At 47.8% G+C, this 106,850-nt stretch carries 114 protein-coding genes (1 of these 114 running past the window's edge); 60 read left to right on the plus strand and 54 right to left on the minus strand.

The features are described 5' to 3' along the window. The 5 genes from FO440_RS14755 to FO440_RS14775 all read left to right on the plus strand — a co-directional run. Nucleotides 1-1,403: the 3' portion of a GumC family protein gene (locus tag FO440_RS14755; RefSeq protein ID WP_186292685.1), read on the plus strand. It extends 955 nt beyond the left edge of the window; 1,403 of the gene's 2,358 nt are visible here — the last part of the coding sequence; its start codon lies off the left edge, out of view; the stop codon is at nt 1,401-1,403. Between the two features lie 27 nt (nt 1,404-1,430). Further along, nucleotides 1,431-2,483 carry an NAD-dependent epimerase gene (locus FO440_RS14760; protein ID WP_144249030.1) on the plus strand — a complete coding sequence of 351 codons (1,053 nt, stop codon included), beginning with the start codon at nt 1,431-1,433 and terminating at the stop codon, nt 2,481-2,483. A 36-nt stretch (nt 2,484-2,519) separates the two neighbouring features. Then, nucleotides 2,520-3,947, plus strand: a complete 1,428-nt coding sequence (locus FO440_RS14765; protein WP_144249031.1) for an MBOAT family O-acyltransferase — start codon at nt 2,520-2,522, stop codon at nt 3,945-3,947. Nucleotides 3,948-3,952: 5 nt separating this feature from the next. Beyond that, complete coding sequence (locus FO440_RS14770) at nt 3,953-4,882, plus strand: hypothetical protein (RefSeq protein WP_144249032.1); 930 nt, start codon at nt 3,953-3,955, stop codon at nt 4,880-4,882. Between the two features lie 220 nt (nt 4,883-5,102). Continuing rightward, nucleotides 5,103-6,272 carry a hypothetical protein gene (locus tag FO440_RS14775; RefSeq protein ID WP_144249033.1) on the plus strand — a complete coding sequence of 390 codons (1,170 nt, stop codon included), beginning with the start codon at nt 5,103-5,105 and terminating at the stop codon, nt 6,270-6,272. Here FO440_RS14775 and FO440_RS14780 read toward each other — a convergent pair whose 3' ends face one another. Beyond that, nucleotides 6,273-6,632, minus strand: a complete 360-nt coding sequence (locus FO440_RS14780) for a MoaF-related domain-containing protein (RefSeq protein WP_394348372.1) — start codon at nt 6,630-6,632, stop codon at nt 6,273-6,275. A gap of 81 nt (nt 6,633-6,713) precedes the next feature. On the opposite strand from FO440_RS14780, the gene FO440_RS14785 reads away from it, so the two are divergent. Then, nucleotides 6,714-7,547 (plus strand): PAS domain-containing protein, encoded by an 834-nt coding sequence (locus FO440_RS14785; RefSeq protein ID WP_144249035.1) that lies wholly within the window; start codon nt 6,714-6,716, stop codon nt 7,545-7,547. Nucleotides 7,548-7,822: 275 nt separating this feature from the next. Continuing rightward, nucleotides 7,823-9,364: a PAS domain-containing sensor histidine kinase gene (locus FO440_RS14790; RefSeq protein WP_262711493.1), complete on the plus strand. Its 1,542-nt coding sequence runs from the start codon at nt 7,823-7,825 to the stop codon at nt 9,362-9,364. On the opposite strand, the gene FO440_RS14795 is transcribed toward FO440_RS14790, so the two are convergent. Then, nucleotides 9,353-9,727 carry a response regulator gene (locus FO440_RS14795; protein ID WP_144249037.1) on the minus strand — a complete coding sequence of 125 codons (375 nt, stop codon included), beginning with the start codon at nt 9,725-9,727 and terminating at the stop codon, nt 9,353-9,355. The two genes, FO440_RS14790 and FO440_RS14795, sit on opposite strands and share 12 nt — an antisense overlap. Before the next feature lie 149 nt (nt 9,728-9,876). On the opposite strand from FO440_RS14795, the gene FO440_RS14800 reads away from it, so the two are divergent. Together FO440_RS14800 and FO440_RS14805 are read left to right on the plus strand one after the other, a co-directional pair. Then, nucleotides 9,877-11,817 (plus strand): ATP-binding protein, encoded by a 1,941-nt coding sequence (locus FO440_RS14800; RefSeq protein WP_144249038.1) that lies wholly within the window; start codon nt 9,877-9,879, stop codon nt 11,815-11,817. Between the two features lie 37 nt (nt 11,818-11,854). Beyond that, nucleotides 11,855-12,217 carry a response regulator gene (locus tag FO440_RS14805; protein WP_144249039.1) on the plus strand — a complete coding sequence of 121 codons (363 nt, stop codon included), beginning with the start codon at nt 11,855-11,857 and terminating at the stop codon, nt 12,215-12,217. Here the strand turns inward: FO440_RS14805 and FO440_RS14810 are convergent. The 5 genes from FO440_RS14810 to FO440_RS14830 all read right to left on the minus strand — a co-directional run bounded on the left by FO440_RS14810 (nt 12,200) and on the right by FO440_RS14830 (nt 14,521). Next, nucleotides 12,200-12,745, minus strand: a complete 546-nt coding sequence (locus FO440_RS14810) for an arylesterase (protein WP_144249040.1) — start codon at nt 12,743-12,745, stop codon at nt 12,200-12,202. The genes FO440_RS14805 and FO440_RS14810 overlap by 18 nt on opposite strands. A 37-nt stretch (nt 12,746-12,782) precedes the next feature. Next, nucleotides 12,783-13,553 (minus strand): non-homologous end joining protein Ku, encoded by a 771-nt coding sequence (gene ku, locus FO440_RS14815; RefSeq protein ID WP_144249041.1) that lies wholly within the window; start codon nt 13,551-13,553, stop codon nt 12,783-12,785. Then, entirely contained in the window at nt 13,550-13,810 is a 261-nt protein-coding gene (locus tag FO440_RS14820) for a hypothetical protein (protein ID WP_144249042.1), read from the minus strand. The genes ku and FO440_RS14820 overlap by 4 nt, the downstream gene beginning before the upstream one ends. A 1-nt stretch (nt 13,811) precedes the next feature. Further along, nucleotides 13,812-14,213, minus strand: coding sequence for a GlcG/HbpS family heme-binding protein (locus FO440_RS14825; RefSeq protein WP_144249043.1), 402 nt, complete (start codon nt 14,211-14,213; stop codon nt 13,812-13,814). 89 nt (nt 14,214-14,302) lie between these two features. After that, nucleotides 14,303-14,521 (minus strand): hypothetical protein, encoded by a 219-nt coding sequence (locus FO440_RS14830; protein WP_144249044.1) that lies wholly within the window; start codon nt 14,519-14,521, stop codon nt 14,303-14,305. A gap of 286 nt (nt 14,522-14,807) precedes the next feature. Here FO440_RS14830 and FO440_RS14835 point away from each other — a divergent pair, with 286 nt between their 5' ends. Then, nucleotides 14,808-15,473, plus strand: a complete 666-nt coding sequence (locus tag FO440_RS14835; protein ID WP_144249045.1) for a flavodoxin family protein — start codon at nt 14,808-14,810, stop codon at nt 15,471-15,473. Between the two features lie 167 nt (nt 15,474-15,640). Here FO440_RS14835 and FO440_RS24990 read toward each other — a convergent pair whose 3' ends face one another. Together FO440_RS24990 and FO440_RS14845 are read right to left on the minus strand one after the other, a co-directional pair. Beyond that, nucleotides 15,641-15,763 carry a hypothetical protein gene (locus FO440_RS24990; RefSeq protein ID WP_262711491.1) on the minus strand — a complete coding sequence of 41 codons (123 nt, stop codon included), beginning with the start codon at nt 15,761-15,763 and terminating at the stop codon, nt 15,641-15,643. Between the two features lie 185 nt (nt 15,764-15,948). Continuing rightward, nucleotides 15,949-16,350, minus strand: a complete 402-nt coding sequence (locus FO440_RS14845; RefSeq protein WP_144249046.1) for a DUF5655 domain-containing protein — start codon at nt 16,348-16,350, stop codon at nt 15,949-15,951. A gap of 174 nt (nt 16,351-16,524) precedes the next feature. Between FO440_RS14845 and FO440_RS14850 the strand changes: the two genes are divergently transcribed. Next, nucleotides 16,525-17,130, plus strand: a complete 606-nt coding sequence (locus tag FO440_RS14850; RefSeq protein WP_144249047.1) for a dihydrofolate reductase family protein — start codon at nt 16,525-16,527, stop codon at nt 17,128-17,130. A gap of 206 nt (nt 17,131-17,336) precedes the next feature. Here the strand turns inward: FO440_RS14850 and FO440_RS24490 are convergent, their stop codons facing one another. Continuing rightward, a complete protein-coding gene (locus tag FO440_RS24490) occupies nt 17,337-17,486 on the minus strand; it encodes a hypothetical protein (protein ID WP_186292688.1) in 150 nt (49 codons plus the stop codon). 73 nt (nt 17,487-17,559) lie between these two features. Between FO440_RS24490 and FO440_RS14855 the strand changes: the two genes are divergently transcribed. After that, nucleotides 17,560-21,966, plus strand: coding sequence for a DUF3320 domain-containing protein (locus FO440_RS14855; RefSeq protein WP_144249048.1), 4,407 nt, complete (start codon nt 17,560-17,562; stop codon nt 21,964-21,966). Here FO440_RS14855 and FO440_RS14860 read toward each other — a convergent pair. Beyond that, complete coding sequence (locus tag FO440_RS14860) at nt 21,963-22,316, minus strand: response regulator (protein WP_144249049.1); 354 nt, start codon at nt 22,314-22,316, stop codon at nt 21,963-21,965. The two genes, FO440_RS14855 and FO440_RS14860, sit on opposite strands and share 4 nt — an antisense overlap. A gap of 121 nt (nt 22,317-22,437) precedes the next feature. Here FO440_RS14860 and FO440_RS14865 point away from each other — a divergent pair, with 121 nt between their 5' ends. The 3 genes from FO440_RS14865 (at nt 22,438) to FO440_RS14875 (ending at nt 33,857) form a co-directional block, all read left to right on the plus strand. Beyond that, nucleotides 22,438-24,063 (plus strand): PAS domain-containing protein, encoded by a 1,626-nt coding sequence (locus FO440_RS14865; RefSeq protein ID WP_144249050.1) that lies wholly within the window; start codon nt 22,438-22,440, stop codon nt 24,061-24,063. Between the two features lie 107 nt (nt 24,064-24,170). Beyond that, nucleotides 24,171-29,522: a hypothetical protein gene (locus FO440_RS14870; protein WP_144249051.1), complete on the plus strand. Its 5,352-nt coding sequence runs from the start codon at nt 24,171-24,173 to the stop codon at nt 29,520-29,522. 21 nt (nt 29,523-29,543) lie between these two features. Continuing rightward, nucleotides 29,544-33,857: a hypothetical protein gene (locus FO440_RS14875; protein WP_144249052.1), complete on the plus strand. Its 4,314-nt coding sequence runs from the start codon at nt 29,544-29,546 to the stop codon at nt 33,855-33,857. Between the two features lie 51 nt (nt 33,858-33,908). On the opposite strand, the gene FO440_RS14880 is transcribed toward FO440_RS14875, so the two are convergent. From FO440_RS14880 to FO440_RS14910, 7 genes are all read right to left on the minus strand, one after another. Beyond that, a complete protein-coding gene (locus FO440_RS14880; protein ID WP_144249053.1) occupies nt 33,909-37,103 on the minus strand; it encodes an error-prone DNA polymerase in 3,195 nt (1,064 codons plus the stop codon). Next, entirely contained in the window at nt 37,100-38,581 is a 1,482-nt protein-coding gene (locus FO440_RS14885; RefSeq protein ID WP_246104227.1) for a Y-family DNA polymerase, read from the minus strand. Before FO440_RS14885 ends, FO440_RS14880 begins: the two co-directional genes overlap by 4 nt. Before the next feature lie 18 nt (nt 38,582-38,599). Further along, nucleotides 38,600-39,316 (minus strand): ImuA family protein, encoded by a 717-nt coding sequence (locus tag FO440_RS14890; RefSeq protein ID WP_144249055.1) that lies wholly within the window; start codon nt 39,314-39,316, stop codon nt 38,600-38,602. A gap of 7 nt (nt 39,317-39,323) precedes the next feature. Then, entirely contained in the window at nt 39,324-39,710 is a 387-nt protein-coding gene (locus FO440_RS14895; RefSeq protein WP_144249056.1) for a hypothetical protein, read from the minus strand. A gap of 92 nt (nt 39,711-39,802) precedes the next feature. Beyond that, a complete protein-coding gene (gene dinB / locus FO440_RS14900; RefSeq protein ID WP_144249057.1) occupies nt 39,803-40,879 on the minus strand; it encodes a DNA polymerase IV in 1,077 nt (358 codons plus the stop codon). A gap of 15 nt (nt 40,880-40,894) precedes the next feature. Beyond that, nucleotides 40,895-41,794 (minus strand): helix-turn-helix domain-containing protein, encoded by a 900-nt coding sequence (locus FO440_RS14905; RefSeq protein ID WP_144249058.1) that lies wholly within the window; start codon nt 41,792-41,794, stop codon nt 40,895-40,897. After that, a complete protein-coding gene (locus FO440_RS14910; RefSeq protein WP_144249059.1) occupies nt 41,766-42,764 on the minus strand; it encodes an NAD(P)H-binding protein in 999 nt (332 codons plus the stop codon). Before FO440_RS14910 ends, FO440_RS14905 begins: the two co-directional genes overlap by 29 nt. Before the next feature lie 231 nt (nt 42,765-42,995). Here FO440_RS14910 and FO440_RS14915 point away from each other — a divergent pair, with 231 nt between their 5' ends. The 6 genes from FO440_RS14915 (at nt 42,996) to FO440_RS14940 (ending at nt 51,180) form a co-directional block, all read left to right on the plus strand. Beyond that, a complete protein-coding gene (locus tag FO440_RS14915; RefSeq protein ID WP_144249060.1) occupies nt 42,996-43,673 on the plus strand; it encodes a response regulator transcription factor in 678 nt (225 codons plus the stop codon). Next, on the plus strand, nt 43,670-44,962 hold the full coding sequence (locus FO440_RS14920) for a sensor histidine kinase (protein ID WP_144249061.1): 1,293 nt from the start codon (nt 43,670-43,672) through the stop codon (nt 44,960-44,962). The genes FO440_RS14915 and FO440_RS14920 overlap by 4 nt, the downstream gene beginning before the upstream one ends. Before the next feature lie 166 nt (nt 44,963-45,128). Continuing rightward, nucleotides 45,129-47,846, plus strand: coding sequence for a TonB-dependent receptor (locus tag FO440_RS14925; protein WP_144249062.1), 2,718 nt, complete (start codon nt 45,129-45,131; stop codon nt 47,844-47,846). Between the two features lie 24 nt (nt 47,847-47,870). Then, the gene (locus FO440_RS14930; protein WP_144249063.1) at nt 47,871-49,082 is read left to right on the plus strand and encodes a right-handed parallel beta-helix repeat-containing protein; all 1,212 of its coding nucleotides are present in this window, start codon (nt 47,871-47,873) and stop codon (nt 49,080-49,082) included. 72 nt (nt 49,083-49,154) lie between these two features. Continuing rightward, nucleotides 49,155-50,159 carry a YncE family protein gene (locus FO440_RS14935; RefSeq protein WP_144249064.1) on the plus strand — a complete coding sequence of 335 codons (1,005 nt, stop codon included), beginning with the start codon at nt 49,155-49,157 and terminating at the stop codon, nt 50,157-50,159. 4 nt (nt 50,160-50,163) lie between these two features. Further along, nucleotides 50,164-51,180: a metallophosphoesterase gene (locus FO440_RS14940; protein WP_144249065.1), complete on the plus strand. Its 1,017-nt coding sequence runs from the start codon at nt 50,164-50,166 to the stop codon at nt 51,178-51,180. Between the two features lie 227 nt (nt 51,181-51,407). On the opposite strand, the gene FO440_RS14945 is transcribed toward FO440_RS14940, so the two are convergent. The 3 genes from FO440_RS14945 to FO440_RS14955 are packed head-to-tail and all read right to left on the minus strand — an operon-like array spanning nt 51,408 to nt 54,681. Next, on the minus strand, nt 51,408-52,499 hold the full coding sequence (locus FO440_RS14945; RefSeq protein ID WP_144249066.1) for a mechanosensitive ion channel family protein: 1,092 nt from the start codon (nt 52,497-52,499) through the stop codon (nt 51,408-51,410). A 6-nt stretch (nt 52,500-52,505) separates the two neighbouring features. Then, nucleotides 52,506-54,293 carry a glycoside hydrolase family 15 protein gene (locus FO440_RS14950; RefSeq protein WP_144249067.1) on the minus strand — a complete coding sequence of 596 codons (1,788 nt, stop codon included), beginning with the start codon at nt 54,291-54,293 and terminating at the stop codon, nt 52,506-52,508. A 10-nt stretch (nt 54,294-54,303) separates the two neighbouring features. Continuing rightward, entirely contained in the window at nt 54,304-54,681 is a 378-nt protein-coding gene (locus tag FO440_RS14955; protein WP_144249068.1) for a response regulator, read from the minus strand. 103 nt (nt 54,682-54,784) lie between these two features. On the opposite strand from FO440_RS14955, the gene glgX reads away from it, so the two are divergent. Genes glgX through treY form a run of 3 tightly spaced genes read left to right on the plus strand, consistent with a single transcriptional unit; the run spans nt 54,785 to nt 62,646 of the window. Then, the gene (gene glgX, locus FO440_RS14960; protein WP_144249069.1) at nt 54,785-56,905 is read left to right on the plus strand and encodes a glycogen debranching protein GlgX; all 2,121 of its coding nucleotides are present in this window, start codon (nt 54,785-54,787) and stop codon (nt 56,903-56,905) included. Nucleotide 56,906: 1 nt separating this feature from the next. After that, a complete protein-coding gene (treZ, locus tag FO440_RS14965) occupies nt 56,907-58,706 on the plus strand; it encodes a malto-oligosyltrehalose trehalohydrolase (protein ID WP_144249070.1) in 1,800 nt (599 codons plus the stop codon). Next, a complete protein-coding gene (gene treY, locus FO440_RS14970; RefSeq protein WP_144249071.1) occupies nt 58,696-62,646 on the plus strand; it encodes a malto-oligosyltrehalose synthase in 3,951 nt (1,316 codons plus the stop codon). Before treZ ends, treY begins: the two co-directional genes overlap by 11 nt. 1 nt (nt 62,647) lies before the next feature. Here the strand turns inward: treY and FO440_RS14975 are convergent, their stop codons facing one another. The 3 genes from FO440_RS14975 to gmd form a co-directional block, all read right to left on the minus strand. Continuing rightward, entirely contained in the window at nt 62,648-62,908 is a 261-nt protein-coding gene (locus FO440_RS14975) for a hypothetical protein (protein WP_144249072.1), read from the minus strand. A gap of 72 nt (nt 62,909-62,980) precedes the next feature. Next, the gene (locus tag FO440_RS14980) at nt 62,981-63,223 is read right to left on the minus strand and encodes a hypothetical protein (protein ID WP_144249073.1); all 243 of its coding nucleotides are present in this window, start codon (nt 63,221-63,223) and stop codon (nt 62,981-62,983) included. A gap of 74 nt (nt 63,224-63,297) precedes the next feature. Next, nucleotides 63,298-64,416 (minus strand): GDP-mannose 4,6-dehydratase, encoded by a 1,119-nt coding sequence (gmd, locus tag FO440_RS14985; RefSeq protein ID WP_144249074.1) that lies wholly within the window; start codon nt 64,414-64,416, stop codon nt 63,298-63,300. Between the two features lie 207 nt (nt 64,417-64,623). On the opposite strand from gmd, the gene FO440_RS14990 reads away from it, so the two are divergent. Continuing rightward, nucleotides 64,624-64,836, plus strand: coding sequence for a hypothetical protein (locus tag FO440_RS14990; RefSeq protein WP_144249075.1), 213 nt, complete (start codon nt 64,624-64,626; stop codon nt 64,834-64,836). Here FO440_RS14990 and FO440_RS14995 read toward each other — a convergent pair. The 4 genes from FO440_RS14995 to FO440_RS15010 all read right to left on the minus strand — a co-directional run bounded on the left by FO440_RS14995 (nt 64,833) and on the right by FO440_RS15010 (nt 67,133). Next, entirely contained in the window at nt 64,833-65,696 is an 864-nt protein-coding gene (locus FO440_RS14995; protein WP_144249076.1) for a DMT family transporter, read from the minus strand. The two genes, FO440_RS14990 and FO440_RS14995, sit on opposite strands and share 4 nt — an antisense overlap. Nucleotides 65,697-65,788: 92 nt before the next feature. Continuing rightward, a complete protein-coding gene (locus FO440_RS15000) occupies nt 65,789-66,472 on the minus strand; it encodes a hypothetical protein (RefSeq protein ID WP_144249077.1) in 684 nt (227 codons plus the stop codon). 13 nt (nt 66,473-66,485) lie between these two features. Further along, nucleotides 66,486-66,686, minus strand: a complete 201-nt coding sequence (locus FO440_RS15005) for a hypothetical protein (protein ID WP_144249078.1) — start codon at nt 66,684-66,686, stop codon at nt 66,486-66,488. Between the two features lie 105 nt (nt 66,687-66,791). Further along, nucleotides 66,792-67,133, minus strand: coding sequence for a nuclear transport factor 2 family protein (locus FO440_RS15010; RefSeq protein WP_144249079.1), 342 nt, complete (start codon nt 67,131-67,133; stop codon nt 66,792-66,794). Between the two features lie 93 nt (nt 67,134-67,226). Between FO440_RS15010 and FO440_RS15015 the strand changes: the two genes are divergently transcribed. From FO440_RS15015 to FO440_RS15025, 3 genes are read left to right on the plus strand one after another with little or no spacing between them, the layout of a single operon-like run. Further along, nucleotides 67,227-67,448: a DUF3072 domain-containing protein gene (locus FO440_RS15015; protein WP_144249080.1), complete on the plus strand. Its 222-nt coding sequence runs from the start codon at nt 67,227-67,229 to the stop codon at nt 67,446-67,448. A 43-nt stretch (nt 67,449-67,491) separates the two neighbouring features. Then, the gene (locus FO440_RS15020) at nt 67,492-68,796 is read left to right on the plus strand and encodes an amidohydrolase family protein (RefSeq protein ID WP_144249081.1); all 1,305 of its coding nucleotides are present in this window, start codon (nt 67,492-67,494) and stop codon (nt 68,794-68,796) included. An 11-nt stretch (nt 68,797-68,807) separates the two neighbouring features. Then, nucleotides 68,808-69,059: a hypothetical protein gene (locus FO440_RS15025; protein ID WP_144249082.1), complete on the plus strand. Its 252-nt coding sequence runs from the start codon at nt 68,808-68,810 to the stop codon at nt 69,057-69,059. Here the strand turns inward: FO440_RS15025 and FO440_RS15030 are convergent. After that, nucleotides 69,056-69,289, minus strand: a complete 234-nt coding sequence (locus FO440_RS15030) for a DUF4287 domain-containing protein (RefSeq protein WP_144249083.1) — start codon at nt 69,287-69,289, stop codon at nt 69,056-69,058. The two genes, FO440_RS15025 and FO440_RS15030, sit on opposite strands and share 4 nt — an antisense overlap. Before the next feature lie 83 nt (nt 69,290-69,372). On the opposite strand from FO440_RS15030, the gene FO440_RS15035 reads away from it, so the two are divergent. Beyond that, nucleotides 69,373-69,951 carry a Crp/Fnr family transcriptional regulator gene (locus tag FO440_RS15035; protein WP_144249084.1) on the plus strand — a complete coding sequence of 193 codons (579 nt, stop codon included), beginning with the start codon at nt 69,373-69,375 and terminating at the stop codon, nt 69,949-69,951. 39 nt (nt 69,952-69,990) lie between these two features. Here the strand turns inward: FO440_RS15035 and FO440_RS15040 are convergent, their stop codons facing one another. From FO440_RS15040 to FO440_RS15050, 3 genes are all read right to left on the minus strand, one after another. Next, nucleotides 69,991-70,737, minus strand: a complete 747-nt coding sequence (locus FO440_RS15040; protein WP_144249085.1) for an SDR family NAD(P)-dependent oxidoreductase — start codon at nt 70,735-70,737, stop codon at nt 69,991-69,993. A 102-nt stretch (nt 70,738-70,839) separates the two neighbouring features. Next, nucleotides 70,840-71,355, minus strand: a complete 516-nt coding sequence (locus FO440_RS15045) for a peptide-methionine (S)-S-oxide reductase (protein ID WP_246104228.1) — start codon at nt 71,353-71,355, stop codon at nt 70,840-70,842. A gap of 55 nt (nt 71,356-71,410) precedes the next feature. Continuing rightward, nucleotides 71,411-71,938: a YciE/YciF ferroxidase family protein gene (locus FO440_RS15050; RefSeq protein ID WP_144249086.1), complete on the minus strand. Its 528-nt coding sequence runs from the start codon at nt 71,936-71,938 to the stop codon at nt 71,411-71,413. Between the two features lie 194 nt (nt 71,939-72,132). Between FO440_RS15050 and FO440_RS15055 the strand changes: the two genes are divergently transcribed. Both FO440_RS15055 and FO440_RS24885 read left to right on the plus strand, forming a co-directional pair. Further along, on the plus strand, nt 72,133-73,083 hold the full coding sequence (locus FO440_RS15055) for an amidohydrolase family protein (protein ID WP_144249087.1): 951 nt from the start codon (nt 72,133-72,135) through the stop codon (nt 73,081-73,083). An 11-nt stretch (nt 73,084-73,094) separates the two neighbouring features. After that, nucleotides 73,095-73,922 (plus strand): STAS/SEC14 domain-containing protein, encoded by an 828-nt coding sequence (locus tag FO440_RS24885; RefSeq protein WP_246104229.1) that lies wholly within the window; start codon nt 73,095-73,097, stop codon nt 73,920-73,922. A 28-nt stretch (nt 73,923-73,950) separates the two neighbouring features. On the opposite strand, the gene FO440_RS15070 is transcribed toward FO440_RS24885, so the two are convergent. From FO440_RS15070 to FO440_RS15080, 3 genes are read right to left on the minus strand one after another with little or no spacing between them, the layout of a single operon-like run. After that, complete coding sequence (locus FO440_RS15070; protein ID WP_144249088.1) at nt 73,951-74,088, minus strand: DUF2256 domain-containing protein; 138 nt, start codon at nt 74,086-74,088, stop codon at nt 73,951-73,953. Then, entirely contained in the window at nt 74,075-74,593 is a 519-nt protein-coding gene (locus FO440_RS15075) for a DUF4385 domain-containing protein (protein WP_246104230.1), read from the minus strand. Before FO440_RS15075 ends, FO440_RS15070 begins: the two co-directional genes overlap by 14 nt. Beyond that, nucleotides 74,586-75,359 (minus strand): DNA-formamidopyrimidine glycosylase family protein, encoded by a 774-nt coding sequence (locus tag FO440_RS15080; protein ID WP_144249089.1) that lies wholly within the window; start codon nt 75,357-75,359, stop codon nt 74,586-74,588. The genes FO440_RS15075 and FO440_RS15080 overlap by 8 nt, the downstream gene beginning before the upstream one ends. Nucleotides 75,360-75,711: 352 nt before the next feature. Here FO440_RS15080 and FO440_RS15085 point away from each other — a divergent pair, with 352 nt between their 5' ends. From FO440_RS15085 to FO440_RS15100, 4 genes are all read left to right on the plus strand, one after another. Then, a complete protein-coding gene (locus FO440_RS15085) occupies nt 75,712-76,071 on the plus strand; it encodes a response regulator transcription factor (RefSeq protein WP_246104231.1) in 360 nt (119 codons plus the stop codon). 85 nt (nt 76,072-76,156) lie between these two features. Then, a complete protein-coding gene (locus tag FO440_RS15090) occupies nt 76,157-76,531 on the plus strand; it encodes a response regulator (protein WP_144249090.1) in 375 nt (124 codons plus the stop codon). Between the two features lie 4 nt (nt 76,532-76,535). Beyond that, nucleotides 76,536-76,820, plus strand: coding sequence for a hypothetical protein (locus FO440_RS15095; RefSeq protein ID WP_144249091.1), 285 nt, complete (start codon nt 76,536-76,538; stop codon nt 76,818-76,820). Beyond that, complete coding sequence (locus tag FO440_RS15100) at nt 76,820-77,140, plus strand: DUF4174 domain-containing protein (protein ID WP_144249092.1); 321 nt, start codon at nt 76,820-76,822, stop codon at nt 77,138-77,140. Before FO440_RS15095 ends, FO440_RS15100 begins: the two co-directional genes overlap by 1 nt. A 330-nt stretch (nt 77,141-77,470) precedes the next feature. Here the strand turns inward: FO440_RS15100 and FO440_RS15105 are convergent, their stop codons facing one another. Next, on the minus strand, nt 77,471-78,034 hold the full coding sequence (locus FO440_RS15105; protein WP_144249093.1) for a hypothetical protein: 564 nt from the start codon (nt 78,032-78,034) through the stop codon (nt 77,471-77,473). Nucleotides 78,035-78,164: 130 nt separating this feature from the next. On the opposite strand from FO440_RS15105, the gene FO440_RS15110 reads away from it, so the two are divergent. The 5 genes from FO440_RS15110 (at nt 78,165) to FO440_RS15135 (ending at nt 82,758) form a co-directional block, all read left to right on the plus strand. Continuing rightward, on the plus strand, nt 78,165-79,400 hold the full coding sequence (locus FO440_RS15110; protein ID WP_144249094.1) for an FG-GAP repeat domain-containing protein: 1,236 nt from the start codon (nt 78,165-78,167) through the stop codon (nt 79,398-79,400). Between the two features lie 625 nt (nt 79,401-80,025). After that, entirely contained in the window at nt 80,026-80,202 is a 177-nt protein-coding gene (locus FO440_RS15120; protein WP_144249095.1) for a histone H1, read from the plus strand. 49 nt (nt 80,203-80,251) lie between these two features. Further along, the gene (locus tag FO440_RS15125) at nt 80,252-81,562 is read left to right on the plus strand and encodes a PQQ-dependent sugar dehydrogenase (protein WP_144249096.1); all 1,311 of its coding nucleotides are present in this window, start codon (nt 80,252-80,254) and stop codon (nt 81,560-81,562) included. A gap of 108 nt (nt 81,563-81,670) precedes the next feature. Next, nucleotides 81,671-82,030 (plus strand): response regulator, encoded by a 360-nt coding sequence (locus FO440_RS15130; RefSeq protein WP_144249097.1) that lies wholly within the window; start codon nt 81,671-81,673, stop codon nt 82,028-82,030. Between the two features lie 422 nt (nt 82,031-82,452). Beyond that, complete coding sequence (locus tag FO440_RS15135) at nt 82,453-82,758, plus strand: hypothetical protein (RefSeq protein ID WP_144249098.1); 306 nt, start codon at nt 82,453-82,455, stop codon at nt 82,756-82,758. Here FO440_RS15135 and FO440_RS15140 read toward each other — a convergent pair. Then, nucleotides 82,755-82,946: a hypothetical protein gene (locus FO440_RS15140; protein WP_144249099.1), complete on the minus strand. Its 192-nt coding sequence runs from the start codon at nt 82,944-82,946 to the stop codon at nt 82,755-82,757. The genes FO440_RS15135 and FO440_RS15140 overlap by 4 nt on opposite strands. 56 nt (nt 82,947-83,002) lie before the next feature. On the opposite strand from FO440_RS15140, the gene FO440_RS15145 reads away from it, so the two are divergent. Beyond that, the gene (locus FO440_RS15145; protein ID WP_144249100.1) at nt 83,003-83,788 is read left to right on the plus strand and encodes an SDR family NAD(P)-dependent oxidoreductase; all 786 of its coding nucleotides are present in this window, start codon (nt 83,003-83,005) and stop codon (nt 83,786-83,788) included. Between the two features lie 8 nt (nt 83,789-83,796). Continuing rightward, a complete protein-coding gene (locus FO440_RS15150; RefSeq protein WP_144249101.1) occupies nt 83,797-84,504 on the plus strand; it encodes an SDR family NAD(P)-dependent oxidoreductase in 708 nt (235 codons plus the stop codon). Here FO440_RS15150 and FO440_RS15155 read toward each other — a convergent pair. Then, nucleotides 84,501-85,463, minus strand: coding sequence for a GlxA family transcriptional regulator (locus FO440_RS15155; protein WP_144249102.1), 963 nt, complete (start codon nt 85,461-85,463; stop codon nt 84,501-84,503). The genes FO440_RS15150 and FO440_RS15155 overlap by 4 nt on opposite strands. 94 nt (nt 85,464-85,557) lie before the next feature. Here FO440_RS15155 and FO440_RS15160 point away from each other — a divergent pair, with 94 nt between their 5' ends. The 6 genes from FO440_RS15160 to FO440_RS15180 all read left to right on the plus strand — a co-directional run bounded on the left by FO440_RS15160 (nt 85,558) and on the right by FO440_RS15180 (nt 87,935). Continuing rightward, nucleotides 85,558-86,301, plus strand: a complete 744-nt coding sequence (locus FO440_RS15160) for an isocitrate lyase/PEP mutase family protein (RefSeq protein WP_144249103.1) — start codon at nt 85,558-85,560, stop codon at nt 86,299-86,301. 4 nt (nt 86,302-86,305) lie between these two features. Beyond that, the gene (locus tag FO440_RS15165) at nt 86,306-86,515 is read left to right on the plus strand and encodes a hypothetical protein (protein WP_144249104.1); all 210 of its coding nucleotides are present in this window, start codon (nt 86,306-86,308) and stop codon (nt 86,513-86,515) included. Then, nucleotides 86,499-86,918, plus strand: a complete 420-nt coding sequence (locus tag FO440_RS15170; protein WP_186292689.1) for a DinB family protein — start codon at nt 86,499-86,501, stop codon at nt 86,916-86,918. Before FO440_RS15165 ends, FO440_RS15170 begins: the two co-directional genes overlap by 17 nt. A gap of 2 nt (nt 86,919-86,920) precedes the next feature. Then, nucleotides 86,921-87,352: an SRPBCC family protein gene (locus FO440_RS15175; protein WP_144249106.1), complete on the plus strand. Its 432-nt coding sequence runs from the start codon at nt 86,921-86,923 to the stop codon at nt 87,350-87,352. A 119-nt stretch (nt 87,353-87,471) separates the two neighbouring features. Continuing rightward, nucleotides 87,472-87,633, plus strand: a complete 162-nt coding sequence (locus FO440_RS24495; protein ID WP_186292690.1) for a hypothetical protein — start codon at nt 87,472-87,474, stop codon at nt 87,631-87,633. A gap of 11 nt (nt 87,634-87,644) precedes the next feature. Beyond that, complete coding sequence (locus FO440_RS15180) at nt 87,645-87,935, plus strand: hypothetical protein (protein WP_144249107.1); 291 nt, start codon at nt 87,645-87,647, stop codon at nt 87,933-87,935. Between the two features lie 5 nt (nt 87,936-87,940). On the opposite strand, the gene FO440_RS24500 is transcribed toward FO440_RS15180, so the two are convergent. The 4 genes from FO440_RS24500 to FO440_RS15195 form a co-directional block, all read right to left on the minus strand. Next, complete coding sequence (locus FO440_RS24500) at nt 87,941-88,078, minus strand: hypothetical protein (protein ID WP_186292691.1); 138 nt, start codon at nt 88,076-88,078, stop codon at nt 87,941-87,943. Between the two features lie 190 nt (nt 88,079-88,268). Continuing rightward, nucleotides 88,269-89,468: a sensor histidine kinase gene (locus FO440_RS15185; RefSeq protein ID WP_144249108.1), complete on the minus strand. Its 1,200-nt coding sequence runs from the start codon at nt 89,466-89,468 to the stop codon at nt 88,269-88,271. A 185-nt stretch (nt 89,469-89,653) separates the two neighbouring features. After that, complete coding sequence (locus FO440_RS15190; protein ID WP_144249109.1) at nt 89,654-89,836, minus strand: hypothetical protein; 183 nt, start codon at nt 89,834-89,836, stop codon at nt 89,654-89,656. A 68-nt stretch (nt 89,837-89,904) separates the two neighbouring features. Then, nucleotides 89,905-90,060 carry a lmo0937 family membrane protein gene (locus tag FO440_RS15195; protein ID WP_144249110.1) on the minus strand — a complete coding sequence of 52 codons (156 nt, stop codon included), beginning with the start codon at nt 90,058-90,060 and terminating at the stop codon, nt 89,905-89,907. Between the two features lie 234 nt (nt 90,061-90,294). Between FO440_RS15195 and FO440_RS15200 the strand changes: the two genes are divergently transcribed. After that, a complete protein-coding gene (locus FO440_RS15200) occupies nt 90,295-91,116 on the plus strand; it encodes a sugar nucleotide-binding protein (protein WP_222103985.1) in 822 nt (273 codons plus the stop codon). A gap of 236 nt (nt 91,117-91,352) precedes the next feature. On the opposite strand, the gene FO440_RS24505 is transcribed toward FO440_RS15200, so the two are convergent. The 8 genes from FO440_RS24505 to FO440_RS15225 form a co-directional block, all read right to left on the minus strand. Next, nucleotides 91,353-91,499: a hypothetical protein gene (locus FO440_RS24505; protein ID WP_186292692.1), complete on the minus strand. Its 147-nt coding sequence runs from the start codon at nt 91,497-91,499 to the stop codon at nt 91,353-91,355. A gap of 59 nt (nt 91,500-91,558) precedes the next feature. Then, nucleotides 91,559-92,014, minus strand: a complete 456-nt coding sequence (locus tag FO440_RS15205; protein ID WP_144249111.1) for a ferritin-like domain-containing protein — start codon at nt 92,012-92,014, stop codon at nt 91,559-91,561. Nucleotides 92,015-92,140: 126 nt separating this feature from the next. After that, nucleotides 92,141-92,557, minus strand: coding sequence for a hypothetical protein (locus FO440_RS15210; protein ID WP_144249112.1), 417 nt, complete (start codon nt 92,555-92,557; stop codon nt 92,141-92,143). Nucleotides 92,558-92,594: 37 nt separating this feature from the next. Continuing rightward, nucleotides 92,595-92,813, minus strand: a complete 219-nt coding sequence (locus tag FO440_RS15215; protein WP_144249113.1) for a hypothetical protein — start codon at nt 92,811-92,813, stop codon at nt 92,595-92,597. A gap of 373 nt (nt 92,814-93,186) precedes the next feature. Continuing rightward, entirely contained in the window at nt 93,187-93,591 is a 405-nt protein-coding gene (locus FO440_RS15220) for an ankyrin repeat domain-containing protein (protein WP_144249114.1), read from the minus strand. Beyond that, the gene (locus FO440_RS24995; RefSeq protein WP_262711492.1) at nt 93,588-93,716 is read right to left on the minus strand and encodes a hypothetical protein; all 129 of its coding nucleotides are present in this window, start codon (nt 93,714-93,716) and stop codon (nt 93,588-93,590) included. Before FO440_RS24995 ends, FO440_RS15220 begins: the two co-directional genes overlap by 4 nt. A gap of 166 nt (nt 93,717-93,882) precedes the next feature. After that, nucleotides 93,883-94,047: a hypothetical protein gene (locus FO440_RS24510; RefSeq protein ID WP_186292693.1), complete on the minus strand. Its 165-nt coding sequence runs from the start codon at nt 94,045-94,047 to the stop codon at nt 93,883-93,885. Then, entirely contained in the window at nt 94,047-94,286 is a 240-nt protein-coding gene (locus FO440_RS15225) for a hypothetical protein (protein WP_144249115.1), read from the minus strand. The genes FO440_RS24510 and FO440_RS15225 overlap by 1 nt, the downstream gene beginning before the upstream one ends. Nucleotides 94,287-94,385: 99 nt before the next feature. Between FO440_RS15225 and FO440_RS15230 the strand changes: the two genes are divergently transcribed. The 4 genes from FO440_RS15230 to FO440_RS15245 all read left to right on the plus strand — a co-directional run bounded on the left by FO440_RS15230 (nt 94,386) and on the right by FO440_RS15245 (nt 102,039). Further along, nucleotides 94,386-96,404 (plus strand): M13 family metallopeptidase, encoded by a 2,019-nt coding sequence (locus FO440_RS15230; RefSeq protein WP_144249116.1) that lies wholly within the window; start codon nt 94,386-94,388, stop codon nt 96,402-96,404. Between the two features lie 457 nt (nt 96,405-96,861). Next, a complete protein-coding gene (locus FO440_RS15235; protein WP_144249117.1) occupies nt 96,862-99,273 on the plus strand; it encodes an ABC transporter permease in 2,412 nt (803 codons plus the stop codon). A gap of 186 nt (nt 99,274-99,459) precedes the next feature. After that, on the plus strand, nt 99,460-100,872 hold the full coding sequence (locus tag FO440_RS15240; protein WP_144249118.1) for an alpha/beta hydrolase family protein: 1,413 nt from the start codon (nt 99,460-99,462) through the stop codon (nt 100,870-100,872). A 573-nt stretch (nt 100,873-101,445) separates the two neighbouring features. Further along, nucleotides 101,446-102,039 (plus strand): DUF4142 domain-containing protein, encoded by a 594-nt coding sequence (locus tag FO440_RS15245; protein ID WP_144249119.1) that lies wholly within the window; start codon nt 101,446-101,448, stop codon nt 102,037-102,039. Nucleotides 102,040-102,181: 142 nt separating this feature from the next. Here FO440_RS15245 and FO440_RS15250 read toward each other — a convergent pair whose 3' ends face one another. After that, nucleotides 102,182-103,309 (minus strand): sensor histidine kinase, encoded by a 1,128-nt coding sequence (locus tag FO440_RS15250; protein WP_222103986.1) that lies wholly within the window; start codon nt 103,307-103,309, stop codon nt 102,182-102,184. A 242-nt stretch (nt 103,310-103,551) separates the two neighbouring features. Between FO440_RS15250 and FO440_RS15255 the strand changes: the two genes are divergently transcribed. The 4 genes from FO440_RS15255 to FO440_RS24515 all read left to right on the plus strand — a co-directional run bounded on the left by FO440_RS15255 (nt 103,552) and on the right by FO440_RS24515 (nt 105,143). Continuing rightward, nucleotides 103,552-103,854, plus strand: coding sequence for an RNA recognition motif domain-containing protein (locus FO440_RS15255; RefSeq protein ID WP_144249121.1), 303 nt, complete (start codon nt 103,552-103,554; stop codon nt 103,852-103,854). Nucleotides 103,855-103,981: 127 nt separating this feature from the next. Then, complete coding sequence (locus tag FO440_RS15260; protein WP_144249122.1) at nt 103,982-104,479, plus strand: hypothetical protein; 498 nt, start codon at nt 103,982-103,984, stop codon at nt 104,477-104,479. 188 nt (nt 104,480-104,667) lie between these two features. Further along, nucleotides 104,668-104,976: a hypothetical protein gene (locus FO440_RS15265; protein WP_144249123.1), complete on the plus strand. Its 309-nt coding sequence runs from the start codon at nt 104,668-104,670 to the stop codon at nt 104,974-104,976. A gap of 8 nt (nt 104,977-104,984) precedes the next feature. Then, a complete protein-coding gene (locus FO440_RS24515; RefSeq protein ID WP_186292695.1) occupies nt 104,985-105,143 on the plus strand; it encodes a hypothetical protein in 159 nt (52 codons plus the stop codon). 1 nt (nt 105,144) lies between these two features. On the opposite strand, the gene FO440_RS15270 is transcribed toward FO440_RS24515, so the two are convergent. Both FO440_RS15270 and FO440_RS15275 read right to left on the minus strand, forming a co-directional pair. Then, nucleotides 105,145-105,324, minus strand: coding sequence for a hypothetical protein (locus FO440_RS15270; protein WP_144249124.1), 180 nt, complete (start codon nt 105,322-105,324; stop codon nt 105,145-105,147). 73 nt (nt 105,325-105,397) lie between these two features. Next, nucleotides 105,398-105,553, minus strand: a complete 156-nt coding sequence (locus FO440_RS15275) for a lmo0937 family membrane protein (protein WP_144249125.1) — start codon at nt 105,551-105,553, stop codon at nt 105,398-105,400. A gap of 188 nt (nt 105,554-105,741) precedes the next feature. On the opposite strand from FO440_RS15275, the gene FO440_RS15280 reads away from it, so the two are divergent. Both FO440_RS15280 and FO440_RS15285 read left to right on the plus strand, forming a co-directional pair. Beyond that, nucleotides 105,742-105,933 (plus strand): helix-turn-helix domain-containing protein, encoded by a 192-nt coding sequence (locus FO440_RS15280; protein WP_186292696.1) that lies wholly within the window; start codon nt 105,742-105,744, stop codon nt 105,931-105,933. Between the two features lies 1 nt (nt 105,934). After that, nucleotides 105,935-106,288 carry a putative quinol monooxygenase gene (locus FO440_RS15285; RefSeq protein ID WP_246104232.1) on the plus strand — a complete coding sequence of 118 codons (354 nt, stop codon included), beginning with the start codon at nt 105,935-105,937 and terminating at the stop codon, nt 106,286-106,288. Between the two features lie 130 nt (nt 106,289-106,418). Here FO440_RS15285 and FO440_RS15290 read toward each other — a convergent pair whose 3' ends face one another. After that, nucleotides 106,419-106,646, minus strand: coding sequence for a DUF2188 domain-containing protein (locus FO440_RS15290; protein WP_246104233.1), 228 nt, complete (start codon nt 106,644-106,646; stop codon nt 106,419-106,421). A gap of 20 nt (nt 106,647-106,666) precedes the next feature. Here FO440_RS15290 and FO440_RS15295 point away from each other — a divergent pair. Beyond that, nucleotides 106,667-106,850 (plus strand): DUF3140 domain-containing protein (locus tag FO440_RS15295; RefSeq protein ID WP_144249127.1); only part of this gene is annotated, 184 nt, incomplete at its 3' end.

Here is a 106,850-nt window from a genome sequence, read left to right on the forward strand (position 1 = left end):
TCAATGACCTGAATAAGTCGCGGGGCGACATCGCTGCCGCCAAAATGCAGCTGGATTATTATTCCAATTTAAAACGTTACGTGAACAGCGCGACAGCCATGAAAGGCATGGTTGCGCCTTCCGTGGTCGGGATCACAGATGCCTCGCTCAATTCGCTCGTCGCCAAGCTGACCGAACTGTTCCACCGCAGGGAAGTACTGTCGTATACGGCAACCGACCAGAGCCCGGAGATCATTTCCCTGAACCAGGAGATCAGCTATACGCAAAAAACCATTTCGGAAAACCTCAATAACCTGATCAGCAATGCGCAGCTGCAGCTGCAAAGCCTGAACAGCCAGGAGTCAAGGATCATTTCTGCAAAAACGGTCCTGCCGAAAACGGAGCAAAACCTGAATAAGATCAAACGGAAATTTGATTTCAATAACGACCTGTATTCTTATTTACTGCAAAAAAGGTCGGAGGCGCAAATTGCGGAGGCCTCCAGGGACCCCGACGCCCAGGTCATCGACCAGGCCAGTTTCGGCACGGCAACGCTGAAAGGTTTCGGTACGGCAGTAAAGCTCCTGATCGGAATGGTGCTGGGGCTGCTTTTACCATTGATCTACCTTACCGGCCGGTTATTATTTAAAAACGAGCTCAAGTATGTCACAGATATCAAAGAACAGCTGCAGCCCGCGATCATCGGCAATATTTTGCATAATAAATTTGATAATGAACTGCCGGTGATCACCTACCCGCATTCCGAGATCACCGAATCTTTCCGGAGCCTGCGGATCAGTATCCAGTATTTGCTCAAAGACTTACCACACAAGGTCATTTCGGTGCATTCTTCCATCGCGGGTGAAGGAAAGACCTTTGTTTCCTCCAACCTTGCCGCAATTTTAGCGATCAACAATACCCGGGTTTTACTGATCGACGCGGACCTGAGACAGCCCCGGACCCAGCAGATCTTCAAACTCCAGAATGCGCCCGGTCTTTCTGACTACCTGAAAGGAACCGCGGTATTTAACGAGATCATCAAGCCCTCACATATCAAAGGTTTGCATGTGGTCACCTCGGGTGAAAAACCGGATTACCCGTCAGAATTGCTGGCCAACCATCGCCTGGAAGGTTTTATTACCGAAGCCAAGAAGCACTTTGAGTACATCATTTTTAACAACTCGCCGATGGGCATTGTTAAAGACGGGATGATGGTCGTTCCACACAGTGACATGAACCTGTTCCTTTTAAGAATGAACAAGAGCTCGGTCGACCAGCTGTACTATATCAATGAACTTTTAAATGAAGGCGTCATCAAAAATGTGGTGGTCGCTCTGAACAATGTGACCGATGAAAGCCAGGGGATGGTCGGGCAAAAAGGCCATGGTTACTATAATGACGACAGGTTGCTGAAATTGAACTAAAACTAGTTACGAAACTTTATCCAATACATGAAAATATTAGTCACAGGTACGGCAGGTTTTATCGGGTTCCATCTTGCCAAGAGATTGCTGGAACAGGGCATGGAAGTTGTCGGTCTTGACAATATCAATGATTATTACGACCCGCAGCTGAAAGCGGCCAGGTTAAAAGCTACCGGGGTGGTCGCTGAAGCAGGCAATTATAACCGGTTCATCCAAAGTTCCCTGTACGAAAATTACCGGTTCATCAACCTGGATCTGAAAGACGCGGAGCAGATCAACCAGCTTTTCGATACAGAGAAATTCGACGTGGTCTGTAACCTGGCAGCGCAGGCCGGTGTTCGCTATTCCATCGAAAACCCCCGGTCTTACATCAGGAGCAATGTGGACGGATTCCTGAATTTATTGGAAGGGTGCCGGAACAATCCTGTGCGGCATTTTGTCTATGCCAGCAGCTCCAGCGTGTACGGCCTGAACGGGTCCATGCCATTGTCCACCCATATCGCGACCGACCACCCGATCAGCCTGTATGCGGCGACAAAGAAAACGAATGAACTGATGGCGCATTGTTACAGCTTTTTGTTCAATATCCCGCTTACCGGCATCCGTTTTTTCACCGTTTACGGACCCTGGGGCCGTCCGGATATGGCGATGTTCAAATTCACCAAGGCGATCCTCGAGGATCAGCCGCTGGATGTGTACAATAATGGTAACATGATGCGGGATTTTACCTATGTGGACGATATCGTCGAAGGGGTGCTGCGGGTGATCGACACGCCGCCGTCCAAGAATTTGAAATGGTCGAACATTGTCAATGATTCGTCAACATCGGTTGCGCCCTATCATATTTACAACCTGGGGAATTCTTCGCCCACCAAATTAATGGATTATGTCAGGGCGATCGAAAAGGCGACCGGGAAAACAGCCCATATTAATTTTTTGCCCCGGCAGCCGGGAGATATGCTGGATACTTACGCGGATATGCTGCCCATGCAGTATGACCTGGATTACCAGCCGAAGACCGAGCTGCAGTTCGGTGTCGATAAATTTGTGGAGTGGTACCGTTCTTATTACCAGTGTTAACCCTTATTGATGTGCTAAAAACAAGCTTGTAAAGGTATGTTGTTCAATTCATTCAGCTTTTTGGTGTTTTTTCCGCTGGTGACGCTGCTTTATTACCTGTTGCCGTATAAATCCAGGTGGGCGCTTTTGCTGCTGGCCAGCTGTGTATTTTATTGTTTTTTCATACCTGTCTATATCCTGATCTTACTGGTAACGATCGTGATCGATTATTATGCCGGGATCTATATTGAAAGATCGGATGGCCCGGTAAGGAAAAGGTATTTACTGGTGAGTATTTTGTCCACCTGCCTGGTCCTGTTCATTTTCAAATATTTTAACTTTTTCAACAGTAACATCAATGTGGTCGCCGCGTATTTCCACCTGAAATATGCCTTGCCGTTGTTACATGTGATCCTGCCCATCGGCTTATCGTTCCACACGTTCCAAAGTCTGAGCTATGTGATCGAAGTGTACCTGGGCAAACAAAAGGCGGAAAAGAACTTCGGTATTTACAGCCTGTATGTGATGTTTTACCCGCAGCTGGTGGCCGGTCCGATCGAACGCCCGCAGAACTTGCTGCACCAGTTTTACGAAAAGCATCCTTTCAATTATGAGGATGTGACCACCGGCTTAAAAAAAATGGCCTGGGGCTTTTTCAAGAAAGTGGTCATCGCCGACCGGCTTTCCATTTATGTCAGTGCGGTCTACGGCAACCACGATAAACATAACGGCACCTCCTTACTGGTCGCGACATTTTTTTTCGGGTTCCAGATCTACTGTGATTTTTCCGGTTATTCCGATATCGCGATCGGCGCGGCAAGGACGATGGGGTTCAAATTGATGACAAATTTTAACCGCCCATTTTACAGTAAGAACATTACTGAATTCTGGCGCAGGTGGCATATCTCGCTGTCTACCTGGTTCAATGATTATATGTTCACGCCTATCACGTTCGCCTGGCGGGAAAAGGGCCGGTATGCGACCGTATGGGCCTTGCTGATCGTATTTGCGGTAAGCGGCTTATGGCATGGCGCCAACTGGACCTATATCTTATGGGGATTGTTGAATGGGATGGCTATTGCCTTTGAATTATTAACCAAAAAGATCCGGAATAAACTGGCCCGTACGGTTCCCGGCTGGCTGTATAAACCTTTGAGTATCTTACTGACCTTTTTTTACGCTTGTTTTACCTGGGTGTTTTTCCGTTCCCCGGACCTGGGCACGGCGATGCAAATTTTACATAAGATCGTATTTGTACACGGCCCTTGTTTTGTGGGCGACAGGAAGAATATGATCTACTCGGTGTTTTTTATCCTTGTGCTGCTCGTGATCGATACCATCAAAGAATACCGCCTGTTCAACAACTTTTCCCTTTTCGACCATTCCAGCCTCTTGGTCAGGCGGCTTTCTTATGTCGTGATCGTGATCATGATCCTCCTGTTCGGGGTATTCGATAACAACCAATTCATTTATTTTCAATTCTGATGGTTATGACCGCTACTGCTCCGGCCCAGGTAAAGAAATTTATGAAAGTCTTTTTGATCGTGCTCGCCGGCATCGTTGTTGCTGACCAATTGACCGGCCGCTGGCTGGAGCACCTTTACCACCGGCAAAGATCCGGCTTGCTGTACCGGACAAGCTATGCGATCGACAGCACCCGGGCGAACTATATCGTGCTCGGTTCTTCCAGGGCGAACCATGATTATGACCCGCATGTCTTCGAAAAAATACTCAAAACTTCTTTTTATAATTGCGGCCGGGACAAACAGGGGGCGCTGTACAGCTGTGCCGTTCTTTCGGCCATATTGGAGCGGTATAAGCCCCGGTGCATATTGATCGATGTTACACCCGGCGAATTTACGCAGTCGGATGAAGGGACATTATCCACGCTCTTGCCCTATTACCACAACCCGGCCGTACAGCCTTTCGCTCGATTGAACAGCCATTTCGAAAATGTAAAAATGCTGTCCCGGATCTACCCCTATAATTCTTTGTTGAGCAACCTGCTGGCAGGGCTGAACAAATCTCATAAAGAGGACTATAAAGGCTATGTCAAGCTCACTGAAACCGCCGCCAACGACGCGATCGTACCCTATATGGAAAACCAAACGGTAGACACGCTCAAGCTGGCCGAATTTACCCGGATGCTCGCCAAAGTCAACGCGCTGCGCATTCCGACGTTCCTGATCATATCGCCGATCCGTTACCGGTATACGAGTTTTGCCACGGTAAAGGCATGCCGGTCTTTCACCCGGCAATTCGACCAGGTGTCCTTCCTCGATTTTACCAACCGGGCGGACTGGGAAAACGCGGCGGAGTACAGTGATAATAACCACCTTAACCAGTTCGGCGCTGCCCGTTATTCGGGGGTCATCGCCGCTTATTTATTAAACCACCAAAGTTTAGCGCGGGTTCCCTGAACGGCGCCGGTCGGCAGCCTGATCGTTTGTTTATTGATCCCGGATCTTTTGCCGTGAAATATTCCCGAAATCTCTTGGAATATGGCCCCGCATCCTTTTGCGCATGAATGCAATTGTTTATATTTATGACCTGTAGCGCGTGACAATCCTGTAACGGCATCGATCAAAAGAACGCTGTGACCTTACCGGCCGGCGATCCGTTTACCCCTGATAAATATTGATGGAACCAGATATCCCAACGCAAGTTGCCGCCGGAAAGGCGAACGCCCGTTTCGAGCGGAAAATGAAAAAATACTTACGCAAATGGGTCCGGAACCATGAAGAAAGAACGCTGCTCAAATTTGACCAGCCCCCAAAGGATTATTTAGCAAATGACGCCTTACGCGATTTCTTTTTAAGTACCGGGCAACCGCTTTTGAAGCTGTTAAAACACCGTTTCGCCGCGCGGCATTTATCCCGTCCGGCAAGCGAAGTGTATTTTGACGAGGTGACAGGTGACCCCTTATTCGCGCCAAGCGAACAGCGCATTTACAACCTTGCCCGCAGGATGGACAGTGAACGCATGCACATCCCTTTCCGCTCTGTACACCCTGTCAAACAGACCGCGGCGGGCGATACGGCGCCGATCGATACTTACCCGCCCGAATCCCAGGAGATCCGTTATAACAGCGGCAATCATTTCAGCAGCCGCCCCGCCAATAGTAATGTCTTTGATGAAAACAGCAGGCGGTGTTCGGCAAAGGCAGGCGGAAACCTGCACATCCTGTTCAAACGCGGATTTATGGAGGACCGCCTGCAGGAGATCAAATCACTGACGACTGGCATGCAGCAGACAGGGGAGACCCTTCCGCAATTTTTTGTGATCTGCAGCAGGCATTCCCTTAAAGAAGGGCATTACGGCGTATCACTCGTGATCATGGACCCCGCAAACCCTGATTTTCCAAAACGCGTGATCGTCTGTGACACCCTGTTAAAGGAGCTTCCGCATCATCCACGCTGGTGGAACCATTTTGTCGGGGAATACAGTCTTGTTTTTGGCAACGCGGTTGTTGAAATACTGGAAGACCTCTCACATCCCTTGCAAAAGGTAAATATCAAAGGTGACCACCCATACCGCCATGACTGGGATTGCCCTTACTATGCATCCGGCATGGCCAATGCTTTGGCTGACCTGGTGAACGAGGATAGCGCGCTTGTCCTGGCAGGAAGTGCGCAGGCTATCCACGACGCGATGAAGGACAGGATGCCTGATTATTACCGGTCATCTCTTGAAATTAAGGACCGGCAGGGGATACAGTTAGCCAACCGTTTAAAGCGCTGGAACAGCGGGCGGGACCTGGTACAAAATTTAACGGAAGAGATCAGCCGTAAATCAGCTTACGAGCGCTGATTATTTCTTTTTGATGCTGACCGGGGTGATCGTCCCTTTCGCATGGCTGAACCTGCCATCCGGGTGTGTCCAGTTCATATAGACCGTTCCTTCTTTATGGTCCTGGACCTGGGTCACCGTATTCCCGTTTTTCTCCTTCCAGGTCAGCATAAACAGCCTTGGCCGCAGTTGCGTAATCTCAATAGCCACGGTTTCCGTATCATCCGCTTTCTGTCCATCGATCTCCGTGATATGGAACTCCAGTTGTGTTGGACTTTTAATATACAGGGTGGCTTTGGCGCCGAAATCCACTGCGAATTTTTTTCCGATAATTTTCATGTCATTAGAACAGCAAATCCGGTACCAGCTTTCGCCGGCCATATCGCCCGCCGGGCCCCGGCATGAAGGCGACGGTTTTTAGGCACGGGAATTGACTTAACAGAGACCAATAGCTTATAACGCATGTCTACCCCCGAATCGTCTATTTTTGAGCGCATTTTTAAACAATCACTGGCGCCGTCCTTTATCCTGTCGGCTGCAGGGCCGGAATACCTGGTGATCGCGCAGAATAAAGCCCATGAGCTATCCATGAACCATAATGAAAATATGCAGGGTAAAAGCGCCTACGATCTGCTGGTGCCGCAACCCGAAGATGCGGAGTTACAGGCATCCTACGAAGTGTTTATCGTAAATATCGAACAGGCAATCGCAGAAAAAACAATCGTCAAACTCCCGGCGATCAAGTCATTGGTAAAGGACCCGGATGGCCAGATGACCCACGGTATCTGGCGGCAACTGGAAGTGGTGCCGGTGATCGCCGAATCAGGGGAGGTCCAGTATTTGATCTGTACGGCCAATGATGTTTCCCGGCAGATCTGGCTGGAAGCTGCCCGTAAAACCGGGTTCGAAAAAGAGGCGGGACTGACCGAAGAACTGGCTGCTTCCAATGAGGAACTCAGCGCCACGAACGAAGAATTGAGCGCCTCCAACGAGGAACTCCGCCAAAGCCGGGAAAACCTCGCGGAAACGAACCTAAAACTGGAGAACCGGGTCGAGCAGCGGACCCATGCGCTGGCGGAAAGCGAATCCAGGTTTCGCGCCATGGTGGAACAATCACCTGTTCCCATGCTGGTGACCATTGGCGAAGAAATGATTTTTGAGATCATCAACCCGCCTATGCTTGAACTGATCGGAAAGGACGCGTCCGTGATCGGGAAACCCTGGCATGAAGCGATGCCGGAACTGGAGGGCCAGGATATAATCCGGCAGCTCCTGGAACCTATGATGCCGGCCTGAGCTGGAAAGGGGACGAAGTGCCGATCGTGATCTACAAGAATGGTAAGGCCGAACTGGGCTTTTATAATATCGCTTATAACCCGCTGACGGAGAACGGGGTAAAGACCGGGATGCTCCAGTCGGCGATCGATGTGACGGAACTGGTAATGGCAAGAATAAAAGTCGAGGATCTGAGCCGCGAACAGCAAACGGCGAACGAAGAGTTAGCAGCGATCAATGAGGAACTGCATACTTCCAATGATGAGTTAACGGTTATTCAGGGTAAATTGCAGGACATGATCGTCGAACTCGCGGAAAACGAGCAGCAACTGGAGCAGATCATCAATATACTTCCTGCTGCCGTGGTCATTATCCGGGGCAATGACTTAGTGGCGGAATCAATTAATAACACCAACCTGGCCTACTGGGACAAGACCCGCGAAGAAGTGATCGGAAAACCCTTGCTGGAGATCTTACCGGAACTGGCCAGCCAGCCCTTCCCGGGGCAATTGCGGCAGGTGATGCGAACCGGCGAGGTCATTGATGTCCGCGACAGCCCGGTGCTATTCACGAATGCCGACGGCAGTAAAAGAGAAACTTTCGTAGATTATACCTACCAGCCGCTGACTGACCGCAACGGCCTGCGCACCGGGGTACTGGTCATGTCCTATGAAAATACGCAAAGGGTGCTTTCCCGAAAACTCCTAGAGGAATATTCGGAACAAATGCAAGCGATGAATGAAGAACTGACCGCCTCAAATGAAGAACTGATAGCCGCCCAGCATACGATCGAAGAAAGCCGGACAGCGTTGCGTTTAGCGATAGATGCCGCCGAACTGGGGACTTGGTATGTGCACAGCATCAGCCGGCAATTGATTTCCAACGCCCGCCTGAAAGAATTGTTCGGCTATTATCCGGAAGAGGATTTTACCCTGGAGCAAGCTTTGGCCCAGATCACGGATGAGTACCGGGAAAGCGTAAACGCGGCCATTGAAGCGGCGATCCACCACGGCGGGGATTATGATATTACCTACCCGGTCACCGGCTTTCATGATCAGCGACAGCGCTGGGTGCGGGCGATCGGGAACCTGCAGCCTGATCCTTCGGGAACTTTCGCGGCCTTTACCGGCCTGGTAATGGATATTACAGAACAAAAGACGGACGAGCTCCGGAAAAACTCTTTTATCGGAATGGTCAGCCATGAACTGAAAACCCCGCTGACCTCCCTGAACGGCTACCTGCAGGTATTACAGATCAAGGCGAGGAACTCGGGGGATACCTTTGTTTCCGGTGCCCTGGATCAATGCGTCAAACAGGTAAAGCGGATGACCAATATGATCAACGGCTTTTTGAATGTTTCGCGTTTAGAGTCCGGCAAGATCCATATCGATAAACAGCAATTTGATATGGCGGACCTGATCAGGGACATGACCGAAGAGACAAAAACTTTGTATGCCACGCACCAGCTTATTTTTCACCCGGTTGAACCGACGATGGTCAACGCGGACCGGGAAAAGATCGGGCAGGTGATCGATAACCTGGTCAGCAACGCGGTCAAATACTCTAAATCCGGCAGCAGGGTACAGGTGGCCTGCGTGCAAATGGAGGGATCCGCCCGGGTGAGTGTGCGTGACGAGGGGATGGGGATCGACAAGAATGATATCCCGCGCCTGTTTGAACGGTATTACCGGGTAAACAATGACAATAAGATCTCCGGTTTCGGGATCGGCTTGTACCTGAGCGCGGAGATCATTGAACGCCACAACGGTAAGATCTGGACGGAAAGTGAGCCGGGCGAAGGATCAACCTTCTATTTTACTTTGCCTTTAGCAAACTAAGGGACGGTGATCGACGAGCCGCAGTACTTTAGCGATCATGTCCTCCACATCGAACGGCTTGCGGATAAAATCGTTGGCATTACATTCCGTGGCGATCATTTCAATATCGTTCGCGGTCGACAGGATGATTACCGGTACGGATGCTAAAGCGGTGACCTGTTTGATCTTGCGGCAAAGCCGGTGACCGGGTTTGTTATTGATGAATTCATCAAGCAAGATAATATCGGGGGAGAAGGGAATAATTTCCGCCAGGTCTTCAGGTTCCGGCAGGCTGAGCGTCTCAAAGCCTTGTTCATTCAGTATAATTTCCACGATCATCCGGATATCCCGGTCATTCTCGATAATCAGCACCCTTTTCTTCATCGGTGTAAAATTAAGGCTTTTAATATCAAAAAGTTAAATGTATTTTAGAGGTATCCAATGAGCAAGGAGATTTAAGCCGATCCTTTACTTAGCCACACATTTTTGTTTGTCCTGTTTTCTCCTGTATCTTTACCAAGGAATAGAGAAGAATGGCTGATCAATACCCCAATTTAAAAAATGAGAACGAGCGCCTTGATGCGTTACGGTCTTATCACATACTGGACACCGCGGAAGAAAAGGACTTTGATGAGCTGACTAAGCTGGCTGCAGCGATCTGCGGCACGCCGATCGCGCTGGTTAGTTTAGTGGATAAGGACCGGCAATGGTTCAAATCCCATCACGGCCTGGCCGCGCGGGAAACGCCCAGAGCATACTCATTCTGTGCGCATGCTATTGCTAAACCGGACGAGATCATGATTATCCCGGACGCAAAAAAAGACCGTCGTTTTGCGGATAACCCTTTGGTGACAGGAGAGCTTGATATTACTTTTTACGCGGGCGTACCGCTGGTCAACCATGAGGGTTTCGCATTAGGGTCACTTTGCATCATTGACCAGCAATTACGCGAACTCAGCCCGGAGCAAACCGATGCCCTGCTGATCCTGGCCAAGCAAGTGGTGGACAAACTGGAGTTGAAGCGGAAAGTTGCTGAACTGGAAACGCTCCATGGTTCGCTCAAAAGCAGCGAGCTGAATCAGCGGAACTTAATTCAGCATGCACCGGTTGCCATTGCCCTATTGAGCGGACCTGATTTCAATATTGAGTCCGCCAACGAACAAATGCTGACCATTTGGAATGAACCGGATACCATCACGGGCAGGCCATTGCTGGAGGCCATGCCGCGCCTGGCGGGAAAGGAACAGCTGCAATATTTACAAATGGCCCTGGAAACAGGTAAAGTCCAGTACAGCTATGAAATTAAAATAGACGACCGGTTTTTTAATTATGTCTATCAGCCTGTCGCGGCAGAAACAGGGCATCCTCAAGCTGTCATGGTACTGGCTACGGATGTCACGGAGCAGGTCAATGCCCGAAGCGCCGTAAACGACAGTAACGAAAGACTGGCCATGGCGCTGGATGCGGGTAGGCTTGGTTCTTATGACCTGGAATTGTGTACGGGGCTGATGGACTGTTCTAATCAGTGTAAGGCTAATTTTGGGCTTAATCCCGGGGATACTTTAAATTTTCCTGATCTCTTTACAGCGATCCTGCCCGAGTACCGGGAGTATGTTGAAGAACATGTAAATACCGCCATTGCCAACAATACCATCTACCAGACCGAATACCAGATCCAGTGGCCGGATGGGTCAAGGCATTGGATCAGCGCTTACGGGAAACCCCGGTACGATGCCGCCGGTAAGCCTGTTCGCATGGTCGGGATCACCCAGAATATTACCCAGCGAAAGGTCAATGAACAACGCAAGGATGATTTCCTGGGCGTGGTGAGCCATGAACTGAAAACACCGATTACCAGCCTGAGCGCCAACCTTCAGTTAATGAACCGGCTGAAAGAGAACCCGGCAAGCCCGGTCCTGCCCAAACTGATCGATGCCTCGGCAAGGAGCCTTTCCAAGATCAGCAACCTGGTTGACGACCTGCTGAACATGCGGCGTTTCGGCGAAGGCCTGCTCCGGCTGGAGAAAACCAATTTTACCATAGGGGAGCTGCTGGCTGTCAGCTGCAACCATATCCGGATAGCCGGTACGCATGAACTGCTGATCGAAGGGGATACGCATCTGCAGATCTTCGCGGATGAGAACCGGATCGACCAGGTACTGGTCAATTTTGTCAATAATGCGGTCAAATATGCGCCTGACAGCGACCGGATCCTTTTTGGAATTGAAGAACTTGACGGTTTTGCGAAAATATCGGTCAGGGATTTTGGCCAGGGTATCCCGAAGGAACAAATTCCGAACTTGTTTGATCGTTACTGGCGGGCAAATCATTCCGGCGCAACCTATTCCGGCCTTGGACTCGGTCTGTATATTTGCGCGGAAATCATCAAGCGGCATGGGGGTACGATCGGAGCTGACAGCGAAATCGGCAAAGGCAGTACATTCTGGTTTACCATTCCGTTAACACAAGTTTAATACCGTTCCTGTTGCAGAAATCTTTTATTTTTACGCTATGGTATTAAAAAAGATCCTGGTGATCGATGATGATGAGGATGTACGGCTTATCCTCAGCGACATTTTAAGACAAGCCGGTTACCAGGTCAAAACCGGGAAAGACGTCACTGCCGTTTATGAGATCGAAAAAGATCCGCCGGCATTACTCCTCATAGACAACTGGCTGGAAGGAAAAACAGGCCATGACATTTGCTGGCAACTGAAGCAGGATCCGCGCACGCAAAACATTCCTGTAATCCTGATATCGGCAACGACCAAGCTGGATGAAACCGCCCGCCGTTGCGGTGCAGATGATTATATCTGCAAGCCTTTCGACCTGGTTGATTTAGTGAATAAAGTAAGATTAACGATCAGGCAGTAACTTTTCCAGTACCGGCCAAACATTCCCGGCGATCACCCGGTAGCCCGCGGCGGAAGGATGAAGGCCGTCCCGCAAATTCAAATCGGCGCGTCCGGCCACCCCTGCCAAAAAGAACGGTACGAATGCCGGCTCAAATTCAACCGCCAGTTTTTGATAGATACCGCTGAATTGAACAGCCGTAACAGAATTAAACATGGAAGGTAATTGCATACCCATCAGGACGATCCGGGCTTCAGGATATTTTTGCTTTACTTTAACGACGATCGCACGCAAGTTTGCCAGCGTTGCCGCCGGAGGTATCCGGCGAATGACATCATTGATCCCGAGCTCTAAAACGAAGATGTCTATCGGTTTGGAAAGCCAGTGATCCAACCTTTGTAGCCCTCCCGCAGAAGTGTCCCCGTTCTTGCCGGCATTGGTTATTTCGTAAAATAAGCCTGCTTCCGCTATGCGCTTTTCAATTAATGCCGGAAAGGATTGTGTAGCCGGGTTTGCCAGCCCATAACCCGCAGTTAAACTGTCACCCAAAAAAGGATATGTCCCGTCTTATTCATCGCATTTCAGATCAGGCCCCTTTTTTAGCGGTAAGACTGCTCATTAGCTGGTCGTACAGGTCATCGCTCTTCGATTTGGCAGGTTTCAGCTTCTTGATAGTCGGACGTTTCCCTTTCGCTTTCTGCTCAATGATCTTTAACAATTCATTGTGGTATTCGTCTCTATATTTTGACAGGTCGAGCGGCTCAGCGTACTGGTTGATCAGTGCCAGACCCATGTCCAGTTCCTTCTTGCTTACCGCAGGCGCATCATCCAGGTCCAGGTCATCCTGTTCACGGATCTGCTGGGCGAAACGGATGCGGGTTACGACGATCGCTTTATCCACCGGGTGAACGATACATAAGCTTTCCGTGCTGCGCAGGACAAACCTGGCCAAACCTGCCTTGCCCGACTTTTTTAACGCTTCCAGTAACAAGGCATAAGCCTTATTCTTTTTAGTGGCCGGCGCGGTGTAATACGAGGTTTCATAATACATCGGGTTCACTGCCGCGACATCCACGAAACTTTCAATTTCGATGACCTTCGTTTTTTCCGGTGCCGCGGCCTCAAAATCTGCTTCTTCTATGATGACATATTCATCATCATACTTGTAACCTTTGACGATCTTATCGTACGGGACTTCTTTTTTGGTATGTTCGTTGACCCGCTGGAATTTGATGTTGGCATGGTCGCGGCTGTCGAGCATATCCAGGTCGAGCCGGCTTTCCTGAACGGCCGAATAAAGCTTAACCGGGATACTTACCAATCCAAAGCCGATGGATCCTGTCCAGATACTTCTCATTGTTTTAGTTTATTGATACCCCGCGGATGATGGGTCTCGATCTCGTCAGCCAGTAAATGGAGAATCTCTTCATCAATTTCGCCGGGGTTTTGGCAGATGTGTAAAAAGTCATGATTGTCCGGCTCAAAGCTGGCGACATACACCCCGTTTTCAAATACACGAAACTTGCACTTATCATCATCCTGGTGCGCATATTCGCCGACCTCGAAATGATGCACCTCCTGGTCCTTGCTGATGGTTATCGGATAGTTTTCCATACTATTTCTTAAAAACTGAGGCGCCTGCTTCCGCTACCGCGTGGTCCTGGTCGACCGACCCGCCGGAAACGCCGATCGCGCCGATGATCGTATCGCCGTCTTTGATCAACACGCCGCCGGGAAAAGAGATTAAGCCGCCGTTGGAGTGCTCAATGTTATAAAGCGGCCCGCCGGGCTGGGACAGTTTGCCGATCTCGCCGGAGGGCATATCGAAGAAACGTGCTGTCCGCGCTTTTTTTATGGAAATGTCGATGGAGCCAAGCCAGGCATTGTCCATACGGTGGAACGACTTCAGGTTGGCACCTTCGTCAACGATAGCGATATTCATCGGTACGCCGATTTCCTTTGCCTTGGCTTTTGCTGCTTCTGCTATTTTTTCTGCCAGCTGAATGGTAATGCTCATGTTGCTGCTATGTTTAGTTTATGATTAACAATCTTTTGATGGTTCGATCCGGCTTCTTTAACAAGTGCTGCGCCGATCAGGGATGAATTTTATTCGTCCCAAAACCCTTCATAATGAATACGCAGGGCGGGGAAATTTTTGGTCAGTAATTTCCAGCTGAAATGAAAGATCCAGATCAGCAGGCCTATGATCGCAGCGATGATCAGCGCAAAAATAAAACCGGCCTTAAAGGCATCCTCCATCAGGCCGCAGCCCGACAAGGACAGGCACAGCGGTAAAGCAAGTAAGGGTAAAATGAACTTTCTCATCAGGCTGCTTTAATTTCGCGGGCGTTTTTATATGCTTCCAGGTCAGCGGCCAGGATGGCCAGCAATTCCATATCCAGTGCTTTAAGCATTACGGTGGTTTGCGTTGAGTTTTCCATGTGCTGTTGTTTTTGATCTGTATATTTATGTTAAATATAATGCCATTTTATCCTGAACGTAAAAACCTGTTGCTACTGTCCGCTTTTATAAGCAAACGATCACCAGGGTGTCTGTTTTTAGAAATATTTCCTTTTTAAAACAATAAATTTTACCGCAAGTTAATCCAGGTATGAAAGCATTATTTATCAACTGCACCTTGAAACGTACGCCGAAGTTTTCAAATACCGGGGCGTTGGCTGAAAAAGCTGCCGGGCAGCTAAAAGCACTGGGTTTTGAGACCGAGATCATCCGGCTGAACGATTACAACGTGTTAACCGGCAATACTTCCGATGAAGGAGACGGAGATGAATGGCCCCTGATCCTTGAGAAGATCAGGGCCTGCAATATTTTCGTTATTGCCACGCCGATCTGGATGGGGCACCTGGCATCGACCTCGCAAAAGGTGATCGAAAGGCTGGACGCGATTTTCCGTGACGAAGATCTGGCGGATAAGGAAACCGGCCAGTATATGCCCTATGGTAAAGTCGGCGGATGCCTGGTAACGGGTAACGAGGACGGTGCCCACAGTTGCGCCGCGCAGGTATTATGGTCCCTGCAGGAGGTCGGCTTTACTATTCCTGCCAACGTGAACGCGTATTGGGTCGGCAAGGCCGGAGGGGAAAAAGATTACGTGGAAGCGGGCGGTGAAAGATATCTTTATACGAATAAAACCCTCCGTTATATGACGGCTAACCTGGCGTACATGGCAACGTTACTGGCGAAATATCCCTACACCACCAATTTACTGGAAGAAGCTAAAAAAGCCGAAGCCGAAAGCGATAAGGAAGAAGAATAGTCAGGAAGACGCAGTGGCTTCCCTGCGGGCGAGTTTTCCGGTTCCCGGTCCATTTCAGGGGAACGAAAGATCCGGCAGGAAAGATAGGCACTAAACTGAGTTGACGTTTTGGTTTCATTTCAAATCATAAAAACGAGCCGCCCGGAAGAGGCGGCTCACATCATTAATTAAGCTTTTGCAGCGTCACGTAAGGCTTTGATGCGGTCATGCGCTGCGCTGATGTCCTGCGCTTTAATATCCGCGATGGCTTTCTCAAAACCGGCTACGCGGTCATTATTGATTTCGATCAAGTGGTTTAAAACCCCTTTTTCATTTAAGTAGTTGACATCGTATTTTTCTTTTGATAGACCTGGTACAGTCCTGATATCATGCCAAAGCATTTACGAATGCCTGCAGTCTTCCTGAAAGGTGTAACTAACTATCCGGCGGCCCTGCTGGCAAATTAACGGCGCGTTAACAATCCGGTGTTTTGGTTTCAAATTAATTCATAAGATTCCCGTAAATATATAAAGACGCCGGGCTTGAGTTCATCCAGCGTCGTCAAGCGAATATGGTTCTCGAATTTATTACCCGATTCCACGCTTTTCAGCACGGGTTTATCCTTATGGACCCTGCCGGAATAAAATTTCAGGTCCAGCCATTTTTTCATCGGACGGATAATTAAAAAAGCGGTCCGCCGGTAAAAGACGATGCAATTCGGCGTGGTGCTGATCACCACTTTGTCCCAGTCGGCCACTTCCGCCAGGATCTTATCAAATACCAGTACCAATTCCTCGGAACGTCCCTCAAACAACGTATCCAAACTGACCCGCCGGCAATAATGCCTGTAATCAGGCCAGGGTAACTCCCGCTCGCATTTCGGACAGGTCCAGCTCATTTGCTACGTATCATTTTTATTAGTCTGTGCTTGCTAAATAATTATAGTGGTATAGTATGTACTGTGATTTGCAAATACCATGCCCGGTAATGGCATGTTATTTCCAGTAATCATTATTTTAATACCGTATCGCGTCAGCTAAAAACTAAAAAGCAACCGTACTGTTGTTTTTTTATGGCAAAAGCAGAAAAATGTAGGATTATCGCGATCGAACACCTGACGTTGGATGGCGTATTCCAGGGGCCGGCAACTGCCGATGAAGATACCCGCAACGATTTTCAATATGGCGGCTGGTCCGCGGCAGGCGACGATCCTAAAATGCGCGAAGCGATCGGCAAGTATATGGGCAAGGGCTGGTCCTTGCTGGCCGGAACAAGAACCTATGAGGACCTTTATCATGCCTGGCCACAGCGCAGACCCCATGACCCGATGACCCGGGCGCTGACCAAACCCGAAAAATTTGTTGTTTCCCGGAAGGTAAATTACCCGCTGCCCTGGGAACATTCCACTTTGCTGACCGGGGAAGCTGCCCAAACTGTCGCGTCGCTGAAAGAAGAACACGATCGGAACCTGCTCATTTTTGGCAGCGGGGAAATCGTACGTTCCCTGATGCAGGCAAACTTGTTAGATGAATTACTATTGATCATCCATCCGGTGATCCTCGGAGCAGGGATGCGCCTGTTCGACAAAGGTTCGCCTTTAGCCCGGCTCAAACTGAATTCGCTGAGCAAGACGGAAAATGGGGTGATGATCGCTGCTTACCAGGCTAAAAAGGACTGAACGGCATTTTTTTACCAGTAGGCAGGCTTTCCTAATGATTTGTACGGCTGATTGGAGACCCTTTATTTGATCACCACTGTAAAAAGTGCCTGGCATATTCGAGCCCGATCGCAAAAATAATGTTGGAAGGGATTTCCAGCTGTTCATTAAAACGCAGAACAGGCTAGCCATAAGATCTTCAGGGAGCGCATCAAAAGCGGAGCTGTTTAATGGTGCTTGAAATACTGGATCTCTTTTTCGTGCTTTTTAGCTGCTTCTATCGAATCGAACGTCCCCAGATTCTTTCTTTTCTTAGTTTCCGGGTCAACCTTCCTGGAATAGATGCGGTATTGGCCCGATTTTAATTTCCTGATCATACGTAATAAATTCTTCAACCAATAAAAGACGTTCAGGACGGTTTTTGTTTGTTAATTGCTTATTTTTGAATGGATGAATGATTTGGTTAAGGGCCGCCTGGAGGCCTCGCGCAAGGAACTGCTGGACCTGGGGATGCGCAACCCGCTGTTAAATTACCGTACGCCAAAGGCGCGCGGTTTGCATATCGTTAACGAAAGATCGGTTCAAACTTACGATATTTTGGTGCGGCAGCAAAAAGCCATGACGTTTTTGCCCGCCGGCAATACGGAAACTTTGCCGGATACCAAACTGCAGACGGAAGAGGAGGAAGCAAAACTGCAAACCCGTTTGCTCAATACCTATTACTTTGCGCGAACAAGTATCGAAGAGCAGGGCGTCAATATCTTATACCTCGCTTTGGGCATGCTGCACTGGAACGATGGGGAGGAGGAGCGGCTCGCCCCCGTATTATTGATCCCGGTAGCTTTAGAACGCTCGAGCGCCCAGGAGCGTTTCCGGCTGAAATATACCGGCGCGGAGATCGGCGCGAATCTTTCCCTGCAAGCCAAATTGAAAACAGATTTTAATGTCGCATTACCCGACGTGCCGGAAGCGGATGAGTTTGACGTTCCCACGTACTTTAAAAAGGTGAAGGAGCAAAGCCTCCAGAACTGGACGCTGGATGAAGATGCCATTGAGCTGGGGTTTTTCTCCTTTGGAAAATTTTTGATCTACAATGACCTGGGCGCCATCGCTGCCAACGAAAATATCGTTTCGCTTTTTGAGACCGGTTTTCACGAAGATATTACCGAAGAGGAACAAGAGGACCGTGACCTGGATGAAGAAACCAACGCCAATGAATTGTTTCGCGTGGTAGACGCGGACAGTTCCCAGCTGCTGGCTATGCTGGCCGTCAATGAGGGCGGTAATATCGTGATCCAGGGCCCGCCCGGAACGGGTAAATCCCAGACGATCACCAATATCATCGCCAATGCCGTCGGCCAGGGAAAAAAGGTCCTGTTCGTAGCTGAGAAAATGGCCGCGCTCGATGTTGTGAAAAGAAGGCTGGATGCCCTGCAACTGGGGGAAACCTGCCTGGAACTCCACAGTCACAAAGCCAATAAACGGGAACTGCACCAGGACCTGAAACGGACACTGGAACTGGGCCGTCCGGCCAGCGTACAACTGGAACAGGAAAATGAATTATTATCGGCCTACCGCAATGAACTGAACGGCTATTGTGATGCGGCGAATGAACCGCTAGCAGGAAGCGGGTTGAGCGTGGAGCAAGTGATCGGCTACCTGCTCGGGTTGGGAAATGTGGCTAAAAAACTGGTGATCGATCAACTGGACAGCTGGGACGCTGCCCGGTTCCGCCTCGCGGAGGAATTCGCGGACAGGGTCGAAGCACGTCTCGGTACCACGGGCATGCCTGCGGACCTGCCGTTCTGGGGCAGTGAGCTGGCCCTGTTACAACCGCATGATAAAGGGCCGCTGCTGGAACAAATCAAGGCCGCCGCCAAAGCGTCAGCTGAAGCGGATCAGTTATGGGAGGAGATCAGGACAAAAACCGGTCTGCAATCCAAAGCGCAGCTGGAATCAGCGGCTGAGGCACCTGACCTATCCGGTTTAGCTGTTGCGGACGGGAACTGGCAACTGAAAGCGGCAGATATCAGGGAACTGATCCAAAATGGACAGCAGCTGGACACTTTGAAAAAACAATACGGCACGACGTTCATTGCGGAAGCCTGGTCGCAGGATATTCTGGAGATCAGGAAAAATATCGTGGCCGGCGGGAACAGCCTGTTCAATTTTTTATCCGGGGGGTACCGCCAGGCAAAAAAAGACCTGGCAGCGCTGCTGCGCGTCCCCATGCCGAAATCCGCCGAAGAACAGCTCCGACTGGTGGATGTGATCTCTGAGGTCCGGGGACTGGAAACACAAATGGCTAAAAACCTGTCGTTCATGGGCCCCTTGTTTGGCCAGGTGCGTGACTGGGATAAATTATCGGCTGCATCGGCTTATTTATCGACGCTTACGGATCAAAACGTCAGGGACTACCTGGAACAAAGGACTGGCGCTTCAGCGGCGGCATTCATTAAACAGTTGGCTGCAAAAGAAACCAGCTATGAAACGCTCAAAACAGCGGCGCTCCATGCTTTAAAAATAGCTACGGAGCCCGAATGGCAGCTTTGGACGGAACAATTTGATACCCTGCAAAAAGTGATCGACTGGAACCAGCTCAAAATACAGGCGCACGAAGCGGGCATGGATTTCCTGGTACGCACCGCGGAAGACTGGCCCGAAGCCCCGCGGCAGTTAAAAGCCGCCCTGCAAAAAACCTGGTACGAGCATTTAAGCAACCTGGCCTTCCGCCTGCGCCCGGAACTGAGCCGATTTGAACGTGCCAGCCACGAAGAAATTATCGGGAAGTTCAGGCGGCTTGACCAGCTCAATTTATATTACAACCGCGCACGGGTGGCGCTGAAACATTGGGAAGACATACCCAAAGGCAACGCGGGCGGGCAACTCAATATCCTCCGCACCGAATTCAATAAAAAAGCCAGGCATATGCCCATTCGTAAACTCGTAGGGGAGGCTGGTAAAGCCATGCAGGCCATTAAACCGGTATGGATGATGAGCCCCCTCTCCATCGCCAGCTTCCTCCCGCCGGGCGTCCTAGAATTTGACCTGGTGATCTTTGATGAGGCCAGCCAGGTCCGGCCGGTCGATGCCCTGGGCGCGATCGCCCGCGGCAAACAACTGGTGGTCGTTGGCGATACGAAACAATTACCGCCGACCAGCTTCTTTGATAAGCTGAACGCGGATGTCGAAGACGAAGAAAATGTTACCGCCGACCTGCAGAGCATCCTGGGCATGTGTGACGGGCAGGGCGCGCCAAGCCGGATGCTGAAATGGCATTACCGCAGCCGGCATGAATCACTGATCAGTTTATCCAACCACGAATTTTATGAAGACAAACTGGTGATCTTCCCAAGCCCGGGCTCGAAAGAAAGCATGGGCCTGAAATTTCATTACCTGCCCGATGCCATTTATGATCGTGGGAAGACCCGCAGCAACCCGCTCGAGGCGAAAGCGGTGGCCCGGGCAGTGTTCGAACATGCCAAAAGATCCCCGGAGCTTACTTTGGGCGTGGTGGCCTTCAGCAGCACCCAGGCGCAGGCGATCCAGCTGGCCCTGGAGGCGGAACGGAAACAGCACCCGGAGACCGAGGGGTTCTTCGCCGCGCACCCGAACGAGCCCTTCTTTGTCAAGAACCTGGAAAACGTACAGGGTGACGAACGGGATGTGATCATGATCAGTATCGGGTACGGCCGGACCGAAGACGGCAAAGTACCAATGAATTTCGGGCCGCTCAACAACGACGGCGGGGAGCGGCGGCTCAATGTACTGATCACCCGTGCCAAAATGCGTTGTGAAGTGTTTACCAATATTACCGCGGACGATCTGAAAACGACGGAGGCTACCAGGTTCGGGATCCGTGCCCTGAAAAACTTTTTATATTTTGCCCAGTTCGCCAAACTGAACGATCCGGAAAATTTAGCGGCAGAGAACCGCCCTTTTGAGGCGGAAGTGGCAGCACAATTGACCAAAGCCGGGTATATTGTCCGGGATAAGGTGGGCACGCCGGGCTTTTATCTTGACCTGGCGATAGTTGACCCGGATAACCCGGGACGTTACCTGCTCGGCATTGTTTGTGACGGCAGGGCTTATGCCAGCGCGCGGTCCGCTACGGACCGCGACCGCCTGCGCGGCCAGGTGCTGGAATTGTTCGGCTGGAATATTTACCGGGTCTGGAGCACGGACTGGTACCGGAACCCCGAGCAGGAACTGCAGCGCCTCACTGCCGCGATCGAACAGGCCCCTGTTCCCGAGCCGGAACCTGAGCCTTATGAATTTGCCAGGGTGGAGCATCCTGACGGGCAAACGGATACGGCTTACCAGGCAGCCATTTTAACTATTGATGAGCCCAAAGATTTGCAATTATACACGTTTGAGCAGCTGGCCGGCTGGATCAGCGAAGTCGTTCAGACAGAGAGCCCGGTGCACCTGGATGAAGTTATCCGGCGCATCACCGAAGCCAGCGACATCAGTCGTGCGGGCGCCCGGGTTAAATATACCATGACCCAGGCTGCACGTTACGCGGAACAAAACAACCTGGTTAAGTTAAAGCAAGAATTTCTTTGGCTGCCGGGTATGGAAACGCCGCCGGTCCGCGACCGCAGCAAACTGCCCGCAGCCTCCCGGAAGATAGCGCTGGTCGCCCCGGAAGAGATCTATGAGGCCATCCGGCAAGTAGTGGAAGGATCGGTGGCGATCACCGAAGAAGATACGATCCCGCTGGCAGCAAAGCGGCTTGGCTTTGCCCGCCTGACCGAGGAGCTCAAACAGGTATTGTCGGATGCCGTCGGACAGTGTATCCGCCGGGACATCCTGACGCACGAAGGCCTTTTGTTAAAATCGGCAGCTGATGCTTAAATATGTTTTTTAACGGTTTGGAGCAGCTGATCGATGGCAAACGGTTTCGCGATAAAATCATCGTAGCCGTAATGCCCGAGCGAATCCAGTACCCGGGAATGCGCGGAAAGGAAGATGACCGGCGTATGGCTGGTCAGCGGATCCTTTTTGAGCTGGGCGCAGAACTCACCGCCGTTGATCCCGGGCAGTAAAAAGTCCAGCAGAACCAGGTCGGGGGATAAGTCCCGGACAGTTTTCAAAATATCATCAACTGCTGAAAGGGTAGTTACCCGGTAACCTTCCGGTTCCAGGATGTCCCTGATCAGTTCCAGGATGTCCTCGTGATCGTCAACGATCAATATATGCTTCATAAGGGATTTAAACCTTGCAGCGGGCCTTTTGTTTGGTGCTTAATTATGAGGCTACCCGGAAAACAATTAAGGTTTTCATCGCTTGTCTATTGGTAGTTAGCGGGCTTGCGCCTTTTCAATCATGAAAGATTCCGATCAACGCCATCATTTAAAGGCTTTAAAGGCGCTTACTTTGTCGCTTGCCGGAATCAGCAGGCTGCAGAGTTCCTGTTGCCGCCTGCTCGCCTATATGATCCTGGATAAAACCGGGATCGGGATCAGTGAAAATACGATCAGGCGCATATTTGGCTTTGCGGTAAGTCAACCGCCGCCTTCGTCGTATGCACTGGACACGCTTTCCCTTTATTGCGGCTACTTAAGCTGGGATGATTTTTGCCGGCTCCAGTCTTACGGCTTTGCGCCGCAGCCGGATTTTTTTCCCTTGCTGGAAGTTTTGACGGACACAAATATCCCCACGGTGATCGTCGACGCGGAACCGGATGAATTTAGTGTATTGACCGCAAATAAAGCTTACCGGCAGCTTCTTCCTGAACAGCAAACAGAGCTTCGCGGATTACCCTTTTGGAATGCTTTCTTCCTGGAGAAAGAAGAGGGAAATGACAGCCTGTTGTTATTTGACGCGCTTTTGGAAAGCATCCGCAGCGGCCAGGTCGTGCAGGCACCGCTTTTACAATATGAGACCATCTCCCCGATAACCCATCTGAGCGAGACCAGCTGGTGGGAAATTCAAATTACCCCGGTAAGCGATGCGGGCACGGTAAAATTACTGGTACTGCATGTTCGTAATGTTACTGAACGGGTATCTTCCCGTTACGATATTGAAGAGGCGATCATGAAGGAACTGACCATGGCCGAAGACCTCGCGGTCAGCAATGTGAGGCTGAACAAGGCATTGGAAAGACTGGGTGCCAGCAATTACGAATTGTCACAAACAAAGCGGGAACTGCAGGCGCTCAACCATCACCTGGAAGAGCGGGTGCTGGAAAGAACGGACAAGCTTTTTGAAAGTGAGTCGCGGCAGCGATTGCTCATTAACAATGCCCCGGTGGCCATCGCTGTTTTAAAAGGGCCGGATCATATCATTGAAACGGCGAACCGGAAGATCATCACCTACTGGGGAAAAGATGATACAGTCCTGGGAAAACCTTTGGCGGAAGCCTTGCCGGAACTCGAAGGGCAGCCGTTCATCGAAATCCTGAATGAAGTCCGGCGTTCCGGGGTCCCCTACATCAACCCGGAATTAAGTGCCTGGCTGGAATATGACGGAACCATGCAAACGCGTCATTTTGATATGATCTATCAGCCGGTACAACACCACGAGGGTATTACGGACAGCATCTACATTATCGCGACGGATATTACGGATCATGTCAGGGCCAAACTTAGGTTGCAGGAATCAGAAGCCATGCTGCGGCTCGCCTTATCCGCGGTACGGGTCGGTTCATGGACCTATTGCCCGGAAACAGAAAACCTGGATTACAACTCCGTTTATGCGGAAATCCTGGGATGGGAACACGAGGCCCATTTAAATAAGGAGCTGGTTTTGGAACAGGTGGAGGAAGCGTATAAGGAAGAGCTGATCAATGCCACGCTGATCGCTATCGCAGATGGCACTGAATATGATGTAGTATACCCGATCAAAAGGTTCAATGACGGGGAGGTCATCCGGGTCAGGGAAAGCGGCAAAGCCAGCGGCCCCGGTTCCGGGAAAGAAGGGGTGATCTCCGGTATCATCCGGGAACTTTAAACATTAGGGCATAAGTAAATCAAATATTTCTTGGTAAGGAAAAAGGTTATCTATACATTTAGTTATTCTTAACTGTTTATAATTTAACCAATTAAACCTTGCCAGTTATGATCTCAACCGATTTAACCGATCTTCTCAATACCTTAACAGGCCAGTTACAGGTAAGTACACCACAGGAACAGCAATCCTTACAAGATGTACAGCAAACCCTGGCACAATCACTTTTGCAGCAGAACCTGGCCGGCCATTCTGCCGCTCAATTTAGTTTTGAAGGCGCAAACCTGTTAACCGCTAATAAGGCTGACTTTGCCGCGCTGACCCATATTGCAGAAACGGCGGTACAGGCCCACCAGGCAAGCGTAACCAATAACTTAAAGGTATTTAAGCGGGATGTTCCGTTGCGTACCGCCCAGCTAAGTAATAGTGTGCCTGCATGGGCGGCCGGCGCCAAGCTGGCACAAACTGCAGGCCCGTTTAAAGACATAAACGGCAAACAAAGCTGGTTTGATTTTTACACGGTTGAAAAACTGATCCCTTTATATATTAACGGACAGGCTAACCCGGTATTGCTTTTTAAGGCTGCATTACATGAAACGCTGATTCAAAAACTGTTGCACAGTGATATCAATATTACCAAACAGTTTACACTGGTTAAGGGCAGCATCTGGATAGCGGCGCATGTATTTGATAGTACAGCGCCGGTTGACCGGTATATCGGTTTACATGCTGCAAGCGGCAGTATAACCTTATCTGAAAATCCTTTCGAGCAGGGGACTAAATTAACGATCAATCCCGGCGTGACCATTCATGTTACGCTGCAATTAGATCAGCCTGCCGCTGCTGTTGCCAACACGTCGCCGTACGGTATTGATGCACGGGAAGCAACATACCTGCTACCATCTGTATTTGAATTTACGGTGAGTAACGGCAATTGCGTGATCAATAACATAGGTGCCCTATCCTGCAAAATGTACGGTCAAGCGCTTAATTTGGCATATAACCAACAAAAGCCCGCTTATAACCCGGCTTTGCAAAGTGTGTTTTTTCCATGCAATGCAGACGTTAGCACATTTGAAGCAGCGCAATGCCATAGTTCGTTTTTTACGTTGGATGGCAAGGCGGGCATAACTTTAACCGCCTGGGCGGTTGCGGCTGCTACCATTGATCTTATTAACCCCGTAGAAGCTGATGGCGGTGGTTATGTGGTAATTATCTGCAACGATGGCTTAACCGCATCATGGCAAAATTTAGACGGACAGGATATCGCCCTGAAAGTGCCTGCTATTATGGGCAACCCTGCACAGATCAGTATCATTGATATAGCCAGTAAAGGAACGGGGGTAACGCAATCTTTTGACCTTTGGGCCGATGCTCAAAATACTCATGGCACTACGCTTGATATCACCTATTTAAAACAGGCACTTTTCTTTTATGATACCATCAGCACCGGCAACGAAGCGCTGTTTACCTTCTGCAACGCTAATGTAAATATAGACCGCCCTGTCAAAGTAAACGGCGAAGCATTTGAGGTTCGTACTAAAAATTCACTGCTGCTACTGTCTGCTGACCAAACTAAAAAAGGCATCCTGTTATATGACAATGATATTTTAGCAGATAACCAGGTTGTTATTACGCAACAGCCAGTAATTAAACCTGTTGCATTGGCGTTAGATAACGCGCTACTGACCGTATCGCAGGTTAACGGGTGTTTTTTATCAGGCCAATGTGATGATTCATGGAGTACGGTTACCACCGGCAGTGTTGTGCTGGCTTTTGGTTTATTGTCCTACCTGCCTACGCTTCCTGATCCGTATGTCGCCAACCTTAATTTACTGGAGCGGCAATTTGAGGCTGCGCAAGCTAACGGGTTGCAGGGAGGGCGTCAAATATTGATGTGGTTGTACGGCGTAGTAACATTTAAACCGCAGGATGAAACGACCGATGAGGTAACGGTGGATTTCTATTTTAATACCACCCAACCTGCGCAAAAAGCGAAGATCGATCCTGACCATGTAAATACCGGAACAACTACTGTTGCAGACTATCAATTGGCAGGCATTTATAATGTTGTTAAAGAACAAACAACAACTAATGATTCCGCTCCCGCAGCTGCTTATATGAGAACGGAGATGGTGTCAAATAGGTTCAATTTTGGGGATATCTGGGATAAGCAGTTTGGTACCTTTAATGACGCTTTTGCATTGCTTGATGTGAGCAGTAACGCCAATCAGCTGGGGGTAAGCTTTGGTGCTTTTGGCAACCAGCGAATGGCTATGGTCAAAACAGCGGAAGTTATACCATTGGCAAATAACCAGGGAAGCCAGTTAAGTAATGTTTTCCCGTTTATTGTAGAGGGCCTGCAAATGAAAGCACCGTCGCGATTGGTCAGGTCATTTATGTTACCACAATTTGCCTGGGAGCCCGTATTTAATTTAACCGAGCCCCAACATGCAGACCCGTATGATGATACTTCGGCCACATTACCTATGGATCCGGAGCAGGGCTTTGAGTTTTTTGGTGACGATGGAGGTGCCACCAGGATCTTCAATACCAGCCTGAAACCTGTGGCATTGGCACCTTTGCCGCTTGTTGATTTTTTAGTTAATGATGCCCCAAAAAGCAAAACGGATAGTACCATTTCTTCCTTTACGCTTCCGTTTGGCCTAAAAGCGATCGGCGTGGTTGCTGCAAACCTGAAAGAAACCATTAAACCATACCTGGCAAACGCACAGCCACTATTTAAAAATGTAAAAGGTGGGGTGCAGATCAGTATGGTGGCCGGTAACCATGGTAAACCTGAACTAAACGGCATCCCTGCTGATAGTAATATGTTCCCTGGTTATACGGTACAATTAAATAATTTAGTTGATGACAGCGGCCCGACAGGCGCCAGTAACCTGGGCGATGTAGTTACCCGGATATTTAATACCGAATTTTTTATAGAACCGCTTCAGAACTCGGATAAGCTGGACGATTCGCGGGGTGTGCCGGTAAGCCGCATTGATTTTAGCGGGTATGGCGCCAGTTTGTTTAGTAATTGGCTAAGCCCGCAGGCTGCTATCGCGGCAACCAGCCAGGCTAAATTTGAAGCCATCGCAGGCCGTACCGCGCACGAGGTGATCCAGGTAAAGAGTATTCTTTATCCCTGGGGTATCCGTGTGGTACGTACCATCACTGTTTTCAGGGTAAGCACCGGTTATGTTTACCGGGTTGACAGCGGCTGGAAAGCAGAAAGCGACGGTAAGTTTGATTTCTCTTATAGTTATGTTGATATTAACGGCAATCCTAAAACCATTGATCAGCCGTACGAGATCCACCCCGGTACCATAGCCGGTTTATTTAACATCACCAACATCAAAGATGCGCCGGGTGTTGAACCCTATACCGCTAGCAACCACATCGCAAAGGGCGCTGTTTTTGTAAATGGGGTCATAGGCGAAGAACAGACAGCCACTAAAGATATTACCCAGGATGTACAATGCAGCGCTGTTTATTTTGACGCCGATGTCGCCATAGAAAATGTCATCATGGGACAAACTACTTATGGGGTAGTATCTAAAAAGATCCTGGGTTATGTGCAAACCGCGCCTACGGGTGTGCCGCTTACCGTAAGCCAGTTCAGGGGACTATTGCAAAAACAGGGCGGCAGCATGGGTGGTGACATTGATTGCGTTGTCGATATTAACAAAAGCGGCCAGCAAATGCGCCTTAACCGGTTTGATGTTAGCTCATCTGTAAACGCCGGTGGCGGTATCGCATTCGTGCTGGCCGCCCGCGGTCATGTGATCTTACCTAAGGATGGCAGCTGGGGTATGGTACAACACGCTGTTGGTACAGGCGAGGTTACGCCGCTTGCCGATGATGTTACAGTGCCGTTAATTCGTATAGGTAAATGGGTAAGAGATACAGTAATTGACATCAACGCGGTAAATAATAACCTGCTAAGGGTGGCCAACCCCGCTGATATTTTAAGGGATGTAAACGCGCAAACGATCAACTTCGGGTTTTTACAAAGTACGGCAACGCAAAAAGCGTTGTTTCTTACACCGGCTTTTGGTTTGGGCCAAAGTATCCTGATGAGTAAAACGCCGCCGGTATTTGCAGATGCTTACAGGTTAATGACCGGAAAAGGGATCTTCCCGAATATAGGCGATGCTGATACCGGTTTTGGCAAAGCAATGGCATTGGTGACCGGCGTTGATAAAAATGGAGCCAAGGTAACCGCATTTACCCAAAGTGTTTTGCAGGATGGCGGCAAAAAAGTCTGGGAACTGATGGAGGTGATCGCTGATGATCCAACCAATTTGCTTGCTCAAAAAGGCTTGGAATTATTAAAGAAAGGTGCAGGTGGGGTCATTGACAAGGCGTTGCATTTTGACGTGCCCCCGTTTGATATTCCGTTAATTGATATCGAAGGATTAAAGATCTACATACAATACAAAACCACGGATAAAAAAAGTGGCTCGACAGCTGATTCAAAAATAAATTATGATGTTTCTTCTTTCGCGTCCGCGATGGAGGATCAGTGGAAAAGCAAGCTGAATAATATTTCGATGGTGGTTGATTTAGGTTCGATGAAGAGTCTGATGACCATACAGGGAAATTTCAATGCTCAAAAAGGTACCGAAAGCGGCTATGCCGGTGCCGATGACGGCGAACCTGGCTTACCTGTACCTAAAATTGTATTTAGCGACGCGTTGCAGCCGGTTATCGATCTGTTACAGATCTTGCAGGAAATGGATACCGGTGATTATGCCGCGGCTTTAAAAAGCGGCCTGAAAATAGCCATGGGTAACAGCGGCGAGGTTTGGGATTATAAATTCGAGGCTACCAAAGAGATAGCGCTGGTTCGTTTCCCTATGGGCGAATTATACTATGAGCCAACCACACCGCTCAAACTGGAAGCCTCCATGAGTATCGGCGTATATTTTAACGCCGCGCTTAAAGTTACTACAGATCCTACACAATTATTACCTACGGCAGGCGCGTTCCTGCAGTTCCACGGCGGGTTATCCGTGATGTGTGTTTCATTGGCGGCAGCTACCATATACGCGGTAGGTTCTGTTGATGTACGCATTGGTTGTGACACCAAAGGTGGCCCGAGCCTTGACCTTACCTTTGGCTTTGGCGCGCAGATAGCGGTAGGTTTGCCGGTTGTAGGTAATGTAAGTGTACTGTACATGGTTGGCGTGCAAATGCATGCCGATACCGGCGACCTGAGCATTTCTGCCTTCCTGTTATTCAGGGGCCAGGCCGAATTGCTGGGTGGCCTTGTAGGTGTAACCATTACTATTGAAGCAAAAGGAACAATAGACAGGAGCGGGGATCCGGATAATCCTTCCGCAGATGACCAGACAACCTGTACTGCCGAGGTAACCTTTGCGCTTGATATCAGTATATTCCTGGTAATCGATATCAGTTTTGAAAAATCATGGAGCGAAAGCCGCCAGATCGCTTAACCCATTTTAATTAAAAAGATCATGGAAGAGAAAAAAAGATATACCCTGATGGTTTTCCCGCAAGGATTTGACGGTGAAAAGCTTTCCTTAAATATTGTACTTATACCGCGTAACCAGGACCCTTTCCTGCCGTTTGCGACAGGGCTGGCTGCACCAAATGATACCGCAGCGGCATTTGCAGATTTTGCACCGCAGTTTACCCTGCAGATAGTAGCCGGATTGGATGAATTTCCGCAGAGCAATGCTACTGCCGCAGGCAGTATACCGCATCCTATCCCGGTTGTTGTTAAAAATGCAGCTACTAAAAAACTTGAACTTCAAAAAATAGCGACCGCTTTCGCCGGTCGTATCAATCTAACAGGTTCTGACAAAGCTACCGCCACTGTTCCTGAAGCACAAAGCGTCAGCAAATATTTGCCGCTAAGCTATCGCAGTAGTTTCAATTTTACTACGCCGAGTCATGAAAACGCTAAAACAGACGATAGTTATCATTGTGCAATCCGCAGTAAACAAGCGCCTGTGGTAACAAGCAATGATGATAATGTTAGCTGGGGACAATTGTACGCTCATATTTTAAGACAGCCAAAACTGGCCGAAGTATGCGGAATGATCTACCAGGTCGAAGTATCTGTAAAAGACAACCCCTTGCTGTTTAAAAAAGGCTGCTACATCTATGCTGATATTGTAAATGCTGATTATCAGTCTATACAAAATATACTGCTTGAAAAAGATGAAGGCCCTTTTATTAAACGCTACGCTGCACGTATACCCAAGCTAACTTCTACAAGTCGCCCGGTTTTTGCACCAATGGTGTTCCCGGTGCTCTATAAAAAGTCAGGCGGGCCTGATCCTGACCCGCAAGGCGAATGGGATAAAATCTTTGCCGAGGTAAACGATTATAATGATGGCTACGCCAAAATTGTACACGCGGTACAACCGGTAAGCAGTAATTTGCTGGTTGAGGAACAGGACGGCGCACACCCGGTAAATGATGCCGGTATCCGTTTAGCCTGGGACGATGAACAATTGCTGATCTGGTATATCAGGCAACTGGCAGATAATCCTGTCGCTCCCGGCTCAAGGGTTGATGCCCCGCTGGGTGTAAACGGTTACCGCATTGACGTACGCGAAAATATCGCGGGGAAAAAATGGAACAGCCTGAACAAAGTAAAGTTAAATAAGCAACTTACAAACCACCTGCAGGATATCAGGGAAGAAGATACAACCATTGAGCTGCCTTACCAGGTTTATCCCACCAAATTTCAGCAAAGCGCGGGTGCAGGGTACTGGCTGCCCATGTATTTTACCAATTGGATAGGTAAGAGCCTGGTGATAAAGGATGTTGACGCGATAAAAATATACAGGAACGACTCGGCCAAAGGGGGATTGAAAGACCCGACCGACAGGAGTGTGGATGCCAATAAACTGTATGACGAGGTGCCATCTGAGGCTAAATTGTTGTACGGTCATAGTTACCAGTTCAGGGTTCGTTTAATGGATATCAGCGGCGGCGGCCCTGTAATTGAAGATCCGGATAACGGGCCGTTCAATAAATCATCTTCAGCGGTAACCACGCCATTATTATTTAAAAGATATGTAGCGCCTGGCTTGCTGCGTATTACGCAGCCTGACGATATCTATAACCTTAAAACCACTTATTATAACGAAACTATAGCGGCTGATAATTCGAGCATTTTTGCAGCTAACCCGGTAATTACGATTAACCGGCCCTTGCTTAGCTACCCGGCAGTTGTTTTTACAGGTAAATACCAGGCTAAGGGACTTGACCCGGTACAATTATTAATAGCGGCTACCGGCGCAGGCGATGGCAATAATGTAGCCGGTATTGCTGATCCTGATGTGACCAAAGTAGAGATAAAAGTGGAAGTGGAAACGCTGCGCATGGATAATTTATTAAGCGACAGTGGTACCGAAAACTATATTACGCTTTACAAGACCTTCCGTAATTTTTCAGAAGATTTTGATACGGCTTTGAATTTGCCTGTAAAATTCATCGATGTAAACGTGCTTGACCTGGGTAAAATTGATCCTTTCGGCGACCCGCAATACAACCAGGCCGCATTGGATGCAATGCAAGAGATCATACTACCAACAGCCCGGAAAATACGAGTCAGCGCCCGTTCAGTTTGTGATGGCGATGAAACTTATTTTGGCTTTGTGAGCGACGGGACAGACCCGGCTAAACTTGACCCGGATCATCTGCTGGATAGTCGTTACAGCAAACCAATACGGTTCTTATTCTATAAAGAATCCAGTGTGGAGACCGACCTGCTGCAGCAAAAAGATAATATCCCAGCATTGCAGAGTATCTATTTGCAACCCGACCCGGTATTTGTTAACAATGGTACCATCGCCAACCGTTTTTTGGTACGCGAAAAAGAAAGCCAGATGCCCGACATTGTACAGCGGCTGGCGCAACAATTAGGCGTAACCTGTAATGGGTTGACGCTGGTTGCTAAAAAAGGAGAGCGGATCGTATTCGGGTGCAGTAACAAGATACGTCATCATTTATCGCCCGACCATAGCAGTATTACCTTTTCGTCAAAGGCCGACCTGAATAACCATTGGCTGGGTTGTCTCACTTATTCGCTTAATCGTGATTGGGCCTGGGACGCTTTACAGGATGTAAGTTTCCAAATTGGCCGTACTAAAAAATTTAAACGTCAGCTAGAGTCAGACCCTATAGAAGAAATAGCTGTATTAGGTGATATAGAGATCAAACACTCCGCGTCATTTGAAGCACTGCTGCCTGACACCTACAGCGAAATAGATCGTAAAAGTTCGACACTGATATTTATCGACGCTATTGAGCCTAAGGATATACTGACCGATAGCGGCGTTCCGCGATTTCCGGATGAGGTAGTAGTTGACTATACCATCAAACCTGTGTTTAAATCAAATCACGCAACAGGAGGCACAACACCTGTTACTATTGATGAATTGGATCTGCCGACTACGATAAACCCTGTGCAGACGCCTGTTATTGTAAGCGCGGGCATAGCCTTGTCGCCTTATGTACAAAATGATAAGTATAGTGCGACTTCGCCAAGGCAGCGGTACTTGTGGATAGAACTGGCAGAGCCTGTCGCTGACCCGCATGATACTTTATTTTGCCGGGTGCTGGCCAATGCTCCCGATCAGTTATTAAGCAATAATGAACGTGACCTGATGACGGATGTGCCAGAGGAATTGCCTTTAGCGATAGATCCTGAATATATCCGTGTAATCACCCCGGGGCAATCAGATACCCGGGATGGTTTAAGCGCGATGCAGCCGATGGAAATGTCAGAAGATAAGATCCATTATTTGCTGCCATTGCCCCCGGGACTAAATCCGTCCAGCGCCGAGTTGTTTGGTTTCTTTACCTACGAATTCAGGATAGGACATACCCACTGGACCGACCGTGACGATAATTTGTGGAGCACAGCGCAGGGCAGGTTTGGCAGGCCCTTACGCCTGGCCGGCGTGCAGCATCCTGCGCCGCCGTTGCTGTGCAATGTCAACAGGGATAATGATCGGTTATCTGTAAACGCGCCTTATGCCCAGGCCGTACATAACGGGCGGGATGTAACCAGCAGGCCGCCACGCACCATGTTGTATGCATTGCTTTATACCCAGGTGCGAAGAGCCGACGGGGGCAATAATTACCGGAATATCCTGCTTGATCAAAAGATCATGCACCGAACCTTGTTAACCGGAATTTACGGGACAACCAGCCATTTAAACGATCCGTTGACAGGCCGGGAAACAACTATCGGCCTGAAGGAAGACAGCGGTTTGATAGAAGACAGGATCGCAAAGGCAAAAACCGGCCTTAGTTTAAAGGAGGTTAAAGATTTAATTGCAGGTATTGACACGACGCCAGACAATACCATAAACATAAATGAACTTAGAGAAGAAAACGGGGATGTTTTAGGGCAGACGCTCAAACCAAATACAGAATTGCTGACGCAGCTTAAGGCGGCTGCAAGTATTATTAAAGATCTGCCAGCAACCGCATCGACGTTTTGGCAGAATACCCTGATACAGCAAAAAATTGAACTATTGGGGCTTCCTGACGACGCGCCATTGAGTGTGCTGGTGGTTGAGGTGTTTGACCATATTACCAGTACAGACGAACTGGTAACCGAAACAAGAACCAACCTTGGCGCTTACCAGTTTGCAGCGCGAAGTGAGGTTTACAATGACGAAGACGCCGCGATTAACCAGGTTATCACCGATAAAGGGGCGCTTTCAGGTAACCTGGGGGAATACCGCATTTTGCGTACCTCACCGTTAACCGAAGTGCCGTTTGTATGCTGTCCGGCTTGTTGAAATAGGTTAAAATAGCTGATCCTTAGTAAAAATTGAGTGAAAATTATCAAATCAATGAAAATTCCGCCCTTTATGGATAGCGGTTTCTGCCGGAGACGCGGAGCGTCCGTCATAGTTGACCGGTTGCGTGGTTTCATCACCGCGGGCCAGGGTCTGCGGCATATCCCGCTCCGTTAAAGTCCGTAATAAAGCACTCAGGTTGAAACACTGCCGGACGATGACGTGGATCACCCCGCCATCACCGATCTGTACCTTACCTGCGGCCATCAATAGTTTGGATTGCACGATCTCTTTGCGGTACTTGTCAAAAAGCTGCTGCCAAACGACCAGGTTGGCGGAGCCGGTCTCATCTTCCAGGGTCATAAACAATACGCCTTTGGCCGTTCCGGGACGCTGGCGCACGGTGATCAGCCCGGCAAGCCGCACATGATCCCCATCTTTGTAATGGGCCAGGTCACTTACTTTCACGTTGCGTAAACGGGAGAGTTCGGGACGCAGGAGGTCGACAGGGTGGGCTTTCAGGGAGAGCCCTGTCGCGATATAATCTTCTACGACGTGTTCTCCCAGGCTCATCGCCGGCAGCGGAACCTGCTCTTCCAGCACGGTTTCCGAGACCTGCCCTTCAAATAAGCCGGCCGGCCGGTCAGCCAGGGCCGCTATTTCCCAGAGTGCCATTCGCCGGTCAGCACCCAGCGAGCGGAAAGCATCCGCGTCCGCCAGTTTTTCCAGCGCCGCCTCCGGCACGCCGGCAGTGCGGAGCTGATCAATGTGCAGGTAGCCCGGGTCCCGCATGGTTACCAGTGTAAGCATATCGGTTTCCCGCAGCCCATCCACTTGCCGGAAACCCAAACGCACCGCGAAATATTTACCGCCTTTCTTTTCCAGGCTATTGTCCCATTGGGAATGATTCACATCTACTGGCAGTACCTTGACACCATGTTTTTGTGCATCCTGCACCAGTTGCGCGGGTTGATAAAAGCCCATGGGCTGGCTGTTGAGCAAAGCTGCTAAAAAAACATCCGGGTAATAGTATTTCAGATAGGAAGAAGCGTAGACCAGAACCGCGAAAGAAGCCGCATGGCTCTCCGGGAAACCGTAGCCCTCGAAACCCTGTAATTGCTTGAAGACACGCCGCGCAAACTCTTCTTCATAGCCCCGTTCGAGCATTCCCTCCACCATTTTTGTTTCATACATGTGCAATTTTCCGTTGGCTTTAAAGGAAGCCATGCTGCGGCGCAATTGATCGGCTTCGGCAGGAGTAAAACCTCCGGCAACGATCGCGATCTCCATGGCCTGCTCCTGAAATAAGGGTACACCCAGGGTACGCCCCAGGATATCTTCCATCTCTTTGGATGGATAGCTTACATGTTCCAGTTTCATGCGCCGTTTTAAATAAGGATGCACCATGCCGCCCTGGATGGGCCCCGGGCGGACAATGGCCACTTGTATGGTAAGGTCATACGCGTTACGCGGCCGCAGGCGTGGCAGCATGGACATTTGCGCGCGGCTTTCGATCTGGAATACCCCGACCGTGTCGGCCGCGCAGATCATGTCATAGACCAGTTCATCATCCTGCGGGATAGTGGCCAGCGTCAGCTTCCTGCCATACCATTCTTCCACCAGTTCAAATGCCTTGCGGATCATGGTGAGCATGCCCAGGCTCAGCACGTCTATTTTCAGAATCCCCAGATCTTCCAGGTCATCCTTGTTCCACTCGACCTGTGTGCGGTTTTCCATGCGCGCGTTGAGGATGGGGCAGAAATCGGAAAGTTTTCCTTCGGTGATCACAAAGCCGCCCGTATGTTGTCCGAGCTGGCGGGGGAAGCCGATCAGCTGGTTGGTCAGTTCCAGTACCTTGCGGATATGCGGATCCTCGGGGTTGATGCCTTGTTCCCGCAGGCGCTTCTCATCAAGGCCTTCATCGCGCCAGTCCCAGACCGTGGCGGTGAGCCGGTTAATGGTATCTTCGGAAAGCCCCATCGCTTTACCCACGTCACGGATCGCGCCCTTATAATGCAGCTGGGTAACCGTCGCGACGATCGCGGCCCGGTCGCGCCCGTAATCGTTATAGGTAAACTGCATGATCTCTTCGCGGCGCTCATGTTCATAATCCACATCGATATCCGGCCATTCGTCGCGCGCGTCGGACATAAAACGGGAAAAAAGCATCCGGGAATGCTCAGGATTGACCGCGGTGATCCCCAGGCAGAAACAAACCGTAGAATTGGCCGCAGAACCCCGGCCCTGGTGCAGGATACCCAACTCTTCGGCCCGCTGCGTTTGTTTATAGACCCGCAGAAAATACCAGGCAATGCCGCGACGGGCGATAAATGCCAGCTCAAACTCGATTTGCTTACGGTGTTTTTCCGGTATGGGGTCACCGAACCAGGCCAGCGCTTTTTCCCAGGTCAGCTTTTCCAGCCGCTCCTGCCGGGTCAGTCCGTTCACCAGTTCCTCTTTTGGTGCCAGGTATTTGAGTTCGTCCAATGAAAAAATACAGGCATCAGCAATTTGCGCCGCATTCATTAATGCTTCGGGATAAGCCCGGAAAAGCCGTTCCAGTTCTTCTGTGGATTTTAAAAAGCGTTCGGCATTGGGGTGCAACTTAAAGCCGGCATTGCCGATCGTACACTTTTCACGCGTACAGGTTAACAGGTCCTGCAGTTCCCGGCGTTCGGGAGTATGGTAATGCACATCGCCGGCAGCGACGAGCGGGACGCCGGTTTCCTTTAAGCGGTATAAAAGCTTGGCATCCCGGCCCTGGTAATTAAACGAGGCGGCGATATATAAAGACCGGCCAAACCGGGAGCGGTATTCAGCGAGGTCCGCCAGAAAATCCCGGTCCAGTTCAAAGCGGTTGTTAAGTTTTTCGGGGGGCACCACAGCAAATAGCATGCCTTGGGCGTATCGGTAAACATCAGCTTTGCTTAACACGCATTTACCTTTTTCAGTGCGCAGGTTACCTGAGGTCAGCAAAGCGGATAAACGCCCGTAAGCTTCCCTGTCCTTGGGATAGGCCAGTAAACTCGCGCCGTCTTCCAGGTCCAGGCGGGCGGCAGGGATGAAACGAATCCCCGATTTTTTGGCAGCCATGTGCGCACGGACGACCCCGGCTAAAGTATTTCGATCGGTGATGGCAATGGCTGAATAGCCCAAAGCAGCCGCCTGTTCCACCAGTTCCTGCGGATATGAGCCTCCGCGCAGGAAGCTAAAGTTAGAGGTTACCTGTAAAGCGGCGTAATTCATGCAAAATAACCATGTAAATACCAGCGGGCATCGCCGCCATCATAATGACCCGAACGGAAAAGCCAGTAACGCTGCCCGGAATCGTCCTCGACGATATAGTAGTCGCGGTGCGCCCCGCTGTCCTGCCACCATTCCCGACCGATACGTTCCGGCCCGTCCGCTTTGGCGATCGTATGGCGTTTACCCTGGTAAACAAACAATTTAGGGGGATGGTCGGGCACCAGGGCCATGACCTCGATACTTTCCGGCACGGGAAGTAAACGGATCGGCCGGGGCAATTCCGGCCAGGCGGTTTCCGGTTGTTCGGTCAATGAGGCGGCCAGTTTGACCGAACGCTCCGGCCAGTGATTTTCAGCCGGTAAAAAACGTTGTATCGCCTCAGCGCCCACTTTACCGGCGATCCGGTCCAATAACTCCGCTAATGCTGTATCGGCCAACCCTTTGGACTCCGCCCAAAGCTGTTCCTGTATCACTTCCATTTGCTCTGTGCGCAGCGCTTCCATAACAAATAACTCGATACCGAGTGCCGGTTCGATCTTGTCGATCTGCAATGTAAATAAGCGCAGTAAGTGGGAAACGCTATGCGTGCCTTTCGTGGTGCTAATACCTACTTGGACTTTGCGCCCGTCAATACGATGGCATTTTAGCACCGCTTTCCGGACACCCAGGCCCTCTGCCTGCAAACGCAGGCAAAGCATTTTTAATAAATTTTCGATGGCGATCGTTATACCCGGCACGGTACGGATCGGTTCCAGGGAAGGCAGGCGTTCCATGAACGGTACGGGCAGCACTAAAACTTCCAGGTATTCTTCCACCTGTCCCAGGGCCTGGCCGATCCGTAACAATAAACCGGGACCGAACCTGCGGCGCAGGCTTTGGGGTGCAATAGTCAGCAGCGGTTCAATATGCTCAAAACCCAGTTTTTTCAATTTCTCCAACGCTTCCGGCGCTAAACGTAAAGCCGCGGGGGGTAAACCCGCAACAGCCGCAGCCTGGGCGCCACCGGCAACGATCGGCTGGCGCAGGGCAAAGCGCGCCACCGCCCAGGCAGCACCCTGAGTATCGGCGATCGCGGCACGGGCGTCAAAACCCGCTGCCCGCAGTTTGAGTACGATCTCTTTCAGGTATTCCCGCTCTCCGCCCCATAAATGCGCGCAGCCGGAAATATCAAGCATCAATCCGTCCGGCAGATCAAGCGAAACAACCGGTGTATAGCGGATACAGCCCAAGCCGATCAACCGCAATAATTTAGCAGCCTGGCCCGGCACTTCATTGATTGCCAGCAGCCCCGGTACCGCCGCACACGCGTCGGCCAGGGCCATACCCGTAAAGGCGCCTTCCTGTTCTGCCCACGCGCTCGCCGCGCTGATGACGACCCTGTTTTTAACGGATGCGACGACCACAAAGGCAAGCGCTTTCAGTTCAGGCCGCCGGCGTGCCAGCCCATCCGTCAGTAAATGACGGAACCAGATCGACATGTATCTTTTTTGCATCGCTCAGCCGGCCTGCCTTTCTTTCTGGTTTTTATAGGCTTCAAGGGGTACAAAATGACCGTCCTGCCATTCCAGCGACCAGCTGCCGGTTTGCCCGTTGCGTACTTTCAGCAGATCTGCCTGCCAGCAAAAAAAGCCCAGGCCCGGTAAACCATTTAATGCCGTACTTGGTAAAGATCTAATTTGCCAGCGGGCCGCACAGGCGGTGGAACTCAATTTAACCGCATTCCGCAGGATAAAACCGGTTACCCGGCTGTTTTCCACCGCGCGCTGAAAACGCTGCGATTGTTTAAAATCCATTTCCCGCAGTTCACCTACCACGGCGGTCAGCCCGGGACATTTTAAGGCTTCTTCCATTACCCATAGTGTATCCTTGTCCTTATGCAGGCTGATAAAGATCACCTGGTGCGGCGCTACGCCAAAAGTCGCCAGTGCCGGAGCGAACAAGCGCCTTGCCCGTCCTACCCAAACACAAACGCCGCCCGGTTGCAGCAGCAGCGACAGGATGCCGGTAACAAAACCGCCCGAAGCGGCCGCTTGCTCATGGCTGGCACAAACCAGTTCATGAACGCTGTGTTGAGGGAAAACCCCTTGCGGAAAAGCAGCCTCAAGGGGTCCCAGGCCTAATTGCGCGCGCTGTCCGGGAAGGGGAGGTTTATATCCTTCCCAGCCCAGTAGTTCTTGCCGCAATTTGCTGATTACCTGTTGTTTGCTTTCCATTAATACATCAGTTTAAGACAGGAGCGGGATAAGGCGGCACAAATAAATTCAGCCAGATTTTTAATTGGGTGCTCATGTGCTGACTAATCGCCGCGCCGATTTGCTGTAATTCGGCGGCATGCAGCGGGCTCCGGTAATCCGGGTCCCGGATTTCATCTGTTGCATTGTTAAAAAGGCACAGGAAACCGGAATTCTCTCCAAGCCGGACACGCCGGTCATACCAGGTGCCGTTTTCCAGTTGCACGATCAGCGTACAGATCTGTGTTTCGTTAAAAAAAGAAAGCTCGAACTGCGGACAGGCAGGAAGGTCCCATTGGTCACAGGAAACAGGTTCTACATGAACCGGCGTCAGGCCCCGGCCCAGTTCTGCATCTATATAAAATTCTGTTATCATGATTATGAAAAATAAATACAAACATAATGCTAAAAATATTAGTATTTCAAATGGTGTGGAGAAAAATATCGCGACTATGCGCGTTTGACGATTTAAAACATCTTCAGCTGGTCGGGGGCATTGCCGAAGTTAGACAGGCTGATACCCAATAACCTGACACGCTGCCCCTCCTGGATTGTTTCTGCTAATAATTGGATGACAGCAGTTTGGATCGCTTCCGTACCTGCTAAGGGGGCCGGGTAGGAGCGGCTCCTGGTAATCAGTTTGAAATTACTGTATTTGATCTTCAGGGTGATGGTGCGGCACTGCAGGTTCTTTTGGATGAGCCGGCGATGGACGGTCATGGAAAGTTTTTCCAACTCCTTTACCATTTCTTCCTGTAAAGTAAGATCATGGGCAAAGGTATCTTCCGCAGCCAGGGATTTGGTTTCACGAAAAGGTTGTACCGGCCTGTCATCAATACCCCTTACGATCTGGTAATAGAATTTGCCGGCCTTACCGAAATTCCCGGTTAATTCATCCTCACCCAGTTTTTTCAGGTCCGCGCCATTAAAAACACCCAGCTTACGCATTTTGCCGGCGGTAACTTTTCCGATCCCATGAAACTTTTCGATTGGCAGCTGTTCCATAAAAGCGGGGATGGTGGAAGGGCCTATGAATTTGAGGCCGTCCGGTTTATCCAGGTCCGAGGCGATTTTAGCCACAAACTTATTTACAGAAACACCTGCCGAAGCCGTTAAATGTAATTCATCCCTGATGGCTTGTTTGATCTGCCGTGCGATTTCCAGCGCGGAGCCTATGCCGGGTTTGTCATGGGTCACATCGAGGTACGCCTCATCTAACGATAAAGGTTCTACCAGGTCCGTGTAACGGCTGAAGATCTCCCGGATCTGCACTGATACTGCTTTATATACATCAAACCTTGGTTTGACGAACAGGACTTGCGGGCAAAGTTGTAAGGCTTGTTTCGAAGGCATCGCGGATCTGATGCCGTACAGCCTTGCTTCATAGCTCGCGGTTGCGACCACACCGCCTCGGCCTTCGGGTAAGCCACCCACGACCAGGGGCTTTCCGCTCAACCTTGGATCATCCCGTTGCTCTACGGACGCGTAAAAAGCGTCCATATCGATATGAATGATTTTTCGGTAAGGCGGCAAAACATTCGTCATGGTTTACATGTGAATTTAGTTAAATGAGGCCCGGAATGCCAGGGGCGATTGGTTGGTTTTATTTTTAAAGAGCTTGCTGAATGATTGGAGATGTTCAAAACCCAATGTATAAGCGATCTCCGAAACTGACAGGTCAGTCGTACTCAGTTTTTCCTTGGCTTTCTCAATAAGTTTATCATGGATATGCTGCTGCGTATTTTGACCGGTCAGCGTGCGCAGCATACTGCTCAGGTAGCTGGGCGAAACATTTAAGTTTTCGGCTAAGTAGGCAACCGTCGGTAGCGCAACTATATCATTCGTAAAGTAATCATTCAATAGCTTTTCCAGGCGGTCGAGTACCTGGCTGTAATTCTTTTTACGGGTCAGGAACTGGCGGTGGTAATAGCGCTGCGAATAGTTGAGCAGGGTTTCCACATGCGACAACATGATATCCTGGCTAAAATTATCGATATTGCCCACATATTCCTGCCGGATATCCTCCACCAGGCTATTGATCTTAGCCTGTTCCTTTTCTGTCAAAAACAAGCCTTCATTGACCGCGTAATCAAAAAACTCGTATTGTTTAATGTTTTTGCCCAATGTGGTATTCCATAAAAAGTCCGGATGAATGAGCAACAAAAAACCCGATGGTGCTTCCGGCATCTCAACCATCTTTTCAAAACTCAATACTTGTTTGGGCGCCATAAAAAATAGCAGGCTCTCATCATAATCCCGGATATGCTGCCCGTATTTGAAAGTCACCCCCTTCATCCGTTTGAGCCCCATGAAATAAAAGTCAAAAGTTACACTGGCACCATGAACTACCGGCAAAGCCAGTCCGTCCAGCGTCACCACGCTGATCAGGGGATGCTCGGGTTTTGGCAAACCCAGGTGGCGGTGGTACTCACTAATCGTTTTGATCCGGTGCGGCTTCATAAGCTTTGACAAATTCGGGTAAATAACTTTCCAGTTTCGTTGGCGCTAATTTAGGCCTATGTGCGTAATAATCCGTATATAACTCGCCGCGCCTTCCGCTGGCACCCATATCCACGATCCCCAGGGCAATACTCGGGTTCAATTTGTATTTCACCAAAGTATCTTTGAGCATCTTATCGGATATCGTGCCCCATTTCAGATAGGGCTTTCCAATGGCCTTACCGATCTTAGCCGCCACCTCATCGCAAGTCAGTTCCTCGCTGCAGATATAACGGATCGGCCGGCCGGAAAACGGCAGCTCCATTTCTTCCGCGATCACGGTCGCAATATCCAAGGGCGACACCAATAGATTCATCACCTTGCCACCATAATTCGACACGATCACCCCGCGTTTACCGCTCAATAAACCGCCTAAACCATAATTGCTCAGCGCCATAAAAGCGCCCACAAATCCCTTGCTCAGTTGTTTGATCATCGGTGCGTTATCCAACAGGTTATAATAAAAGCCCACCGGGCGCATAAACTTAACAGAGACGTCAGGAGGTAAAGAACCTAATATTTTTTCCGCCTCAAAATGAAATGCCAATAAACCGACACCCTCGTTTGTATGGGCGCCGATACTGCTTAAATGGATCACTTTTTTAATGCCGTTTTTCTCAATGGCGTTTTTATAATTGGTCACAATTTTCTTTACCTTATCGACCATCACCTCCAGTGTAAAATCATCACCGGTCATCAAATGCCGGCCAATAATTTCCATACAATAAACGACTTCTGCACCGACAAACGCACCCGCGATAAACTCCGCGTCTTCCATTTGCCCGATCAGCGCCTTAGCGCCCAATGCTTCAATCTCCTTTTTTCGTTCAGCCTTACTACTGATCACGGTCACTTCGTGGCCTCCAGCCAAAAGCTGAACGGCTAATGGTTTGCTGATATGTCCCATAGAACCTGTTAATACGATTTTCATATCTTTATTTTTTTAACAAAGCTCAGAGAAACCAGGCCCCGGGATTTAGCCATATCCGCTGAAGATTTAGCCTAAATGGAAACATGCTGAATCTGTTGTTGGCCGATCTCAAAGACATCCGCATAAGAAACAACATACAGATTGTCAATCCGCTTTAAAATGACTACGAAATATCAATTTTATCTACAATAAATCTCCAAAATTTAGTCCTATTTTTAGGGAAAAATTCAGGTGAAAATACTTATTGTAGAAGACGAACAAGCCTTGCGCGAAAGTATTGAAGACTACTTTACCGAAGCCGGCAACATCTGTGAAACCGCCAATGATTATGCCTCGGCATTAACTAAAACCAATTTATATCGTTACGATTGTATCTTACTGGATATTACGTTACCTGGCGGCAACGGCATTAACCTTTTGGAAAATTTAAAGAAAAATAATTACCCGGATGGTGTTTTGATCATTTCTGCCCGGAATTCGCTGGATGATCGTTTGCTGGGCCTTGATTTGGGTGCTGACGATTACCTGGTTAAGCCCTTTCACTTATCAGAATTGAAATCAAGGGTTACCGCTATTATCCGCCGGAAGTCTTTTAACGGGAGCAACTTACTGAAGTTTAACGAAATTAGTATCGATTTGGCAGGCAAGGAGGTTAAGGTCGGCAAGCGGCTGGTAAAACTTACGCCTAAGGAATACGGTTTACTGCTTTATTTTATCGCTAACCAAGAGAAAGTGGTATCAAAGAATGCAATCGCCGAACATTTATGGGGTGACCGCATCGATATCGCAGATAATTTTAAATTCATTTACTCCCATATTAAAAATACCCGTAAAAAGCTGATGGAAGCCGGCAGCAAAGATTACATTCAGGCAGCTTATGGGACAGGGTATAAATTTTCTGCTAAATGAAACTTTTCGCGCGGTACAACAGGGTAAACCTGGTCACTAATATTGTACTTATGCTGATAACCGGGTTTGCTTATTACCAGGCGATCAGTTGGGTATTGACCCGGCAAAAAGATAAAGATCTTCAAAATGAGGAGATGGAGATACTGGAATACGTCAAGTATAACCAGGAACTACCCCAGGTTTTCGAATCCAAATATTTACAAATAGCATTCAAAATAGTACCAACTAGTTCGGTAAAACGAAAGTTTATAGATACACTGTATTACAAGAAATGGGGAAAAGATAATCCTAAAAGAAGAATTTATCACACTGACGGAGATTATGAACCGGGTAGGGGGCTGGTAACAGCGGTAATTGCAGGCCACCAATATTATAAAGTTATAATTGTAGAGTCAAAAGTAGAAACAGAAGATCTGATCCGCATTATTTTCCTGATTACTGCCGGAGTGATTTTACTTTTATTGCTGCTTTTGCTGATGACCAGCAGGCTTATCCTTAATCGGCTATGGCGTCCTTTTTACAGTATTATGCATGAATTAAAGCTGTTTAACATTGCCGAGCCCACCGCGATCCCTAAACTGGATACAGTTATTGATGAATTTAAAGAAATGAATGCTGTGGTTAGTGAAATGGCTGCTAAAGCCAAACATGATTATCAAACGCTGAAAACATTTACGGAAAATGCTTCTCATGAATTTAATACGCCGATCGCCATTATAAATTCAAAGCTGGATTCGCTATTGCAAACCGACGCTTTTAACGAAAAGCAAGGTAAATTGCTTGATGACCTTTATGAAGGTGTTTCACGGATAAACCGCCTGAACCAATCGTTGCTATTATTGGTTAAAATTGAGAACCGCTTATTGCAGGAGATGCAGCGGATAGATTTAAAAACACTTATAGAAGAAATGCTTATCCAGTTTGAGGAGATCTACCAGGATAAAGAACTCATTCTTCGCTACCAGTTACATGAAAAAGAAATTTTTGCCAACAGTTATTTAATAGAGATATTGTTGAGTAACCTGATCACAAATGCTATCCGTCATAATTATACCGGCGGAGAAATGATCCTTGAATTGAGTAATGAAAGTTTTAGTATCCGTAATACGGGCGAGTCCCGGGCTTTATCCGGTGATGAAATATTCACCCGCTTCCATAAATCATCAGGTTCTGAAGGTAGCGGTCTTGGCCTGACCATATGCCGTCAGATCTGTGAAAATTTTGATCTTTCTTTAACATACAATTTCGATTCGCCTTATCACATATTTACGGTTTTATTCCCAGCATGAACTTTAAGTTATTGTTAATTTAAACTGATCTAAGAGAATCAAATATTAAAGTTAATGCCCTGATTATTAATTAAATATTACTAAACAATTAAGCGTTGGATTATGGGCATTTAATCCAACTTTCCTCCAATATTCGCAGTGTTTTTTGCCTGTATATACAGAAAATATGGTCAAAAAACTTTACTTATTCTTATTCTTCCTGCTTTTTACCGTATTGGCCTATGCCCAAAATGCTACACTCAAAGGTCAACTTACCGATAGGGCAACTCATGAGGCTTTACCCGGGGCAGTTATCCATTTTGACGATTTTAACAATGCTGTAGTAGCCGATGAAAAAGGCAATTATACCTTCACCAACGTTGCACCCGGAGAATATAAGGTTAAAGTCAAGTTTATCGGTTACGAAAGTTTTGAAAAGAAAATTAAATTAAGCGCAGGGCAGGTATTAATACTGGATATTCAGCTGGATGCTAAAAATAATAATTTAGAAGCTGTCAATATATACGATAGACTTCCTAACGGAACAGAAGAAGCAGCACGTGATAATGAAAAAAATTCAAACAATATAAAAAACGTTATAAGTGCAAAAGCTATCGAAAAATCACCGGATATCAATGCGGCCAATGTACTGCAGCGTATGTCAGGTGTTACCATACAGCGTAACGCAGGTGGCGATGATGCCTATGCCATTATAAGAGGGCTTGAACCACGGTATAACAATACACTTATAAACGGTGTGAAAATAGCGAGCCCGTCAAATAAAACCAGGCTGGTATCCTTGAGTGTTGTGCCGTCAGATTTGCTGGACAGGATAGAGGTTGATAAAACTCTTTTGCCTGATATGGAAGGGGATGCTATCGGCGGTACCGTTAACATGATTTTTAAGGATGCGCCTGATAAAAGGTTAATCTCGGCAACGGGCTCGGTGGGATACAATCAAATATTTATTGACCGCAAATTTTTAAAGTTCTCTTCGGCTGATATAAAAAAGTACAGCCCGTCAGAGGCTAATGGCCCGTCTTATGTCGCCCAGCCAAATGACTTTACAAGATCAAACCTGGATTTTAAAAATGTCAACCCTCCGCCTGCCAGTACCTTCTCAGTAAGCTATGGCGAGCGTTTCCTTAAAAATAAGCTTGGTTTTATTATAGGTAACAGCTTTCAGAATTTATATTTTGGGTCAAATACCGAAGGTAATGACGGTAATGCAAACCCTAATGACCCAGACCACAGGCCCCGTATTAATGATATTACTAATCGCAGTATTTCAAGTCATCAGTTATTAAATAACCTGATCACCCACCTGGATTACAAGATCAATGATAAAAATAAGATCATGCTTGATAACGTATTGCTGTACTCGCGGCTTGAAGAAGCTTCGGTATCCGCAGATACTTCAATAACAGGCGGCAATGGCGGCAGGTCTGTTCCGGGTTCGGGCCCGGTAAGCAGCGTTTATCAATCAACACTAAGCAATCAGATTATTGAAAATTTAAAATTATCCGGTGAGCATATCTTAAATACACATTTCAAATTTAATTGGTATGGTGCATTTTCTGATGCTTATGTAAGAACTCCGGATCAGGCTGATATAAATACCAATATATTGATCACCTATGATCCGGTTTCGGGCAAGTTTAACAAAAGCCCTGATTACTTTGACGACATCAGCCGGGTTTGGGCACATAATGAGGACAAGGATTTTGATGGCGCCGGCAACCTGACTTATAAAACGAACTTCAATGATATAAAACTTGAATTAAAAGCAGGTGGACTATACCGGCATAAAACCAGGTATAATTATGAAGACCAATATACCTTACGCCCCGTAGCTAATGATAATGGCGGTAAACCAATCTTTACTGACATCAACGCTGCCAACTGGAATGTATATAACCCATATGGCGCAGGCGAGTTTAATATTAACAACTACAACGCTTTTGAAAATATCACAGCGTATTACGGTGAATTTAAAATAACCTTTTCACAACTTGATGTTTTTGGAGGTGTCAGGTCAGAAACCACGTCGCAGGGGTATCACGTAAGGCAGGATATCACCAATGCATCAGATGTAAATAAAAATTATACGGACATTCTGCCCAGCATTACGCTAAAATATAAACTAAACGAGAAAACTAATCTGAGATTTGCCTATTTCGCTTCTTTGGCCCGCCCTGCTTATTTTGAATTGGTGCCTACAGTGCCGCCAAGTACCGGAGGCTCAGCTGTTGAAGGTAACCCGGCTCTAAACCACACAACCGCTAATAATTATGATTTAAGGTATGAACTTTTTCCACGGGCTGACGAGTTGTTTTTTATTGGGGCTTATTACAAACAATTAACTAATCCTATTGAATATGCCTACGGAGGAAGTAGTGGTCCGAATACGGTTTATAAACCTATAAATTCTGCCTCGGCTAAAGTAGCAGGTTTTGAGATTGCTTACACAAGGTTTTTTGGCAATATTGGGTTAAGTGGTAATTACGCCTATAATTATTCAGACGTAAATGCTTCAAAGATTGACAGAAACAACCCTCAATTTCATATCCTTGAACACAGGATGCTTACTGGCGCGTCTGTGCATGATCTTAATGCAAGTTTATTATATAGAAATAAAGCCGCAGGCTTAAACGTACAAATAGCCTATCAATACTTAGGTAAAACCCTGGTAGGTGTTTATCCTGATAATGGGGATAATTACATCCAACAGCCATTATCAACCTTGGCATTTTCTGCTGATAAAGCCGCAGGTAAACATTTCACTGTATTCACCAAGCTTAATAATCTTTTAAATACACACACAACAGTTGTTCTGCACAACTTTCAAAACGGCAATGAAGTAACCAAGGCCACTTATCTTTTAGGCCTGCGCTATAACTATTAATTATTTAAACAAACTATTATTGATATGAAAACCAATCAAATCTCCTTTTGGATAGCCGCTATAGCATTAGCAGGCACCATCGCATCGTGCTCAAAAAAAGAGGCCACAAACCTTAAGTCGCCTGTAATACCGCCATCGCACCCCATTAGCTCAGACACTATTGGCAGCTTTGAAAAAGGTACGTTATTATCCGGCAAAACTTATACAATGAACCATGATGTTTATGTTAAAGCAGGCGATACGCTTTTGGCTCAGCCGGGTGCTAATATTATTGTAAAGAATAATTCGCAATTTAAAATACAAGGCGTATTTCAGTCTTTAGGTACTCAGACCAGCCCGATAACTTTTGATTCTGATACACATCAGCCAGGCACCTGGGGCGGTTTTGCCTGTGATAGTGCAAAAGCGGTGACAATTTTATGGACCAAGGTATTAAACACAGGAGGCCCTGATAATACAGGTGGCGCCCGCAGAACGTTAGTGGTTAGTAAACCCATTAAAGTTGATATTGAAGATAGCTGGTTTGCAAATGGACAGGATGACGGAATTGGCCTGTTTGGCGGTGCGCAGGTGACTGTATTGAGAAATACGATACAAAGTGGCGGCAGCAGTGACGGTGAAGCAATAAATTTAAAAACGGGTACTACCGGTACCGTTGCTTATAACGTAATATTTAACCAGGCCGGAACAGGTGTAAAGCTGGAGACTGCTAAAGTAGTTACAACAGCAGAAACGAACGTTGACGTATACAATAATACAATTGTATCATGTGGATGGAGAAGAGGGTCTGCTGAACCGGGCAGAGGTGTATCTGCGGGTGTAAGTGCAAAAGGGAATATTTATAATAATATCATTGTAAACTGTTACCATGGGATTGAAATATTTCAGGATGCAGATGTTGCTAATGTAAAATATGGTAATAACCTTTTCTACGCTACTGCCGATACTCAGGTAGACAATACTGCACCGCCTGCAATCACTGTGGATATAAGAGCCGGTTTTTATCCGTCAGATGCTGCTGGTAAGCCACAGCCAAGTGATATTATTTCAACAAGTATAGCAACAGGAAACCCTATGTTTACCAGTTTTGATGGCGCTTTGTTATTGCCAAACGGTGCACCAAATACAAACGATTTTCATTTAAAAAGCGGCTCACCGGCAATTGGTAAAGGTAATGCTACCTACAATGCCGATATGGGTGCATACACTTCTGACGGCAAAGGCAACAAACACTAATTAATTATACAAATAATGAGCAGGAATTTGTGTAAACAGATCCCTGCTTATTTATATTCTGATCTTATGACTATGAAAAAAACGATCCTGTTGCTCCTTTGCACGATAGCGCTGTTTTGCAGCGCATTTAACGCATCGGCACAAAAATATGTATTAGAAAAAACGATTTCACTACCGGGCGATGGTGGTAATGATTATGTTTTTATAGACCAGGCGGCCAAGCGCCTTTATGCGTCACACGGCACTGCAGTAAATGTGGTTGATCTGGCTACCGAAAAAGTGATCGGTATCATCAGCGGCATGAAAGGTGTGCATGGTATTGCAGTTGTAAGCGATCTGAATAAAGGTTTTATTACCGATGGCAAAGCAAACGCCGTGGTTGCTTTTGACACTAATACCTTACAGGTTATAAAAACCATTACCATTACCGGTAAAGGGCCGGACGGTATTATTTATGACCCGTTCTCTAAAAAAATATTCGCTTTTGAAGGCGACAGCAATGCCGCTGTGGTTGTGGACCCGCAAAGTTTAACACAGGCAGGGACTGTAGATTTAGGCGGAGCGCCTGAATTTGCAGTTAGTGACGGCAAAGGAATGATATACAACAACCTTGAGGATAAAAGCAAACTAGCAGTTATTGATACCAAGGCCTTAAAAATGGTTAAAAGTTTTCCGCTTAACCCTTGCGGCGGCCCTACTGGTATAGCCATTGACATATCCGGCCAACGTTTGTTTACGGTATGCCGCGAAAATAAAGGCATGAGTGTGATCGATATTGCTTCAGGCAAAGTGGTACAAACTCTTCCTATCGGATCAGGTGTTGACGCTGTAGTGTATGATGCCGTAAACAAGTTGATCATCGCATCTAATGGTGATGGTACCGCTAACGTTTTTAGACTAAATGGGCCTGATGCTTACACAGCTTTACAAACCATCACCACGCAATATCATGCCAAAACTATGGCATTGGACGCGGCTACGCATAAGATCTATTTCCCGGTATCTGACTATAAAGAAGGAACAAAAACTCAGCTGCCAAATTCATTTAAATTATTGGTTTATCAATTAAAAAATTAAGATTATGGAGCGCAGAGACTTTGTAAAAAATACAGCGCTTGCTGCCCTGGGTGCCTCATTTATTGGCCCCGCGGCAGCTTTCGCAGATGAAAAAGTGACCTACCTGGATAGTAAAGATCTAACCTTATTACCAAAGGTAAAAGATGATTTTGCCTTGCATTTTATAGCATTGGGAGACTGGGGCAGAAATGGAGAATACGATCAGTTAGAAGTAGCCAAACAGATGGGCCAGTGGGCTACAGATCATCCCAATAACTTTGTAATATCTTGTGGAGATAATTTTTACCCATCTGGGGTGATAAGCGAAGAAGACCCGTTATTCAATTATTCTTTTGAAAATATTTATACAGCCCATTCGCTGCAATGCGACTGGCATATTGTGGTAGGTAATCATGACCATCACACAGATGTAGATGCACAGATCCGTTACAGCAAGATCAGCCGTCGCTGGAAAATGCCGGCACGTTATTATTCAAAAGAAGTGAACCTGAACAAGGATGTTGACAAAGAGATCAAAAGCCCTGAAAAAGTTAAAAGCAACGATAAAGTGCTTTTTGTAATGATGGATACAGATCCTTTTCAGCATGAAGATCAGGCCGATTATGTTGCCAAACAAATGGCCTGGTTAAATGAAACACTGGCTGCTGCATCTGCTGATGTTAAGTGGAAAATTGTTGTGGGCCATCATCCTTTTTACACCGTAGGACCCCGTATTGTAAATATTGAAACTTTGACGATGCGAAAAGCCCTTACCAAAACTTTCGAGGATCATAAAGTTGATGTTTACCTGTCAGGACATGAACACTCACTCCAGCATCTTAAGGGCGAAGGGCATACCCATCAAATCATTTCAGGTGCGGGTTCTGAATTAACCAAAGTGACCGAAGGGGCAGCTTTCAGCCGTTTTGCCGCCTCAGCACACGGATTCATGTATTTTTCAATAGACTCGGCCAGGCTGAACATAAAAGCAGTGGACCTTACAGGTAAAGTATTATATGAGACAGAACTGAAAAATGTGTAGCATACAAAACCAAATCCGAGAAATAAAAGCAGGGGTAAAAGAATGGTCAAAAGTGATGAAAGAGATGCAAAAAGACTCCGCTTATTTTTGCAAAGTACGGAAAATTAATGGAGATAAGTTATGATGATTTGCCAAGAATAATGACCCGCATGATTAAAGCTTATCGCACATTTCTTATCCGTTAAATTCGCGATAAAAAGCGGGTTTGTCCCGGACGTAAAAGTTTTTTATTTCGCATTATCGTGCTGCTGAGTGATGTTCAACTCCCCGGAAAGCCTTTTCTGCGGGAGGCTGCCCGGCATCTTTTCCCGGATAAATTTTACCAGGTTCTCCCGGACGTAGCAGCGCAGGTCGAATGCCTGCGAAGAATTGCGGGCGCTCACCAATGCCCTGATCTCCATGGTTTGTTCCTTAACATCGGTTACCTGCAGAATGCCCACTCTTTTGTCCCAGAGCTCATTCAGTTCAAGCAGCCTTTTCAGCTCCGCCCGTAATTCATCAACAGGCAAGGAGTAATCCGCGTAGATAAACACGGTGCCCAGAATTTCAGAGGTGGTCCTGGTCCAGTTCTGGAAAGGTTTTTCAATAAAGTAATTGATGGGCAGGATCAGCCGGCGCTGGTCCCAGATGTTCAAGACCACATAAGTCAGCGTAATATCTTCGACACGACCCCATTCCCCCTCAACCACCAGCACATCATCGATCCGGATAGGTTGGGTAAAGGCGATCTGGAACCCTGCCAGGAAATTGGCGAGCGATTTTTGCGCGGCGAAACCGATAATAATACTGCCGATGCCTACGCCCGTTAACAAACCGGCGCCTATCTTCCTGACGTTGTCAAAACTCAGCAGGATGATCGAAATGGTTACCAGCACGATGAAAACGACAATGACCTTACGGATAAATTGCAGTTGCGTACGGATCTTGCGCTCCTTCAGGTTATCTGCCTTGTTCAGGTCATAAGTATGGTAAACATAATCCTCGAAGGTTTTAATCGCGCTGATCAGCAAAGAAGCAAACGAGATGATCAGTAAGATCTCTACGGTCCGGTCTACGATCCCCGCGTAGCGTTTGTTCAGTTCCATCGAAGGGACCAGCAGGTTCAGCAGGAACAGCGGTACGAAATGGTTCAGCGCCGGGCCGATATGGGTCAGCACCGATTTGAAAAAAGAATAATCTGCGGTCCTTTTATAAAAATGGAGCAAAGAAGTGATCAGGAGTTTGATCAGAAAACCGGTGAGCAGCGCCGCGCCCAGCACACAAAGGTTCCAGGCCCAGGGCTGTAACTGATCTGACCATACTTCAATTTGATCTTTCATAAGCGCTTACAAAAATACCGGCCTGTCCAGTTTAACAGCGATCCGGTAAGCGGCGTTCATCAGCCCTACATGACTGTAAGCCTGGGGGAAATTACCCCATTGACTGCCGTCCTGCTCGCTCACGTCCTCACTGAAAAGCAACAGGTGGTTACAGTATTTCATCAGGTTTTCGAACTCGCGGACCGCGTCATCCATGCGTCCCACGCAAGCCAGCGCCTCTACGTACCAGAATGCGCAGATCAGGAAGGTCGTTTCCGGTTTTCCAAAGTCATCGGTATGCAGGTAACGGTAAAAAAGCCCGCCTTCGGTTTTCAGGTCCTTTTCCAAAGCAGCAAGATGATCTTTCGCTTTTTGGGATGCCGGATCGATGTAATTCATCATGATCAGTTGCAGGGTGCTGGCATCAAGATACGGACTGCCCACGGCATGGGTGTAGACTTTCCTTTCCGGATCATAGCAGGCTTCGATATGCGCGGCGGCCCTCGCCATCAGCGCGGTCGCCCGGTCTTCCAGTTCTTTGTTATCGATGGTCAATGCGATCTTCAGCGCAGCGTTGCAGCCCGCCCACTGAAAAAGGTTGCTGTAACAGTGAACATTGGCCATGTTCCTGAATTCCCAGATGCCGGCATCCGCTTCATCAATGGTCCTTTCGATCTTATTGAGCAGGGAATGGATCCAGTTCGCGGAATCCTTCCGTTCACTGAAAACAAAACGGTGATCGGTATAAAGCGGCAACAGGGAGATTAACACCTGGCCGTAAATATCATTCTGGATATGTTCATAGGCCTGGTTGCCAACACGCACGGGCTCGTTGCCCCGGTAACCGCTCAGGTTCCCCATGATCTGTTCGACGAGCTTTTTTTCGCCGGTAATTCCGTAAAGGGGCTGGTAACGGAACTCGTCCCCCTCGGCAAAAGAAATGTCGGTCACATAGCTGAAATATTTCTCCATTTCTTCAAAATGGCCGATATGGTTCAACGAGGTTAAAACGTAATAAGTATCGCGCAGCCAGCAATAACGGTAGTCCCAGTTGCGCCCGCTGCCGGGAAACTCGGGGAGGCTCGTCGTACTTGCGGCGATAAAGGCACCCGTGTCCTCATATTGGTGTAATTTCAGCACAAGCGCTGAACGGATAACGTGCTGCTGGTAAAAACCCGCGATAGAAGAGTGCTTGATCCATACGCGCCAGTAATCTTTGGTTTCGCGAAAAAATTCTTCCGCTGTGCTGACCAGCGGCGCGTCCAGCAGGCCGCCGTAATTTAGCACCAGATATTTGGTTTCGTTCAGGGAAAATAATTGTTCCTCCATCACGTAGTTGACCGGGATATTGGTGGTGAGCCGGATCTTTTCTTCGGCACCGTCATATTCGATATGGTTACTGCCCTGCAAGCGCTCCAGTTCTTTGTCGCCATAATCCCATACGGGATTGCATTTTACCCTGATCCTGGGCGTGCCTTCAATGGCTTCGATCTTACGGATCAGCATCAGGGGTTTAAAATAACGTTCATACTGGCGGAAACGCGGGGCGAAGTCAGTGACCTGGTATTTTCCAGTTTTGCAGGTGATTTCTGTCCGGATAATATTTGTGTTTTCCAGGTATTGCTGGCTGGAAGTAAATTCCCCTTCAGGCTGTACCGAGAATTCGCCGCCCAGCTTTTCGTCGAGTAATTTCCCGAAAACAAAAGAACTGTCAAAACGCGGCCAGCACAGCCAGTCGATATTCGTGTTTTTATTGACATGCGCCAGGTACGCGCAGTTACCGATCAGGCCGGTCTGGTAAATGTGTTTCTCCATATGCTGTCGCTCAGGCGTAAATAGAAAGTTCATCATGGATGAGCGAAAGTATATTTTCGACCAGTTCAGCATAGGGCTGTCTCTTGTCGATCAGCGCATCACTGCCGAATTTAACCGCCAGCTTTTCCAGCCCGGTGAATCCGGAAAGTAAAAATACCGGGATATATTGTGTCTTCGGATCTGTTTTTAACTGGTGACATAAAGCGCCCCCGTTCAGTTCCTCCAAAATAAAATCCATCATGACCAGGTCGGGTTTACCCGCTGCCGCCGCGTTCACGACCGCGGTCGGATCTGCCAGCGTGGTTACGCAAAACCCCAGGTTCGTCAGGCCCGGATACAGGCCGGCAAATAAGGCCTGGTCGTTAGTTACCAATAAAATGTTCTTCATACCCGTCTAACAGCGAAATCAGGCGATTTGTTTGGAGGGGCCCGCCCTTTAAATTATTGCAATGTTCCAAAACATTTAAGCTTGTTTTTTGATTTTTAGCGGTATGGAACTACAAAAATACCCGGGTAACCCATACCCGCTGGGTGCCACCTGGGACGGTGAAGGGGTGAACTTTGCCTTATACAGCGAAAATGCGACCGGTGTTGAACTCTGTTTATTTGATGATCAGGGATCGGCCGAAACGCACAAAATTAAGCTGGCCGAACGGACCCATCAGGTCTGGCACGTCTACCTTCCCGGCATCAAACCCGGGCAACTTTATGGTTACCGTGTATCCGGGCCTTACGAACCGCAGAACGGTCACCGCTTTAATGATCATAAACTCCTGCTGGATCCCTATGCCAAATCCATTTCAGGCGATTTTAAATGGCATGACGCGCTTTTTGGTTACGAGATCGGTTCGCCCGAAGGCGATCTGAGCTTTAGCAAGGTAGACAGTGCCCCCTATATGCCAAAATCGGTGGTCATTGACAGTAACTTTGACTGGGGGGATGACCATAAACCGCACACGCCGTATCACCAGTCCATCATTTACGAGGCACATGTGAAGGGCTTTACATTTTTAAACCCTGACATTCCGAAAAATATTCGCGGTACCTATTCCGCCATCAGCCACCCGGTCACGATCAGTTACCTGAAGGAACTGGGGATCACGGCGATAGAACTGATGCCGATCCACTATTTTGTCAATAACCGCCCGGCCGCCGACAGCGGGCTGAGTAATTACTGGGGTTATAATTCTATCGGCTTTTTCGCCCCGCACACGGCTTATTCAGGAAACGGCGATACCGGCGGGCAGGTCAGAGATTTTAAGCAAATGGTGAAGGACCTGCATTCGGCAGGCATAGAAGTGATCCTGGATGTGGTCTATAACCATACGGGGGAAGGGAACGAAATGGGACCGACCCTGTCTTTTAAAGGAATTGATAATGCCGGCTACTACCGCCTGGTGGATGACGACCAGCGGCATTATATGGATTATACCGGGACGGGAAATACGCTTAATGTTACGCTTCCGAATGTCCTGCGGTACATAATGGACAGTTTGCGGTATTGGGTACTGGATATGCATGTGGACGGTTTTCGTTTTGATTTGGCTTCGACACTTGCCCGCGAGCTGCACGAAGTGAATATGCTGGGCGCGTTCTTCGATATTATTCACCAGGACCCGGTTATTTCTCAGGTGAAGCTGATTGCTGAGCCATGGGATGTGGGGGAAGGCGGCTACCAGGTTGGGAAGTTCCCCGCGGACTGGGCCGAGTGGAACGGAAAGTACCGGGATTGCATCCGCGACTATTGGGCCGGCGCGGACACCATGCTGGGCGAATTCGCGCAGCGCCTGACCGGCAGCCCCGACCTGTATGAGAGTGATTACCGCAGGCCGACGGCAAGCATCAACTTCATAACCGCGCATGATGGTTTCACGCTGCAGGACCTGGTCAGCTACAACGAAAAGCATAACGAGGCAAACGGGGAAGACAATAATGATGGTGAAAGCCATAACCGCTCCTGGAATTGCTGCGCTGAAGGGCCGAGCGATGACCAGGCTATCCGGGAACTGCGGGCAAAACAAAAACGCAATTTTCTGGCCACCTTGTTTCTTTCACAAGGCGTGCCCATGCTGGTAGCCGGTGATGAATTTGGCCGCACACAGCAGGGTAATAATAACGCGTACTGCCAGGACAATGAAATATCCTGGCTCGACTGGGCGAATGCTGATCAGGAACTATTGGCCTTTACCCGTAAACTGATCCGTTTCCGCAAGGATCATCCCGCTTTTCGCCGGCGCAACTGGTTCAAAGGCTTACCGATAAAAAACAAGGAACTGGAGGACATTGCCTGGTTCCTGCCGGAAGGCGATGAAATGAGCGATGAGAACTGGAACCATGATTTTGCCAAATCACTCGGTGTATTTCTAAATGGCAAGGCCCTGCGCTATGTGGGGCCGAAAGGGGAACAAATTGCGGATGACAGTTTTTACCTGATCTTCAATTCGCATCATGAATCACTTGACTATAAGCTTCCTGAAAAGATCAGGAGTAAAAGCTGGATAAAAGTGATGGATACGGCAGTCACTGATTTGAAGGAAGAGGCGCTCAGGGAAAAGGAAGTTATTTGCGTACAGGCCCGTTCGGTCGTGATCCTCGAACTTCACGAAAAATAAGATGGACAAAACTCCGGGCATACGTTTTCAAAATGGCAGCGCGACGATCGTCGTTTGGGCACCCCGGGCGAAGTCCGTAGCGCTGCATTTGGTTAAGCATAACAGTCAATTATCGCTGGCCGCAAAAAAACGGGGGTACTGGGAACTTGAAACTACGCAAATACAGCCGGGTGACCTGTACAAGGTAGTAATAGATGAGCAGTTTTTTCCTGATGTGGCCTCAGTGGCGCAACCGGAAGGCGTGCACGGACCGTCACAGGCGCTTGACCTCGCCCATTTTGAAAGAACCGGTACCGCCTGGGAAAACCCGGCTTTGGATAAATACATCATTTATGAACTGCATACCGGTACTTACAGCCCTGAAGGCACGTTTGACGGCATCATCGGCAAGTTGGATCACCTGGAAGAATTGGGTATTACCGCCATTGAGCTGATGCCGGTGGCGCAATTTCCGGGCGGACGCAACTGGGGCTATGACGGGGTGTTCCCCTACGCGGTGCAAACATCTTACGGCGGCGCCACCGGTTTGATGCGGCTGGTCGATGCCTGTCATGCCAGGGGCCTGGCGATCATATTGGATGTGGTTTACAACCACCTGGGGCCGGAAGGGAATTATTTTAATAACTACGGGCCTTATTTCACGGACAAATACAAAACGCCATGGGGCAGCGCGGTTAACTTTGATGACGCGGGATGCGACGGCGTGCGCCATTATGTTGTGGAGAACGCGCTCATGTGGTTCAGGGATTTCGGGGTCGACGCGCTGAGGCTGGATGCAGCGCATGCCATCAAAGATTTTAGCCCTGTGCATATCCTTCGGGAACTCAGTCAACAAGTGCTGGCATTAACCAAACAAACAGGAAGGCTTTATCATTTACTGGCTGAGGTCGACCTGAACGACACGCGATTTATTGACCCGCTTGATAAGTGTGGTTATGGCTTGAATGCCCAGTGGATCGATGAGTTTCACCACGCGCTGCGGGTAAGCGCCGGCGGTGAGACAAGCGGTTACTACGCGGACTTTTCCGGAATTACTGACCTGGCTAAGAGTTACCGTGACGCTTATGTGTATGATGGCGTTTATTCTGCGCAGCGGCAAAAAACATTTGGTACCAAAGCTGATCATCGCCCGGGCGGACAGTTCGTCGTTTTTTCGCAAAATCATGACCAGGTGGGCAACCGTATGCTCGGCGAGCGGAGTACTGAACTTTTTAGTTTCGAAATGCAGAAACTCATGGCAGGGGCGGTATTGATCGCGCCTTACCTGCCCTTACTGTTTATGGGCGAAGAGTTCAGCGCGCGGTCGCCGTTTTTATATTTTATCGACCATAGTGACCCAAAGCTGGTCGAAGCGGTCAGGAAGGGCCGGAGCGAAGAATTTAAAGCGTTCAAAACGAAAAGTGAAGTACCTGACCCCAAAGACAAAAATACTTTTGACCGTTCAAAATTACCCTGGAACGACTATCATCTTTCCACGGGCAAAGCCATGTTTAACTATTACAAAGCGCTGATCGCCCTGCGTAAGCAATTGCCCGCGCTGGCCATACCTGACCGTGGGTCGGTACGGGTTGAGGTATTGGCGGACAAAAATATTTTGTTATTGCAAAGGGGAAAACTGCAGCAGGTTTGCGCAGTGCTTAACTTTTCCAGAGAAATACAGGCCGTTGAGCTGCCCGCTGGTAACAGCTGGGTAAAAGTAATCGACTCGGCAGATCCATCATGGAAAGGGCCGGGGGCATCAGCTACACTAGGTCAAATCCGGCCGGAATCGGTCATTATCTATAAAAATCATGACATTTAACCCTGCCGCAACTTACCGGATCCAGTTCCATAAAGATTTCAATTTCAAAGATTTTGAAGCGGTTTTGCCGTACCTGGAGCGCCTGGGTATAAGCGCCATTTACGCGTCCCCGATCTTCCGGGCCGTACCGGGGAGTATGCATGGCTATGATGTGACCGATCCCCTGGAGATCAACCCGGAGATCGGGACGCTTACTCAATTGCGCGCTATCAGCAAAAAGTTAAAAGCCCTGGGGATTGCCTGGATCCAGGACATCGTACCCAACCATATGGCCTACCATGCCGATAACCATTGGCTGACGGATGTTTTGGAAAAGGGGCCTTTATCCGCATATAAGGATTATTTTGACCTGTTTACCGGGCCTGTCATGGCGCCCTTCCTGGGCGGCGAACTGCAGGAAGTCATAGAAAAGGGTGAACTGACCATCGCCCGCGAAAAGGGAAAATTCGTATTTAAATATTTTGACAATACCTGGCCTTTAAACAGCCGTTCAGCCGAAAAACTGGATAAAAAACTGCAACAGGTGAACCGGGATAAAGACTTATTAACGGAAATCGCGGGGGAGCAGTTTTACCGTTTATGCAGCTGGAAAGAAACAGACCAAAAGATCAATTACCGTCGTTTTTTTACCGTCAACGGACTGATCTGCCTGAATATCCAGCGGCCGGAAGTGTTTCCCCATTACCATCAGCTGATCGTTGAATTACTGGATGAAGGTGTCTTCCAGGGATTACGCGTGGACCATATCGACGGGCTTTATGACCCGGGCCTTTATCTCCGTAACCTGCGTGAACTGGCCGGTGACCAGGCCTATATTATAGTAGAAAAAATACTGGAACAGGGGGAGTCCATGCCCAACTGGCCGGTGCAGGGGAATACGGGCTATGACTTCCTGTCGCTGGTGAATAATTTGTTCACATCGCAGCATTATCAAAGCCTGTTTACCCGTTTTTACCGCGACCTGGCAAAAACTGACAAGCCAATTGGCCGCCAGATCCTGGAAAAAAAAGCACTGATTCTCAACCGGTCCATGTCAGGGGAACTCGATAACCTCACATCCCTTTTTTTTAAGTACGGGCAGGCGGACGAATATAAATTGCGCCGGACCATCGCTGCATTCCTGGTCAACTGCCCGGTCTACAAATATTACGGAACGAAAGAAGAGCACAAGGCCATCCTTGCCATTCTAAAAAAAATAAGTGATGAATCCCCTGATCTTGCCGGAACCGTCAAAGCCCTTAAAAAAGTTTTGCTGGACAGCGCGGATCCGCATTTTTACCACAGGTTAATGCAGTTCACGGGGCCGTTAATGGCCAAAGGGGTAGAAGATACCTTAATGTACACCTATAATCGTTTCATCGACCATAACGAGGTCGGAGACTCGCCGGCGGCTTTCGGTACGGGCGTGCAGGACTTCCACCGGCAAATGATCAGCCGTTTGCAAAACTGGCCCTTATCCATGAACGCGACCGCTACCCATGATACCAAGCGGGGCGAGGATGTGCGCTGCAGGCTGAACGTACTTTCGGACATGGGGCAAGAGTGGCTGGCGCAGGTCGTATCCTGGCAGGAACTGAATAAAGGGCTTAAAACCGATGCTGCGCCTGATGCCAACGATGAATATTTCATTTATCAGACGCTGGCAGGGAGCTACCCGATGCCCGGAGAAAAGGAAGACGATTACCGGGAGAGACTGGCAGCCTACCTCGAAAAAATGCTTCGCGAGGGCAAACAACATTCAGACTGGGCAGCGCCGGACCTGGATTATGAAGCCGCTACGAAAAAATTCGCGGCCGGCTTACTGGACCGGCACGTGCCGTTCTGGAAGAGCTTTTCCCGGTTCCTGGCCCGGGCGGCGGACTTTGGGGTCGTTAATTCCTTGTCCCAGGTGGTACTGAAATTTTTATGCCCCGGCGTGCCCGATGTTTACCAGGGCTGTGAGCATTGGGACCTGAGCCTGGTCGACCCTGATAACAGGCGGCCTGTGGATTATGCCGGGCACGAAAAACTTTTAGCAGGCGACAAATGGAACCCGGATGTATTGCAGGCACTCTGGGAAAACCGTTTTGACGGTCAATTGAAAGTAAAGCTAACCGGCCTTTTGCTGCAGGAGCGGAAAAAGAACGCGGAATTTTTTAAGAATTCCGATTACCTTCCCTTGACCGTAAGCGGGAAATACAGAGAAAATGTGATCGCTTTTGCCAGGAAGTTTAAACAGCAATGGTACCTCGTTGCGCTGCCCCTGCATGCGGCCGCGCTTTGTTCCGCACAGGATTGTACCTTGGCGGAACTGGATTGGGGGGATACCCGCCTGGAGCTACCGCCTGGAGCGCCCCGGACCTTCAGCAACCTGTTGCTCCCGCTGAAACCGGAATTAAACATACAGGAGTTGTTCTCGGTAGTTCCGCTGGCTATTTTGAAAGCGGAGCCGCCGGTTAATGAGCGCGGGGCAGGTATGTTACTGCCGGTATTCTCTTTACCTGCTCCTTTCGGGATCGGTGATCTCGGCCCGGGCGCGACCGCTTTTGCAGATCTGCTTTACCGTTGCGGCCAAAAATACTGGCAACTGTTACCCCTGAGCCCGGTAGATGCCGCGAGCCTGTATTCACCCTACAGCGCTAATTCAAGTATGGCCGGTAATGTCCTGCTGATCAGCCCTGAATTATTACATCATGACCGGCTCTTAAGTGCGGAAGACCTGGAAAGGTCTGAAATTACGGACAGGGGCAGGGTAGACTATGCGCGAGCAGGGCAAATCAAGGAGCATTTGTTTGAACTTGCCTGGGACAATTTCCGGGAAAGGGCAGGCCATCACCTGCAAACGGCGTTTCAAGACTTTTGTGATAAGGAAGCTGCCTGGCTCGGTGATTATGCGCTGTACGCGCAATTGAAAATTCATTTCAGGGGAAAACCCTGGCACCAGTGGCCCGGCGGATACCGGCTGCGTAAACCGGCCGCTTTAAAACGATTCACGCATCAGTACGAGGATGCGATACTAAAGACCAAATGGCTCCAGTTTATCTTTTCCCGCCAATTTTTCGCGCTGAAAGCCTATTGTAATGAAAAAGATATCCGGCTGTTCGGGGACCTGCCGTTTTATGTGAGTTATGATTCAGCCGACGTGTGGGCGAACCCGGAGTTTTTTAGCCTCGATAAAAACGGGAAGCTGATGGAAGTAGCCGGAGTCCCTCCTGATTATTTCAATGCCAATGGCCAGCTCTGGGGCATGCCCGTCTTCCGCTGGGACCGTTTGGCAGCCACGGGTTTTGCGTGGTGGCTGCAGCGCATTAACAAGAACCTGGAATATTATGACCTGCTGCGCCTCGATCATTTCCGGGCATTTTCAAACTACTGGGCAGTACCGGCCGGCGAGGATACGGCGATCAACGGGCAATGGAAAGCGGCGCCCGGTAAAAAACTGTTCGAATTGCTCCTAAAGGAACTGGGGAACTTGCCCTTCGTTGCCGAGGATCTCGGCGATATTGACCAGGCCGTGTACCGGCTGCGTGATGATTTTAATTTACCGGGAATGAAAGTGCTGCAATTCGCGTTCGGGGAGGATTTGCCGGTATCTGCCCATGCGCCGCATAACTACACGCCTGATTTTATCGTTTACACCGGCACGCATGATAACAATACCACGAAAGGCTGGTATAGGACCGAAGCAGATGAAACGGTGCAAGCGCATTTAAAACAATATACCGGGCGTTCCGTAAGCCCCATAACTATCAGCCGGATATTCATCAGCCTGGCCTACGCCTCTGTCGCTAAAATTGCCATCATCCCTTTGCAGGACTGGCTCGGCCTTGACGAAACGGCAAGAATGAACATCCCGGCCGATATCCTGGATAACTGGACCTGGCGGCTCAGCCCAAAACAACTTTTATCGATCCCTGAAAAGCAGCTCGAAGCTGAAGTGCTGCGCTATAACCGGTATTGACCTATTTATTCAGGCTGAAAATTAGAGTGCCCTCTTTTTCACTGGCGCCGATACGCCCCTGGGTATGCAGATCGGTGAGTACTTTATGGACACCGGCGATCACTTCTTTATCCGGGATTTCCGGTGCGAGTGCTTCCAGTTCGCGGCTGATCTTATCTGCTGTGCCTTCGCCCAGCCTGGCCAATGCGAATAATACACGTTCCTGGATGGTTTTCGCTTCTTTAAAATCAGAAGGAATTGCTATTGATTGTTGACTGTTCATCTGCGCTTTTTATTTAACTATAAAATGAATAATCAGCCATATTGTTTTAGCCTCCGGGCAGAATTCAGGACGCTAATGCTGATCTATACCATCAAGATAATCCCCGATTTTCCGGATGCAGTCTTTTTGAGGCAGTTCCCCGGTGAGCAGGCGCCAGCCCGAGCCGTGTTTGCATAGCGAAAAATTACTGCCGCTCAGTTCATCATGAAAATGGTAGATCATTTTACCATTTTGGTTATTGAGTTTTTCCACTAACCTGCATGGATGACGGTTCGCGTCATCACCATCGATCGTGATCCTTATCACATTTTCCATCGCCGTTCCTTTTATAATTAAACTCCTTAAACATCAAATTGTTATGAGAAAAGCAATGAAGTTTGTTTCGTGGGTCATTCGAACTGGTTTTTGATCATATAACCGGATTCCTGTAAAAGTTTTTCCTTTTGAAATAGCTCAATATCTGAGGCAACCATTTCCTTAACCAGCCCCTTTAAATCATATTTAGGCTGCCATTTTAATTTTTGCTGACATTTAGTTGGGTCACCTATTAAAAGTTCAACCTCTGTCGGACGGTAATATTGCGGATCGACTGAAATAACTTCTTTTCCGGCGGGTAACTGATAGCTGGGATTTTCACAAGAAACGACGTACCCCGTTTCATTTGCACCGCTTCCCTTGAAACCAACCGTAATACCGGCTTCCAAAAAAGCCAGTCGCACAAATTCACGTACGCTGGTGGTGATACCGGTGGCTATCACAAAATCTTCAGGCTCTTCCTGCTGTAAGATCAGGTACATCGCCTCTACGTAATCTTTGGCGTGTCCCCAGTCTCTTTGCGCATCAAGGTTACCCAGGTATAGTTTATCCTGTAGTTGCAATGCAATCTTTGCAACACCACGGGTTATTTTACGCGTCACAAACGTTTCACCGCGTAACGGGCTTTCATGGTTAAATAAAATACCATTGCAAGCATACATTCCATAAGCTTCGCGATAATTCACAGTGATCCAGTAGGCATATAGTTTGGCGACAGCGTAAGGCGAGCGCGGATAAAATGGTGTTGTTTCTGATTGCGGTACAGCCTGAACAAGCCCATATAACTCGGAAGTTGAAGCCTGGTAAACCTTGGTTTTCTTTACCAAGCCTAATATGCGTATTGCTTCTAAAATTCTTAATGTACCGATACCGTCGGCATTGGCCGTGTATTCAGGCGTGTCGAAACTCACCTTTACGTGCGACATGGCACCTAAATTGTAAATTTCATCAGGTTGCACCTGTTGGATTATGCGGATCAAATTCGTACTGTCGCTCAAATCTCCATAGTGCAGGATCAAGGATTTGTTCTCGTCATGCGGATCCTGGTATAAATGATCGATCCTGTCCGTGTTGAATAACGAACTTCTTCGCTTTATCCCGTGAACTTCGTAACTTTTAGAAAGTAACAACTCGGTAAGATAGGAACCGTCCTGCCCGGTGATCCCGGTGATCAAAGCCACTTTTTTTTTCATAACTGTCTTTTTAATATCCTGGTTTTCAATTCTATTTCTATAAGACGGATCTCGATATAAAGTGTTTGATTGATACAGTTGATTTTTGAAAAAAAGTAAATGAAACTTAGTGGCCTCCGTTGCGTATGAATGGTCGTGGGAAAAATATTATCTTATAGCTGTTATCAATAAAATATTAAGCAATATTGATTAATTAAAAAATAAATTATGATTACCCTTTATCAAAAACTGTTTATTAATAAAATCACTTACTGGACCGCATTTTTTTCTACGGTAACGGGCCTGTTCTATTACACCTTCCACACGACCTTTTTCGCGGTCGTCTTTTTCGCCCTTTCGTTCAGTACCTGGTTAACCTGTATTTTAAGTGCCTTAAAGTACCAGGAAAATAAGCGGGCCGGTTCCGGGTCACCGCATTAATAAAAACTTAATGCAATAATTCCGCTTAAGATCAATACGGCCGCTAATAACCTCCTTTTACTGTTTTCTTCGCCAAGTACCCGGCTACCCATGAACACACCCATTAAAATACTCGTTTCCCTGGCAGGCGCCACAACGGTTAGCGGCGAATATTTTAACGCGATCAAAACCAGGATGTAAGCGACAGGGCTTAAAACACCTACACCGATAATTTGCCATTTATGCGCCCGGAGTTCCCGCTTTAGTTCCATGCTTTGCCGCCATACAAACGGAGCGAGCAGGAAGGTACTGAAGAGATTGGTGAAAAGTGTAAGCGTTAACGGCGCAAGGGCATAGGTTTTTACAGCGACGGCATCGTTTAAAGTATACATGGCAATAAATATGCCCGTGAGCACACCGTAGATGACGCCCTGCGTAACCCGGGTGTCTTTTTCCTTTTTAAAACGTATCCCTGTGATGATCAGTACGCCTGTGATGATCAGCAATAAACCAACCGTAGCACTTAATTTGAATTTTTCGTGCAAGAAAAGGATAGCCGCAACAGATGAAAACAAGGGTCCCGATCCACGGGCGAGCGGATAAACGACCGACAGATCCGCGCTCCTGTAGCCCTTTTGCAGCACCATAAAATAAGCGATATGCAAGAGGGCACTGCTCAAAGAAAACCATAGCAGCAGCTCCCATTTAACCGTAATAAGCTGATCGGTTTGAAAAAGTAAAAAAGGCAAAAAAAGTAAACTGCCGGCCGCGTACTGGAGCCAGATAAATGCCGTCTTCCCGCCCGCTTTTTTAGCCAGCAAATTCCACAGCGCGTGCAGAAAAGCAGCACTCAGCACCAGCAACAGTATATGCAGACTCAATACTTTAAGAAATTAACTCCTGAACCGCTAAAGTTAATGATTAACCAAAGAAAACAGCGCTAAGTCTACTTCGCGAAGTCTTATCTTTCCACTTATTTATAATTATAAGTATAGCTTTTGGTAATACTTGATGCCGGCGGGCCGATATAGCTCACCTTTACCGTAACGGTGGCCGGGTAACCCTGGTCATTGTAGGTATAAGTAAAGTCATCCTGTTCCGTAGTTTCAAGGTCACCTTTATTATAGTCTAATTGCTTGTAGACGATCTGTGTCGGGTTATTCTTGCAGAAGGCCAGCGCATAATCTGATATGAACATTTGAGGATACGAGAAAACAGGATAACCTTTTACCGAAGAAAACGGCGAAGGATGATTATCAAGCCCGGTAACGGTCATGCTGGCAACCACTTTCCCTGCCTGCGCACCCGATAAATTTGTAAAGGAGATCGTTTTAAAGTTGTTATTGGCATCGTAGGTAAAATCGATGTTTTCACCTCCCGCGTCAGAGGTAAATAGCTTCGTGATGAGATCTTTACTACCCTCAAAGGCCCATAGTTTACCGGGGTTAGTGGTAGAGGTACCCGCTAAATTATCTTTGGCGTACGTGCTGATGGACCTTTGCGCGGGCAGATCGGTATAAATATCTACGGGGGCATTAGAAGGGCCGGAGTAGGCGTAAGTGGTAACAAAGTCGAATTCGGCGCTGAAAGTGCTGACGGCCACGGTATGGGCGGTAACCGCGACCTGGTATTCACCGGCTGAACCGAAACCTGTCATGTTGTTATCGTTATCATAAGTGTTTGTAGGTGATCGGCGTCCCGCCGGTTTGCACGAAGGTCGATGTCACAGGATATTGCGTGGTTGTCGTGCCGGTTTGTGTTGTCGTACCGGTATTCGTTTTGGATGGCGAGGTGCCGGATTTTCCGCAGCCACTGAAAACTGCTGTAATAATGATCATCAAAATGGTGAAGTAGGGGCGTTTCATTTTCATATGAATATTGGTTTATAATTTCGGGCAAATTGGGTAAAACACGGCAAACCGGCTTTCGAATTTGTTGCAGATCCTTTCGAATTTGTTGCAGGGACGCCCGGCCGGTCATTCGATATCCATTTGTTGCAGCAGACCGTCTTTGATCGTATATGCATGCCTGACCATGCCATCAAATAAAACAGTACCCTCCAGATCTTTGACCAATTGGTGCACCTCCACTTCCACCTTGCCATCCGCATGTTCCGTAATCTTTATTGGCTGAACTACCGGGTTGATCTCGCCCCATTGTCTTGTCCAGTAATCCCGGACCGCGTCATGCCCGGTCACATAGCCGCCCTCGAAGGCTTTCGGCCAATTCACATCCGGCGCCATTACCGTAAAAACGGCATCAATATCCCGGTCATTAAAACCAGAGTAAGCTATTTGAATTAATGCTGCTGTTGTCATAACGATATGTGCATGTTAACCACCAAATATCACCATTTTGCAGAAACATTATTTGATTTGCGGCGTTACTAAATAAATTAGTATTCAGAAATTATGAAAAACGATCCAAATAATAACAAAGGTTCCAATACCATCAAAGACCCGGAAGACTGGACAACCGGCAATGAACCGATGACCGGCGCGCAACGTTCCTACCTGACCACCTTGTCGGCTGAAGCAGGCGAGGCGTTCAATGAAGAACTAACCAAAGCGGAAGCATCGGAACGCATCGAAGAATTACAGCAAAAGACTGGTCGCGGTTTGGAAAACCAATAAGAAACGTAAATTAGCCGCTGAAGGTCATAAAAGGCCGGGGCACATGAAAAACGCTTGCATCTTATGCTACCTGATGTTGTTGACCGGCCTGCATGTTGCCGGCCAAAAAAAGCCTGGCCTGCTCGCGCTGACCGATGTCAGCATTATAGATGCAAATCACCGGCAAGCGCTCGGGCATCAAACCGTGCTGATCAGGAACGGCAGGATCCGGTCGATCTTTACAACCGGCAGCGAAAATTTACCGGACTCCGCCACGATCATTTCAATTAAAGGAAAATTTCTTTTGCCCGGGCTGATCGACAGCCATGTGCATCTGGCTACCGACCCTTCGGGTGTAGATAACAGGGCGCATACCACTGGTGTACTCAAACGTATGTTACAAAGCGGCGTGACTACAGTCAGGGATATGGCCGGCGATGCAAGGGTACTGGCAGGTCTTTCGCGTGAGGCGGAGCTTGACGAGATCCCTTCACCGGATATCTTTTACTCCGCGCTGATGGCAGGACCCGGATTCTTTTCGGATCCCAGGACGGCCACTTCGACTCAAGGCGGTGTAAACGGCGATATGCCGTACATGCAGGCGGTCAGCGATACGACAGATCTTGTCCGTTCGGTAGCGCGTGCTAAAGGGAGCGGTGCCTCAGGTATTAAATTGTACGCCGACCTTTCGGCTCCCCTGGTTGCCCAAATTGTTGCTGAAGCTCGCAGGCAGCACCTGAACGTTTGGGGGCATGCCTGGCTGCAACAAGCCAGGCCATCTGATTTGGTTAATGCCGGCGTGGGCTCCATATCGCATGCCCCGCTGCTGGTAAGGGAAGTCATACCTGAAATTCCCGCAAACTGGAAGACCCACGCGCACGATGCCGGATTTTGGGACAAGGCCACGCCCGACCTCAGCCCTTTTTTTCGCTTAATGGTCGCCAGAGATTGCATTCTTGACGCTACTTTACTGACCTATAAAAAATGGGCTGAATCCGATACGGCCGCCCGCTGGGATTACGAAGTAGGTAAAAGGATCACCGCGCAAGCTTACAGAGCAGGGGTGCGCATCTGTGCAGGGACCGATGACGACCAGGAACAATTTGTACCATCTGAAATGCGCCTGCTGGTGACAGATGCCGGTTTTCTTCCAATAGACGCGATCACTGCGGCTACCAGGAACAGCGCGATGGCTTTGGGCATAGAAAAGGACCGGGGAACGATCGAGGCCGGAAAAGTGGCTGATTTTTTAATACTTGATCAGGACCCGCTTAGCAATATAGCAAATATCGGGTCGGTATTCATGGTGCTTAAAAATGGGAGGGTGGTACAAAAGAAAGGGGCGTCGGTAACAATATATGTTAAATAAATTAGATCACAATGAAAGCTAAACTATTTTCCTATAAAGTGGAGGGCATCGTGCTGGAAGAGCAGGATAGACATTTAAAGCTGAGCCCGGAGTTCGACCGTAAGCAAGTTCTGGCGCCGCTCAAAGAACGCTTTGAAGCGGAGAATTATAAAATTGACGAAGCATCCTTAAGCTTTAAGCTGGTGGATGATCAGTTATATATTCAAGGTTTGGCAAAAGAAAATGACGAGCCGAAAACAGTTGGCTTCCGTTTCGGCAATTAATAATCGTTAATGCCTTCTTTCAGGACATGATAAACGGCCATACCATGCCCGCGCCCCAGGCTATAATCGTCTTTAAGCCAGTCAAAAACCTGCATCGCCTTGATCTCCGGTTTAAGCTGGTTATCATTCATCCAGCCTTTGGCATCCGCCGCTTTCCTGAAATCCGCGGTTGTCAGGCCAGTCTTTTTTTTGATCGTCGCGAAATACGCCGCTAAGTTGATGGTATTCATATTTAAGTTCATGAATTGCCGAACTAAGATAAGGAATTTAATAATCCGATCATTTTAAATAGATTTGGTGAACAGGAGCGGACATGTTTGAAGCATTCGAGAAATATTTAAGAGATAACGCACATTTAAGCATCGAAGAAATTAATGCTGTCCGGGCCGTTAGTACCGAAAGGAAAATCAAAAAAAGGCAATACCTGTTGCATGAAGGCGGTGTTTGTCACTACAATTGCTTTATTGTAAAAGGCTGTCTCCGTCTTTATGCTGTAGGGGACGACGGTTCAGAACATATCCTCAGGTTTGCGGCAGAGAACTGGTGGATGAGCGACCGCGAAAGTTATAACAGCGGTAATCCGTCCAAATATAATATCGATGCACTGGAAGATTGCCAGGTTATCCTGATCGATAAGCCTGATTTCACCCGCTTGCTGGAAGCCATCCCAAATTTGAAGAAGTTTATTGAAGGCCTCCTGGCCAGGAGTTATGATGCCATACAAAACCGGGTTATGGGCGTTATCAGTTACACGGCAGAGGAAAGGTATCAAAACTTTATTACGCGGTTCCCCAATATCTTTTACCGGGTCCCCCTGCATATGATCGCTTCCTATTTGGGGGTTTCAAGAGAAACTCTGAGCCGGATCAGGAGCCAGTCCGTTCATAAATAAAAGGGGTAAGGCAAATCCTGCCTTACCCAGCGGTTACTATCAGATGTTGCTGATACCACCATCCACGACCAGGTCAGCGCCCGTTACGTAGGAACTTTCGTCTGAGGCGAGAAATACCGCGGCGTTAGCCTGTTCCTCTGGTGTGCCAAGTCTTAATAAAGGTACATAGTCCGCATAGTGCTTGTGCAGCGCCGCGAGTTCTTCTGGCGAACTGGCTTGTCCTTCCATAATGGCGGTCGGCACCGGACCAGGGCTTAAAAGATTCGCGCGGATGCCGCTATCCTTAAACTCTGCCGCCCAGGTGCGGACAAAGGACCTTAACGCTGCTTTCGCGCCCGCGTAGGTCGAATGATTGGCCAGCCCCATATAATGCATCGCTGAGGCTACCAGGATGATCGAACCGCCGCCTTCCATGAGCGGCAACATCTTTTGTGCCAGGAACAACGGGCCTTTGGCCATCAGGTCGAATGTACGGTCATAATGTTCCTCGGTGATCTCGCGGAGCGGAACCTGCTCGGTAAAACCGGCATTTGATACCACGATATCTACTTTGCCTTTTGCCTGCCGGATAACTTCGGCTACGCGGTCCAGGTCCCGGAGATCCGCCGCGTCCGCCCGGATAGCGGTGACGTTACTGCCAATCAGTTTGACCGCTTCGTCCAGGGCGTCCTGTCTTCTGCCAAAAATAAATACATATGCGCCTTCTTTAACAAATCTTTGCGCGATCGCCAGTCCGATCCCTGCGGTTCCACCGCTGATGACTGCTATTTTGTTTTGTAATTTCATCGTATCAAGAATTTTTTATACGACAAATCTCCCGCGAAACGGGCAAAATCGCCAAGGGCATATGACGCAAAATCAGCGTGACATTTATCACGAAGATCGTATTTACAATGCAACTAAATGAGAAAGGTGTTCGGGTGCGATGTCCTTAGCAAACTTGGCCAGCAATGTTTTCAGTTTGGGATTGACGATGTTCTGGCAAAAGGGTTTTGAAGGGTCCTTGTAATAGTAATCCAAATAGTTCTCCTCGTTAAGTTTGAACGTTTGAAAGGGCAGGGCCCTGGTGATAATCGTATCTGTAAAGTCCTTTTGTAAATTCTGGATAGCCTGAACAGCTTCCTGCGCCTGCGCATCATCAAAAGTGTAAACTGCCGACCGGTATTTGCTGCGCATCTCATGCGCTGATGTACAGCTATGGGTATGCAAATGAACAGTGATGAGGGTTTGTAAACTGATCGTATCCGGGTCAAAATTTACGATCACGGCTTCCGACGGCACAGCGTTTTCACCATCAGATGAGATCCAGCCCTGTTCGACGGCCGTAACGCCCCTGAGTGAGCGGAAGATCGCTTCCGTGCACCAATGACAAGAACCGCCGAAACCTATTTTTTTCAATGTCAAACCGGCAAAAAGGGCCAACCATGGGTTAGCCCTTTTAAAAGTATCAAATTAAAATTTATTCTGCAACCGCTTCCGCGTTTACAACGCTTTCGGCAATACCGGTCAGCGCTTCGTCGGTGGCTTTTTCGTTATCCAGCGTTTTTTGCAAAAGCGCCGCTACGTCGTCATGGCCCATTGCCGCAGCCAGGGTGCGTAAGCCGCCATAGGTCGCGATCTCGTAATGCTCCACTTTTTGCGCGCCCAGGATCAGCCCGCAATCGCGGATCATGGTGCCTTTTTCGGTTTCTTCAATGATACCGCTGGCTTCTTCCAGGATCCCCGCCATCGCGTCACATTTCTTAGCAACCGCTTTTTCGCCTAACAATTCAAAGACTTTTTCCAAAGTTTCGATATGCGTCTCGGTCTCGCCGGTGTGTTTGTCAAAGGCCGCTGCAAGTTCCGGGCTGGTCGCCGCCTTTTTCATTTTTGGCAAAGCTTTTACCAGGTGCTTTTCCGCCCAGTAAATGTCTTTCAATTCGTCTACAAAGAATTCATGGAACTCCTGTGGCTCCATCTTTCCGTTTTTTGATGTTGTCTTTTTCATAATAGATGTTCGTGTTAAATTGTATAAAGACAACCTGCCAGTAATAGATATGTTTTAACTTTCGGGAAATATTTTATACAACTAATTAAATCGTTTATTTTGAATTATCTCACCTATTTCTAAACAAAAAAAATTACTTCAAGTTAAACAGGGTATAGGTTTTTGAATAAACGCAATGCTTAAATAAAGACACCATGCGTACCATCACTTTAGAAGAACATTTCGCCACTCCGCTGTTTATCAGCGGACCGGGGCAGGACATCAGCAGACAACCGGAGATTGCCGAAAAATTGCTGGAACTGGGTGAAAAGCGTATTGCTGAGATGGACAGCGCAGGCATCGACCTGCAGGTATTGTCCATTAACGCACCCGGGGTGGAACAGAGCAATGCTGCCGATGCCGTTATACTCGCCAAAGAAAGTAATGACCGCCTGGCGCTGGCTTTTACTACTTACCCGGATCGTTTCGCAGGCCTTGCGAGTATACCTGTCGTTAACCCAAGGGCCGCAGTGTTTGAACTGGAGCGCGCGGTCGGTTCACTTGGATTCAAGGGCGCGGTTATTAACGGTCATGTGAACGGGCGCTACCTGGACGACTCTTATTTCCGGCCCATTTTTGAGGCGGCAGAAAAATCAGGCGTGCCGGTTTACCTTCACCCGACCAAACCGCCCGAAGCTGTCAGCAAAACCTATTACAGCGGTTTTTCCGCGCAGGTCGACGACCTGTTCTCCCGCGCGGGTTATGGCTGGCATATTGAAACGGGGGTGCATGTGCTCCGGCTGATCTTAGGTGGCGTATTTGACCGTTATCCTGAGCTGCAGCTGATCATCGGGCACCTGGGCGAATCGCTGCCCTATATGCGGGAGCGCATGGATAAAGTGCTGACACCTGAACAAACGGGGTTAAAACAGAAGGTGAGCTATTACCTGAAAAACAATCTGTATTATACGATCAGCGGGTTCAATTATACCGCACCGTTCGCGTTGCTAATGTCGGAAGTTGGCCCGGAACGCATTATGTTTTCAGCCGATTACCCTTACGCGCCGATGGACGCAGCCAGGAAATTTCTCGATAACTTACCGGTCAGCGATGCGGACCGTCACCTGATCGCGCATGGCAACGCGGAAAAATTACTTCAGCTTTAATTGATATTACGATGTTAACGAAAATAGATCAGCTCCCTTCCCACGTATTGGGCATCCGTGCGGGCTACAAAGTGACTAAGGCAGATATGCAGCAGGTCCTGCTGCCGGCACTGGATGAACTGGCGGAGCGCAGCGACCGGCTCAACTATTTGCTGGTGCTGGGCACCGGGGTACAAAATTTTACCGCTGAAGCATGGTGGCAGGATATGATCGCGGGGCTCCGGCATTTTACGGACTGGAACCGGATCGCGGTGGTGACCGGTCAAAAACCGGCGGAGTGGTTTACGGATCTGTTTGAACTCGCTGTACCGGGCAAGTCGAAAGGCTTTAGTTTGGCGCAATTGGATGAAGCGGTCAGCTGGGTCAGCCAGGTTGAAGTGCCAAAGAAAGTCAATTTTAAAAAGAGCGCGCGTATCGCTCTGGGTGCCGGCCTCGTTTTTGCCGGGATCAGCCACCTCACCTTTGCCCGCAAAGATTTTCGCGCCCAGGTGCCCGACTGGGTGCCGCTGGAAAAAGACGATATCGTGGTTTACTCGGGTCTAGCCGAGATCGCCCTGGGAAGCGCCATCCTCCTTACGCCGGAGAAACAGGCAGACAGGGTGGGGAAGATTGCCGCCGTGTTTTTTACAGCAGTGTTTCCGGGTAACCTCGCACAATACAAAAATCACCGCAGCGCCTTCGGTATGGACACCGATCAGAAAAGACTGGCCCGTTTATTCTTTCAGCCCGTGCTGATCGCCTGGGCTTTGGCGAGTACCGCTAAATCAAAGGAAACGCCTGTTCGTGCCGCCAGGATAAGTCCGGAGATCCAGCGCAAGGGCAGGCAACGGATGAAATAACAGCAAATGAGCATCCGTAAAGTTAATATCAACGGTGCTTCCGGCATTTGTCTGAACAGTGTTTGACCTCGTCCCAAACCTTTTCCCATTTCTTGCGCCAGCTGAAAGGTTTACCGCAGGTGGCACAGACCTTTTCCGGCAGGTGCTCTTTTTTAACCCCTTTCATCTTTCCATTGTTTCTTTAGCCTTGCATATTGTTCGTTGGCTTCAGCGGCTTTCCATCGTTCGTAAAAAATACCGGCAGACGCTGCTTTTCCGGCTTCGCCGGTACCACGTTCCAGCTGGCGGTAGTTGTCAGTTTCGTCATATTTTTTGCCACCCTTGTAATTCGCATAGCGCCGGGAGCGGGTATAACCCATCTGCAAATATTTGCGCGCCATATCGGCACCGACGAAATCACCGGCTTTGAGATAGGACTCAAACAGCTGAAAGATCTGTTCGCTGCTTTCTTTTGCGATCTGCGGGGTCCTGAAACGCCAGTGCGGGCCGATCTCGCTTTTATAAGGCTCGCAGACCAGGACCCCTTGCTCTCCTTTGCCTACACGGTAAAGTTCGGGCTGCCTGCGGTAATCAATATCCGGCGTCCAGGCATAATTGTCGCTGTCAAAGTTTAAATAACTTGGCTGCTTAACTTTTGCGGTAGTCATGTCCTTGGGTTTGATCTTATTCATACAGCTCCTGGCCAGCCGTATAATACGTTTTTCGTTTGGCTATCTCGGTGACCAGGATCGGTTCCCCTTTTGGTGTCAGCTTATGTTTCGGTAAATGTACCTTTAAAAAGTCCCGTTCCTTTTCTGTGATCGTATCCGGGAAATTTTTGCGGATATGTGCCTCGGCATCGGTCAAGACCTGGCTGATTGCTTTGCCCAGGTCCCGGATCTTCTGTTCAGGGATTTTTGCAGCTATTGATAAAGGGGAGATCTTGGCCTCGTAAAGGATCTCATCAACATAGGCATTGCCGATCCCCTGGATCACTTTGCCTTCCTGCAGCACCGTTTTGATCGGCTTGCCTGCTTTTTTAAGCACCGGATACAAATAGCCCTCGGGCAAATCCAGCGCGTCAGGCACATCCGGTACTTCGGGATCGAGGGTCAGGATCACCGCTTTTTGCCAGTCCGTGATGGCAAGGCCGGTATCATCGGAAAACAACAGCTCGGCGATCGTGAATTTGTTTTCATTATTGCCGGTGTACCAATGCATTGATCCGTACAACATCAGCTGAACACTCAGGACATGCGCATCGCCAAAAACAAAATACAATTGTTTGCCCACGCGCTTGATCGCCGTGAGTTCTTTTCCTTCCAGCGCCGATCTAAAAGCGGCTTCCGGTAATTTAAGCCTTCGGTCAATCAATATGCGGATACTGCTTAGTGTCTTTCCGGCCAGGCGTTTGGCCAGGTTGGTGCAGAACACATTCAAATCAGGTATTTCAGGCATGATGCAATTTATTTTCTATAGTTAACAGCATACCGCGCTGATAGTTTCCGGTTCACCCGGAATCGAATAATTATTTGACTTGAAAGTTGTATAGGCAAATGGGCCGGAATAACCGGATCCGGGATGCAAACAGCAAAAAGCTCTGATAGAAAGGCTTGATCAAAGTGTTGCGTTGATCGGGTGGGAAGGCCGCGAATGTACTGATTAGTAAACATTTGAAACATTTTCCGGAGGGATCTTTAAAAGGATAGGCACGGGGCACGATAATTTGAGCGTGGCTTAAGTTTTTATTGACCGTATGGACGCTTTATTCCGATCGTGGCTTGGGAATTGTGTTTACTGGTTTATGAATATGAAAAAAGTACTTGTGGTGGATGATGACCGGGATATCCGCGAGATCATGATGATGATACTGGAGGATGAGGGATACGTGGTCTCGGGTTTGGATAACGGCAGTGCTGTAATAGCGACGGTGCGGGAAACCAGGCCGGACGTACTTTTGCTGGATGTGCAGCTGGGTGACCGGGACGGGCGTGATATCTGCCGTGAATTAAAAGACACCCCTAACACGCATGATATACCGATCATCATGGTTTCGGCGACGCATGGCTGGTCCGCTTTGCGGGACAAGAATTGCCATGCGAATGATTTTTTGGCAAAGCCCTTTGATGTAGCGGAACTGCTTTCGCATGTGAAGCGCTTCGCTGCCTGATCCGGATTCCTTCAAGACGTTGCTTTTGTTTTTCAGATAAGATATAATTCCGAAAAAATTTTATCTTTACTCAAAAGTGTAGGTATTGAAAAAGAGTGTGCTGATCGTTGAGAATGACCATGATATCCGGACGATCGTGGAATTGATTTTGCTGGAGCAGGGTTTCCAAACCTTGAGTATGCCCGAGCCGGACGACCTGGCTGAAATCGTGGTTTTCCGGCCTGACCTGATCTTGCTGGATGAATTTATCAATAATAAACCAGGGCATCGCTTGTGCCGGAAAATTAAGCAGGTTCCCGATTTAGCCGGGGTGCCTGTGATCATTTTGTCTACGGCAAATGATATTGAGCTGATCGCTAAGGAATGCGATGCGAATGATTATATCCGAAAGCCTTTCGACCTGGAAGATATGGTGGAGAAAGTACTGCGTTTTCTGGACCATCAATCTTTGGCTTTATAGCTCCGTGCTGAGTCGCAGCCCGCGCTTTACCAAACGGATATCGTTTTATGGAACGGTTATTGGTCTGCATATAAAAAGCAAGATCATGGCAAATAACGAAAATGGAGCTAAGACAGACCGCAAAGGAAAACCTTCCGGGAACGGTCGTGAAAACGAAACACTGGACGAGGCGATCAACGAATCGGCTGAGATGGATGCGCTGGATACGGAAAACACAGCGGTCAAACATCATAACCGCCACCTGCACAAAGGTGAGGACATCAAAACTTTTAAGGATACCGAAGAATAATGAAAATGCTGTTGGTGGTTTTGATCAGTTTATTGTTTCAGCGCCCCGCACGTGTGCTAGATATTTATGCCCTGAACCGCAACGACCCGGATTATGTTAATCAAATGCGCCGGCTCGGTTCAGATCCAAAAGGTTTGAAGGAACGCGATATCACCATTAAAACATATTTTCACCATCCTGGTTTCAGGATCACACTGACCGGAAAAGATGGCGGTCAAAAGTACAGCAGCGACAAGATTCTTGAACTTTCCAAATTATATGCGCTGATCGATGCGATGCCGATGCGCCGCGAAGAAATGGCCAAAAGAAAATTGCAGTAACGGTACACGATCCGCTTTATTAACACATTGCATTTTTAAATAGGTGGTTCAGGGTAACCTTTGCCCTGTAAGGCAGCAATGCTGACCAGATCGAAGGAGACCCCGAAAGAACGGTGCCTGCAGGCGATTGATCTATGAACCTGCGAATGTCAATATCGTGAAATTTGACAATGCTTCGGCGACCGAACCTTTGATTTTTATTGCCACTTATTTGCTCAACGGTGACCAGGAGCTGATCAAAATGTTTTTATAAAGGGACAATTTGCGCTTTTGAAAGCATAACAGGCCAGGTAAAGCCATCCGGGCGCAGCGCGGCGTCAGCTTTTAATTTCATTTTAAGTCCGGAAAAAACGGCATATAGGTTTCTCTCGCGTTCTTGCCGGTTTCGTGAACAGTTATGCCCGTAATAATGGCCTTGTCATCCGTATCAAAAGCAATTCCTTTTAAAGTATCGTCATAAAGAACCCGTCCCGCGCCTTTATCCGTAAAGCGTGCGATTTCTTTAAGGTTGGACGACTTTTCCAGGGCAGCTAAAGGTTTCCCGACATGAATGCTGTCCATTAATAAAAAGCGGGTATCAGTGATCCTGATCTGCTTGACACGCTTTACCGCGTCATCGCCCTGCCCGCGGGACAGGAAGATTTGGGTTACAGCGCCTTTCGGGGAATGGCCGGCGTACCAGGTAAACGCACTTTTTCCCATAGCAGAATCACCGCTGTCAGGCTTTCCCATTACCTTTAGCAGATTTTGATCTGTTTCATTGATCGTAACCTGGCCGATACTTTTACCCGGTTTGATCAGTTCGGTAGTTGATACCACTTGACCCGGCTTTGGTTTACAAGCAGATAAGCAAACGGCCAGTGTGAGTAACGTTAAGAGATTTGATGTTTTCATGATCTTTACAGAGCAAGTAAAGGGCCAATTACTATATCCGGGTTTCAAAGCTTCAGCGGCTGACCGGATTACAACAACAAGTAAAACAGGATAGCTGTCCATTTGATTTATCTGTTATCTTTACGGGTACATGAAATATCGCGCCAAAATAATCGCCTTATTTGCTTTTGCCACGCTATTTATAACGGGGTTTAAGCAGGCAAAACCACCGCTTTTTAAACATCATTATATTGACCTTACCCTGCCCATGAGCAAAGAAGGTATAGGCGACTACGGGCTTACCGCGCTGGTTGACATTGACCATGATGGTAAACTTGATTTTATATTAGGCGGGCGCAACCCATTACCCAGTCGCCTTTATTGGTATCAATATGTTGATGCCGACCATTGGATAAGGCATGACGTTGGCAACGATTATTTATCGGATGTTGGTTTGGCTGCGCTTGACGTGGACGGCGATGGCTGGACCGACCTGGTATGCAGCGGTGTTTGGTACCGCAATACCGGCAAGCCCAGGACAGAACGATTTGAACGCATTGTATTTGACGACCACGCCGCCGGCGCACACGATATTTTGATCAAAGATATTAATGGCGATGGCAAACCTGATGTGGTAATGATGGGCGATAAAAATTCGGCATTAGGGGGCATCTATTGGTATGATATCTCTGCTGACCCACGTGATCATTGGGTGAAGCATTTTATAGGTCCAGGTATTCATGGAGCCATATCTCCGGCGGGTGTCGCTGATATAAACGGCGATGGATTTGCTGATGTAATTCGTGCCGATACCTGGTTTGAAAATAAGGACGGTAAAGGCATTGACTGGATAGCGCACCCGAACATCCCGATGGGACGCGAAGGCAAATTTGGCTTTTGTGTACGCACCGATGTAGCGGATATGGACGGCAACGGCAAAAACGTGGTTGTAATGTGCGATGCAGATATGGACAACTCAAAAATGACTATCCTGCGCAACCCTGATGGTAAAGGCGAAAGCTGGACCAAGCAGGAGTTGCCGCAAAGTTTTGCTTACGGCTCTTTACATGCGCTTGGCGTAGCCGATTTTAACGGCGATAAACGATTAGATATTGTTTCTGTTGAGCAGGAAGAACTACTGCCAAACGGGCGCCAAAACCCGCGTTGGGTACTTTGGACCAACAATGGCAATGGTAACTATACCGAGAATATCATCCTTGATGAAAAGCTGGGCGGGCATGAGTTACAGGTAGGCGATGTTGACGGTGACGGGGATATCGATATCTGCTCGAAAAACTGGGGTGCTGATCTTAAGAATGGCGCGGGCGGAAAGATCCATGTGGATTACCTCGAAAATTTAAGCAGCAAAAAGAAGATAAAAAAATAGGGGATTGTAGCAATAGCTTAAAATGATAATAAGCGGTAAGAAAAAACAAAACCGCCGCCAGGCACATCCGAAGCAATAGTTGCCGTGTTCTTTGGTATTCTGACACAATAAAGCTAAAGTTTGGCTTGAAAGTTGTATAGACAAAAACCTATGTCAAACTTTAATCCTCCAAAATGAATATCGAAAATCCATGCCCGCATTGTTCTTTTGCCGCACTTGAAGGAAGACCGGCAAATTCATTCACGAAAAAACTATTTTTTTGGCTGCCGATCGAAAAACTGGCCTGTCCCCATTGTTCATCCACCTTTTACCTGCGGAGAAAAAATAAATTCGCTTCCGCATAGATTTAAGGCATACCCGCACCACCGGAAGCGCCGTAAATCTGTCCCGTCGCGTAACTGGCATCTTCTGCAGCCAGCTGTACATAGATCGAGGCTAATTCCACGGGCTGACCCGGACGGCCCATCGGCGTCCGGCCGCCAAACTATTTCAATTTTTCCATGCCTGCACGGCTGCTAAAGCGAAAAGCTGTGGCCGTAAACCGACATTCCGTTCTAAAGGTTCGCCATTCCAAAGAAAACTTAGCTGCCGGAAACTCCGTACAAATAGCGCAATAAATTTAGTAATGGAAAAATTTGAAAAAGTAAAAGCAATTATCGCTTCCCTGGAAACCGATGTGTTAAAATTCTACGAAAAAGGTAATGCCGCGGCGGGAACGCGCGTCCGGATCGGGATGCAGCGCCTGAAATCCGCCGCGTTTGAGCTCAGAAGGGATATCACCGAAAAGAAAAAAGAAGGCTAACGACCTAAAACAATCCGTGGCGCTGCATCTTTTAATATAAAGACAAAAGATGAAGTCCATGATCCTGATTGCCGGCTCGGGTATGTTGCTCCTGTCCGCCTGCGCACAAAAAAAGCCTGATCCGAAAAAAGCGGATCAGCTTGCTTCCGGCGCGGGCCGGGAAGTTAATTTGCCCGCACCTTATCAAACCAAATCTGTAAAAAATTATTGTGACGTTATCGGCTGGGAAAAAGGGGAGCTGCCGGTAGCCCCGGCAGGTTTCACGGTCAGCCTGTTTGCCGATAGCCTGGATAACCCCCGGAATATTTATGTGGCGCCCAACGGCGATGTTTTCGTGGCCGAAGCCAACACGGAAGTGAAAGGCATCAAAAAGCTTGGGGCGGACATCCTCGGTGTGAGTAAATCACAGGACCTGGGCAAGAGCGCGAACAAAGTCTTATTATTCAGGGATGCCGACCATGACGGCAGACCCGAGCTCCGGACCGTTTTCCTCAGCGGCCTGCACCAGCCCTACGGTTTACTGATCCTTGGGAATTGTTTTTATGTGGCCAATACGGACGGGCTCTGGCAATATCCTTACCGGGACGGGCAGGCGCGCATGGATAAGCCCGGCAGGAAAATTTTAGACCTGCCGGCCGGCGGTTACAATAACCACTGGACAAGGAACCTCCGCGCAAGTGCCGATGGCTCCCGGATCTTTGTGGATGTCGGTTCGGGCAGCAATGATGCCGAACATGGTATGGCAAATGAAAAACGACGCGCGGACATCCTCAGCATCAAACCCGACGGAAGTGACGAACAGGTCTATGCTTCGGGTTTACGGAACCCGGCGGGCATTGATCTTCAACCGGGTACCGGGATCCTTTGGGCCGCGGTGAATGAAAGGGACGGGCTGGGTGATGACCTGGTTCCCGATTACCTGACCAGCGTCAGGCAGGGCGGCTTCTACGGCTGGCCGTTCGCTTATTTCGGCCCGCATGAAGATCCGAACAACAAAGGAAAAGCGCCGGATATGGTGAAGAAAACGATCGTGCCCGACCTGTCGCTGGGCGCGCACACGGCCTCGCTGGGACTGGCATTCTATAATGGCAAGAGTTTTCCTGCCCATTACCGGAACGGGGCTTTTATCGGGCAGCACGGCTCCTGGAACCGTTCCGAACTGGCGGGTTATAAAGTCGTTTTTGTTCCCTTCGCGCAAAATAAACCCGGTAAGATGGAAGATTTTCTGACCGGCTTTATAAAGGATAAAGCCGCCAAAAAGGTGCATGGCAGGCCGGTAGCGGTAGCCGTGGCGCCGGACGGAAGTTTACTGGTAGCTGACGATGCGGGCAATAAGATCTGGCGGGTCAGCGCGAACTAAGCGTCAATAACACGCTGGAAATAAGTATCGGTGAACCAATCGGTTAAAAATGAAGCTTTGTTCACCGTACTTCTTTCAATCATGTATGAAATCCTTTAATTTTGCGTCATGGCAGCAGCTACGATCCTGGTAATTGATGATGACGTCGATGTCCTCATTATTCTTCGCACTATTTTAAATGAAGCAGGATACCAGGTCAAAACAGGAAAGGATGTCACCGCGGTGTACGAGATCGAAAAAGATCCGCCGGCTTTACTGCTCATTGATAACTGGCTGGAAGGTAAGACCGGCCATGATATTTGCTGGCAATTGAAGAATGACCCGCGTACGCGGAGCATCCCCGTGATCTTGATCTCCGCCACTACAAAACTGGACGAAACGGCCCGCCGCTGCGGGGCCGATGACTACATATGCAAGCCATTCGACCTGGCAGAAGTTCTGCGTAAAGTAAGATCGACCATCGTTTAATCAGCCGGACAGTAAACAAAGTAAAACCTGTATTTGTTAATAATTCGTGGTCCACTGCTAAGTGTATTTCAAAAACTATTAATTATGGGGGCTATTCTAAAAAGGGATAGCCTTTTTTTATGGACGATCCGGAGAAAATGTATCTTAGGGTGATCGCTTGTAATTGTTTACATATTCTAGACTGATCAGGAGTGGTTTTAATAAGTAAGGCTCCTGATGGGCAGGAGCCTTTACTAACCAATTATAAACCTAAATTATGAGAAGACTTTTAATGGTGTAAAAGTAACACTAAGTAGCCTGATCTTAAAATAATTTCCGGTGGTTTTACAAATCAATGACCATTTAATTCTAATGCGCATCTAATAAAGATAATGATCCATACCCCTAACTTTGAACGACTTAACTACGTATAACCTGGCGGAATGAAAAAATACTTCACCTACGGCATTGTTTTCTTATTGTCCGCTTATTGCCTGTCGGTATTTTACCGCGCTTTCCAGGCACGCAACGCCGCTTTCCGGGGCACCATTACCAACGTAGTTTCTTCGTCCCTCGGTTACCAGCCGGTGATCGTGGTCAACCACCAGGACCGTAATTTAGAATATATCAGGTGGTCACCCGAGAACTTTAAACCTGAACCGGGCGATAGTGTCGTAAAGCTAAAAGGATCAGTGATGATGTCCGTCTATAGAAAGCGCATTGCCCGCCTGGCTAAGTTATCCAACTAAATTACCTTCGTTTCATCAGGCCCTTCAATGGTGCCGTTCTTATCCGGTAATTCGTCAGGAACGATCTGCGGATCTTCTTCAGGGATCTCCGCAGGATTCGGATCGGATGGCCGGTTTATTTCCGGTGTTTCCTTTGGAACCGGCACTTCAGGCTGTTCGTTCGGAAAAGTATCGTGTTGCTTGCCCATGGTCTTTGTTTTAATTTAATATTTAAACATTCCTTTCCGTCAAATGTTGTTTTTTTATGGCAAATCAAAAAAACAAAGCCGCCGTCGTGACGGGCGGCTCAGGTGGTATCGGCTATGAGCTGGCACTGATCTGCGCCCAAAATGGCTACGACCTGGTGCTGGCCGCCCGCAGCGAAGACAAACTGGAAGCCATCAAAAAGGACCTCGAAGAACGTTTTTCAATCAAGGTACATGTCTTTGTCAGCGATCTTTCGGAAATGGGACAGCCCGCGGAGCTGCACAAATATTGCCGCGTGCACCATATCCCGGTGGAGCTGCTGATCAACAATGCCGGTTATGGGGATTACCAGCCCGTAGCCAATGCTGATCCCGCAACCCTCAGCAACATGCTCCATCTGAACATTATCGCGCTGACCGAACTGACCGCCTTATTCGTGAAAGATATGCTCAGACAAAAAAGCGGGCATATACTCAACATAGCCTCCACAGCCGCTTACCAACCGGTACCCAGGCTGGCTGCTTATTCCGCCTCAAAAGCTTATGTGGTCAGTTTTACGGAAGCCTTACATGCTGAATTGAAGGGTACCAAAGTGACGGCGACCGTATTGAGCCCTGGGGTAACGGAAACGGGTTTCGTCGACCGCGCCGGGATGAACGCGTCTAAGTTCGCCCAGGGAGCACAGGCCAACGCAGCAGATGTCGCTAAAGCTGGTTACGCGGCCATGCAGAAAGGTAAACTGTACGTGATACCGGGTTTCCTGAACAAATTATTAGCTTTCAGCACACGGATCACGCCCTCGAGGCGTTTGATCCTGGCGGTTTCGGCGATGATCAGTAAATAGAAAATAACATGGCAAAAATATGGGTAACCGGTTCAGCGGACGGGCTCGGTTTATTAGCGGCAAAACAACTGGTAAAAGAAGGGCATGAAGTCATACTGCATGCCCGTAACGAAGAACGCGCAAAGCAAGCTGTGCAGCAAGTACCGGGCGCGATGGGTGCCTTGAGCGCAGATCTATCCGATCCGGAAGAAGTGAAGTCGCTGGCAGAAAAAGCCAACAAATTCACTTTCGACGCGGTGATCCATAATGCCGGGGTCTACCAGGTCAGCGCCCGGGATCTTTTAGCGGTCAACACATTAGCACCCTATATCCTGACCGCTTTAATGCAGCGGCCGCAGCGCTTAATTTATTTGAGTTCGGGCATGCATTTATCCGGTCATGGGAAATGGACAGACCGGCCCTCTTATTCCGATACCAAACTCCATGTGCTGCTCCTGGCAAAAATATTGGCCAAACAATGGCCCGGAATTTATGCCAATGCGGTCGACCCGGGCTGGGTGCCCACTAAAATGGGGGGCAGGGGCGCACCCGACGACCTGCAAAAGGGCTATGAAACACAAGCCTGGCTGGCGACCAGTGATGATCCTGCGGCATTGCTGAGCGGCAAATATTTCCATCACCAAAAGCAGGCGCGCTATAATCCCGCTGCCGATGACGCAACAACGCAGCAAAGCTTTTTAGAAAACTGTGCCAGGTTAACGGGAGTTACGCTTTAAGCCGCATCCTTGTTATAGCGGTTCCGATATTCCAGCGGTGACAAACCGGTGATCCGGCGAAATACTTCGCGAAAAGCTTTCTGATCGGAATATCCCACTTCGAACATCACCTCGTTGACCGATTTACGGCTGGTCTCGAAAGCTTTTTTAGCGACTTCCATTTTCACCCGTTGGGCATATTCGGTCGGGGTATTACCTGTAGCTTTAATAAAGCGGCGGTCAAAATTACGACGGCCGATAGCCAGGCTGGCCGCCAGTTCTTCCGTCGGGATCTTTTCATCCAGGCGGTGCTCAATATAATCCTGCGCTTTTTTTACCAGCTCGTCGCCATGTGTTTTTTGCCCCTGGAAAATGATAAAGTCCGACTGGCTGTGCCGGTCGATCTCGATCTGGAAGATTTTCGCACAATGGATCGCCGTTTCGCGGTCATAATATTTTTCAACCAGGTACAGGATCAGGTTCAAAAAGGAGTAAGCCCCGCCGTTGGTATAAATGCCGTTCTCATCTGTGATCAACAGGTCCGTCTGCAGCTTAACTTTAGGATATAAGGCCCTGAAATCATCCGCCGTTGACCAGTGCGTTGAACAACTCTTGCCATCGAGCAGACCTGAAGCGGCCAGTAAAAAGGCACCCGTACAAATGCATGCTACGGCCGCACCACCACGGTATTGTTTGGCAATCCAGTCCGTCAGTTCGCCGTTGATACTGGTCGAGGCCTGGTAATTATGGTTCAGTGAAGGGATAATCACCAGGTCGGTTCGTTTGATCTCCGATATAAGCTTATGCGGACGCGCCGAAAACAAGCCACCGTGAAAATCGGCACTGGCAGATACCCCCGCCAGTTCGATATGAAATACGGGTTTGCGCAATTCATTGGCGCGGCTGAATATTTTATAAGCCCCGACGATGCTGCTCAGGTTATTTTCGCCGTCAGGCACCAGGATGGTTAAGTGTTTCATGGTTTAAAGTTAAAGGATTCTTTTGTCCAAATCAACCCGTCATATTGTCTAAATAACACCCTATTGAAGTTGACAATGGGCGGTAAATTTGTTCATGACTTCATACGAAACCTTTTACCAATTACACCAGCAGCCCGGCCCGTTTTTACTGGCCAATGCCTGGAACGCTAAAAGCGCGCAGCTGATCGAAGCTGCCGGTTTCCCGGCTATCGCCACATCCAGCGGCGCCATTGCCGATGCGCTGGGTTACCCGGACGGCGAGCAGATCCCGTTTGAAGAGTTGCTGTATATCATCAAACGCATTAAAGCCTCAACACAGTTGCCATTATCCGTGGATGTTGAGCGTGGTTACAGCAGTGACCTGTCGGTGATTGCGGATAACATCAGTCAACTGCTGGATACCGGCGTTGCAGGGATCAACATCGAGGATGCGGAAGGTGAAGCCATTTATTTAAAAAAGCTGGAAGGCATTAAAAATTACCTCAGCAAAACCGGCCGGCAGCTTTTTATCAATGCCCGTACCGACGTATTCCTGCAAAAACTGCCCGCGCCGCTTGAAACCATCATTCGCCGCGCCAAACTTTACCGGGAAGCAGGAGCGGACGGTCTGTTCGTAACCGGTATCGCTGACCCGTCTGTCATTAAAGAGATCGCGGTTAACGTTGCCTTACCGCTTAATATCGTCGGCAATCTTAAGCTGGCCTCGGTAGAGGCTTTGGGCGCGGCAGGCGTAAAACGCATCAGTATGGCCGTTATCCCTTACCGCGCTGCTTACCGCCACCTGGAACAAACACTGGGCGCGGTGATCAATGAACAATCCTTAGCACCTTTATTTTAAAACTATGAAACTATTTATCATCACTTTATTCAGCCTTATGTCTTATCAAGCTATTGCCCAGGAAAAAACACTGACCCCGCAGGAACGAGGGAAAGCGATCCGGTTGTTGGAACAAACCGAAACCGGCGTTTTTGACGCCGTTAAAGGTTTGACGGAAGCACAGTTGAATTATAAAACCGGCTCCGGACAAATGGAGCGTGGCCGAATGTGTTAAACATATCGCCGCCGCGGAGAAAGAACTTTGGGCGATGGCAGAACCGGCCCTGACCCAGGCACCCAACCCTGAAAAAAAAGAAAATCTCATCTTCAAAGATGACGATTCACTGGTCAATGCGGTGGAGGACCGTACCCATAAATCCAAAACTTTCGCAGCGCTGGAACCGGCGAACTCGCCGTACAAAACGGTTCCCGAAGCGCTGGCCGCTTTTAAAGCGAACCGTGAAAAGCTGATCAGCTTTGTGAAAAATACCCGGGCTGACCTGCGCAACCATATTCTGATCCTACCGGTCGGCACCTTCGACAGCTACCAGTTCATCCTGCTGATCGCCGCGCATAGCAACCGGCACACCCGGCAGATCGATGAGGTAAAAATGAACACTAATTTTCCAAAGCTATGACCATGCAAGATTATCAAATTTCATTTACAGTCAGCCAAACCCCTCAGGAAGTATTTGACGCGGTAAAAAAGGTAGCAGACTGGTGGCGCCCGATCGAAGGCAGTTCCGGAAAAGCCGGTGACGAGTTTATTTACCGCCACGGTGATGTCCATTACAGCAGGCACCGCATCACTGAAATGGTGCCCGGCCAAAAACTAGTGTGGCTGACCACCGACAGCCGCTTAAATTTTGTGGCGCAAAAAGAAGAATGGAACGGCAGCAAGCTTATTTTTGACATTGCTGAAAAGGACGGCACAACTACATTGACCTTTACCCAGAAAGGACTGACCCCTGCGCTGGAATGCTATGGCGCTTGCTCGGGCGCCTGGGGTTTTTACGTGGGGGGAAGCCTGCTTGCGCTCATCGAAAGCGGTCAGGGCCGGCCGGACAAATAAACTTCAGCTGCGCCGCGAAGCCAACTGTTTTTGAATTCCTGAATTTCCATGGTGGTACAACGAAAAATAAATAAACATGTTGAAACAACCTTTTCTGTAATATTGTCGTTACATCTATAATGACCACCGTTCAGTTAATCATCGAAACCAATGCCCTGCAATGCGAATTGAAAATTCTTGCCGCTTCTTTTGACGGTTTTACGATCAAGTCATTCACCTCATCGATCTCGATGGATGCTACTGAAAGCTTTATAGCGGTCATGGTAAAACATTCCATCTAATCCCTGTATATATGACGATAAGAATACCTCAAACTGCTTACGAAAAAGTGCTTAAAGCGGTGGTTGAAACCATACCCCGCCATGCGGTTAAGGTAACGTATGTCAGCTATAGTTACATAGTAGAAGCGGAGGAAGCGATCATCCGGCGCCTTTATGATTCGGTCAACGAAAACCTTTGTCACCTGGAACAACTTAAACTTGTATTTGACCAAAAAATAGCTATACCAGATGCCATGTTGCTGGTAAAAACGTGTTCCATTGAAAAGCATAAAAATAATAAAGCCTCCAACGGGAGGCTTTAATTTAATTAATGGTGATGGTGCCTGATCACCACTTTATGGTGGTGGTAATGGTGTACGATCCTGCGGTGGTGCATTTGTGCTTGAGCCGCGCTGAAACTAAAAGTGGCGATGAGCGCGAAGGCTGCGATCTTAAGAGCTTTCATAAATGTCTGTTTTCAGCAGGTTAAATTACCTGCCATTGAAACAACACCTCACAGACCTATTTGTTGCTGCTATTGCTCCGGTCATTTCATAATTTTCCCGTTAAAATAATTCCGCTGTCAAAAAAACCTCACCCAATACGCTAAAACCTGAACGTCCGCGCAGGGCATCATGAAATGAGGAATTTGTTCATCAAAAAACAATGATGAAGGTCGCACCTTTTCCGGGCTCGCTCTCAATATGGATGCTTGCGCCCTGGGATTCCAGCTGGGTCTTGATCAAAAACAAACCGATGCCATGGGCCGTATCATTTTGGTGAAAGGTATGGTACAGGCCAAAAACCTTATCCCCGTAAAGTGAGAGATCGATCCCCATTCCGTTGTCGGCACATTCTAAAACTGTTTTCCCCGCCTTATCTTTATAGGTCCTCAGCTTGATAAAACAATCTTCGCCTTTGATCCGGTATTTAATAGAATTGGAGATCAGGTTTAATAAAACACTCTCCAGGTACAGCTTCGGGAACGCCACCGTTTCCACCTTAAAATTTGTAAAAATGCCCACATTATACTCCCGGATCTCGGTTTCCAGTACCCCGGCAACCTGGTTGTAAACTTCCCGGAAGCTAAGGACTTCCCGCGGTACTTTCCGGTCCCGGACAGACATGACGGCATAGAGGTCATTGAGCGTTGTGTTTAAGCTCGCCGATACGGTACTGAGCATCCCCACCAGCTTCGCATTTTCCTGGTCAAGCGTTCCGCGATCGATCATTTCTGTTAAAGAAGATATGTTCCCGGCGTAGGTACGGATATTATGGGATAAGATCTGCGTAAAGGAGCGCAGCTGGTCATGACTTTCCGTTAATGCCTGCTCCGCCATTTTTCGCTGGCTGATCTCCCTTTCCAGTTCTTCGACCGTACGCAAAGAAAATACCATCGGCAGGATCCTGTACAAAGCGAAAAGCGTAATGGCCGAGATCACCCCGGTCAGCAGGCGGATCAGCGCGCTCAGCCGGTAGGCCGGCCACCAGAAGATCAGGGCGTCCATGAAATGGGTCGTCCCGCAAAATATGATAAATGCAATGAAGAGCCAGATGATCTTTGGAAATGGGATATCGGGTCTTCCTTTGAGCATCCGGATCAGCAGGAAGGGGATTGCAAAGTAAGCCACCCCGATCACCAGGTCCGAGCAGATGTACAGCCAGCCGTGAAAATCGCTCCAGTTCCCGCAATGCCATCTCGGTGGCCAGTCGCTGGTATCTAAGATCCGCGAAAAGAATTCAGAAAGCTGTGCGGTAAACGGCTTGGTTTTTAACGGCACCCCCTTGTTAGCGCATAGCAGGCACTGCTTGGGCGAAAGCACAGTACGATGAAATGTTGCCAGGCTGTCTAACATGAAGGTTTAAATTTAAAATAGGGAGCGGGGACAAACGAAGAGGCCGGGGCAAATACAATTGGTACTCAAACTTAATCATTAGCCGGCATAAACAAAATTTTGTTAACAATTTAATTATCAGGAAGATCATAGACTTAATACGGCCCGGAAAGTAAGAAAGAGATCACGGCCAAAAAGCAAGCTAACTAGCTCAATTTATTACGCGCTTTTTTTAACTCGCGTTCTTTTTTCTGCGCATCTTTTTCGGCGGTCAGACGCTCACGTACCAGTTCATCCAGCGCCACATCGGAGGCCGGCCTTTGCGCAATGGCTTGTTCGAAATCTTCAAAAGACAAGGTTTCGTTTACGAAAGTATTTTTCTTCTTCATAATAAATGCTGACCTGAAAAGTAAAAAGGTGTGCCATCAAACGGCACACCTTTTTTATCTGTGATCTACTAAACTACCGTGTCCCTGCGGAGGAAGCCCAGTACCAGGGAAATGATCGCGATGACCAATAAAATATGAATTAAACCGCCTGCTGCGTAAGCGAAAGTTCCGATGGCCCAGCCTATGATCAGGATGACGGCGATGATGTACAGTAATGATCTCATGATTTTTGTTTTTAGTATTCGTTCGCTATTTACTTAGCAAATCCGGTACCACCTTTGGTTGTGCGGTGTAAGGAGGGCTGGTAAAGCGGGTTTGTAGTAAATACTAAACAGGGAAAGGCCAGTAATTTAGCTTTTGTAAACCATAACCGGCTGTTAAGCTACCGCCGAAAAAAGGAGGTGACCGGGCTTATTCATATTCCAGCTAACAATCATCCCGCTGAATTGTTAATCGAAATGATGAACTATAAGTATATCATTCTCGGAGGGACAGGCCATATCGGTACTGCCCTGGCTAAAGCGCTGGAGGACCGTGGAGAACGGGTACTTGCAGCCGGCCATGATGAAGTCGACGTTTTCGACACCCGTTCTTTAAGCGGGTTTTTCGGGCAGGGTGAGCGTGCCTTTATCCTGAATCCCCCGGCTCCGCCGGATGCTGATACCCTTGAACAGGAAACCAAAAGTATGCAGGCTGTTATCGCTGCCGCAAAAAATTCAAACCTGGAGAAAATCGTCGCGGCTTCTACTTATGGCGCGCAAGCGGGTAACCATATCGGCGACCTGGGCGTCTTGTACGAAATGGAGCAGGGCCTGAAGGCGCAGCAGGTGCCGCTCGCGATCATTCGCAGCGCGTATTACATGAGTAATTTCGATCAGTCCTTAAACGTGGTCAGGGAAACGGGGAACCTGCCTTCGCTTTATCCTGCGGATTTCGAGCTGCCGATGGTCGCGCCGGCAGATATCGGGCTGTTCGCGGCAGAATTAATGGGTAACGGGCAAACGGGTTTGTTTCATATCGAAGGGCCAAAGCGTTACACCATACAGGACGTGGCAAACGCATTCAGTGAAGCTTTAAACAAACCGGTCAATGTTGCGGTGACACGGGAAGCGGACTGGGAAAGATCACTTATTCAAAGCGGTTTTTCAGAAAAGGCGGCGGCATCATTTGTAAATATGACCAGGTTAACCCTGTATGGCCCGTCAGAAGACGTTAACCGACCACATTTGGGCAGTACCAGTTTGCTGAGCTATATCAATAACCTGGTCAATAGCGCTTAGTGAAACTGGAAATACAGTAAGGCAATGGCGGGGGCCGTCATCAAAACAAAAGCGAGTCCGCCGGGGATATTCGACCAGCGGCCATTCGTAAATTTTCCCATTAATTTTTGTTGTTCCCGATATGCATGACCATCAGGATCATCACCGGGGCAGCGCCCAACTAAGGATCGCCGTGTAAATCAGCGATTGGATCGGGCTCACGCCGGCAAAATTCGGCACCGGGTTAAATTGCATTTTTAATAATTGGACTGTTCCGCTTCTTTCTTTGCGAACTTTTCAATTTCCCGGTCCAGTTCGGGCGAGCGGAAGATCCGGTAGGCGAGATATACCAGCCCGGCAATCACAAGGGTTGGGCCTAAACCAAGACGTCGTTTTGTCTTCATGATCTTTATTTCATAAAAAAAGCCGCCCCGGAAAGGGCAGCTTTAATTTGTTAATTCAATTATGCTTTCGCGGTGTCGCGTAATGATTTGATCCGGTCATGTGCCGCATTGATTTCCTGTGCCTGGTTTTGCACGGTAGCAATAGCCTCCGACGGAAGTTCATTACTGCTTAAGGCATCCTGGTAAGCTTTCTTGATCGCGTCTTCGCCACGTTCGGCTTCCGATAAAATACCTGCACGGTCACTGCCGCCAAAGATAGATTTTACGTCGATCCAGGCACGGTGTAAAGTGCCGCCGGCGCTGGTACCGGTTTCAACATCCTCGGCATTACCAACGATAGCTGCCAGTTCCTGGCCGTTCTTGCGGCTTTGTTCCGCATAGCCCTGGAAGATCTCTTTCAAGTCGATGTTCTCGTCCTTGATATCTGCAATAGCTTTTTCAAAACCGGCCACGCGGTCATTGTTAATTTCGATCAGGTCGTTTAAAACGCCTGTAGCATTTTCTGTAGTTGACATATTGTTTTTCTTTTGATAGACCTGATACGGTCCTAATATCATGCCAGGACTGCCGGTTAGTCTTTTTGGTTGTATGAAAAAAATGGAACAATACTTGAAGAAGAAATGGAATATATTTATTGCCGCTTAAGCTTCTAAAAACCGGTTGTTTTTGTTCTGCCAATAAATGTGGTTCAGACTGATATGATGCGCATTGGCAAGCAATACCCGTTTCACCTCCAGTTTTACGTTTTTTTCAGCGTCAGTCAGGTGTCCGGGCAGGGTAGCATGTGCAATGGTATTGCCGGTTTGTGAATTAATGAACTCATAATAATCATTAATGCTAATCACAGGTATCACGGGCGGGGCATCGGAAAATAGAATTTGGTAATGGAGCTGTTCAAGGGCTGCTATCAATTCAGCCTGATAGCCATCCGTAATTTTAAAGACAGTAACGGTTTGCTTATCGTGGTCAACGCTTGCCGAAAAATCATGCCCGAGCTTGCTATTCAATTGATCAATGACGATATATACGAACCTTCTGGTATCATTACTGGTTTTCATCCCCGGTAAGGTACGCTTAATAAACTACTATTTGTGTTTATTCCCCTCTGTATTCGACATCAAAATAATAATCATTGGCAGATTGACCGGTCAGCTCCTCGATCAGGTCCATAAATTCCAACAGTTTCATCATTTTATTTTGAGATTCATCAATCAGAAAACGGATCGCATCCTGATGTAAAATTGCCTGGTTACCATCGGTCAGCTTTTTATTTAATTTATCAATCAGGTCGGGAAGCGGGGTATTTATCATCATGACAAGGTTCGAAACAAATATACAACCAAAAAAGTACAGGTTTTTGAAATTGTAAATTGTTTAATTAGGATAAAGTATTGATAAATAAGAACCTATAGGTTGAATAGCGCTCTTTTTCTATTTAAACAATTCAGGCATGTAGCCTGATAGAACGCTTATTAAAAATAAAGCCCCGGTAAGTTTACCAGGGCATTACACTGCGATAAGATGCAGGTCGGTTTAAATTATTGACAGCGTGTAAGATAAATACTTTTCTTTATAGAATACACAGAACAATATTAATGGTATAATCGTTTAAAAAAAAGTAATTAGTTATTTCAGTATTATTAAATGTTGCAATTGAAAGTTCAGGCTAATCTTCCGGGGTTAGCCTTTATTTTGCAGGATATTCAATTTCCAACCCTGTTTTCAGTATTTCCACGACATTATCTTGCCCGAAGCGTTTTGCGAACTCTATAGCCGAATCGCCGTTTCCATGGCGAAGGTTCAGATCTGCACCCGCGCTGATCAGCTGTCCCGCTATATCCGTATAGCCCTTGACCGCTGCGGCCATAAGGGCAGTGTTGCCGCCGGAATCTGCGGCATTAACACCGGCACCGGAATCGATCAGGAACTTCACTGCCTCGTGCTGGTGATTGTAAGCCGCAGCCATTAACGGCGTTACGCCCTTATGATCACCTTGGTTTACTTCAGCGCCTTTGGCGATCAGTTCCCGCATCCGGTCGACCTCGCCCCGCTGCGCGGCCAGGATCATTGCTTGTTGCTGCACAGGCATCATTTCTTTTTTACATTCAGGTCTTCCCTGGAAATACTTTTCTTACCGGCCTGGTAATCGGAAGTGGACTTTTTACCGGTCGTGTCCGGCGCTTTTTTGACGTTTTTACTGCCTTTGTCTTTACTCATGATTTTATGGGTTAAATGAATTGATTTTAATGCCCCGGGGGCGGTAAGGTTGAGATGCGCTGCCTTGCGGTAAACAGCAAGTATTTATTTGTCAATTAAGACTTCATACCCTTTATAACTATCGGAAGCGGCATTTGTTGCCGAAGATCTCGAATATAATGACCACTCAATTTTTTTGAAATTCAGCGATCAGTTTTTTGATCGCCCTGTATTTTTTTTGACCGGGAAGGATATCGGTATCTACGATCACAAATTCGTCACCCTGCTTTTCGATTACGGCGCCAAATTCTTCGTAAACTTCAATGATGATTTCTTCGTCTGTTAATTTCATTATACCGCTACTTTAAGGTCATCGAGATAGGGCAGGACGAACATGGTGTGCTCGAAGGCGCGAAAATCTGCGATCAGCCTGCTGGTTCTGTTAAAGAATACTTCCACATAAAACTGATCGACGTTGTACAACCTGACATAATGATCTTCCGTAATCCTGTCAGCCAGGAAGGTGCCTGTTAAAACCACTTCGGTTTTTTCCAAATACCCTAAGGCGTTAAAATGGTCCGAGTTCATCATAACAGAACGATTTGCATTTAGCTCATGATCAAAGAAATACAAATACCGTGCCCATTAAATGCTTCACCAAACCACATAAAATGTATATCTTTAAACACTATGAAAAAATTGATTTACCTGTGTTTTGCGGTCATGTTGGTCAGCGTAACGAAAACGACGATCGCGCAGCAGCGTAGTTTTGTGGATGTAGCGGGATTAAACCCCGCTATCAAACCCGGAGATAATTTCTTCTTATACGTAAACGGGAAATGGAATGATACGGCGAGAATTGCAAACGATCAGTCAGGTGTAGGAAGTTATTCGTTTATGAATATCCCGCAAAAAAGATTGTTGCAAAGCATCCTGGACAGCGTTTCAAAATCCAATAACATAGCCGGGAGTATCGAACAAAAAGTAGGTGACTTTTACGCCTCCGGAATGGGCATGGCCGCGATCAACCGCCGGGGCTATCAGCCGGTTAAACCTATCCTCACGCGGATTGCTGCCATTAACAGCCTGCCGGCTTTGCTGAAATTCATTGCTAATGAAATCAAATCGGGGAACAACTCTCTCATTAGCTTTGGCATTTCACCGGACAACAAGAACAGCAGTATAAACATCGCACATGTTTACCAGGCCGGCATCGGTCTGCCCGACAGGGATTATTATTTTAAAAAGGATTCTTCGACGCTCGCCATTCAAACCGCCTACAAAAAATACGTCCGTACTTTATTTCAATTAACCGGCAGCAATGCCGCTGCAGCCGGCAAGAACGCGACTATCGTTTACGGCATTGAAAAGCAGTTGGCCACGGCGCATAAAACGAATGTGGAGCTGCGTGACGTGAACGCGAATTTCCATAAAATGGCGGTTGAGGAGATCGCTAAGTCACAGGCCCGTATCGGATGGATAACCTTGTTGGCAAACATTGGGGCAACAACTGACTCTATCGACATGGCGCAACCAGCCTATTATCAAAAATTGAACGCGCTTTTAAAATCGGTACCACTGAACGACTGGAAGATCTACCTGAGGGCCAGTACGCTTGAAACCTACGCCGGAACGTTGAGCCAGGGGTTTATCAACGCTTCCTTTACATTTGGCCAGGCATTATCGGGAGAGGCCACACAAAAATCGCGTAAGCAGATCATGACGGAAAATGTCGATGCTTACCTTGGCCAGGCTTTAGGACAGCTTTACGTCAAAAGATATTTTAACGAGGCATCCAAAAAACGCGTATTGGCGCTGGTCAACAACCTTCAGAAAGCTTTCGAAAACCGGATCAATAATTTGGACTGGATGAGCGATAGCACGAAAAAGAAGGCGAAGGAAAAACTGTACGCGATCACTAAGAAGCTGGGCTACCCGGACAAGTGGCGGGATTATAACCAGGTACAGATCAGCCGGGCGACCTATTTTGAAAATGTGCTTTCGCTGAACAAAAATGATTACCGGTATCAGCTGGCGCAACTGAACAAACCGGTGGACAGAACCCAATGGGGCACCACGCCGGCTACGGTGACCGCTTATTATAATCCATCCTTTAATGAAGTTGTATTTCCGGCGGGTATCCTGCAATATCCCTATTTTGACTTCGCGGCGGATGACGCGATCAACTATGGCGGCATCGGGATGGTGATCGGCCATGAAATGACACATGCCTTTGACGACCAGGGCGCTCAGTTTGACAAAGATGGCAACGTTAAAAACTGGTGGACTAAGGAAGACTACCAAAGATTCAAGGAGAAGACCGGGCAATTAGCCAGGTTGTACAGCACTTTTACGGTACTGGACACGGTTCACCTCAAAGGCGAACTCACTTTAGGTGAAAATACCGCGGATAATGGCGGCATCGCTATCGCTTATGACGCATTCAAGATGACCGAGGAAGGAAAAAGTACACAGAAGATTGACGGCTTTACACCCGACCAGCGCTTCTTTCTATCGATTGCCAGGATCTGGCGGGTGAAAACAAGGGACGCGTTCCTGCGTACCTACGTGAACACTAACCCGCATTCTCCGGCCATGTGGCGGGTCAACGGCCCGCTGATGAATTTCGCGCCTTTTTACCGCGCCTTCAACGTGCAGCCCGGCGATAAAAATTATAAACCGGAAGATCAGCGGGTGAAGATCTGGTAACATCAGCGCGTTTTGTCACCGGCTGCTATCTCACCCGTTTTTACCTCGCCGGCTTTTTTTTAGTTGGCCAAAATAACGCCTTTAGAAATGGTAATGCTGTCCGTTAGTTCAAGCGTGCGTGGCAGCGCATCATATATTCAATATGTCAAAGAACATCGGCCAAAGGGAACAACCACACTTGCCTGGAACAAATTTGTGGGATAATTCGCACGATAATGGCAAATCAAACGCGTATAAACGTTTATATACGCATCATCAATTTACATGAAGCTAATTCACTATTATTTTTCTTTTTTCACCTGAAATTTCGACGAACCCAGTATGTTCGGTACTGTACGGGTTGTTGTAACAATACCGAACAGTTAATCACTGTATTTTTAGTTTAAATTATTGATTTATAGGTATCTATGATAATGGCATTGCAATTGGCACAGCCAAGTTGTTAAATCCGGTTATCATGATCAAAAATTACTTACGCATCGTCTTCAGAAATCTGGCTAAGCATACAGCCTTTTCTTTTATCAATATCGTTGGCCTGGCAGTAGGCATGGCCGCCTGCCTGCTGATACTGCAATATGTAAGTTTTGAATTAAGCTATGATAACTTTCAAGCCAAAGGCGACAGGCTATACCGTATCAACCAGGACAGGTATACTGGCGGTAAGCTAAGTACCAGTTGGGCTGCTGGAGCCTCAGCAGCGGGTCCCGCTTTTAAAGCGGCTTTCCCTAACGAGATCGAAGACTACGTAAAACTAATATCGACCGGTAAATTATTGGTTACGTATCAGGGCAAATCTATAGTAATCCCAAACAATTTTTTAGTTGGTGCAAATTTCTTTAAAATGTTCAGCTATCCATTGTTGCAAGGTGATGTTAACACCGTGTTGAATGAACCCCGGTCGGTAGTGTTATCTGTTAGTATGGCGAAAAAGTTATTTGGTGACGTAAATGCAATGGGAAAAAACGTTACCCTATTTAACCGGCCATTAAAAGTAACCGGTATAATGCAGGACATGCCAAAGAATTCGCATTTGAACCTGGAGATCATGGAGTCATATGCTACGTTAAAAGAAATTTTTGGTGTGCCGCCAACAGAGGATGTAGAAACAAGATGGTTTAACGACGGTTTCATAGCATATGTGCTGCTTAAGCCCGGTGTTAACCCGAGGGAATTGGAGAAAAAGTTTGTTCCTATTGCTGATAAAGGTATGGCCGAATGGCCTAACGAAAGGGCAAAATTTACTTTACAGCCGGTTAAGGATATTCATCTTTACTCCAACCGTAAATTAGAAGTAGCCGCAAATGGCGATGGCAAATCTGTATATTTATTATTAGCGATAGCCATTTTTGTGATAGTTATAGCCTGGATCAACTACATTAACCTGGCTACTGCCCGCGGTATGGCCCGAGCTAAAGAGGTTGGTGTACGTAAAACGCTCGGTTCGGCCAAAACTCAATTGATAGGGCAATTTTTGTTTGAAGCAATTTTACTTAACGGCCTGGCTATGTTACTGGCTGTTGTTATTATTGCTATTTGCCTGCCGGGCTTTGCTGCCATAAGTGGTATGGCTATTGGTTTTTCATTATTTGCGCAACCTGCTTTTTGGTTATGGGTTTTTGGTGTATGGGCTGTGGGCTCCCTTTTTTCAGGGTTTTACCCGGCTATAGTACTTTCTAATTACAAGCCTGTCGAAGTATTGAAAGGCAAATTGGCCAACACCTCGGGTGGCGTAGTGCTGCGTCAAAGCCTGGTAGTGGTGCAGTTTGCGGCATCCATATTTTTATTGATCGGGGCGTTGACGGTTTATAAGCAAATTACTTTTATGCAAGATCAAAAGCTTGGCGTAAACATTGATCAGACGGTTGTGATACGTTCTCCGCTAATAAAGCTAGATTCATTACGCCGGGACACCAGGATATTTAAAGAAGCCACCTTGGCATTAAATAATGTTAAAGGTGTGACCGTATCCAGCGACGTGCCGGGTAGCGAGGTGTTTAATAACGTAGGTGCGTTACATATGGCAGGCCAAACCAAACAAAACGATGTGCAGTGCAGGCTAATCAGTATGGATTATGATTTTCTTAAAAATTACGGTATAAAGATCATCGCCGGCCGTGATTATTCGCCTCAGTTTCCGGGCGATGAAGAAACTTTCATTGTAAACCGCTCGGCTACCAAATTATTCGGATTTAAAAAGCCGGAGGATATGATAGGGAAACAAATAGTAACAGGAAATGGCCCCCATACCGTTGTCGGTGTTACTGAAGATTATCACCAGCAATCGCTGCGTGATAACTACGATGCTGTAATATTTGATTTCAGCTCATGGGCATACGGCAATGTATCGGTAAAAATAGGAAGCGGTAATGTTTCGCAAACCATCGCTTCGCTAAAAGCCAACTGGGCCAAATATTTCCCCGGCGATCCGTTTGAATATGAGTTCCTGGACAGCCACTTTAACGAGCAATACAAAGCCGACCAACGCTTTGCTCATGTCTTCGGTATATTTACGCTGATAGCCATTTTTGTGGCATGCCTCGGTTTGTTTGGGCTGGTATCATACACCATTGTACAGCGGACCAAAGAGATCGGAATCCGCAAGGTGTTAGGTGCATCGGTTAACAGTATATTACAACTGCTGTACAAAGATTTTGCTATGCTGATACTGATAGCTTTTGTTTTGGCCGCGCCGATAGCCTGGTATGCTATCCACCAATGGTTAAACCATTACGCATTCCGTATGAGTATTAACCCGTTTTTGTTCTTGCTGCCGTTTGTGGCGGTAGTAGGCATAGCCTTTGCTACAGTATCATGGCTTAGCATAAAGGCCGCGCTGACCAACCCGGTTAAAAGTTTAAAAACCGAATAACCTGGGAAAGATTCTCCGAGCAGTTTCGGACCGGCGAACGCCTTTCAAACTACTCATTTTGAAACTAAAAGTAGAATTCAGGCAATGGTATAATTTTAAGAAATAGATTTGAACAGGAGATTTTATCAGTCTTTTTTACGTCATTCACAAAAATTGTTCGGGAGGCGGTCTTAATACCTGATAACCATGAAAAAACTTCAAATAACATTATTCCTTATTTTCCTGACTTCTGTCACATTTGCCCAGACGATGGCAGGGGACTGGTATGGCGTCCTGAATGCCGGGGGTAACAAAATTCATCTGGTTTTTCATATCCTGCAATCCGGGGTTGCTTATTCAGCCACCATGGACAGTCCCGACCAGGGGGCCAAAGGCCTTGCTTGTGACAGCGCAAAGATCAATGGTAATCAACTGCTGATCATAGCGGCGCGTTACAATATTAAATATTCGGGCCTTTATAACGCTGACGGTAGTATTATAACCGGCACATTTACCCAGAATGGCGGAAGCCTACCGCTTGATCTGTCGCGGGTTAAAGGTCAGGACGCAGTGGCCGCACCAGCCAAACGCCCGCAGGATCCTGTTGATTTTCCTTACAAACAGGAACAGGTTACCTTCAAAAATTCAAAATCCGGAAACACCCTTGCCGGAACGATCACCCTGCCTTCAGATGGAAAAGTGTCTAAGATCGTTATCCTAGTAACCGGATCGGGTCCGCAGAACAGGGATGAAGAGATGAAACAGTTCAACCACCGTCCGTTCCTGGTATGGAGCGACTGGCTTACCCGTCATGGCATAGCCGTACTCCGGTATGATGACAGAGGAGTAGCCCAGTCAACCGGTGACTACAGCAATGCGACAACCGGTGATCTTTCCGATGATGCTGAAGCAGCGGTAGACTACCTTTTATCCCGCACGGATACAAAAAGACTCGCTATCGGCATAATGGGGCACAGCGAAGGCGGGATGATTGCGCCCATGGTGGCAAGCCGGAATAAGAATGTCAGATTTGTGATCATGCTGGCTGGTCCCGGCGTTCCGGTAATTCAGCTGATGCTGAAACAAACAGATGACCAGCTTCGCCTGTCGGGGGCTTCTGAGCAGGCACGGAAAAGTTCTTCCGCCATTAATAAAAAGATCTTTACGTTGGTTGCTGACAATCCCGGACTATCAAAAGAAGCACTCAAAATCAAAATAGACAGCCTGATGTACCGGGAACTGAGGGCGATGCCGAAAGCAGACCTTGGTGACACCAATATTGACCATATGGTTAAAGCCAGTGATGTCCAGGTAACTTCGGCGTGGTACAGGTATTTTATCTCAGCAAATCCGGCGGACTACCTGGTAAAAGTTAAGTGCCCCCTGCTGGCACTCGACGGCTCAAAAGATATGCAGGTTAACGCCGAAATGAATTTGCAGGGGATAAGGGAGAGCATGCTAAAAGCAGGCAACAAACATGCTGAGGTTATTGAACTGGAGGGTTTGAATCACCTGTTTCAAAAAGCGGAAACAGGCTCACTGGCTGAATATTCGCAAATTACAGAAACAATCGATCCCGTTGCCCTTGAAAAAGTAGCAGATTGGATAAATGAATTATAAAACCCTCAGGTGAACTGATCCGGTCAACAGCTATTTGTACTTTTCCTGTAACGGCAAGATCTGCTTTAAAGAGGGTTACGCGGTCACGAATCTATATACTTACCTCACTAGCGATCCGTCTTTTTCCAGCTGAGTTGGCTGCAGGTTCAGGATCATCTGAGTTACGGTCTGCGATTCTTTTAGAGGCTCACTGTACTGGAAATTCCGAGGCCATGTACGACCCCAATCCGCATGGTCAAGCCTTTCGGAATTTCTGCCATTTCGGCGCAAGATATAGTATTAAACGATACTAAAGGTGTGCTTTTAGAATAGTTTAAGCCTAATTAATTGTTTGCTCGATTTACTGGCTTATGTTTAAGCGAAATCTCCAACAAGGGGATACTTCGAAACTAATACCATCCACAAACCCACCACATCCACAGGTTGGATCAACTGTGGTGGATCAACTATGGGCAATGCCATGCTGGCTTTTTAGTAGCATTTGGGCGTATGTATAACTGACAGTTGTAACCTCATTTGAAACATAAAGTGGTTATGAAGGTTCTCCAAGCAACATACACGTAATGAAAACATATGAACAATAACGAAACATCACCGCGTCGTGACTTCATGAAGAAGTCCCTGACTGGCACTATTGCACTCAGCGCAGGTCTTACACTAGGCAGCACATTGCTTGGAACGCTTACGGCAAATGCCGGGAGCACAGATTACGTTGCACCCGATTCACCTATTGCAGCCAACGAAAAGGAATTTAGAATGGGAGTTATAGGACCGGCAGAACTATCATTAGCTACCAGTCAAATAGCCGTAAACAAAGCAACTGATAAGTTCGTGAAGCAATTTGCAAACTTTGAATTAACAGAAGCGATAGCTGTAACTGGTGTTTTAAAAGATCTGAACACGCCTGTGCCAGCCATGACTGCTAAAGCCAAAGCAACTCTTGCCACTATCAAAAACACACCGGCAGGACCTGAGTTTGACAAAGCTTTCATCAAAGCACAGCTGGAGAACCACGAGTTCTTACGGGATTTAGCGCAAAACTATATCAGTAAAGGTAAATTACCTGGTGCAGCCGAGAATCAAGGCCGCCATCTAGCCACGCTTTCATTAGCAGTATTTAAAGAACACGTTGCCATTACAAGCGGGATACTCACCGAATTGAAATAATAACTTAACTGTCCTGCTTTAGCTTCTATGGTTTGAGCAGGATGGTTATTTTAATGTTATAAAGCACGTACCTTCTAACTGTTAAGCATAAGTTATACCACTGGTAGTTGAATTGCTTAACTTCGTATTTCACTTTATTAATTTATTTCAAAGGCAAGGTAAACCAAAACGAAGATCCCTTACCCAATTCGCTTTCAACGCCGATATCACCGCCGTGACGTTTGACGATCCCGGCGCTGATATACAGGCCGAGCCCAAGTCCGGAAGTTTGTACATCGTCCGTTTGCCCTTTGTAAAAGCGGTCAAACAGAAATGGCAGGCGTTCAGCCGGGATGCCTTCGCCCCGATCACTTACCGTAACTTTTGCTACTTGGGCGGTGGATGAGATATGAATATTTATCGTTTTCGAGCCGGCGGCATACTTGACGGCATTATTGACCATGTTTAAAACAACCTGGTCCATCCGTTCAAAATCGGCGAAGACTTCCAGGTCTTCATCTCCATGCAAAACGATCTTGTATTTTCCTTCCAGGCGTGTGCCGCTGCAACACGCACTGATTAATTTTCCCAAAGCAAACTTAGTTTTACGAAGTTCCAGGCTGCCTTCCAGCAATTGGTCTGAAACCAGTAATTCTTCGATCAGGTTAGCTACTTTTCCGATACTCTTGTTGGCTTGCGTAATCAAAGCGGAAACTTTAGTGGTATGCTGTGCGTCATCTACCTTATTCAAAAGCTGTAAGGAAGCTTTTAAACTGGTCACCGGCGTCTTTAACTCGTGACTTGCCGCACTGATAAAATCGTTCTTTTGCTGTTGCAGGTTTTTAAACTGCCCGGCTTCAGACTTTAACTTGATCTCGTTTAATTTGCGGTCAGAAATATCATTCTGAATACCAACATAGTGCGTCGTCACGCCCCACTCATTTTTTATCGGGGAAATATAGATCTCGTTCCAGAATTCCGAACCGTCTTTCCTGTAGTTTAGTAATTCAACTACACAATGACTATTATTTAGTAAAGCCTCCTGAATTTCAAACCTGCCTTCCTGTAATCGTTGATCGCCCTGTAAGAACCGGCAGTTTTTGCCTAACACATCGCCACGGTCGTACCCGGTTAGCTGTTCAAATGCCTTATTGCAATAGATGATCGGGTCGTTTGGCTGCTGGTGATCGATGATGATGATCCCGTTAAACGCTGCGTCGAAGGCTGCATGGATCAATTGTCCCTGGCCGGTAAATTGATTGGTTAAGTTGTCACGGGTAGTCATAGCCATAGCAATGCACGAATAATGCCATGAATGAAACACGCAGCCCCGCAAACAAAAGACAGGACATTTGCAATAGGGCAGGATGTGCTTCGCATCTGCCGACATCATTGTCATCATAGAGACGAACTGGGTGACAAAAATAGAAATGCTCTCATGTCCCAACAGTAAAATGGGACTAAAAATAATCCGGCAAATTATACGTGTAAAAACGTTAATAACGCTTATTCGATCATTTGTATATTTGCTGGATGGCAAAGCTTTTTATTGTTGGTTTACCAAAAGACATGGAGGAGATAGCCTTGATTGAGATGTTTAGCCTCCACGGTACGGTTGATACGGTCACCATCGTGAGAGACAGTATGAGCAGGGACAGTAAAGGTTATGGTTTTGTCACCTTGCTTGATAATGCCGGCGCCGATCGGGCCATCGCAGCGTTGAACGGCGCTAAAATAGCTAACCGAACGCTTAGTGTCAGGTATGCCGAAACTCATTCCGCTGTCCAAAAAATTTCGCCCGACCGGTTAAAACCTAAACGTCCGCGCAGGGCATAGGGAAATAATCAGATTTTGTAAAAAAATACATTTTGATTTTCTGTAACTTGCTTACAGTAAATTATTTATATTTATTTTCTTTCAAATATTAAATATTATTTTAATATTTTTATAAAAAATAACAGATATGAAAAGGGTCCTGCTTCTCGTGTTCTGTCTGTCAGCGTTCCTGTTTTCCTGTAAGAAAAGTGGAATAGCGCCCGCCAATACTATTGTCGCAACGGTCGATGGCGTGACCAAAACATATGTTGTTGAGCCAATCATTACTTTTGCCCCTGTAAATCAATTAATTTTTGATGGATATGTCAATCACGACCAGAAAGCAGACTGGATTAGTATTTGGCTAGATGCCAGCGCCCCGATTACTACAAAAAGTTATGATTTAGGTTCAAGTTATATCGATGCCGGCTATTCCCCCGCGAATCCTTCAGACTCAGGCAGAGTCTATTACAATACCGACGACAAATATTTATACGACTACAACTTTACGGTAACCATTAAATCGATAAAGGGGAATAATATACAAGGCACATTTAGCGGACAGTTACTGGGGCTTTTTAGAAAAAGCGTCATTTCTGTTGACGGAAGATTTAATATTAATGTTGAACGTAGAAATGTTAATTGATTGCGTGTTATGAAAAATTCATTCACCTGGGCACTAATGTTGTTATCTCTTTTTTTGCTTTCCTGTAAAAAAGACCCGAAGAGTTCGTCAACTAAAGCTTCAGCAACCGTTGGCGGTTCAGCAAAAAATTTTCGGGGTATCCTGGTTACCTCAGAGGTGATTCGATTATTTCATTGTCTACCAGCGTTATGAATAGTCAAGAAGGTTTATCCATCGATCTTCATACTAAATCACCGATCACTACAGGAAGTTATAAAAATGGCGGGGCTAACGGCTTCTTTACCATCAGTTATTTTCCGCCGGACTATACGCTTCAATCGTTTAAAGATTACGATTCAGATGAAACGGGAACTCTTCCTTCCGAAATCATTATAACTTCCTTTAGCCATACACATGTTGAAGGGACTTTTACTGCGGTCTTATTTAATTCCGATAGCAATAAAACGCTCCAGGTAATTGATGGAAAATTCAGTGCTGATTTAATTCAGATCCCATAAGCAAGATTATGATGACAGCTATCGTAAATTCAATCAAAGGATGTTACAGCCGGATAGTGGTATTGGTGTTTTGTACAATTTGCCTGGTCTGCTGCAAAAAAGAAAAAGTTTTAAAAGATACCCAGGAGATCAGAAACGAGATCACGGCTAAAAAGAAAGCGGTTTAGATCAAAACTTATTGCGTGCTCTTTTTAAATCGCGTTCTTTTTTCTGCGCTTCTTTTTTGGCGGTCAGGCGTTCACGTACCAGTTCATCCAGCGCCACGTCGGAGGTGTGTCTTTGCGCAATGGCTTGTTCGAAATCTTCAAAGGATAAGGTTTCGTTTACATAGTTATTTCTCTTTTTCATGATAAATGCTGACCTGATAAATAAAAAGGCGTGCCGGTTGACGGCACACCTTATTACTTTGTCCGTGTTTTGACTAAACTACCGTATCCCTGCGGAGAAAGCCCAGTACCAGTGAAATGATAGCGATGACCAATAAGATATGAATTAAACCGCCCGCTGCGTAAGCGAATGTTCCGATGGCCCAGCCTATGATCAGGATGATGGCGATGATGTAAAGTAATGATCTCATGATTTTTGTTTTTAGTGTTCGTTTTGCTATTATATATCAAATTGAGTACCACCCTGAGTTGTAAGCGAAATTCATCCTTTTATTATATTAACTGTAGCAAATACCATTCAATCATTTCGCAGCGTCAATTCAAAACTGTATGCTGTTACGCTACGTAAATACCATTAATGGAGGGGAGCTTATTAAAAATGGATAAAGTACTGCGAAATATACGTGGACGCAGGTGCTTAAATCCTACACAATATGATATGGCGGGCCGGTTGTCCATGAGCCAGCATGGCTACAGTAAGATCGAGAACGGCTTGTCACAATTAAGCCTCGAGCGTTTTATGCAGATCGCCGTCAGCCTGGAGATATCGGTAGATGACCTGATCGCCTAAAATGAGCAAATATAAATTAGCGCCCCGCAAGGGTATTGTTATAACAGTTTTAAATGATGATCATGGAAAAATTTGCGATCCTGGCCGTTTAGAGGCCAAAACCGGAAAAGAACAGGAAGTAGCCGAATTTATTAAAAGCGCGCTGCCGCTGGCGGAACAGGAAGCCGGAACCGAGAAATGGTATGCGCTGCAAATCGGTCCGTCGACATTTGGTATTTTTGATACCTTTGAAAATGAAGACGGCAGGAAGACGCACCTCGGCGGAGAGATTGCCAAAGCGCTGATGGCAAAGGCACCGGAACTGCTTGCTGCCGACCCTGTTTTGGAAATGGTTGATCTGCTGGCAGTAAAATAATTGCAGCCTCCGCTTTCCGCAGTTAACTATTCAGAATCGTAAATCATAAAGTGCCTTCTGCCAAAACAATTTCTGCGCCTATGCGGCCGTCGTGCTGTTTCCGGTATCTTTATGACAGCAGGAGGCATAACTATTTTTTGCTCTTGGGGATTTCTTCGGGGTGATGTTCAAAATGTTTACGCGCCTGTTTTAAACCTGTAGCAATTGCTTCGCCTTCATTATGGGTCGTTTTCAATACCTCGTTCGCGATCTCCACCGCTTTGTCCCGTAGATATTTGGGTTGGTTCTTATAAGATGGCGGGTAATCACCGTGATACCAGGGCATAACTTCTCCTTTTTGAAAATAACGCTTTGGCATGGATTTGGTTTGATTGCTATATGGAAGCAAAAGAACAGGAAGAGATTTACAAGGAATTTTATCAGGCGGTGAATATGACCGCAACAACATTGGAAAAATGGTTAAAGACCGAGGAGTCTAAATCAGTGGGCTGGGACAGCGGTGACGGCGAATCGATCGGGCATAAATCCGGCGAACATATCATTAAAATCCTTAACAAGAAGA

It is taken from the genome of Mucilaginibacter corticis, from assembly GCF_007558865.1.
GTDB lineage: Bacteria > Bacteroidota > Bacteroidia > Sphingobacteriales > Sphingobacteriaceae > Mucilaginibacter > Mucilaginibacter corticis.

What these genes read in the sequence shown, in the direction of transcription:
- FO440_RS14760 (WP_144249030.1), top strand. Translation starts at nt 1,431, where the DNA reads ATGAAAATATTAGTCACAGGTACGGCAGGTTTTATCGGGTTCCATCTT.
- FO440_RS14765 (WP_144249031.1), top strand. Translation starts at nt 2,520, where the DNA reads ATGTTGTTCAATTCATTCAGCTTTTTGGTGTTTTTTCCGCTGGTGACG.
- FO440_RS14770 (WP_144249032.1), top strand. Translation starts at nt 3,953, where the DNA reads ATGACCGCTACTGCTCCGGCCCAGGTAAAGAAATTTATGAAAGTCTTT.
- FO440_RS14775 (WP_144249033.1), top strand. Translation starts at nt 5,103, where the DNA reads ATGGAACCAGATATCCCAACGCAAGTTGCCGCCGGAAAGGCGAACGCC.
- FO440_RS14780 (WP_394348372.1), bottom strand. Translation starts at nt 6,632, where the DNA reads ATGGCCGGCGAAAGCTGGTACCGGATTTGCTGTTCTAATGACATGAAA.
- FO440_RS14785 (WP_144249035.1), top strand. Translation starts at nt 6,714, where the DNA reads ATGTCTACCCCCGAATCGTCTATTTTTGAGCGCATTTTTAAACAATCA.
- FO440_RS14790 (WP_262711493.1), top strand. Translation starts at nt 7,823, where the DNA reads ATGATCGTCGAACTCGCGGAAAACGAGCAGCAACTGGAGCAGATCATC.
- FO440_RS14795 (WP_144249037.1), bottom strand. Translation starts at nt 9,727, where the DNA reads ATGAAGAAAAGGGTGCTGATTATCGAGAATGACCGGGATATCCGGATG.
- FO440_RS14800 (WP_144249038.1), top strand. Translation starts at nt 9,877, where the DNA reads ATGGCTGATCAATACCCCAATTTAAAAAATGAGAACGAGCGCCTTGAT.
- FO440_RS14805 (WP_144249039.1), top strand. Translation starts at nt 11,855, where the DNA reads ATGGTATTAAAAAAGATCCTGGTGATCGATGATGATGAGGATGTACGG.
- ku (WP_144249041.1), bottom strand. Translation starts at nt 13,553, where the DNA reads ATGAGAAGTATCTGGACAGGATCCATCGGCTTTGGATTGGTAAGTATC.
- FO440_RS14820 (WP_144249042.1), bottom strand. Translation starts at nt 13,810, where the DNA reads ATGGAAAACTATCCGATAACCATCAGCAAGGACCAGGAGGTGCATCAT.
- FO440_RS14825 (WP_144249043.1), bottom strand. Translation starts at nt 14,213, where the DNA reads ATGAGCATTACCATTCAGCTGGCAGAAAAAATAGCAGAAGCAGCAAAA.
- FO440_RS14830 (WP_144249044.1), bottom strand. Translation starts at nt 14,521, where the DNA reads ATGAGAAAGTTCATTTTACCCTTACTTGCTTTACCGCTGTGCCTGTCC.
- FO440_RS14835 (WP_144249045.1), top strand. Translation starts at nt 14,808, where the DNA reads ATGAAAGCATTATTTATCAACTGCACCTTGAAACGTACGCCGAAGTTT.
- FO440_RS14845 (WP_144249046.1), bottom strand. Translation starts at nt 16,350, where the DNA reads ATGAGCTGGACCTGTCCGAAATGCGAGCGGGAGTTACCCTGGCCTGAT.
- FO440_RS14850 (WP_144249047.1), top strand. Translation starts at nt 16,525, where the DNA reads ATGGCAAAAGCAGAAAAATGTAGGATTATCGCGATCGAACACCTGACG.
- FO440_RS24490 (WP_186292688.1), bottom strand. Translation starts at nt 17,486, where the DNA reads ATGATCAGGAAATTAAAATCGGGCCAATACCGCATCTATTCCAGGAAG.
- FO440_RS14855 (WP_144249048.1), top strand. Translation starts at nt 17,560, where the DNA reads ATGAATGATTTGGTTAAGGGCCGCCTGGAGGCCTCGCGCAAGGAACTG.
- FO440_RS14860 (WP_144249049.1), bottom strand. Translation starts at nt 22,316, where the DNA reads ATGAAGCATATATTGATCGTTGACGATCACGAGGACATCCTGGAACTG.
- FO440_RS14865 (WP_144249050.1), top strand. Translation starts at nt 22,438, where the DNA reads ATGAAAGATTCCGATCAACGCCATCATTTAAAGGCTTTAAAGGCGCTT.
- FO440_RS14870 (WP_144249051.1), top strand. Translation starts at nt 24,171, where the DNA reads ATGATCTCAACCGATTTAACCGATCTTCTCAATACCTTAACAGGCCAG.
- FO440_RS14875 (WP_144249052.1), top strand. Translation starts at nt 29,544, where the DNA reads ATGGAAGAGAAAAAAAGATATACCCTGATGGTTTTCCCGCAAGGATTT.
- FO440_RS14880 (WP_144249053.1), bottom strand. Translation starts at nt 37,103, where the DNA reads ATGAATTACGCCGCTTTACAGGTAACCTCTAACTTTAGCTTCCTGCGC.
- FO440_RS14885 (WP_246104227.1), bottom strand. Translation starts at nt 38,581, where the DNA reads ATGTCGATCTGGTTCCGTCATTTACTGACGGATGGGCTGGCACGCCGG.
- FO440_RS14890 (WP_144249055.1), bottom strand. Translation starts at nt 39,316, where the DNA reads ATGGAAAGCAAACAACAGGTAATCAGCAAATTGCGGCAAGAACTACTG.
- FO440_RS14895 (WP_144249056.1), bottom strand. Translation starts at nt 39,710, where the DNA reads ATGATAACAGAATTTTATATAGATGCAGAACTGGGCCGGGGCCTGACG.
- dinB (WP_144249057.1), bottom strand. Translation starts at nt 40,879, where the DNA reads ATGACGAATGTTTTGCCGCCTTACCGAAAAATCATTCATATCGATATG.
- FO440_RS14905 (WP_144249058.1), bottom strand. Translation starts at nt 41,794, where the DNA reads ATGAAGCCGCACCGGATCAAAACGATTAGTGAGTACCACCGCCACCTG.
- FO440_RS14910 (WP_144249059.1), bottom strand. Translation starts at nt 42,764, where the DNA reads ATGAAAATCGTATTAACAGGTTCTATGGGACATATCAGCAAACCATTA.
- FO440_RS14920 (WP_144249061.1), top strand. Translation starts at nt 43,670, where the DNA reads ATGAAACTTTTCGCGCGGTACAACAGGGTAAACCTGGTCACTAATATT.
- FO440_RS14925 (WP_144249062.1), top strand. Translation starts at nt 45,129, where the DNA reads ATGGTCAAAAAACTTTACTTATTCTTATTCTTCCTGCTTTTTACCGTA.
- FO440_RS14930 (WP_144249063.1), top strand. Translation starts at nt 47,871, where the DNA reads ATGAAAACCAATCAAATCTCCTTTTGGATAGCCGCTATAGCATTAGCA.
- FO440_RS14935 (WP_144249064.1), top strand. Translation starts at nt 49,155, where the DNA reads ATGAAAAAAACGATCCTGTTGCTCCTTTGCACGATAGCGCTGTTTTGC.
- FO440_RS14940 (WP_144249065.1), top strand. Translation starts at nt 50,164, where the DNA reads ATGGAGCGCAGAGACTTTGTAAAAAATACAGCGCTTGCTGCCCTGGGT.
- FO440_RS14945 (WP_144249066.1), bottom strand. Translation starts at nt 52,499, where the DNA reads ATGAAAGATCAAATTGAAGTATGGTCAGATCAGTTACAGCCCTGGGCC.
- FO440_RS14950 (WP_144249067.1), bottom strand. Translation starts at nt 54,293, where the DNA reads ATGGAGAAACACATTTACCAGACCGGCCTGATCGGTAACTGCGCGTAC.
- FO440_RS14955 (WP_144249068.1), bottom strand. Translation starts at nt 54,681, where the DNA reads ATGAAGAACATTTTATTGGTAACTAACGACCAGGCCTTATTTGCCGGC.
- glgX (WP_144249069.1), top strand. Translation starts at nt 54,785, where the DNA reads ATGGAACTACAAAAATACCCGGGTAACCCATACCCGCTGGGTGCCACC.
- treZ (WP_144249070.1), top strand. Translation starts at nt 56,907, where the DNA reads ATGGACAAAACTCCGGGCATACGTTTTCAAAATGGCAGCGCGACGATC.
- treY (WP_144249071.1), top strand. Translation starts at nt 58,696, where the DNA reads ATGACATTTAACCCTGCCGCAACTTACCGGATCCAGTTCCATAAAGAT.
- FO440_RS14975 (WP_144249072.1), bottom strand. Translation starts at nt 62,908, where the DNA reads ATGAACAGTCAACAATCAATAGCAATTCCTTCTGATTTTAAAGAAGCG.
- FO440_RS14980 (WP_144249073.1), bottom strand. Translation starts at nt 63,223, where the DNA reads ATGGAAAATGTGATAAGGATCACGATCGATGGTGATGACGCGAACCGT.
- gmd (WP_144249074.1), bottom strand. Translation starts at nt 64,416, where the DNA reads ATGAAAAAAAAAGTGGCTTTGATCACCGGGATCACCGGGCAGGACGGT.
- FO440_RS14990 (WP_144249075.1), top strand. Translation starts at nt 64,624, where the DNA reads ATGATTACCCTTTATCAAAAACTGTTTATTAATAAAATCACTTACTGG.
- FO440_RS15000 (WP_144249077.1), bottom strand. Translation starts at nt 66,472, where the DNA reads ATGACAGGTTTCGGTTCAGCCGGTGAATACCAGGTCGCGGTTACCGCC.
- FO440_RS15005 (WP_144249078.1), bottom strand. Translation starts at nt 66,686, where the DNA reads ATGAAAATGAAACGCCCCTACTTCACCATTTTGATGATCATTATTACA.
- FO440_RS15010 (WP_144249079.1), bottom strand. Translation starts at nt 67,133, where the DNA reads ATGACAACAGCAGCATTAATTCAAATAGCTTACTCTGGTTTTAATGAC.
- FO440_RS15015 (WP_144249080.1), top strand. Translation starts at nt 67,227, where the DNA reads ATGAAAAACGATCCAAATAATAACAAAGGTTCCAATACCATCAAAGAC.
- FO440_RS15020 (WP_144249081.1), top strand. Translation starts at nt 67,492, where the DNA reads ATGAAAAACGCTTGCATCTTATGCTACCTGATGTTGTTGACCGGCCTG.
- FO440_RS15025 (WP_144249082.1), top strand. Translation starts at nt 68,808, where the DNA reads ATGAAAGCTAAACTATTTTCCTATAAAGTGGAGGGCATCGTGCTGGAA.
- FO440_RS15030 (WP_144249083.1), bottom strand. Translation starts at nt 69,289, where the DNA reads ATGAATACCATCAACTTAGCGGCGTATTTCGCGACGATCAAAAAAAAG.
- FO440_RS15035 (WP_144249084.1), top strand. Translation starts at nt 69,373, where the DNA reads ATGTTTGAAGCATTCGAGAAATATTTAAGAGATAACGCACATTTAAGC.
- FO440_RS15040 (WP_144249085.1), bottom strand. Translation starts at nt 70,737, where the DNA reads ATGAAATTACAAAACAAAATAGCAGTCATCAGCGGTGGAACCGCAGGG.
- FO440_RS15050 (WP_144249086.1), bottom strand. Translation starts at nt 71,938, where the DNA reads ATGAAAAAGACAACATCAAAAAACGGAAAGATGGAGCCACAGGAGTTC.
- FO440_RS15055 (WP_144249087.1), top strand. Translation starts at nt 72,133, where the DNA reads ATGCGTACCATCACTTTAGAAGAACATTTCGCCACTCCGCTGTTTATC.
- FO440_RS24885 (WP_246104229.1), top strand. Translation starts at nt 73,095, where the DNA reads ATGTTAACGAAAATAGATCAGCTCCCTTCCCACGTATTGGGCATCCGT.
- FO440_RS15070 (WP_144249088.1), bottom strand. Translation starts at nt 74,088, where the DNA reads ATGAAAGGGGTTAAAAAAGAGCACCTGCCGGAAAAGGTCTGTGCCACC.
- FO440_RS15075 (WP_246104230.1), bottom strand. Translation starts at nt 74,593, where the DNA reads ATGAATAAGATCAAACCCAAGGACATGACTACCGCAAAAGTTAAGCAG.
- FO440_RS15080 (WP_144249089.1), bottom strand. Translation starts at nt 75,359, where the DNA reads ATGCCTGAAATACCTGATTTGAATGTGTTCTGCACCAACCTGGCCAAA.
- FO440_RS15085 (WP_246104231.1), top strand. Translation starts at nt 75,712, where the DNA reads ATGAAAAAAGTACTTGTGGTGGATGATGACCGGGATATCCGCGAGATC.
- FO440_RS15100 (WP_144249092.1), top strand. Translation starts at nt 76,820, where the DNA reads ATGAAAATGCTGTTGGTGGTTTTGATCAGTTTATTGTTTCAGCGCCCC.
- FO440_RS15105 (WP_144249093.1), bottom strand. Translation starts at nt 78,034, where the DNA reads ATGAAAACATCAAATCTCTTAACGTTACTCACACTGGCCGTTTGCTTA.
- FO440_RS15110 (WP_144249094.1), top strand. Translation starts at nt 78,165, where the DNA reads ATGAAATATCGCGCCAAAATAATCGCCTTATTTGCTTTTGCCACGCTA.
- FO440_RS15120 (WP_144249095.1), top strand. Translation starts at nt 80,026, where the DNA reads ATGGAAAAATTTGAAAAAGTAAAAGCAATTATCGCTTCCCTGGAAACC.
- FO440_RS15125 (WP_144249096.1), top strand. Translation starts at nt 80,252, where the DNA reads ATGAAGTCCATGATCCTGATTGCCGGCTCGGGTATGTTGCTCCTGTCC.
- FO440_RS15130 (WP_144249097.1), top strand. Translation starts at nt 81,671, where the DNA reads ATGGCAGCAGCTACGATCCTGGTAATTGATGATGACGTCGATGTCCTC.
- FO440_RS15135 (WP_144249098.1), top strand. Translation starts at nt 82,453, where the DNA reads ATGAAAAAATACTTCACCTACGGCATTGTTTTCTTATTGTCCGCTTAT.
- FO440_RS15140 (WP_144249099.1), bottom strand. Translation starts at nt 82,946, where the DNA reads ATGGGCAAGCAACACGATACTTTTCCGAACGAACAGCCTGAAGTGCCG.
- FO440_RS15145 (WP_144249100.1), top strand. Translation starts at nt 83,003, where the DNA reads ATGGCAAATCAAAAAAACAAAGCCGCCGTCGTGACGGGCGGCTCAGGT.
- FO440_RS15150 (WP_144249101.1), top strand. Translation starts at nt 83,797, where the DNA reads ATGGCAAAAATATGGGTAACCGGTTCAGCGGACGGGCTCGGTTTATTA.
- FO440_RS15155 (WP_144249102.1), bottom strand. Translation starts at nt 85,463, where the DNA reads ATGAAACACTTAACCATCCTGGTGCCTGACGGCGAAAATAACCTGAGC.
- FO440_RS15160 (WP_144249103.1), top strand. Translation starts at nt 85,558, where the DNA reads ATGACTTCATACGAAACCTTTTACCAATTACACCAGCAGCCCGGCCCG.
- FO440_RS15165 (WP_144249104.1), top strand. Translation starts at nt 86,306, where the DNA reads ATGAAACTATTTATCATCACTTTATTCAGCCTTATGTCTTATCAAGCT.
- FO440_RS15175 (WP_144249106.1), top strand. Translation starts at nt 86,921, where the DNA reads ATGCAAGATTATCAAATTTCATTTACAGTCAGCCAAACCCCTCAGGAA.
- FO440_RS24495 (WP_186292690.1), top strand. Translation starts at nt 87,472, where the DNA reads ATGACCACCGTTCAGTTAATCATCGAAACCAATGCCCTGCAATGCGAA.
- FO440_RS15180 (WP_144249107.1), top strand. Translation starts at nt 87,645, where the DNA reads ATGACGATAAGAATACCTCAAACTGCTTACGAAAAAGTGCTTAAAGCG.
- FO440_RS24500 (WP_186292691.1), bottom strand. Translation starts at nt 88,078, where the DNA reads ATGAAAGCTCTTAAGATCGCAGCCTTCGCGCTCATCGCCACTTTTAGT.
- FO440_RS15185 (WP_144249108.1), bottom strand. Translation starts at nt 89,468, where the DNA reads ATGTTAGACAGCCTGGCAACATTTCATCGTACTGTGCTTTCGCCCAAG.
- FO440_RS15190 (WP_144249109.1), bottom strand. Translation starts at nt 89,836, where the DNA reads ATGAAGAAGAAAAATACTTTCGTAAACGAAACCTTGTCTTTTGAAGAT.
- FO440_RS15195 (WP_144249110.1), bottom strand. Translation starts at nt 90,060, where the DNA reads ATGAGATCATTACTGTACATCATCGCCGTCATCCTGATCATAGGCTGG.
- FO440_RS15200 (WP_222103985.1), top strand. Translation starts at nt 90,295, where the DNA reads ATGATGAACTATAAGTATATCATTCTCGGAGGGACAGGCCATATCGGT.
- FO440_RS24505 (WP_186292692.1), bottom strand. Translation starts at nt 91,499, where the DNA reads ATGAAGACAAAACGACGTCTTGGTTTAGGCCCAACCCTTGTGATTGCC.
- FO440_RS15205 (WP_144249111.1), bottom strand. Translation starts at nt 92,014, where the DNA reads ATGTCAACTACAGAAAATGCTACAGGCGTTTTAAACGACCTGATCGAA.
- FO440_RS15210 (WP_144249112.1), bottom strand. Translation starts at nt 92,557, where the DNA reads ATGAAAACCAGTAATGATACCAGAAGGTTCGTATATATCGTCATTGAT.
- FO440_RS15215 (WP_144249113.1), bottom strand. Translation starts at nt 92,813, where the DNA reads ATGATGATAAATACCCCGCTTCCCGACCTGATTGATAAATTAAATAAA.
- FO440_RS15220 (WP_144249114.1), bottom strand. Translation starts at nt 93,591, where the DNA reads ATGATGCCTGTGCAGCAACAAGCAATGATCCTGGCCGCGCAGCGGGGC.
- FO440_RS24995 (WP_262711492.1), bottom strand. Translation starts at nt 93,716, where the DNA reads ATGAGTAAAGACAAAGGCAGTAAAAACGTCAAAAAAGCGCCGGACACG.
- FO440_RS24510 (WP_186292693.1), bottom strand. Translation starts at nt 94,047, where the DNA reads ATGAAATTAACAGACGAAGAAATCATCATTGAAGTTTACGAAGAATTT.
- FO440_RS15225 (WP_144249115.1), bottom strand. Translation starts at nt 94,286, where the DNA reads ATGATGAACTCGGACCATTTTAACGCCTTAGGGTATTTGGAAAAAACC.
- FO440_RS15230 (WP_144249116.1), top strand. Translation starts at nt 94,386, where the DNA reads ATGAAAAAATTGATTTACCTGTGTTTTGCGGTCATGTTGGTCAGCGTA.
- FO440_RS15235 (WP_144249117.1), top strand. Translation starts at nt 96,862, where the DNA reads ATGATCAAAAATTACTTACGCATCGTCTTCAGAAATCTGGCTAAGCAT.
- FO440_RS15240 (WP_144249118.1), top strand. Translation starts at nt 99,460, where the DNA reads ATGAAAAAACTTCAAATAACATTATTCCTTATTTTCCTGACTTCTGTC.
- FO440_RS15245 (WP_144249119.1), top strand. Translation starts at nt 101,446, where the DNA reads ATGAACAATAACGAAACATCACCGCGTCGTGACTTCATGAAGAAGTCC.
- FO440_RS15250 (WP_222103986.1), bottom strand. Translation starts at nt 103,309, where the DNA reads ATGGCTATGACTACCCGTGACAACTTAACCAATCAATTTACCGGCCAG.
- FO440_RS15255 (WP_144249121.1), top strand. Translation starts at nt 103,552, where the DNA reads ATGGCAAAGCTTTTTATTGTTGGTTTACCAAAAGACATGGAGGAGATA.
- FO440_RS15260 (WP_144249122.1), top strand. Translation starts at nt 103,982, where the DNA reads ATGAAAAGGGTCCTGCTTCTCGTGTTCTGTCTGTCAGCGTTCCTGTTT.
- FO440_RS15265 (WP_144249123.1), top strand. Translation starts at nt 104,668, where the DNA reads ATGAATAGTCAAGAAGGTTTATCCATCGATCTTCATACTAAATCACCG.
- FO440_RS24515 (WP_186292695.1), top strand. Translation starts at nt 104,985, where the DNA reads ATGATGACAGCTATCGTAAATTCAATCAAAGGATGTTACAGCCGGATA.
- FO440_RS15270 (WP_144249124.1), bottom strand. Translation starts at nt 105,324, where the DNA reads ATGAAAAAGAGAAATAACTATGTAAACGAAACCTTATCCTTTGAAGAT.
- FO440_RS15275 (WP_144249125.1), bottom strand. Translation starts at nt 105,553, where the DNA reads ATGAGATCATTACTTTACATCATCGCCATCATCCTGATCATAGGCTGG.
- FO440_RS15280 (WP_186292696.1), top strand. Translation starts at nt 105,742, where the DNA reads ATGGATAAAGTACTGCGAAATATACGTGGACGCAGGTGCTTAAATCCT.
- FO440_RS15285 (WP_246104232.1), top strand. Translation starts at nt 105,935, where the DNA reads ATGAGCAAATATAAATTAGCGCCCCGCAAGGGTATTGTTATAACAGTT.
- FO440_RS15290 (WP_246104233.1), bottom strand. Translation starts at nt 106,646, where the DNA reads ATGCCAAAGCGTTATTTTCAAAAAGGAGAAGTTATGCCCTGGTATCAC.